We start from the raw sequence: 114224 nt of genomic DNA, 5'->3' as shown, positions 1-114224 counted from the left end.
AAGCAGCAGCGTAAAGAGTGCGGCAGCCATTAACCAGGGCGAAAGTTTACCGCAAAAATGATAAAGGGTTTCTGGCTTGGCCAGCGGATGTAACCACTTAAACATATCAGCTCACATTTATCTTAAGCGCACTGCACACTGCCATCGGCACCAGTGCCAGCGCAAACAATACGATTGCCAGTAAAATTGCCAACTGTCCCTGATATGCTAATCCCATGCTGGCAGCTTCAATTGCCGCACTGGCAAAAATTAGCAGCGGAATATACAGCGGCAGAATCAGCAGTGCCAGTAAAATCCCACCCTTATCGGCGGAAACCGTAATAGCCGCGCCTAACACGCTCAATAAACTCAGCACCGGGGTGCCAAGCAGCAGAGTTAATGCCATCGCTTGCAATGCCGGCAGCTCCAGATTAAACAACAGTGCCACCAGCGGTGACAGCAGTACCAGCGGCAAACCGGTGCTCAGCCAGTTAGCGCTGATTTTCGCCAGCACAAAAGGCAACAGCGCGTACCGGGCAGCCACCAGTTGCTCTATCACCCCGTTACGGTAGTCATCCTTAAACAGCCGCTCGGCAGCGAGTAACACGCTAAGCAGTGCCGCGATCCAGACTATACCCGGTGCCATTATACGCAGCATATTGGGCTCCGGGCCAACACCTATCGGGAACAGGGTCAACACTATGATAAAAAACAGTACCGGATTGAGCCAATCAGACTTTTGCCGGGCCAGTAGCCGCAGTTCGCGTTGTAAAAAGACGCCGTAGCTTACCATCGGTAGTGGATCTCCAGGGCAAAGAGCCCGGCATACTGCAGGCTAAGCGGCTGATGGGTGGTCAGAATAATGGCGCCGCCCTGCTCTAAATGGGCGATAAAGTGCTGTTGCAAGGTGCCGATGGCCGTTTGATCCAGCGCGGTGAAAGGCTCATCCAGGATCCACAGCTGTGCCCGGCTGGCCCAAAGCCGGGCAAGTGATACCCGGCGCTGCTGTCCGGCCGATAACATCCGGCACGGAATATCCTCTAAGCCTGCCAGCCCTAAACTGGCCAGCAACGCCAGATCATCGGCCGGCTTCAGATCAGTTGCCGCACGCCAGAAGCGTAAATTTTCCAGTGCAGTTAGTTGCTCGTGAATACCACTGTGATGACCAATAAAGCACAGGTTAGCCGCGTAATCGGCACTGACGTCAGATAGCGGACGCCCCTGATAATACAGCTCGCCTTCTTCTGGTCTGGCCAAGCCGGCCAGAATACGTAATAAGCTGCTTTTGCCGGCGCCATTTTTGCCTTTGATTTGTAATAGCTGCCCGGCGCTGACACTGAGCGATAATTGCTCGAATAGCACCCTGTCCTGCTTGACACAGCTAAGCCCGCTGGCACTGAGCAGCGCGGCTGGGGTGTGATTTAAAGTTGACTGAGTAAGATCCACTGGCCTTAACTATCGACTCTGCAAAAAATTGCGCGCATAGTAGCACAACAGGCGGCGAATACGAATCAGAACCGGTACTTAGCCATGATCCAGATCAGTATCTTCCACGCAACTTATCCACAGCACTCCGGTACCGGTCTGACCAGTTCAGCCGTAGCACTTTTGGTGAAAGCCAAGCTCAGGTCTGGAAAGTTATGGCGCCGCTGCATTCAGCTTACCGGGATATGTGGTTGATGGATCCACTACAGCCATTATCCGTTGGGGCACCGTTGCCGCCGTCGCCACAAAAACCCCAACTGTCACTGAATACGCCCTACCCGGCGCAATTGCTACAAGATGCTGACCCCGTGCTACGCCTGCAAGTTGGCGGGCGTGAACTGCGCTTGCCACTGCATCATTTACCAGCACTGCCGCTGACTCAGCCCCTTACAGTGAGTGTCAGCTTAAGCCAGAGAACATCGCTACAGCTAAATCTGAACCTGTCAGCAGCCAGCGTCACGGTGCCTCTTACCCCGGCCCAAGTTGCTGTGTTACAAGATCCCAAGGCGCTGGCCCTGCTTACCCAACAACTTAACCGCGGCGAAACACCCAGCCTGGCCGGTAGCCAGGTTATGACATCCGCCCTCAGTACACTGCTGGCGGCAAAAATTCCGTTACAGCTGAACCTGAATGCCAGCGGGGAGCTAAACATTCAACCCGAACACCCCCCTAAAAGCTTAACTTTACCACTCAGTGTGCTAAAAGAGCCGGCCTTGCTACAAAGCTTAGTTGCAGACAAACTGCCGCTAATGAAACAATGGTCAACAGCGACGAGTCAGGAGAGCACGATGAAACCCCTGAACCTGGATCAGGCCCTGCAACAACTCAGTGGCGTAAAAGTTGAGTTAAGCAGCGCCAAACTGCAGGCTGGCGCCGATTATTTCGCCCGTTTACAAATAAACGCCAAGCAAGGGCCGGAATTATTGATCCAAACTGCGCAAGGCCCGGTGCGTCTGCCACTGCAACAACTCCCAGCCATCCCCAGCGGTGTTCCGTTAGTGCTGCAAATGCAACCGCTGGCCGATGGTGGGGTGCAGCTACAAGTTAAAGTGCTGGCAGGTGTCGCAACAGAGGTACCGCTTAGCAGCGCACAGCTGCGCCTATTACAGGACCCAAAACAGCTGGCGTTATTACAACAGCAGCTTAGTCGTGGTGAAGCACCGCCACAACTGGCCGGCGAGCCATTTAAACTACCTGCAGGCATCACGACTACGCCGCAGACCGTCACACTGCAACTGTTAAACCAGTTAACCAAAAATATTGCCGCGAGCAAAAGCCCGGCCGGTAGCCTGAGTATTCTGCCGATTGCCGCCGAGCAGCAACTGCAGTTAAGTCAGAAAGACTTGTTGAAGCCCTTGCCATGGCAAACCTCTGCCACAGAGCGTCCGGCAGCGGTAAATCTGAATAACAGCACTGGCGTTGCCGAGCAGGGTTGGCGGCAACTGTTACCTTTACTTAGCAGCAGCCCGGCGCGGCTGGCGGCACTGCCGGAGATGCCACCGGCTGTCGTTGCCCTGCTACAACAGATCAGGCAAGCACAACCGGATGGGCAACGCGTTTTAACTGTCGCGGAAGTGCAGCAGCAGTTACAGGCGGTGCTGCAATTTCAACCGCTGCAATTGCAGCCCAACACCAGTACCGGCGCCGGCACCCTGGCTATTGCCATTCAGCTATTACTGGGGCATTTGTTGCGACAACCGTCAGCGCAAGCAGCCCGCAGCAATAGTGCCACTCAGACTATGGCGCAGCAGATCGGTCAGCTGGATAGTCAGCAAGCCAGTCAGTTGCTGCGGGCACTGGGCAGTCACAGTAGCTTGCTGCAGTTATCGCAGTTACAAAATGCCGATCTGCCACAGCTGCAGCAACAGTGGTTTATCCCGCTGGCATTACAGCAACAGCAGGAAAGCCGGATCAGCGAGATCTTGTTGGAACAACGGGAAGCGAAAGAGAAGAGCGGTGCTGGCAAACAAAAACACTGGCAACTGACGATGAAGTTTGATTTGGGGCACTATGGCCAATTATTGGTAGTGGCTAAGCTGGCGGCGCAGGATCTGCAGTTACAGTTTTATACCGATCAGCCCGCCGCGCTAAAACAAGCAGAAAAATTTTTACCGCTGCTAACCGAGCGCTGTCAGGCGCAGGGGCTCAATGTCAGTCAGGCGGCTTGCCAGCTTGGGAAAATTCCCGACACCCTTGGCAGCCGCCGCACCAGCCTGATCGCCACTCAGGCCTGATTTATCCACAGCACTCCGGTACCACTCTGACCAGTTTATCCACAGCACTCCGGTACCGGTCTGACCAGTTAGAACAGTAAGTTTTTACCGAAATAAATGGTCGAGACGGTATTCACAAAAATAATTAACAGGATCAGTGGGATAAAAGTACCCAGCGAAAAGTTAACGTATTTTTGCAGCACTGTGCCGGCAAAACCCGGATTACCGTCGGCGATTTCTTTATCCAGATTGTGAGCTTTCCAGCGGTAAACCACAAACAGACAGAGCAGGAAGCCATTTAATGGCAGAATGGTTTCGTAAAACATATCGTAAACCAAATCAAAGAAAGACTTGTTGTTGCCGCCATAGCTTAGAATATTGCTCAGCCAATCAATACGGCCAAACGACAAAGCACAGACTACCGCCAGCAGCACCATGGCACCACCCAATGAGTACAGCGCTTTGCGCCGGCTTAATCCCTTACCATCCATCACACTGGCCACCGGCACTTCGATAATCGACACCAGTGAGGTCATGGCGGCAAAAAACACCAGCAAGAAGAAAAAAGCAGCAATAAAAGAGGCACCGAAATAGCCTATGTCAGCCTGCAATGCCAGGAAGATTTTTGGCAGGAACATAAAAATCATACCAATGCTGGATTCTGACAGTTCGGCTATTTGAATGTCCGGATTAAACGAGAACACTGCAGGCAAGATCAACAAACCTGAGCAGGCCGCAACCAGCAAGGATAAGCCGGCTACCGTTTTACCGGCTGAGACGATGTTGTCATGTTTTTGGATATAAGAGCCATAAGTGATCAAAATACCCATTGCCAATGACAAGGAGAAGAATGCCTGCGCCAGCGCGCCATTTAATACCTGCCCGGTGAGCTTAGTGAAGTCCGGGATCAGGAAAAACTTAACACCCAGCATGGCATTTTCTTTGGTTAGCACATAAATAACCAACAAAATCAGCATAATAAACAATGTTGGCATCAAGATGGTGGTGGCTTTTTCAATGCCCTTTTTCACACCGCCTTGCAGGATCAAAAAGGTTAAACCCACGACGATGGCCATATACACGAACAGCTCATTACTATTGATAAAGGCGCCGAAGCCATTAGGGTCAGCAAGTTGATCAAGCTGACCAAGCAGCGCCTTACCGAGGTAACCGGCGATCCAGACGGTGATCACCAGATAGAACACCCCAATCATAAAGGGCGTAATCACCGATAACCAACCCACAGTACGCCAGGCCCGGTTTTGGCCAATTTGGGTGTAAGCGCCAAGTGGGTTTTGCCGCGTGTGACGCCCCAGGCTCATCTCGGCTAGCATCACCGGTAAGCAAATAAAGAACACGAAAATCGCGTACATGATAAGGAAAGCGGCGCCGCCATTTTTACTGGCCATTACCGGAAAGGCGACCAGATTACCGATACCAACGGCGGAGCCGGCCGCGGCCAGAATAAAGCCAAGGCTGGAACTGAATTGTTCACGTTTCATGCGTGGGTGGACTCCCTGAATGGATTTTTTTAGTTATTGTTAGAAAAAGCGCCTTCATGCTAACAGCCTGTGGCGGGAAATCCTAGCCCGACCTGCCGGCCTGAATTGGTTTTAAGGCTCAAATCTGCTAAGGTGCAGCCAGAATTTCTAGCGTAGCGAGTTTTAACATGTTCTATATGATTTATGCCGAAGATGCGGCCAATAGTCTGGAAAAACGGTTACAAGCCCGGCCAGCGCATTTAGCCCGTCTGGAGCAATTAAAAACTGAGGGGCGGCTATTAATGGCAGGCCCGCTGCCCGCCATTGATTCGGACAATCCGGGCGCAGCCGGCTTTACCGGCTCACTGGTGGTGGCTGAATTCCCCTCGTTAGCAGAAGCAGAAGCCTGGGCCGCGGCTGACCCGTATTGGGCAGCAGGCGTTTATGTTAAGGCTACTGTTAAACCTTATAAAAAAGTCTTGCCTTAACTGTTTCGTTTTTTAGCCAAAGGATTGCCTATGAGCTCTTATATTTTGCTGACCGGCGGTGCTGGTTACATCGGTAGCCACACAGCACTGTGTTTGCTGCGCGCCGGCTATAACGTGATTAGCTTTGATAATTTTAGTAACAGCTCGGCAGAGTCGCTAAAGCGGGTAGAACAACTTGCCGGGCGCACGCTGTTAAGTATTACCGGTGATATTCGCGATCAGGCGGCGCTTACGGCAGTATTCAGCCAGTATAAAATTAGCGCGGTGGTTCATTTCGCGGGTTTAAAGGCGGTGGGTGAATCGACCGAACTGCCCCTGCATTATTATGACAATAACGTCTCGGGTACTGTTACCCTGTGCCGTGTGATGCGGCATTTTAATGTCAAAAAGCTGGTATTCAGCTCTTCGGCCACCGTTTATGGTGATGCCAAAGAAGTGCCGATCAAAGAAACCTCGCCCCGCTCGGCTACCAATCCTTATGGCCAGAGTAAGCTGATGATTGAGCTAATTCTGGAAGATCTGGTAAAGGCCGAACCAGACTGGTCTATTGCCCTGCTGCGCTACTTTAACCCGGTCGGTGCTGATGAAAGTGGCCAGATCGGCGAAGATCCTAATGGCATTCCGAATAATCTAATGCCGTTTATTTCCCAGGTCGCGGTCGGCAAACGCCAACAACTCAATGTGTTTGGTAACGATTATCCGACCAAAGATGGTACCGGCGTGCGCGATTATATTCATGTCGTGGATTTAGCCAATGGCCATTTAAAGGCGCTGCAATATCTGGAACAGAGAAAAGGTATTGAGGCGATTAACCTCGGTACCGGCGTTGGCTACAGCGTGCTGGATATGGTTAACGCCTTTAGCGAAGTGAATCAGGTAGCGGTGCCGTATCAGATTGCGCCGCGTCGCCCCGGTGATATTGCCGTCTGTTATGCTGAGCCAACCAAAGCGCTGACTTTACTGGGTTGGAAAACAGAGAAGACACTGGACGATATGGTGCGCGATACCTGGCGCTGGCAGAAACACAACCCCAACGGCTATCGCAGCTAGCTGGTCAGAACCAGCTCTTCCCAACGGCAATAGAGACGTCTGGATAAACTGGTCGGACTGGTACCGGAGTGCTGTGGATAAACTGGTCAGACCGGTACCGGAGTGCTGTGGATAAGTTTAGGGGGTGATAAGGCCCAGCTCCAAAGCCAGTAATACCGCTCGGGTGCGATCCCGCACCCCGAGCTTACTTAAGATGGTCGAGCACTGGTTTTTTACTGTGCCTTCAGATTTAAACAAGGCGCTGGCAATTTCTTTATTACTGTAGCCAGCCGCCATCAGCCGTAAAATCTCTAACTCTTTATCCGTTAGCGGCTCTGGCAACGCCGGCTTGCGGTACTGAGTATCGGCACTGCCGGGTAATTGCTGCAATAAGCGCTCAGTAATAGTAGGTTGAAAACAGCTGCCCCCGGCCGCCAGGCTCTCTATGGCTTTGATTAGCGTGTCCAGCGACACATCCTTTAATAGAAAGCCACGGGCGCCGGCTTGCAGGCTTTGTAGCACCAACTCATGGTCATCAAAGGTGGTCAATACCAGCACCGGCGTATCGGCGCCGGCTGCTTTCAAGGCTTTAATGGCGGCGATGCCGTCCATTTTCGGCATCGACAGATCCATCAGAATGACTTGGGGTTGGCAGCTTTGCCACAGCGCCACCACTTCGCTGCCATCACAGGCTTCGCCGACCACTTCGACCTTACCGGATATCGCCAGCAAGCTACGAATACCATCGCGGATCAGCTTCTGATCGTCGACTAATAACACTTTAAACATCGGCCACTCCTGCCTGAGGTAACCAGATCTGTAATGCCAGGCCGCCGGCATCGGCAGCAAGATGCAGTTTGCCGCCACATTCGGCAACGCGCTCGCGCATGCCAATCAGACCGTTACCTGGCTGCCAGTTTGCCTTTAGCTGACCATTATCTTTAATCTCTAAGGCGATGCCCTGCTCTGCCTCCCTGGCATGGATCCACAAGCAGCTGGCATTGGCATGTTTTAGGGTATTACTGATGGCTTCCTGCACCAGATACTGTAGATGCTGAGCCTGATTTAAGGAGCTGGCTTTTAATTTGGGTGCTATATCCAGCTCAACCTGCAAGCTATCCGGTAAATGCTGCAGCAAGGGGGCAAATAACTGCTTTAAATCCAGCTCGGAACTGTCGCGCATCGCGGATACCGCTTCGCGCACATCAGAAAGTAGCAATCTGGCCAGTTGCAGACTTTTCTCAACCTGAAGTTTGGCCTCGCCATCACACTGATAACTGGCAACCTGCAATTGTATCGTCAGCGCCGTCAAATGATGTCCTAATAAATCATGCAGATCGCGGGCGATCCGATTACGCTCTTCTGCGCGTGAGGCCAGCTGTAATAGTTGTTGCGCGGCCAGCAATTGACGATGCTTTTCTGTTAATTCAGCGCGCGCCTCGGTTTCAGCCTTAATTGCAGTCTGCATCAGTACCGCAAATAAATGAAAGCTACCGTACAGGGCTGCGGTGATCCACAAACTGCGCTGCTCCAGATAGGCCTGTAAGCCAAACCATAGCGCCACTATGCCCAGGGTCAGTAGCAACGCCAAACGCTGCGACATCAGATGTGGCAGCAAACAGACCCAGATAATGGTCAGTATGGCCAGATAGTCAAAAATAGCGGTCGGTAACAACCACTGTAAGGCGAAGGCGCAGATCAGTGGTAGCGGCAGCAGCCAGCGACCATAGCGGCCACCAAGACCCAGTGGATGCTGCTCCTGCGTCAGAAAGATAAAGCTCATACCATAGAGTAACAATAGCAGGCTGGCTGGCAGCAGTGGCTGTGGTGCAGGCAGCCGTAATAGCAGCATCAAAGTGATACCGGATACCAGTAGCCAGGTCAGGATGCCGGCCAGGGTTGCCAGCGGAAAATGGTATTTCATCAGCTCATTATGACGTTTGTCGTAACGAGTGCAATAGGCCAAAAGTCATGTGCGAAAATCCTGACTTCCGGCACCTGCGAGCGGACAGCTACCGGCGTAAGCTGAATCTGTTTTCAGCCAGAGGAGGCGTTAAATGAACTACTTACATACCAGCTTACTTGCTCTGCACATTTTATTGGGAGCTATTTGCCTGATGTTGTTTTGGGTGCCGGTCGTCAGTGCCAAAGGCAGTATGCTGCACAATACGGCCGGTAAGCTTTACTACCAGATGATGCTATTAATTGCGGGCTCCGGGGTACTGATGTGCTTGATGGTGTTATATAGCCCTACCATGGTTTATGGTCAGAATCCGAACTGGAGCACAACACAACTGCAGAAATTTATCACTGAGCGGCGGCTGTTTTCGTTCTTTTTATTACAACTTAGTTTATTAACCTGGGTGACAGTGCGACATGCCTATGGTGTGCTGAAAGTAAAAGCCGAGTTGGCACAGCTGCGGGTATGGTCTTATCAGGGGCCGGTGTGGGCGTTGCTGGTCGGTAACATCACTCTGGCTGGCGTCGGTGTGATAAATAAAGACGTGCTTTCTGTCATTTTCAGTGGCGTTGGGACCATGACTGTAATAGGAATTTTGCGTTATATCCATCAACCGAGTTTAAAGCCGCGGCAATGGATTATTGAGCACTTTACTTCAATGATTGGCACCGGTATCGCGCTATACACTGCCTTTTTTGCTGCCGGTGGCCGCCGCTTACTGGCCGAAGTGCTGACTGGTCAATGGCAAGTGGTTAGCTGGATTATCGCCCCGGTGATGGGTATCAGTGCCATTATGCTGTTTAAGCGCCACTTTAGCCGTAAATTCCGGGTCGGCAGCTAACTTATCCACAGCACTCCGGTACCGGTCTGACCAGTCAGCGTGACTTCACTTTGACAGTCTCACTGCAAATCCCCTAACATCGGCCATCTGTATCTTAAGATGGCCATAACGATGACAATATCGCTACAAGACAAGGTGATCTGGATCACCGGTGCGTCAGGGGGCATCGGTGAAGCTTTGGCAAAGCAATTTGCCGCAGCCGGCGCCAAGGTGGTGCTGAGCGCCCGCCGTAGAACAGAGCTTGAGCGCGTGCAACAAAGTCTGCCGCAACCGGAACGGCATTTAACGGTACCGTTGGATATCTGCGATGAGCATGCTCAGCAGCAAGCGCTTGATAAGATTATTCATCACTACGGCCGGCTGGACTGGCTGATCAATAACGCCGGGATCAGTCAGCGCGCACTAGTGATGGATACCAGCAGCGACACTGATCGCAAAATTATGGAAATTGATTACTTTGCTCAGGTGGCGCTGAGTCGGCGGGTGTTGTCGGTGATGTTAAAACAAGGCACCGGCCAGCTGGTGTTTATCTCCAGTGTCGCCGGTTTAGTCGGTACCCAATACCGCGGCAGCTACTCTGCTGCTAAGGCAGCGCTGCACTTATGGGCCAATAGCGTGCGGGCCGAGCTGTATAACCAGGGTATTCGCGTGGCGGTGGTTTTCCCCGGCTTTGTGAAAACAGCAGTTTCAATGAATGCACTAACCGGCAGTGGTGAAGCGCTCGGTAAAATGGATGATGCCCAGGCAAAAGCCATGACTGCCGATGAGTTTGCTACGGCAACACTCAAAGCATTGCGCAAAGGTAACAGTTATATTGTTATCGGCGGCTTTAAAGAAAAGCTGGCGGCTTGCATCGCCCGGCTATCACCTGAGTTGCTGTACCGGCTGATCCGCAAAAGCAAGGTGCGTTAAGGCGGGTAACTGGTCGTACCGGTACCATTTTTAAGCAGGAAGTGCTGTGGATAAAGTGGTCAGACCGGTACCGGAGTGCTGTGGATAATTAGCCTCTGCCTTCACGGGTTGGGGTTTTGCCGGTTGACTGCCGCTGTGTGCTATTGCCTCTACCCGCCTGACCTTTAGTCGCAGTCGGCTTTTTGGCCGGCTCTGCCCGGTTGGCTTTTGCGCTGGGTTCAGTTTTTTTACCAGGCGTTTTTTCGGCAATTTGATGCTTACGCACCGCCCGCTTCATGCTGGCCAAACGGCGACGCCGCTCAGTGCGATCTTCCGGTTTTACCAGCGTGGCTACTTCATCTTTTAACCCGACCAGGTTACGCAGATAGTTGACTTCAGCCAGTGGATATTCGGTATAACCACCGGCAGGTAAGTGCTTAGGCAACAACAGATCACCATAGCGCACCCGGATCAGCCGGCTTACAACCGCGCCCTGAGATTCCCACATCCGGCGTACCTCACGGTTACGGCCCTCGGTAAGCACGACATGGAACCAGCGGTTAATCCCCTCGCCCGGCAGCGCTTTAATACGTTTAAAGTTAGCTTTACCGTCTTCCAGTTCCACCCCGGTGCGCAGACGCTGGATCATGGCATCGTTAATCTCACCGAAAACCCGCACCGCATATTCGCGCTCGACTTCAAATTTAGGGTGCATCAGGCGGTTAGCCAGCTCACCGTCAGTGGTAAATAGCAGTAAACCTGAGGTATTGATATCCAGCCGGCCGATGGCGATCCAACGCGCGCCCTTGATATTTGGTAAGCGCGAGAACACCGTGGGCCGTCCTTCCGGATCGGTACGCGAACAAATCTCGCCCTCGGGCTTGTGATAAGCCAGCACCCGACAAACTTGCTGCTCTTCGCTTGCCACCTGCACCGGATGACCATCAACGCGGATCGCCTGAGTCGGGGTAACCCGATCACCCAGGCTAGCCGGTTTACCATCCACGGTCACGCGGCCACGACTGATGTAGTCTTCCATTTCGCGACGCGAACCGATGCCGGCCCGGGCCAAAACTTTCTGTAATTTTTCACTCATTAGTGGAGCTCTCCTGTCATCCCGACGGTGGTTAATAATTCCGCTTCTGCCGGTTGCAAGGCTGCAAACTCGGCTAATGGCGGTAATTGGTCTAAATGGCGTAAGCCAAAGTAATCTAAAAAGGCCTCAGTAGTGGCATAAAGCCCGGGCCGACCCGGTACTTCTTTGTGGCCGACCACCTTGACCCAGCCGCGCTCGGTCAAGGTACGCATAATCTGGCTACTGACCGATACGCCACGAATTTGCTCAATTTCACCGCGGGTAATGGGCTGGCGATAAGCAATTAAGGCTAAAGTTTCCAGCACCGCACGCGAATAACGCGGCGAACGCTCGGGCCAGAGTCTGGCCAGCGGTTCGCTTAATTCAGGGCGGGTTTGAAACCGGTAGCCACTGGCCGTTTCCATCAACTGGATGCCACGAGCACTGTAATCGTCCTGCAGTTGCTTCAGACACTGTAGCAGCCGTTTAGCGCTGACGTTAAAGCCCTCCAGCACTGTGGCTTGCAATTCGGCGCGGCTAAGGGGCTTTTCAGCAGCAAAGATCGCGGCTTCGACAAGTTGCAGTAATTGGATATCGTTAATTTTCTGCGCCATTATGCCTCACTTAGCGCCAGTTTGACATGGATTTGTGCATAAGGCGCCACCTGGATCAGCTCTACCAGCTTTTCTTTGGTTAGCTCCAGGATCGCTAAAAAGGTCACTACCACGCCTTCCCGGCCTTCAGTTAAGTCAAAGCATTCAGCAAACTCCAGATAACCCTGCCGCTGCTGCAGTAAATCCAGAATACGGCTCATCCGCTCCCGGGTCGACAAATGTTCACGCTGAATATGATGATGCGCCAGCGCCTTGCTACGCTTGACTATGTCATTTAAGGCACTGATAAGCTCCGTAAAATCCACATCCGGTAAAATCAATAAAGGGCTGAAGTTATCAGCCAGGCTGGCCTGGGCAGTAAAATAGTCGCGCTCATCTCGCGGTAAGGCATCCAGATCGGTCGCTGCTTGTTTAAAGATTTCATATTCCTGTAAGCGGCGCACCAGCTCGGCGCGTGGGTCGTGCTCATCGTCTTCCAGGTTAGTGATTTTCGGCAACAGCAGGCGCGATTTAATTTCCGCCAGCATGGCGGCCATCACCAGATATTCGGCTGCCAGCTCGAAATTCAGCTCCTGCATCAGCTCAATATATTCCATATATTGCAGGGTAATTTCGTTTACCGGCAAATCGACCAAATCAAACTTATGTTTGCGAATTAAATACAGCAGAAAATCCAGCGGGCCTTCAAAGGTATCGAGCAGCACCTCCAGCGCATCTGGCGGGATATAGAGATCTTCCGGCCGCTCCAGTACCGCCTCACCGCGGACAAAGGCCAGCGGTAACGGTTGCTGTATCGTTAACGGCGGTAGCTGCTCAGCCATCTTAACTCGCTACTTATTCAAACGGCCGGCTATCGCCACGGCCCTGACGAATAATCTGCGGTGCGTCTTCCGATAAGTCGACCACTGTGGTTGGGTCCTCACCGATAATGCCGCCATGCAAAATCAGGTCGACCTGCCGCTCCAGCTGATGCCGCATCTCATCCGGATCACTCTCGGCAAATTCCTGACCGGGTAAAATCAAGCTGGTGGTCAATAAAGGCTCGGCCAGCTCTTCCAACAGCGCCAGCGCGATTTTATTTTCTGGAATGCGCAGGCCGATGGTCTTCTTCTTTTCATTTAACAGCCGTCGCGGCACTTCTTTGGTGCCGCGTAAAATAAAGGTGTAGGCACCGGGAGTATTGTTTTTAATTAACCGAAAGGCGGTGTTTTCCACCTTGGCATATACCGATAATTCCGACAGATCGCGACACATCAGTGTAAAGTGGTGTTCGCCGCTAACCTGACGGATTTGCATAATGCGATCCATAGCGGTTTTATCGCCCACATGACAGCCAAGCGCATACCCACTGTCGGTTGGGAAAATCACCACACCGCCTTTCTGGATAATTTGCACCGCTTGCTTTAACAGACGCTGCTGCGGATTTTCCGGGTGAATATGAAAAAACTGGCTCATGTTGGCGTATCCATGCTGATAGTTGATGCAGCGGACTTAGCCGCTGTACGGTTTAATTCTGACTCTGGTTCTGCCTGGGGTTCTGCTTTAGATTCTGAGACTTCGCGTTTCGAGCTCAGGCCCCAGCTGGCCCAAACGGGCGTGACGTCGTCTGGTAAATATAGATGCTTTCCGAGTTCATTCCAAGCTGTTGGTTGATGAAAATCTGAGCCTACAGAAGCAGTTAGCTGATGTTGCTGGCAAAGCGCCCATAGCTCGCGCCGCTGCACCGGCGTTTGCTGCGGGGAAATAATTTCCATCGCATCGCCGCCGGCTGCTGCAAAATCGGTGACCAGGCGCTTTAAATAGCGGCCGTTCAGGTTGTATTTTAACGGGTGCGCCAGCACAGCCTGGCCGCCGGCATCATGGATCCATTGCACTGCACTGGCTAAATCGACCCAATTATTGGGTACATAGCCGGTTTTGCCGCGTGCCAGGTACTTTTTGAATACCGCATTCATCGAATCGGCACGGCCGGTTTTCACCAGAAAGCGCGCAAAATGACTGCGGGTAATGGCGCCGTCGCCAACCTCTGCCAACACTGCCTCTAATGCGCCCGGAATTTGCGCTTTTTCCAGCCGGCGAGCCATTTCCTCGGCCCGCTGCAGCCGCCGCTGTTGTTGTGACGCCAACCGCGCCAGGAACTGTGGGCAGTCCGGCTTGATATTTAAACCGACAATATGAATTTCAAACTCATGCCAGGCGGTAGAAATTTCTACACCGTTAATCAGCGTTAGCGGTGCCTGATTTTCTGTCAGCCAGGCCGCAGCCTGCGGCAAGGCACTCACCGTATCGTGGTCGGTAATGGCCAGCACATCCAGGTTGCAGCTGATTGCCCGCGCCAACAGCTCAGCAACCGGCAACAGGCCGTCTGAGTGGTTAGTGTGGCTATGTAGATCTATTTTCATATCATCCTCTAATTAGGTAGCTATTGTCGCACAAACAGGCCATTCAAGGACAGTGAACCTTTTTCAGCATCCTGACGTATGCTGTACCATCAAATTAATGGAGCAACGATGATGTTTGGCTGGTTAAAATCCGATCCGGTAAAGAAATTGCGCAAAGCGTACGATCAAAAATTGGAGCAAGCGATGCATGCCCAGCGCAATGGCGATATGCGTTTATTTGCTGACCTGACGGCAGAAAGCGAGGAGCTTTGGCAGAAAATTGAGCAGTTGCAGAAACAACAAGCTGCCAACCAATAGAGCCGTCCAGACTTTTATACGTTTTTATTGATGATTTTTAGTGAACAGGGCTTGACGCCAAGCCCGATTCGCGGTTTTATGTAGACGTTCAAGAATAAGGTAGTTAAAGCCAATGCAATTTCTAACAACGTTTTCACTGATCAACTGGTGGTGGCACATTCCCAACGGGCGTGTGTAGGCGTTGTATTCGCTTTAGAAACCCAAGCCCGTTTCCCCCGAAACGGGCTTTTTTTTGGGCGCAGTTTTGGGGTTAGCCGGCGATAAACCAATAGCAACAGGTTAACCAACTAAAAATTAAGGAAAATTATTAAGATGATTTTCAGCCATATCACAGACACCGCGGGCGAGGTAGCCAGTATTGCACTACCTGTGCCCTATCAAAGCGATGCCTTAGCGGCTTATGCCAGCCTGTGTCAGGCCGACCGCTGCTCACTGCTGCTGGAATCAGCCGAGATTGACAGCAAAAACAGTGTCAACAGTCTGATGCTGATCGACGCCGCACTGCGTATTGAGTGTAACGGTCAACAGGTCAGTATTACGGCGCTAAGCAGCAACGGCCTTACCCTGCTGCCCTTTTTAGCCGATCTGCTTAGTCCCATCGCCAGCCTCACTTATCCACAGCACTCCGGTACCGGTCCGACCAGTAGTTATCCACAGCACTCCGGTACCGGTCAGACCACTGCAGCTGTTTTAGTCGCCGAGTTTGCACTACCCGATCCGCTATTGGATGAAGTCAGCCGTTTAACGCAGCCTAATCCGTTTAGTGCGCTACGTTTAATACAGCAGCAATTGCGCAGCCAGGGTGATGAACCCTTTGCTATCTTTTTAGGCGGCGTGATTGGCTATGATATGGTGGCCAATATTGAGCAGTTGCCCGAGGTGCCGGTAAAAGAAAATCAGTGCCCGGATTATCTGTTTTATCTGGCCGAAACTGCACTGGTGATTGACCATAAAGCGCAGCAAAGCCGCTTAGTGGGCAATGTATTTTGCGGCGAAGCGGCTCCTGCCAACTGTTTTGCCATTGGAAAACGGCTGGAGCAGTTAAAACAGCAGCTACTGCATAGCCAGCCATTGGCGGTGGGGCAAGCCGCCAGCAGCAAAGAGATTGCGGTTGATATTAGCGACGCCGATTTTGAAGCCCAGGTCGAAACGCTAAAGCAACATATTGTCGCCGGCGATATCTTTCAGGTGGTTCCGTCGCGCTGTTTCTCGCTGCCCTGCCCTAAGCCGCTGCAGGCTTACGCCAAGTTAAAACAGCTGAACCCCAGCCCCTATATGTTTTATCTGCAAGACCCTAAGTTTTGCCTGTTCGGCGCCTCACCGGAGTCGGCGCTGAAGTTTAATGCCGCCAGCCGCGAAGTGGAGATTTACCCCATCGCCGGCACCCGCCGCCGCGGTTTTGCCGCCGATGGCAGTATTGACCGCGATCTGGATAGCCGCATTGAGCTGGAGCTGCGCCAGGATGAAAAAGAAAAAGCCGAGCATTTAATGCTGGTGGATTTAGCCCGCAATGATGTGGCACGCATCAGCACGCCCGGCAGCCGTTACGTGAAAGAGTTACTAAAAGTCGACCGTTATTCCTATGTGATGCACCTGGTATCACGGGTGGTGGGTGAGCTAAAACCAGAGCTCGATGCGCTGCATGCGTATCAGGCCTGTATGAATATGGGCACCCTGGTAGGTGCGCCTAAGGTGAAGGCGGCTGAGCTTATTCGCGGTGTTGAGGGGAAAAAACGCGGCTCTTATGGCGGTGCTGTTGGTTATCTGGCCGGTAACGGCGATTTTGACAGCTGCATCGTGATCCGATCAGCTTATGTCGCAGAGGGTATGGCTTATATTCAGGCCGGTGCCGGGGTGGTGTTTGACTCAGTGGCGAAGCTCGAAGCAGAAGAGACACGCAACAAAGCGCAAGCGGTGATTAACGCTATTCAGGCGGCGGGGTATTAAAATGAGCCAGAACCTTAATTGCACAGTGTATCTGCTGGATAATATCGATTCTTTTACCTACAACCTGGTGGATGAATTTGCGCAGCTGGGCGTAAGCTTAAAGCTGTATCGCAATACTGTCCCGGCCGATTATATTTTTGAAAAAATGCAGCAGGAAACCGGCCCTGTGCTGCTGGTGTTATCACCCGGCCCGGGGGCGCCAGCCGATGCCGGCTCGTTGCCGGCGTTATTAAAGCGCTGCGCCGGGGTGTATCCGGTGCTGGGGATTTGCCTCGGGCATCAGGCCATCGTTGAACATTATGGCGGTGTGGTCGGCCGTGCCGGTGAAACCGTACACGGTAAAACCTCGGCGATTAGTCTGGCCGAACATCCGGTGTTTAACGGTTTACCACGGCCTTTCCCGGTGGCGCGTTATCACTCGCTAATGGCGACGACACTGCCAGACACCCTTGAGCAGATTGCCAATGAGCGACATATTCCGATGGCGGTGATTAACGAGACTGAGCGGATGCTGGGTTTTCAATTTCACCCGGAGTCGATTTTAACTACGCTGGGCAAGCCGCTGCTTAAGCAAAGTATCGAATATTTATTAAGGAGTTAAGAGCATGACAGATCTTAACAACACAGAGGTCGGGGTTTTACCGCTGGTGCAACAAGCACTGACCGGTAAAGCACTTAGCCGGGAGCAAGCCGAGCAATTCTTTAGTGCTGTGGTGACCGGTCAGGTCGATCCACTACATCTAACCGCCATGTTAGCGGCCCTGAAAGTACGTGGTGAAAGCAGCGCCGAAATAACCGGTGCAGCCAGTGCATTACTGCAAGCCGCCGCACCATTCCCGGCTACGACCAAACCGAGCATCGACTGCTGTGGTACCGGCGGTGATGGCAGCAATACCATTAATATCTCCAGCACTGCCGCCATCGTCGCCGCCAGTATGGGGTTGCCGGTGGTAAAACATGGCAACCGCAGTGTGTCATCACGTTCGGGCTCTGCTGACTTACTGGAGCATCTGGGACTCAACATCCAGCAAAGCCCACAACAGGCAGCCACTATGCTGGCCGATTCGCAATGTACTTTCTTATTTGCGCCCTTGTATCACAGCGGCATTAAGCATGCGATGCCGGTACGCAATGCGTTGAAAAGCAGAACTATTTTTAACTTGCTCGGGCCTTTAATTAACCCGGCGCGGCCTGCTTTTCAGCTACTTGGCGTCTACGATCCGGCGCTGTGCCGGGTGATGGCCGAAGTCTTACAGCAACTGGGTACTGAGCGCGCCTGGGTGGTGCATGGTAGCGGCTGTGACGAAGTGGCGCTGCATGGCAATACTTATGTCTGTGAGCTAAAAGACGGTGCACTGCGCGAATTTACGCTTACGCCGGAAGATTTTGGCCTGAATATGACTCCTCTTAGTGCCTTAGCTGGTGGCGAGCCGGAGCAAAATGCGGCAGCGACGCTGGCCATTTTGCAAGGCCGTGGCGAAGAGGCACACAATCAGGCAGTAGCAGTAAATGTGGCGGCAATGCTAAAAATTGCCGGTTTAGGCCAGGATTTGAAAGTGAATACCCGCGCTGTGTTAGAGCAACTGACCAGTGGTAAGGCGATGGCGACGTTGGAAAAAATGCAGGAGTTAAGCCGTGGCTGAACTGGTATTACACAATAAAACCATTACCGGGGTACTGGCGAAAATCGTCAGCAATAAGTTAACTGAAGTCTCGGCTATGGCGGAAGAGAGGCCACTGGAACACTTTATCGCCGGCGTTACCCCGACCAGCCGCGATTTTCTGGCCGCTTTGCAGCAGCCTGGCGCCCGGTTTATTCTGGAGTGTAAAAAGGCCTCACCGTCAAAAGGCTTAATTCGGGCGGATTTTGATCTTAGCGCTATTAGTCAGGTGTACAACCAATACGCCGACTGCATCTCGGTGTTGACCGACAGCGAGTTTTTTCAGGGCAGCTATCAATATCTGGAGCAGATGCGCGCCTTATCTGACAAGCCGCTGCTGCATAAAGACTTTATAATTGATCCCTACCAGATCTATGCCGGGCGGGCTGCCGGTGCCGATGCGGTACTGTTAATGCTGTCGATTTTATCACCCCAGCAGTATCAGCTGTTAGCCGCCATTGCCGCCGAGCTGCAGATGACGGTACTAACCGAAGTCAGTAACGAAGAAGAAACCCTACAGGCGGTGGAGCTTGGCGCCAAATTAATTGGGATCAATAACCGCAACCTGCGCGATCTGAGTACGGACTTAAATACCAGCTTTCGCCTGCGGCAGCTGATCCCAGCTGATCGCACTGTGGTATCGGAGTCCGGCATTTATCGTAATCAGCAGGTACGAGAGCTGCTGCAGGTCGCTGATGCCTTTTTAGTCGGCAGCTCACTGATGGCTGAAGCCGATCTGGCCGCTGCCTGTCAGCGGCTGATTATCGGCGAGCATAAAGTCTGTGGTTTAACCCGGATTGAAGATGTTAAAGCGGTGGCCAAAGCCGGGGCTTACTATGGTGGTTTAATCTTTGCCAAGGCGTCACCGCGCTATGTGACACCGGAGCAGGCGCAACAGCTGGTTCATGCCGCTAAACTTCGCTTTGTTGGCGTTTTTGTCAATAGCCCACTAGCTGAAGTGGCTGAGCTGGCTAAGGCACTTCAGCTGGCGGCAGTGCAGCTACATGGCGAAGAGGATGAGGCTTACCTTGCTGCCCTGCGTCCGCTATTACCGGCAGATTGTCAGATTTGGCAAGCCTATCGGGTGCAAAACCGGCTACCAGCGTTTAGCCCACTGGCCGATAGGATCTTGCTGGATAGTTTTCATGCCAGCCAGCATGGCGGCAGTGGCCTCTGTTTTGACTGGTCGCTACTGTCAGCGCTTAACAGCGCACAACCTATTATGTTAGCCGGCGGCCTGAATCCGGATAACGTGGCGCAGGCGCTGGCCTTACCGGTGGCGGGGCTGGATTTAAACTCCGGATTAGAGAGTGCGCCGGGCATTAAAGATCACACTAAACTGGCGGCGGCCTTTAGCGCCATCCGTCATTTCGATTTTCAGAGCAAAACCAATACTAAGGGTGAGCAGAACTGATGAGTGAGTTAAAACTAAACCCCTATTTCGGCGAATATGGCGGCATGTTCGTACCACAGTTGCTGGTGCCGGCGTTAAAGCAGCTGGAAGCCGCCTTTGTCGAAGCACAGCAGGATCCGGCCTTTTTAGCCGAGTTTCAGCAATTACTAACCGAATATGCCGGCCGGCCAACGCCGCTGACGCTAACCCGTAACTTATCACCTAACCCGCTGGTTAAAATTTACTTAAAGCGTGAAGACCTGCTGCATGGCGGCGCGCATAAGACCAACCAGGTGTTAGGTCAGGCGCTGTTAACCAAACGCATGGGTAAAAAAGAAGTGATCGCCGAGACCGGTGCCGGCCAGCACGGTGTGGCCACAGCGCTGGCGTGTGCGCTGTTGGGCTTAAAATGCCGCATCTATATGGGTGCTAAAGATATTGAACGCCAGCAGCCGAACGTGTTTCGGATGAAGCTGATGGGCGCGACCGTGATTCCGGTGACGGCAGGCTCCGGTACGCTAAAGGATGCCGTAAACGAAGCGATGCGCGACTGGTCAGCTACCTATGAAACCACCCACTATATGCTGGGTACCGCAGCAGGCCCACATCCGTTCCCCACTATTGTGCGTGACTTCCAACGGATGATTGGTGAAGAAGCCAAACAACAGATCTTAAAAGCCGAGGGCACATTACCGGATGCGGTGATTGCCTGTGTCGGTGGTGGCTCTAATGCGATTGGCATTTTCGCTGACTTTATTGATGAAGCTGGTGTGAAACTGATTGGCGTCGAACCCGGTGGCATGGGTATTAACACCCATCAGCATGGCGCGGCGTTAAGTACCGGCAGCTATGGTATTTTGCACGGTGCCTATACTGCCATTATGCAAACCAGTGATGGTCAGATTGAAGAGTCGTATTCGATTTCGGCCGGTTTAGACTACCCGGCGGTCGGGCCACAACATACCTATCTGCAGCAAAGTGGTCGCGCGCAGTACGTGGCGATTAATGATGATGAAGCTTTGGCGGCGTTCCAACATCTGGCCAAAGCCGAAGGCATTATTCCGGCACTGGAAAGCTCGCATGCGGTAGCCCAGGCGTTAAAAATTGCTGCTGACGCCACAAAGCCAATGGTGTTACTGGTGAATTTATCCGGCCGTGGTGATAAAGATTTGGCCCACGTGCATAGCGTGTTAGCGGCGCAGCAGGGAGGAGTATAAGATGCAGCGTTATCAACAAATGTTTCAGCGGCTTAATAACGAAGGCCGCGGTGCCTTTGTACCCTTCGTGACCCTTGGTGATCCGAACCCGGCGCTGTCGTTTGAAATTTTAAAAGCCCTGGTCGATGGCGGCGCCGATGCGCTGGAGCTGGGTATTCCGTTCTCTGATCCTATTGCTGACGGCCCAACGATTCAAAATGCCAATATCCGGGCGCTGGCCGCTGGCGTGACACCGGCAGTCAGCTTTGAGCTGATTGAGAAAATCCGCGCCTATGCCCCAGCAGTACCTATTGGTTTATTACTATATTCAAACCTGGTAATGGCTAAAGGCATTACTCAGTTTTACCAACAAGCGGCGACTGCCGGCGTCGACTCGGTACTGATTGCTGATGTGCCGCTGCATGAGAGTAAGCTGTTCCGCCAAGCCGCGATGGCACAAAACATCGCACCGATTTATATCGTGCCACCAAATGTCGATGATGATGACCTACGCGCTATCGCCTCTTATGGCCGCGGCTATACCTATCTTTTAAGTCGCGCCGGCGTGACCGGTGCCGAAACCAAGGCCGCGATGCCAACCTCGGAGCTGATCGCGCGCATTCGTGCTTATAATCCAGCGCCACCCCTGCTGGGTTTCGGGATCTCCGCACCTGAGCAGGTAAAAGATGCGATCCAAAACGGCGCTGCCGGGGCAATTAGCGGTTCGGCTATCGTCAAACTGATTGAACAACACCAACACGAGCCTGAGCTACTGCTCACTAAGCTTCGCGACTTTGTCAGCAAGATGAAAGCCGCCACCTGATTTGATCCGCACCACTTATCCACACCACTCCGGTACCGGTCTGACCTGTTTATCCACAGGTCTCCGGTACCGGTCATACCAGTTTACTTTGACGCCTGACTCGCAGCGAGAGCTGTTATCTGTAGGTGGATATCATATAATGGCACCACTTTTATCAGCTAACAGACTTATCATTATGCAAATTACCAACAATGCCGTTGTGCAATTCCACTACACCCTAAGCGATGCCTCAGGCGAGCTGGAGAGCTCGCGCAAAGCCGCGCCCCTGCTCTATCTGCATGGCCATAATCAAATGTTGCCAAAATTAGAAGCGGCGCTGGAAGGTAAGACTGCCGGCGATACGCTTGAAATTACGCTGGCGCCAGGTGATGCCTATGGTGAACGTCGCGACGATGCGATCCAGAGCGTGCAGGTTAAACATTTGCGGGGGGCTAAAAAGTGGAAACCTGGCATGGTGGCCTGGGTTAACACCGATCAGGGCGAGCGTCAGGTGACTATCGTCAAAGTGGGTATGTTTAAGGCGGAAGTCGATACCAATCACCCACTGGCCGGCAAAACCCTAACCTTCGCACTCGAAGTGCTGAGCGTACGTGAGGCGACTGCAGAAGAAATCGCGCATGGCCACGCCCATGGTGAAGGTGGCCATCAGCACTAACTGGTCAGACTGGTACCGTAGTGCTGTGGATAAACTGGTCAGACCCTGATTTTGCGGAAAAAATGGGAGTGCTGTGGATAAGTTACTGCGGGGTCAGGCGCAGTAACTTGCCGGCCGGGCCGTCGGTCAGGATATAGATCAGGCCGTCCGGGCCGGTACGCACATCACGCAAACGGCTGTCGAGTTCAGTGAGTAGCTTTTCTTCCTCTACCACCTTATCGCCGTCCAGTACCAACCGGTGCAAAGCCTTGCCCGCTAAAGCCGTAATCAAGATGTTGCCCTGATACTGCGGGAAAGCCTCGCCGCGATACAGCGTCATCCCGGCAGGGGCAATCGAAGGTGACCACTGATATACCGGCTCAGCCATTCCAGTAAAGCGGGTAAAGGGAGAAATCCGGGCACCAGTGTAATCAATACCTGTGGTCGCCACCGGCCAGCCGTAATTAACACCGGCTTGTAGCAGGTTCAGCTCATCGCCACCTTTGGGGCCATGTTCGTGACTCCACAATTTTCCGGTTGCTGTATCATAGACAATGCCCTGCACATTTCGATGCCCGAGCGTAAAAATCTCGGCGGCAACAGCCGCTTGCCCAACAAAGGGGTTATCGGCTGGCACGCTGCCATTCTGCTGCAAACGTACGATTTTCCCCAGGTGATTGGTTTTATTCTGAGCTTGCTCACGATAATCAAAGCCGTCACCCAAGGTCAGTACCAGGCTTTGATCCGGTAGCAGCACCATACGACCACCATAGTGCGCGGCACCGCGCCGATCTGGAGTTGCGCGAAAAATTTGTTTTACATCAGTCAGCTGATTGTCCTGCCAGTTACCACTGGCCAAACAAACACTGTTGGCATTAGCCGTTCCGCAGACATAGCTTAAAAACAGGCAGCCGCTTTGCGCGAAATCCTCAGCAAGCAGCACCTCCAATAAGCCCCCCTGTGAGGCGGCATAGAGATCAGGTAAGTTAACATCCAACTTTTGCAACACCTGACCATCGCTACCGAGGGTGACTAACTGCCCGCTGCGCTCGGTTAGCAAAAAGCCACCAGAGGGTAAAAAACTTAATGACCAGGGATATTCCAGGCCCTCGGTAAGTGTCTGTACTTTTGGCTTGGTCGGCAGCGGATCTGCAGTCAACGGCTCAGTTGTCAGCGCAACCGGCGCGACAACTAACATCAGAGAGAGAAAAAGCATTCGGTTCAGGCTCATGCAACACTCCTGCTACGACTAAAATAATGATAGAAAACAGCGCCCAGACCACTGCAGGCAAGCAACATCAGGGTGCCTGCTAAGGTGCGGTTTAATGCTATTAGGGTTGGCATCGGTGCCAGCTGATTAATCACAGATAACGCCAGCCAGGTGGCAAGGGCGGTAATAGCAAACACCGTAGGGGCTTTAATCAAAGGCGTGCGGTTAAGTAGCAACCGGGCGGCGATTAAACTCAACAACATAATAGGCAGGAAAATCGCCGCCAGTACTGGCATAAAGTGCCTTAAATCAAACCAGAGGGTACTCAGTTGATCAGCGGTGGCAATGGAACCTGCCAGAGCGGCGATAGCCTGCAGATTCACCAGGCTTTGGATCACCGAGCCGGCGCTGGCCGCCAATAACACTGCCAGCAAAAAAACGAGGATTCTACGCATTCAGTTCTCCCTGATATCTATTACACCTTAACAGGTTAGACCTCGTACCGGTACCGGAGTGCGGTCTGACCAGTGATGCTAAATATTCTGTTTCAGTCATAGGTTTACGCAGCTGAAACTGCTAAGATCACTTTAAAGCCGGGCGATCTAACGGGGCTCCTTCGCCGTAATGCCGGCTTTAGTATAATCAGGAGCGCAGCGTCTTATGGGATTTATTAATAGTAAAGATTTTAGTCACGCCAGAGCCGATAAGATCGGGGTATTGTTAACCAACCTCGGTACACCGGATGAAGCTAACCCAAAAGCATTAAAACGCTATTTAAAGCAGTTTCTATCCGATCCCCGGGTCGTTGAAGTGCCGCGCCTGTTGTGGTGGTTTATTTTAAATGGCGTCATTTTAAATATCCGGCCGCGCCGCTCGGCCAAGGCTTATCAAACGGTATTTACTGAACAAGGCTCGCCGCTACTGTTTCATACTGTCAGTCAAACTAAGGCTGTGGCTGCCGAATTGGCCACGCGCGGCTATCCGGATCTGGTGGTAGACTTTGCCATGCGCTACGGCAACCCCAGTTTTCAGTCTGTGCTGGAGCGGATGATGCAACAAGGGGTCCGCAAGTTGATTGTCCTACCCTTGTATCCACAGTATTCAGCTTCGACCTCGGCCTCAAGCTTTGACGAGTTGGCACGCGATTTTATGCAGCGGCGCTGGCTGCCCGATCTGCGCTTTATCAGCCATTATCATGATTATCCGGCCTATATTGCCGCCTGTGCCAACCGTATCAGAGAACACTGGCAGCAGCATGGTCAGGCCGATAAGTTGCTATTTTCTTATCATGGCATCCCGAAACGCTATTTAATGAACGGCGATCCCTATCACTGCGAGTGTTATAAAACCTCGCGGCTGATTGCTGAAGCGTTACAGCTTAAGCCCGAGCAGTATGTAACCACCTTTCAATCACGCTTCGGCCGTGAAGAATGGCTGAAACCCTATACCGATGAAACCTTAAAGGCCTTACCGGCACAAGGAGTCAGTTCGGTGCAGGTATTTTGCCCAGGTTTCTCCGCCGATTGTCTGGAAACCATCGAAGAAATTGGCGAAGAAAATAAAGAATACTTTGAACATGCCGGCGGTAAGCGCTATGAATATATCAGCGCGCTAAATGATCGACCGGACCATATCCAGGCTCTAAGCCAGCTTATTATTGATAATTTACAGTGCTGGCAGCTAACTGCCGATCCTGAGCGCTTAGCCAGAGCCCAACAGCTTAATCCACAGGAAGTGCAGTAAGTCAGATTATGTCAGATCAGCAAAGGGTTGAACCCCGACTAGGTGATGCACCGTTAGACGCGCCACCACTAATTAATCGGCGCAATTTCGATAATGTTCGGGATAACGCCGCGCCGCGCGCCCGCCCGGCAGCGACAGGCCCCAAACAACCTATTAACTGGCGGCCGCTAAAATGGTTGCTCTGGTTATTGTTGCTGATTTTACTGGCTGGTCTGACTTATCAGGAAATGCGCACCAGTGTTCTGCAATCTAAAGTCTGGCATTATCTGGCGCAACAGCTGACCTTTAGTCAGGGCAAGGGGCCGGCACCTGAAGACGAAGCACCGGTTTATCCGCAAGGCGGTCCTTTTGACCAGCGCGCTGGTTACAGCCATCTGCCGCACTGGCTGAGCAGCCTGCAACAACAAGGCTATAGTATTACAGAGCAAAGCCGCTTTTCACCGGCACTGCAACGCTATGCCGACTGGGGCTTTTATCCACCCTACGCTCAAAAAAGCCAATGGGGGCTGCAGATTTTTGACTGCCGTCAAGATGCACTGTTTAGCTTTCATAAGCCGGAGTTTCAATACCCACATTTTGACGACGTCGCGCCATTATTATTGCGAGCCCTACTCTATGTAGAGAACCGCGATTTGTTCCAGATAACGCCCTTTGCCAACCCTGCGGTAGATTGGTCGCGCCTGGGTGCTGCGGTGCTGGCACAAACCAAAAAGCTGCTCGGACGCGATGCAGCGGCAGCTGGTGGCAGTACGCTGGCAACACAAATTGAAAAATACCGGCACTCTAATCAGGGTTTTACTGCTGACGTCCTGGATAAGCTGCAGCAAATGGTTTCAGCATCGGTGCGCGCTTATCAGCCAGCCCGGGAAACCATGGAAAGGCGCAAACAAATTGCGCTGGACTATATCAATACGGTACCGCTGGCAGCGACACCGCAAGCCGGCGAAGTTCACGGCATGGCCGATGGTTTGCACGCCTGGTTTGGTGCTGATCCCGTCAGGGTCAATCAGCTGTTAAAAGACAGTACGGCGACGCCGGCGCATGGCTTAGCATTACGGCAGGTTATGGCGCTGATTATTGCCCAGCGCCGGCCGAGTTTTTATCTGTTGCAAGGCCGTGCCGAGTTGGAGCAGCTGGTCGACAGCCATTTACGCTTACTGCGCCAGGCCAATATTATCAACCAAAACTGGCTGGAGCAGGCGATGGCGCAGCGACTTAGCTTCCAAAGCGCTGCCACAACACCGCGACCACAGTTGGATAAAACCGCACTACTGGTGCGTAACCGTATTGCAGCCTTGCTGGAGCGCACTCTGTACCAAACCGATCGTTTGGATCTGACGGTACAAACCACTCTGGATCTGGCGCTGCAACAACAAATTAAACGCTATCTGGAGCGGCTGGAGCAATTAGCGCCGGCACAGCAAGCCGGTATTATCGGCCCGCGCTTATTACGGGAAGACCAGCTGCGCGGTGTAAAATACAGCTTTACCCTGTACGAGAGCACGCCCACCGGCAATAAGCTGCGGGTACAAACCGATAACCATGCTGAGCAACCCTTTGATTTAAATGAAGGTGGCAAGCTGGAACTGGGCTCTACCGCCAAGTTACGGATGCTGACTACTTATCTGGAAATCGTTGCTGAGCTGCATCAGACCTATTCTGAGCAACCGGTCAGTTCGCTGGCATTACTGGAAATTGCACCGCAGGATCAATTATCGCAATGGGCGATTAATTATCTGATTGCGAATCCCGGTGTGAGTTTACTGACGATGCTCAACGCTGCGATGGACCGTGAATTTTCAGCTGATCCACGCATGAGTTTCTTTACCGGTGGCGGCCTGCATACCTTTAGCAACTTCCGCCGCGAGGAAGATCGGATGGTGCCGACAATGCGACAGGCGTTGTATGAGTCGATTAACCTACCCTTTGTTCGTTTAACCCAGGAAATTGTTAACTATAGTATTTATCACGGCGAAAGCAGCAGCTATCAGCTACTGAAAAACGATAATGACCCGCGCCGCGATCAGTATCTGCGTCGCTTTGCCGATAAGGAAGGAGTTAGCTTTTTGCAACGCTTCTGGCGTAAATATCACCGCTTAACGGCTGAGCAACGGCTGGAAGTGTTCTTAAATGGCTTACGGCAAACCCCGGACCGCTTAAGCGCCGGTTATCGGTTTATCTACCCGGATGTCAACGAGGCGGACTTTATCCGCTTTATGCAGCAGCGCTTTGCCGATAACCCGCTAACGGTAGCGCAGTGGCGGCAACTGTACCGTAAATATGCGCCGACCGAGTTCAGTTTACCGGATCAGGCTTATCTGGCCCGCAGTCACCCGCTGGAATTATGGTTACTCGGTTATTTACAGCAACAACCCAATCCGACGCTGTCGGAGGCCGTCAGTTTAAGTGCTGACGTGCGCCAGCAGGCCTATCAGTGGCTGTTCCGCACTCAGTCCCGTAGCGCCCGGGATAACCGTATTCGCACTATGCTGGAAATTGAAGCCTTCTGGGATATCCATCAGCGCTGGCAACGGCTGGGTTATCCATTCGACTTCCTGGTCCCGTCACTGGCGACTGCGCTGGGTAGCTCAGGCGATCGTCCGGCCGCGTTAGCGGAGTTGATGGGCATTATCCAAAACGGCGGCCGCCGTTTACCGATGTTCCGTGTTGAATCATTGGATTTTGGTCGCGATACGCCCTATGCCGTTAGCCTGGCCCGCACCGAAGTCGAAATGGAACGGGTTATGCTGCCTGAGGTGGCACAGGTACTGCGGGAAAATCTGGCCGGTGTGGTGCAACAAGGTACAGGCCGGCGTTTACAACAGTACTTTAGCTTACCGAATGCACCGCAACTGCCACTGATTGGCGGTAAAACCGGCACCGGTGATAACAGGATCAGTACCGTCAACAGCCGCGGCGAAACCGTGCAGTCGCGGGCATTAAACCGCACTGCTACTTTCGCATTCTATCTGGGAGAGCGGCATTTTGGGGTAATTTCGGTTTATCTGCCGGGTAACGCCGCTGAAGAGTATTTCTTTACCTCGGCACTGCCACTGCAGGTACTTAATGGCATGTCACCGCTGTTAATGCCGTTGCTACGGCCGCAGGCCGGCTGCCCGGTTCCGTAATAAAATCAGGCTGCAACCACCTGGTTGCGGCCCTGATGTTTGGCCTGATACAGCGCCATATCCGCCCGGTGCAACCATTGCTCCCAATCTTCTGTCGTCTGTAACATAGCCGTTCCCGCTGACAAGGTTACCGCCTTGCCATCGGGTAACAGCAGTTCTGCTTCTACCCGCTGGCGGATCTTTTCAGCTAACAAGGGTAAATCCTCCGCTTGCATATCACGCAGTAACACCAGAAACTCCTCGCCGCCGAAGCGAAAAACCCGATCACTTTGTCTTAGCGTACTGGCAATAAGCGGCACCAGACGGATCAACATATCGTCACCAATGCGGTGGCCATAGTTATCATTAATTTGCTTAAAATGGTCCAAATCGAACAGGATCACGCCAAAACGGCTACCCAGTTTTTGCTTTAACTGTACCGCCAGTTCCAGTTCGGCATTTAAAGTATGACGATTACCGGCGCCGGTCAGGCTATCAATGCTGGCCAGCTGTTTTAGTTCGTTGCGTTGTAATTGGGTACGATAGGCAAACACATAGGCGAAAAAGCTGGAGATAAAGGCCGTAACCGCAAAGGCCGTCAGTTGATAGTGGCTTTCAAAAATGGTGGTTGGCCACAGCAAATCGGTAGCAATTAATACCCCAAGCATCGCCATTGACAGCAGAACCGCGGTCAGTGGCGCGGCCAGAAAAAAGATAAACACCAATAGCGGATAAATCCAGAATACGCCACTGATGCCCAGGTTCAGGCAGACGATAACGGCTCCGGCACAAAACACCACCGCCAGAAACTTACCGGGGCGCACCGTATCACCGGTACGCCAGGCGTAAATCACAGCGGCAATAGCAGACGACACGATCAATAAGTCAGCAATACCCACAATCAGATTACCGGTACTTAGCCGGTAAATTGCATAAGGTGTAACAAATAATGTGATTATCAGGCCGACCAGGCTAATCATTGCCAGATAGAAATTGTCCTTTAACCGCGCCAGCACTCTGCACCTTTTTTTCAGGTTGTTCTTATACAACCACTATAGTGCGCCCGGTGCGGAATAACAACCGTTGCTGGCTGATTAACCATTTGCCTACTAAAACGCCTGGGCCAACTCGTTAAAGTGCTGAATATGATAGTGGGCCAGTGGTTTGAAATGCTGATTAGTATCATTAAGATACAAGCAAGACCAGGCACCGGCGTTACTGGCAGTTTGCAGATCAAACACATAATCCCCAACGTACAACAGCTGCTGACAAGGGACGGCATAATATTCAGCGATGCTATACAAGCCCGCCGGATCCGGCTTGGCCGCACAATCTTCCCGGGTTAATACCAGCGATACCGGGATCTGCAACCTTTGTAGCATTAAACGGGTGGCATCACGCATATTGCGGGTTAGAATCGCCAACGGCAGCCGCTGCGCAATAAGATGCTGCAGACATGCCGCCGCGCCCGGCATCCAGGACGCCTGCTCCGCGCCGCGCATTTCATGCTGATAAATAATCTGCGCCGCGCGGCGGGCCTCAGCACAATCACCCAATTCAGCCAGCCGCTCCAGTAAAGGCGTTCCTACTGGCCAGCCAATATCCTGACATATCGCCGCAAAATCCAATCGCGAGTCGACCAGAGTCCCATCCAAATCAAAGGCTACTGCCCGGATATGCGCTAAATTCATGCCAGCTCTCAAAAATTAAAATGGGCTTTACGGCAACAACGGCTAGCCGGATTAAAAAACCCCAGTCTGCGGTTGCAGCCGATGGCTGCAATTCGCTAGACTAGCCGACCGAAATTTTTCTTCAGCTTAACAGGAATGCGTTATGGGTGCCCAGTGGAAAACCAAGCATAAAATGGATGCGGCCAATGCCAGAGGTCGTATTTTTACCAAACTTGCCAAAGAAATTATGGTTGCCGCGCGCAATGGTGCCGATCCCAGCATGAACGCCAAGTTACGCTCGGCCATTGAAGCGGCCAAAAAGGCGTCGATGCCAAAAGATACGCTGGAGCGGGCAATTAAAAAAGGTGCTGGCCTGCTGGATGGCCCGGTAAACTACGAAACCGTGGTTTACGAGGGTTTCGCCCCGCACCAGGTGCCGGTTATTGTCGAGTGTTTAACCGACAACAAAAACCGCAGCGCCCAAAGTATGCGCATCTTATTCCGCAAAGGCCAACTTGGCAGTTCAGGTTCAGTATCCTGGGATTTTAAACATCTGGGACAAATTGAAGCCGTGCCCACGTCAGCCGATGCCGACATGGAGCTGGCCGCCATTGAAGCCGGCGCTCAAGACTTTGAGCAGGGCGAAGACGGTGAAGTGATTTTCTTAACCGAAAGCACCGATCTGGATGCCGTTGCCAAAGCCTTACCGGAATTTGGCTATGACGTACATTCTGCCAAACTGGTTTACCGCGCTAATAACCCGGTAAGCCTGGATGACGCCGCCCGCGCCGAAGTAGAAGCCTTTTTAGACGCTATTGATAACGACGATGACGTGCAAAACGTCTACGTTGGTCTGGCCTGAGCTTGAAACGTCAGTCTGTAGCCCGGTATCAGCCGGGCTAAAGACTAACTCAGTTATAACCGAGCACAGCGCAGTGTTCGGTGTCCTGTTCAGTATTACGCAGAGGCCTCGCTTCATCTGGCTCTGACCAGACTAAACTGAGTGCCCGCCGTTCCTGTCGGCTAAGATCAACGGTATGTGGCTGATAATAATAACGCTCTGCGAGCGGTTGCTTGCTTTGCTTGGCTTTCATCTCTAAGCTCCTTTGCTGCAGGTTCGAACTAACTATAGGTCCCGCAGCCTGAGCCCAGGCTGAACACCGTGGCGCTTTTAAAAACGGCCAAAGATCAATTTCCACAAGCTAAAGCGCCGTTCTTTATGATAACGCTCACGCAACTGGGCCACCTGAGTCAGGTGCTGTTGCAGTTTAGCGGCATCATCAGCGGCAGCAGCTTGCTTCGCTAAGGTCAGTTCGGCCAATACCTTATCCAAACCTTCCTGAAATACGGCAGCTTTATCGGCCGGCATGGCCACCTGCTTGGCGTCTTCGGTTAAACGAAACAGTTTCTCCAAATGAGGTAAGGCTTCAACCGGCGTCGCGGCCTCATTCGCCAGTTTAAAGGCAAACCCCATGGTCTTCATGGTTCTTTCCATGGTACGAGGTTCTGCCGCTGTAGCCAGCAAACTGCCGGATAACAGCACAATTGCCAGAGTTGCTTTTAACAAGGTATCACCCTCTTTATCGCCTGAATCAGCGGGCATTATACCTAAATCGGCGCCCCAGGCGAGGCGAACTGGCAACAGCGCCACGACCTTGCGATAAATGGCAGTATCAGTAAGCGGAATTGCGGTAAAAAAAACCGGCCAGCTAATAGCAGCAGTGGCCGGTTATCACAATATCGACAACTGGGGATCAGAGACTATCAAAAAACTCCTGCACCCACTGGCGGGCATCTTCCTCATCCAGCTGGTAACGTTCCTGCACTAATTCGGCAAGATAATCCGGATCGCCGCGTGCCTGCTCCAATTCGGCATAGCTGATCCTGTCCCACTGCAGCTTGGCCTGGGCACGCACCCTGCCCCATTGACTCTCGGCAAAGTAAGCACTCATAGTCATTCCTCGCATTAAAGGTGACGGCAACGGACGCTCATCGCAGCGTCCGTTTTGAGTATAGCCGGACCATACCAGCGCTGCTTATTTTTTAAGCAGTTTACAGGTAGGCTTTATTAAACGACTCGCGGGATTGTTTCAGATAATCGCGCGCTTTTTTGGCATGATTTTCCCAGGCATCCCGATCGGCTTTTTCGGTAAAAGGGTTTTGCTCAGCAGCAATCGAGCGTTCAAAGCGCTCGTAGTAGGTTAGCATCGCCGCGGTGATTTGATTAAAACCGTCGCGGTAGCTTTGCATCGCCTCCAGTAACTCTGAGGTTTTCAGGACAAAGCGGATCAGCTCGGTATTGTTACCGTCATTCAGATAAGAGCCGGCTTTCAGACTGATATTACCGGCCACGGCGCTACTGATACTTTGCCGCACTTTTTCATCTTTACTCAGCACGCGGCTGATATTTTCTTTCGAACTGGCGATATTAGCGTGCAGCAGGGTGTCGCGTAGCTGCTTCTCCAGATCACGGCGAAACAGTTCAATATTGCGCTGAATTGTCGCTAATTCACTATCTAACTGGCTGACCTGTTGTAACTCGCGCTCCAGTTCAGTTAAAAAACGCTCGGCATCCTGATAGATCTTCAGCCCGTGTTCTTCGGCAAACTTACGATCGGCACGGCTTAATCCGGCATTCTGATAATTAGAGCGGTCAAAGCTGGCCGCCAGAAAGGATTTAAAGGGTTCCGCAAAGGCGGCATAGGTGCCAGCACTCACCACATTCAGCGTGGCAGTAACCAGATCGCCAAAAGGCTTAATCATTGAGTTAAGCCGCGCCTGCTGAATTTTAGAACTGACCCGGCGCGTATCGCTGATAATATTACGAAAGGTGGCGTAGGCCATCGGATTCGACATTTTATTGCGCTCTGAGCTGGCCAGCACCAAAGAGATCCCGGAGTGCAGCGCATTGGCATATTCCAGATACTGCCGCTGCACCTCCAGTTGCGCGGCATAATTGCTACCAAGGGTGCGGAAGGACTCAGATTGCAATTCAATATTCTGATCGCGGCGCAGTTTGTCGAGGATACCGCTGATAATGCGTTGTTCATTCTTATGTAAGGCTGTCGCCAGCAGAATGCGCTCTACCTGCACATCGTCCAGTTGCACAAACCCCTGATTTGCCTCGATATCCAGCCGCAGAAACTTACGGCCCGGATCATCAACCGAGATGCGGTGCGCCTGGTAGCCGGCACTCCCCCCATGATGCTCAATCACTGCAACTGGTGACCAATTGGCGTCAACCGCATTGCGCTCGGCCACCAAAACCTGGATGCGGTAGCTGGTAAACTCGGTTTCAGGTAACACCCAAAACTCCAGTAAGCCCAGTTCACTTAATGCATCGCGGCTAAATAAACTGCTGGTACCGGCGGCACAGCGCAGTGCCTGCTGTCCGGTGCGTGGTTGTTCGCTGCTAAGCTGACACTCGCCTAACTGTCGCCAGGGCGTAAGGGCCGATTTTTCAAAATCACTGCTAAATACCACTGCTGCAGGCTTAGCCAGCACAGCGGCAGAACAGAGGGTAAAGCTACTAAGTACTACAGGTAAGACAAATCGACGCATACAAACCCCGATTAATAAGCGTACAGGCGCGAAGCCCGAGCGGTGAAAAGCGCTGCGATTCTAGCAATCGGCCGGACCGTCGGCAATGCTCCAGACAGACTAAAATCACAGTTTGGACCCTTGGCGAAAAAATTTACTTGACAGTCTGCGATAGATCGGCGAATTATAGCGACAGTTTGATTTTTCATCTCCCATTATCACAGGAGGCAGCTAATGCAAAAATGCGCATGCAATCGCTACGGCTACTACTGTGCTCCCTATTATCTGTCCGAGTGGTTCAATAATTAGTTCTCCCTCTGCGTCAGGCAGAGGCGTCCATCTATAACGCTCCTCCTTAGTGTTGTCTCCGGTTTTAGCCGCAGCATACCTATGGTCGCGCTTCTTTGGCTGGTTTTGCTTTGACGCAGCTTTTATAACCCGATTGTCGCTAACGGCAACGTCAAAACAATAAAACTATCCAGAGGAATAAAAATGAAGCAAAGCAACCTGATCCGGTTTTCCCCGGATGAGTCTGGCTGTGGCTATGGCGCTATCTGCCAGCGCCATGGCGCAACAAGCCGCGACTGAAGAGCCGCAGATTGAGAAGATTGAAGTCACAGGTTCACGCCTCAAGGGCGTGGATATGGAAGGCGCTAACCCACTACAGGTATTTAGCCGGGATGAACTGACCAGCCGCGGCTATGACAGCATCAGCAGCTTTTTACGTGATTTACCTCAGGCCAGTGCCGGTACCTTTAATGAAATTGGCAGTACTGCCGGTAACGATGGCACCCCGGCGGGTTCAGCTGGCGTCAGTTTACGTGGTTTAGGCAGCAGCTCAACGCTGGTGCTGGTGAATGGTCGCCGGGTCGCCGTTGACTCTTTTGCCAATGGTGCTGATACCTTTGTCAACGTTAATGCCATTCCAATGTCAGCCATTGAACGGGTTGAGATCCTAACTGACGGCGCCTCATCGGTCTACGGTTCAGACGCCATTGCCGGCGTAATTAACTTTATCCTGCGCAAAGATTTTGAGGGCCATGAACTGTCTGTGATGTATGGCGATGATACTTCCAGCCATGATTTTAACCGCAAAAATTTAACCTATGTCGGCGGCTTTCGCACCGCAAACAGCAATACCACAGTGGTCATCGACTACTTTGACCGCAACGCCCTGTTTAATAAAGACCGCGATGTTGAAGTCACTTTTAAGTCCAATACCCGAGTCACCATTGATGGCCGTGACTATCCGGAACCCTGATGCGGCACAGATACCAGTAATGGCAACAGTCGCTGTGTATATGACTACGTGATCCAACGGGCAATCCAGCCGGAGACCCGTAACTTTGGTACCACTGTAAATCACTATTACGATCTTGGTAATAACCGTGAGTTCTTTTCCGAAGCCATGTACCAGCGCAATACCGGTTTTACTTATGATGCGCCGGCCGGTTTAGATATTACGGTTCCTGGTAGCGCGGCCTTTGTACCGAACTGGGCCAGAACCATCAATGCACTGGATGGTAACCCAAATAATAACATCCGCCTGCGTACCCGCTTTCCGGAGCGTCGTAGCCAGGAGTTTGACGACCAGGCGTACCGCGCGCTTGCCGGCATCCGGGGTGAACTAGGTAACTGGGGTTATGAAACCGCCCTCAGCTACGGTAAATCAGACAGCGAGATCCGTCATGTCTCTGGCTATTTCTCGCGCGCCAAAGTCCGCCAGGCCGTTGATAATGGAAGTTTTAACCCGTTCAACCTGGGCCTGGATACGCCACAAAGCGTCATTGATGGCATGCGCGAGATGGCACCACGTAAAGGTAATTCCTCGGTATTATCCGTCGATTTCAGCTTAAACGGTGAACTCTTCACCATGCCGGCAGGCTCAGTGCAATCGGTGTTCGGTGGCGAATACCGCCGTGAGAAAATCTCTGATCAGCCTTCTGCCATTGCTGCTCTGCGTTACGACAGCTACAGCGATTTTGGCAGTGATGTTAACCCCAAACTGTCACTACGCTACCGCGCTACCGACAATCTGATCCTGCGTGCTTCTGCCAGTACCGGCTTCAGAGCACCGTCGTTGTCGCAAATTGGTGCCGGTAAATCACTGGGCTTTAACTATATCAGCTGTTTACCGGGTCAGCCGTTCCTCAGCTTCTGCGGTAACCAGCCGGTTGAAATTGGTTATGACGAAGAGCGGGTCGGCAATAAAGAGTTAGACGCTGAGAAATCGCGGGCTCTTAACGTCGGCATGTCGTGGAACCTGACCGATAGCCTGCAACTGACCGTGGATTACTGGCGTTACCGGCATACCGATATCGTTGACTACGATTCAATCACTACCCTGCGTGGTTGTTTAAGTGGTGACGTGCCGGTAACCGGCAGTGAAGCCGCGCTGGGCGACAGCTTTGGTTGTGTAGTAGTGAACAACGAACTGGTGTTCCTGCGCACCGGCTTTTATAACATCGGTAGTCAGGAAACTGATGGTATCGACGTTAACCTGAACTACCGGCTGGATACTAATTACGGCAGCTTTAAGTTCTATGCCACAGGCACCAAAACCTTTAATTATGAGCGGCAGTTAACGCCGGACTCACCAAAAGAAGATTTGCTGGGCCGCTTATCCGGCGCCAACGAAATTGCCCGGCCGGATCTGGTGGCGGATTTTGGTACCGATTGGCGCTCAGGCAATTGGAAAGCCAGCTTGTCAGCACACTACGCCAGCTCTATGGGCGATGGTGATTTCCGCTTTGGCGGCAATGAAACCGTGAAGTCCTGGACCACGTTGAGCGGTAGCCTGGGGTACGACATTACCGATAACCAGAGCATTAGCCTGGCGGTTCGTAATCTGACCGACAAGGCGCCACCTTATGCGTCTTCGCCAACCAATGGCTATGCCAGCTCAGTACATGACTGGATTGGCCGCTTGTGGACGCTGCGCTACACAGTAAGCTTCTAACACTTCCCTGGTAGGGGCGCCTGGGGTTGGTCTTTCCCCGGCGCCCTTTTTTATGCGGCGCTGCCACTATCCTGCCAGGTAAGATAGAGCCGTAAATCAAACTCCAGCTGGTGATAAGCCGGTTCCATATACTGACACAGCTGATAAAAAGCCTTGTTATGTTCCTTTTCCCGCAGATGCGCCAGTTCATGTACCACCACCATTCTTAACAGCGGCAAGGGCAACTGCTTTAACTGACTGGCGATGCGGATTTCGTTTTTACTTTTCAGCTTACCACCCTGCACCCGGCTGATTTGGGTATGGGTACCCAGGGCATTATTAATAACATGGATTTTTGGATCGAATACGGCTTTGCTGATTGGCTCGCTGCTTTTCATATATTGCCGCTTTAACAACTGAGTGTAATCATACAGGGCTTTATCGGTTTGAATATCGTGGCTACTTTGTGGATAGCGCTGGGCCAGGGTTGCCGCCAGCTTACCTGCTGCCAGCAGTCGCTGTACCTGCTGGCGCAGCGTGTCCGGATAGCCGCGCAGATAAGGCAAGTCATGCATAAGAAATTCTTATCCTTTTGTCACAATTAATCTCGTGTTTCCGCCATAGCGCTGTCACAAGGTAGGCCTAAACTGCGCACAGTTTACCTAACTTAACCGGAGATCGTGATGAAATTATTAGTTAATGCTGTGGTGTCGTTGACCGCTCTGTTCAGCCTGAATGCGCTGGCCAGCAATAACAGCTATGTTTACTCCAATATTGAGTACTGTCAGTTGCAGAGCCAGGCCGTTGCCAGCAGCCAGTTAGATGCCTATGCCCGCAAACTGGGCTTTGCGCCCGGCGTAAATGAGTGCCGTAGCCTACTGCAGCCACAATTTACCGCACAGGGCGAGCTGGAGTTGTCACAACAGTTACGTCAATTACAACGCGGTTCGGTGATCCGGCTGAACAAGCGAGCCGAGCAGAAACTGGCTGCCCTGCCAGCGGCCGAGCGCGCTGAGGTGTTAAAGCGGTTTGGGTTGAGATAATAGCGCAGCAGGGTTTGGACCTTGCCCCAGTCTCGTCCTTATAAATGAATAAGGCCCACGCTTTTGGCGTGGGCAGAGAGTCAGGGATTGTTGCGGGCTTCCTGCCCTCAACCCCTTAGGGGCCGCACTAAAGTGCGTCCAAATTTGCTGAGGCTTTCCTGCCTCAGTCCTTCGGACCCGCGCTCGCGCGGTCCAAAATTGTTCCAGACAATTTTGTGCTCCCGGCGAATTTGTCACTCGTGCCATCCATGGCACTCGCTCTTCGGGCGGCGGAGTCGAGCAAAACGGCTATCTTATTGTTCGACTATTTTGTATTTTGGGTATCCCGCTACATAATCCCACAATCAGTGCATAGCCGGAAATTGGTGGGTGTCAAAGAGAAAGGTTTGTTGGGTAAAAACGGCCAAACTTAGTTATGATTTTTTTGTATTAAGCACGGAGCTCAAGGTGGTCGTATTGCGAGATAAATTGCAGCTCATTGTGTGCCAGCGACGGCGCAGCTTTTGCCAATAATGCGCTTGGGTTAAACCACAGACACGTGCAATCATCGATGGGGCGTTGGGATGGTTCACTTACCAGGCTTTGTGGATTGCCCCAATGTGAATCACACCAAAATCCATCCGTCGCACAAACAAGCAGGCTCTCATCAGGGAGATCGAATTGAAAATACTCTGGCTGAAAAGTGCGGTGAAGCTTCAAACACCGCGTCAAGATATGGCGACTTGGTGAAGATTTTAGCTCGTCAGTAAAGGGTACAAAAACATTCGCCGCGGTATGAACTGGCGAAAGCCAATTCAGAGCACCTCCTCGCAAACAGCCCATTCTCACATCGCCGGCACAATAGCCCCATACCCGCTGCGCATCAATAAACGCCACCGTGATACTGACACATCCGCCGCTTAGCTGCTCATTGAGCTTCCCAGCGAAGCATTGCAGCGTGTTCAATAATGATACTGGCTCTGTAGCCAGTTCAGAGCAGGCTATCGCATCATCGACAGACGTTTTAAAGGTCGTTAATAACATATTTTTTGGCAAGGGGCGTGACGTTGAGATATCAAACATCGCCAACAACAAGAGATCTTTAAAGCGAAATATTACCGTCGCATCGTCATAAAGCAGTTGAGCAGATCCTGGCAACGCAATAAAGCCCTCAGGCTGAGCGATATCTGCGGCGCTCATAAACAGGCCTCAATGCGTTCAAAAATGAGTGACTCCCGCGCGCTATTGTTCCCTGTCGCGCTTTGCACGGCATACTCAAAATTAGCATCGTCAAGCAGCGCTTGAAGCTGAATTCGAATAAAGTCTCTAAGCTCCCCATCAACCGCGTTAACCTCAGCAACAATTTCTGCGCGTCCATCAAAGATATTAATCAAATCCTCAATATCGTGGCTGGATAGCGCATCACCGTTTCCCCGCCCTAAATACGCCTCAAGCTTTGTGGCCACAAAATAAACCGGCTCGACGAGCTTAATAGTGATCGCCTCAGTCAGCGTAAAATCCCGAGCAGTTGCCATCGCATCACGATACCAACGGTTGCTAAACCCAAGAATTCTGTCGTCATCCGGCATAAAGTCTACTTTAAGCCGCCCGAGCATCATCGTGCAAATAACGTCCCGCTCCATTGACTCACGAAAGCCTAATTGCCGCAAACGCTCAGCAAGTTGAGCCCAGGCACCAAAACCTCCAGCATGCACAATTAAGTCAACATCATCGGTATATCGAACCTGCTCTTTGGTGAAATCATCAGTTAGAAATAGCCCGGTGGTACACCCGCCGATAAACACGACCTGGGGCAGCAATTCATCCAGAGCAGTGGCCACCTGGACTAGCATCTCTTTTTGGAAATTGATCTTACTCATGAGCTTACCCGCAAAAGTTTACGCATCATGTCGATAGCGATCCCTCGCTCCCGGGAATGGCCAATCCTAACAGCATCGGTTAGCGCTAATAATGCGTACGTTAAATCATCTGTTCGAATAGCGGCAAAGATATTTTCATGTAACGGTTGAACAGCCACACCTTTAGTCTGCCCTTTGAAATAAGGCCAGATTGGTGCGAGCTCCCCGGAAGTCATTAACTTACCTTGCAGAACCGGCGCAGCAATTGATGTGGCGATCCCACGGGTCACCTCGCCTTCTTTTGCAGGAAAAACGTATTGGATACCGTATGCGATGAATTCAAGCAGCGCACGAGTGTTGGTTTTGGGTAAGCCGGTTTTACGATCGGCTTTTGCTAGGCCTACGTCAAACATTCGTTTTAGACTTAAGCTAACTTGAGATTTGCTGATCCCCGTGTCCTGCTCTAAGGCTCTTACGGAAAACAGACTCTCAGTGAAGGCAACAGGTGGCGCATCGTTATGCAGAAGAGCATCGCCCAGCCAATCGATAGACGAATCATGCGGTACAAGCAACTCTGCATCATACCGATTAGGATTGATCCAGCGCTGTGTGAGCGACTCTATTTTGAAGAGCACGACGATATCTTGACTTTTCATATTAACCACCAACTGAAAGTCCTATGTCCTAGGACGCGGGACAACTTTCAGTTATATATCGTAAAAAGTCAAGACCTAGTTTTTAGCATTAAGTGGTCGGAAAGGCAGCAGTCTTTGAACTTTTAACTCAGTAAGGCTACTATTCTTCGGTACATAACAAACGGACTTGAGGTTGCACTATGCGCAAGCTATTAATTGCCACCACGCTGTTATTCCCCGTGTGTTCCTATGCACAGGTGTATAAGTGTGAAGTCAATGGCGTTGTAAAATACAGCCAGCAGCCCTGTGCTGATAATGCAGAGTTAACCCAATATTCAACTGAAAACTCAGTTCAATCTGATCCACCCCAGGTAAACGATAGTGTAACACAAACGGCAAGGCCGACCCAACCTGCAGCTAACCATGAAGCTGAATTGGCACGTATTAACGAGTCAATCAGGAAGCGGAACATCAATACGGAAATTACCCGGTTAACTGCTGAGCGCAATCGTAAGATGCGAGAGCGTGACCAAAAAATGGCACAACTTCGCCGAACCAAGCAATCAGCTGCAAATAATCTGGCCGGTGCCACCTGGGAAGAGTCACTGTCAAAAGAGATGTCTGCAGTAGCTATGCAATACGATACCGACATCCGTTCTCTGGATAACCGCATCGATAGATTGAGAGAGGATTTAAAACGCGATTAATCAGTTCCTGATTTGTTGCGAGAATTTCAACTGGCTATATGTTGTTCCCGAACTGTTAACATTAAGGGAGTTTTATGGCCAGCTGAAAGGGTGTTTGCGCAGAGGGTTTAGACTGTTTAAAAATCGATGCTTTGTTTAAACGAATAGAGCAATTTAAGTCGTTAACGGTATCAAACCCAGACCTGCTTTGCTTGATGAACTCAGCGGAGGAGCTATTGCACAGGCAGTCAGAAACTGGAGTTATTCATACGACAGCTGTGGCCTTAATAGTGAATGAAGTAGCTAAGCACCCGGACTGCCCGAATTTTCTCAAACTAACCTGCGGTTGCAAGTCGGCACTTTCTCAAACTAACCTGCGGACTTTCTCAAACTAATCGCGCGGCTACAATAAGGCCCACGCTTTTGGCGTGGGCCGAGAGAGGGATTGCCAGCGCCATCCTTGGCGCTGGCCCTCCGGGCCGCACTAAAGTGCGTCCAAATTCGCTCCCGGCGAATTTGTCGAACCGCAGGGTTCGAACCAAGTCCTCAGTCTCGTCCGCATAAATGAATAAGGCCCACGCTTTTGGCGTGGGCCTTATTCATTTATCTGGCGGAGAGAGAGGGATTCGAACCCTCGTTAGGGGTTAACCTAAACACACTTTCCAGGCGTGCGCCTTCAGCCACTCAGCCATCTCTCCGGGGCTTGCACTGCAAGCGCCGCTATACTAGGGAAAAAGCAGCGGCGGTGCAAGGGTTAAATGCGTTGGTCGCTGTTGTTGCCGCTATTTTAAGCAATCACAACTCAGGCGTTGCCCTTTACCTGTACCTTTTGCTCTTTGGCGAAATTCAACATCCGGTTAAGCGGTAACAGCGCCCGCTCGCGTAAGGCGGCGTCAACAAAGATCTCATGGCCGCTTGGGCTTAGCAGCGCATCCTCAATGGCTTTTAAGCCGTTCATCGCCATCCAGGGGCAATGGGCGCAGCTACGACAGGTTGCACCGTTACCGCCGGTTGGCGCCTCGACAAAGGTTTTTTCCGGCATTAACTGCTGCATCTTATAAAAGATACCGCGGTCAGTCGCAACGATAAAATGTTGGTTTGGTAAGGTTTGCGCCGCTTTAATCAGTTGGCTGGTGGAGCCTACGGCATCGGCCAGCTCCACTACGCTATCCGGTGACTCTGGATGCACCAATACGGCGGCTTCCGGGTGCTGCTTTTTCAGCTCACGTAGCGCATTGGCTTTAAACTCGTCGTGCACGATACAGGCGCCGTTCCACAGCAGCATATCGGCGCCGGTTTTCTTCTGCACATAGGCACCCAGATGCTTGTCCGGGCCCCACAGGATCTTTTTACCCTGACTATCCAGATAGTCGACCACGTCCAGCGCTATTGATGAGGTAACCACCCAATCAGCACGGGCTTTTACTGCCGCAGAGGTATTCGCATAAACCACCACCACTCGGTCAGGATGCTGATCACAGAATGCAGAGAACTCGGCGGCAGGACAGCCTAAGTCGAGCGAACAGGTCGCTTCCAGCGTTGGCATAATCACGGTTTTTTCCGGCGTCAGGATCTTCGCCGTTTCCCCCATAAATTTGACCCCTGCTACCAACAGGGTTTTTGCCGGATGCTGGTTGCCAAAACGGGCCATCTCCAGCGAATCTGACACACAACCACCGGTTTCCTCAGCCAGGGCCTGGATTTCCGGATCGGTGTAGTAGTGGGCGACCAGCACAGCATCTTTAGCGGCCAGCAGTGCTTTAATGCGCGCCCTGTAGGCCTGCTTTTGCTCGTCAGTTAATGGCACAGGCTTTTTCGGGAAACGGAAGTCCTGCTCAGAAAAATACAACGGCTGCTCCATTAGGCTCACTCAGTCAGCTGATAAGGGCGGGTATTATATAAGGGACGATTCAAAAAAGACAGTATCAGGCTGTTTGGTGGGTCATGATGGATTCGAACCATCGACCAACGGATTAAAAGTCCGCTGCTCTACCAGCTGAGCTAATGACCCAAACAGGATAACGCGAGAAGTGGTGGGTCATGATGGATTCGAACCATCGACCAACGGATTAAAAGTCCGCTGCTCTACCAGCTGAGCTAATGACCCAAACAGGATAATGCGAAGTGGTGGGTCATGATGGATTCGAACCATCGACCAACGGATTAAAAGTCCGCTGCTCTACCAGCTGAGCTAATGACCCACTTCGGATTTACTTGTTTGCGCGGTTTGGTGGGTCATGATGGATTCGAACCATCGACCAACGGATTAAAAGTCCGCTGCTCTACCAGCTGAGCTAATGACCCCTACCGCGGACGCATATCTTACTGATTTACGGAATTTGTGCAACCAAAAACTGTGAAAAAAAGCGCTGAGGCGGGCTGTTTGCTTAAAATGCCAGCGGCTGCGGCTGACTTTGTTGGTTAAAGCAGCGCTTGGCTACTTACTGCGTCGACGGGGCTAAAAATAAAAAACCCGGCACTTGGCCGGGTCGATCATTTCAGCGCGTCTATCCGCTCTTTCGCCAGCCTGGCAGCTGTTGTACTGCCATGAGCTGACACCACCTTGCGATAATGAGTTAAGGCCGTAGCCTTATCATTCTGCCGCTCGGCGATCTGCCCCAGTTTCAACAACGCATCCGCTACTTTGTTCGAATCGGGGAAGTTTGTCACCACCCGCTCAAACGAGGTTTTGGCTTTTGCATTATCATTGTTATTAAACAATAACTGACCAAGCCAAAAGTAAGCATTCGGCGCGTAAACTGAATTGGGATAGGTACGCAAAAAATTCTCAAATTCTGGAATAGCAGCATCAAAGCGCCGATCTTTCAGCACTAAGTTGACCGCTCTCTCATAGGCGTCATTTTCCGAGGCATTGCCCGAAACCGTGACTGCCGGGCCACTCGCTGCGGCTGCCGAACTGGCAGTGCTGTTGCCAGCACTGCCCTGCACGGCACTTACCCGCCGTTCGATTTCCTGGTAAATATCACGTTGCCGCTGAACGATTTCATCCAGCTGATACGAGTGGTTTTCAGTAACACCACGCAGCTCACTGACTTCATCCAGCAAGATCTGCAGTTGTTGCTGCATTCTTACCTGCGCTTCGGCACGGGCTTCAACCACGCGCTCCAGAGCGGCCAGCCGCTGTTCAACAGAACCTGTTGCCACAGCAGTGGTGGAAGAAGCAACTCTGCCGCTTCTGCCTATCTCAGTAACCGGGGCCGGATTGGCCAGCACACCAGCACTAACTAAGGACATTGCAATAAGCAGCGGTTTCTTCACTGTCATCCTCACTCGTACCGTTTAAATTAATATACTAAAACTGCGCGACGGTTTTGTGCGTAAGCTGCTTCGTTGGTACCACGAACAGCTGGCTTCTCTTCACCGTAGCTAACAGTAGACAGTTGACCAGCGCTTACGCCCAGGTTCTGTAAGTACTGTACTACAGACAGTGCACGACGCTCGCCCAGGGCGATGTTGTACTCTGGAGTGCCACGCTCGTCAGTGTGACCTTCGATAGTTACACGTACGCTTGGGTTAGCGCGCAGGAACTCACCGTGTGCTTGTAATACTTCAGCAAACTCTGGACGGATAGTCGATTTGTCGAAGTCGAAGTAAACAGTGTTTTCACGACGCAGAGCTTCCATTTTTAAACGCATTTGCTCAGCAGCAGAAGCGTTTGGATCTACGCGCTCAACCTGTACAGTTTGAGTAGTTGCTGAAGTGTCGGCATCACCGGCACCAGTAGAAGATTTAGAGCTACAAGCTGCCAGTGCTAATACCGGAACTGCAACTAATAAACCTTTTAACACTTTGTTTAAGTTCATAATGTTGTCCTTAGATTAAATTTACCAAGTTTTTGTTTTATAAAAAAGGTGACCAGGCCGGCGATTTAACTTGTCCATCAGACGCCGGTAGTCGTGCTTTAAAACGCCCATCCATAGAAACTAGCGCCAACACCTGCGAGTTTCCATGCATGGTGCTGTATATTATCATAGAACCGTTAGGTGCAACACTAGGCGACTCATCCAGATTCGTTGTAGTTAACACTTGTAAAAAACGGCTCTGCCGATCCATACGTGCTAAATGATAGCGTCCATTTGTACGATTTACCATCACTATAGCTTGTCCATCAGGCGAAAAAGTCCCGGCCAAATTCATTTCACCCTGGAAAGTTAACCTACGAGTGTCACCTGTTGCTAAATTTACGCTGTACAGCTGCGGATTACCGCCGCGCTCAGAACTAAATACAATTTCTTTACCATCGGGTGACCAGCTTGGCTCGGTATCGATAGCGCGATGATTAGTCACCCGGGTTAACGCCTTAGTCGCGATATCCATCACGTAAATTTCCGCATTACCGTCTTTGGACAACACCATCGCCATGCGGCGGCCATCCGGCGACCAACGCGGCGAACTGTTAATACCGGGGAAAGCGGTTAAAATGGTGCGTCGACCGGTGTAAATATCCTGAATATAGATTTGCGCCTGACGCTTTTCAAAGGTCACGTAGGCCAACTTGGTGCCGTCAGGAGACCAATCTGGTGACATTAACGGCTCTTTTGAGCGCAGTAACACCTGAGGGTTATACCCATCATAATCGGCAACGATCAATTGATACGGGAACTCGTCGCGCGGTTTAACCAGCACATAAGCGATCTTAGTCAGGAAAGCGCCACGCTCGCCAGTCAGTTTTTCATAGACAATATCGCTGATCCGGTGGGCATACTGCCGGAACTGACCGCCGTTAATGACCGTTTCACGACTGTCCAGAATAAACTGACTACTGCCCACTAACTGGCCGGCATTCAGCATCTGAGTACTCAGGCCGCTATTGCCCTTTAGTACGTCAATTAATTCAAAGCTCACGCTGTAGCGATCAATACCAATTTCGGTGATCTCGCCCATGACGATAGCTTCAACGCCTTCACGCGCCCAGGCAGAGAAGTTAATCTCAGCCGATTTAGAGGGGCGCTGTGGCATTTTTATAAAAGGTATCGGGCTAAACTTGCCGCTGCGCATTAAGTCAGCTGCCACCACCTCAGCGATATTTTCGCGAGGTAGGTTGGTACCTTTAAAGGTGAAGGGCAGCACAGCGATAGGCCGCGCTGAGTCCACACCGTCAGTGATAATAATTTCCAGTGAGGCCTGCGCCTGCACACCCAGCAGTAACAAAACACTGCAAAACACGCTTCGAAGTAATCTAGTCATAATCAAAATTCAGGTGCCACCGTTAAGGTTATATCTTTTAACTGATTATACACATCCGGATCCTGAGACATTGGTAAGGTTCCGGCCCGGTTTACTGCCCGTACGGCAGCGTCGCACACTACCCTGTCGCCACTGATGACGTTGACGCTGGTTACAAAACCATTAGTCGCCAAACGGATGTTTACCCGGCACGACCGACCACGCATGGTGGACTCATCTTTAATCAGATTGCGGGTAATCGCATCACTGATCATTGCCGTGTAACGTTGTACTTCGGTTACCGCCTGCTGCGCCCGAGCCCGGCGTCTGGCGTCAGCCTCTGCGGCCAGCTGTTCTTGCAGCATCCGCTCCTGCTCTGCCCGTTCGCGCTGCTCTCTGGCTTGACGCTCGCGCTCAGCCTGGGCTTTAGCCAGAGCTTCCTGCTCAGCTTTACGCTTTGCTTCGGCCGCTTTAGCCGCTTCTTCGGCTTTTTTACGCTCTTGCTCCCGCGCAGCACGCTGCTGTTCTGCCTCCCGTGCTTTTGCCGCTTCAGCTTCCTGCTGTTTCTTAGCATCTGCAGCAGCGCGTCTTGACGCTGCGGCTGCTTCGTCGGCCTTACGTTTCTCCTCCGCCACCCGCTTTAAGCGAGCCTCTTCCTGTGCGCGGGCGCGCTCTGCCTGCTGGGCACGACGCTCCAGGTCACGAATGCGCTGCTCTTCTGCGCGCTTGGCGTCTTCCTGTTGTTTCTGGATTTCCGCAACGCGTTGCTCCAGCACCTGACGATCAATTGCTACCGCTTGCACTGGTGCCGGCGGCGGCGGCGGTGGTTCAGCACTGGCGCTGCCGGCTTCGCCAGACAACGTGATCTGCGTAGGCTTGGGCCAGAAGTTTAAACCGCTGATCACCAAACCCAATACCAATGCCAGATGCAAACCCACCGACTTTGCCAGCGGCGTCTGCCACCACTTTTCACTCAGCTCAAACTTCATTGTCCGTCATCAACCCGACAGCCGGCGCACCAGCTTGCTTTAATACATTAATTAAGCGGATCACGGAATTGTAATCAACGCGGCCATCCCCTTTGACGATCACCTGAGTGCCAGGTTCAATTGATAACCAACTGGCAACTTCTACCTGTAATTGTGAAGAGGTAAAAGGCCCTTGCTGTTTGCCGTCTTTTTCAAAGTAGTACAGACCGTCTTCATCAACGGTCGCAATCAGTGGCGTTTTACCATCTTTCATCTGCGCAATAGGCTCAGCCGCAGATTTTGGCAATTCGACATTTACGCCCTGAGTAATGATCGGCATGGTCACCATAAAAATCACCAAGAGTACCAGCATAACGTCGATATAAGGTACGACGTTAATCTCAGCTACCGGGCGACGTTTTTTGCGGGTATACATCAGGCAGCCTCACCGCTACTAACAGCCTGGCGATGCAGGATGTTGGCAAATTCTTCAACGAAATTGACGTAACTACTTTCAATCTGTTCTACTTCGTGCGAAAACTTGTTGTAGGCGATAACCGCCGGGATAGCAGCAAATAAACCGATGGCCGTCGCGATCAGCGCTTCTGCTATACCTGGCGCTACCATCGATAGCGTGGCTTGTTGTACTGAACCCAAGGCAATAAAAGAATTCATAATACCCCACACAGTACCGAATAAGCCGATGTAGGGGCTGATTGAGCCAACGGTGGCCAAAAATGGCAGGTCTTGCTCTAAACGCTCTACTTCACGAGACAAGCCAACGCGCATTGCGCGGTGAGTACCGTCCATGACGGCTGCTGACTGGCGGCTGCTTTTGTGCAAACGGGCAAACTCTTTAAAACCAGCTTTAAATAATGACTCCAGACCATCTGCCTGCTGCCGGGCACTGACTTCGGCGTACAGCTTTGACAGATCAACACCGGACCAGAAACGGTCTTCAAACTTTTTCGCGTCATCCAGTGCGGCTTTCAATACTTTTTTGCGTTTAAAAATCATCGCCCAGGAGGTGATCGACATACCAACCAGGATCAACATAACCGCCTGCACCACAATACTGGCTTCGAGCAATAAATGCAGAATCGAAATTTCACCTGAACCTGTCACCTGTTGGCACCTCTGTTTAAACGAATGAATTACTTGCAGCCTTTGATGCTAAGGTACTGATATGACAAGACTGAGTCAACCAAAGTTGGTTCAGTTGTCTTGTACCGGCAGCTAAGGGCTTAGCCTAATGCGTAAAACCGTCGTTGTATCATTCGCTCACCCGCAAGGGCACGCTACCCACTGGCGCGCGCTTTTCCTCATTAATCAGGGAGTTAATCAGGTTCACTTGCCCGTATGCCACCGCTAAGGCGCTGGTGACAACAACTCGAAGACAAGCCTGCAACTGCATGAGCTGAAACGACGATTTTTCGCGCCTGTATGATAATTAAGCCTGCAATTTAACTCAATCGGTTGGCATCGCTTTTCACAACTATATTTTTTTAGCGCCGCCACTTGTTTTTCTGCCCGAAATCAGAATGTGTTACAGCTGTATTAAAACGCGCTCTGCTTTCTGGCTTTAGCAGTAAAACCGACTATCGAATAAATCATTTTTGCCGACTTAAAGTATCACGAAGCTTATCTTGGGCAACCAAGCTTAACGCTGGATGAACAAGCGCCAAATCTACAGATTTACCCGCTAAATTGCATGGCATTCTCCCTGGCGGCAATTCAGATATTCATTAGTTTTTTTAATGGCAAAGTGCCAGTTTTTCTCGTTTGAAGTAATTACTCCAAATCTTTAAGATACGCAGGTGTTCTGAGCTAGCGCAAAGACAACCGGAAAAGTGGTAGCGAGTTTTGGTTGTTTAGACAGTTCACTTAACAATGAGACTTTGTGAGAGAGGTCTTGTTGTTTGCTCCAAACATGTTCCCTGGATTTATTGAAGCACTTCCTTCAACTTGTTGCTTGCCCGCTCATTGAGCGGGCTTTTTTTTATTTCGACTTATTTCGACTCGGGCAAATCAAAACCCAGATGACGATAGGCTCTTGCTGTGGCGATGCGGCCACGCGGTGTACGCTGAATAAAACCCTGCTGAATCAAAAACGGCTCTATCACATCTTCAATGGTTTCTTTCTCTTCGCCGATCGCTGCGGCCAGGTTATCCAGCCCCACTGGCCCCCCCATAAAGCTGTCAATAATGGCCGTTAGCAGCTTACGGTCCATATAATCAAAGCCTTCAGCATCGACATCGACCATTTTTAGTGCGGCTGAGGCAACTTCGATAGACACGACACCATTGGATTTTACCTGCGCATAATCGCGCACCCGGCGCAGTAGCCGGTTGGCAATGCGCGGTGTACCGCGCGAGCGGCGGGCAATTTCGGTCGCCCCTGCCACGTCCAGCTGCATATTCAGATAATGGGCTGAACGCTGAATAATCTGACTCAGCTCCTCGACCTTATAAAATTCCAACCGCTGCACTATGCCAAAGCGGTCGCGCAGGGGGGAGGTTAAGGCACCGGCCCGGGTGGTGGCCCCCACCAGCGTAAAAGGCGGCAGATCGAGCTTGATTGAGCGCGCGGCAGGTCCTTCGCCAATCATAATATCCAGCTGATAGTCTTCCATCGCCGGATACAGGATCTCTTCCACCACCGGACTTAAGCGATGGATCTCATCAATAAAGAGCACATCATTCTGCTCCAGATTGGTTAACAGCGCGGCGAGATCCCCGGCTTTTTCCAGCACCGGGCCAGAAGTGGTTTTAATGTTGACGCCCATTTCGTTAGCAACAATCATCGCCAGCGTGGTTTTACCCAGACCCGGCGGGCCGAAAATCAGTAAATGATCCAGTGGATCGCCCCGACCACGGGCGGCTTCGATAAAGATCGCCATTTGTTCGCGCACATGCTGCTGACCGGTATAATCCGCCAGACTTTTTGGCCGGATCGCACGGTCAATTACTTCTTCTTCTTTTAATATTCCCGGCTGCAGCAGGCGATCGGCTTCAATCATGGCTTAAATCATACTCTTTAAGGCCGCCTTGATTAGCTGCTCGCTGCTAATCCCCGGCGTTAAATACTGTTTTACCGCTTTCGCGGCCTGTGCCTGACTATACCCCAAGGTCAGCAAAGCGCCAATCGCATCCTGCTCGGCTGTGGCTGGCGGCGCGAAAATGGCTTCCTCATCGGTGAGCAGTAGCTTATCGGTTACCGGCATTTGAGGTGTCACACCCCAATCTTTTAGGCGGTCGCGCATTTCAATCACCAGCCGCTCAGCCGTCTTTTTACCGACACCAGGTAGCTTAATTAAGGTGCTGATATCGTCAAACTGCACACAACGCACAAAATGTTGCGCGGTCATGCCGGATAGAATAGTCAGCGCCAGCTTGGGGCCGACGCCATTGGCTTTAATCAACTGGCGAAATAAACTGCGCTCGGTCGGATTGCTAAAACCATAGAGTAGCTGCGCATCTTCACGCACCACAAAGTGGGTATAGAGGATAGCGGTTTTGCCCACTTCCGGTAATTCATAAAAGCTGGTCAGTGGCAGCTGCACTTCATAACCCACACCACCAACATCAATAAGCAGATCCGGGGGTTGTTTTTCCAGAATAGTGCCTTGTAAACGACCAATCATCAGCTTTCCTTATTTACGTAAACGACCGCGTACCGTTTTACTGGCCTGCCCGGCCAAACTGACCAGACTCTGCTGGGTATGACCATGACACAGCGCTACTGCCAGTGCATCAGCAGCATCAGCTTGCGGGTTGGCCGGTAGCTTTAACAGATAACGCACCATATGCTGTACCTGCGCTTTATCGGCCGCGCCCGTGCCCACTACGGCTTGCTTCACCTGACGGGCAGAATACTCAAACACCGACAGCCCGGCATGGCAGGCGGCGACGATGGCCGCCCCCCGAGCCTGCCCCAGCTTTAACGCCGAGTCGGCATTACGCGCCATAAAGACCTGCTCAATCGCAAACACAGTGGGCTGAGTTTGGGCGATAATTTCGCTTACGCCATTAAAAATGCGGATCAACCGCTCCGGCAGCTCGTCGGTACCGGTACGGATACAGCCGCTGGCGACATAACTAAAGTTACCGCCAAGCTGCTTAATCACGCCATAACCGGTCAGCCGGCTGCCGGGGTCAATACCCAGAATAATCGCCAAGCTTACTCCAGTGTCGCCATAATGTCGTCGCTAATGTCGGCATTATGGTAAACGTTTTGCACATCGTCTGAGTCTTCCAGCGCGTCGAGCATTTTAATAAACCTGGCCGCGGTATCGGCATCAAGTTCAGCGCGGGTATCCGGTAACAGGGTGATTTCTGCTGATTCGGCAGTAAAACCGGCTGCCGCTAACGCATCTTTGACGGCACTGAAGGCGTCCGGGCTGGTCAGCACTTCCTGACTGCCATCATCATGGCTTTGGACATCATCGGCACCGGCATCCAACGCTAATTCCAGCAGCTGGTCTTCATCAATGCCCGGCGCAAACAACAACACGCCCTTGCGTTGAAACATATAGGCGACTGAACCGCTGGTACCCAGGTTACCGCCGTATTTGGTAAAGGCATGCCGCACATCCGCCACAGTGCGCTTATTATTGTCGGTCATGGTTTCAACGATAACCGCGACCCCACCCGGCCCATAGCCTTCGTAGACCAGCTCTTCGTATTGCTCACCGTCCTGCATCCCGGCACCGCGCTTTATGGCGCGCTCAATGGTATCGCGGGTCATATTTTCACTTAAGGCTTTGTCGACAGCCAAACGTAAGCGTGGATTAGCGGCAACATCGGGGCTGATGCGGGCTGCGGTGGTCAGCTCGCGGATCATCTTGGTCCAGATTTTGTTTTTCTTCGCATCCTGGCGGGCCTTACGATGCTTCATATTGGCCCATTTACTGTGTCCAGCCATCGGTGCTCCTGTGCTTGTAAAAACTGCGGGGTAAAGACGCAGTGGGCAAGGCCCACTGCACAAGCTTAGCAGTTGTTTCGCTGCTTAAACTCAGGCTTTGACCGCCACCTGAATACCCAGTTCAGCTAATTGAGCTGGATTAGCGGCACCCGGTGCGTCCGTGAGCGGGCAAGCAGCGGTGGCAGTTTTCGGGAACGCCATCACATCACGGATTGAGGTCGCGCCGGTCATCAGCATTACCAGACGATCCAGGCCAAAGGCCAAACCGGCATGCGGCGGCGCGCCGTACTTTAACGCTTCGAGCAGGAAACCAAATTTCTCGGCCGCTTCTTCATCGCTAATGCCCAATAAGGTAAAGACCTTGGCCTGCACTTCAGCGGTGTGGATCCGCACTGAGCCACCACCTAATTCAGTGCCGTTTAATACCATGTCATAGGCATTGGATAACAGCTCACCAAGCTTGAGCTCGTTATTCGGGGTATTCAGGAAATGCGCCGTGTCCAGTGGCGAGGTAAACGGATGGTGTACTGCCGAGTAGCTGCCATCATCGTTTTCTTCAAACATCGGGAAGTCTACCACCCATAACGGTTTCCAGCCTGGTACCGTCAGTTTTAAGTCTTCGCCCAGCTTTAAGCGCAGTGCCCCCATGGCTTCGCAGACAACCTTGTAGCTATCGGCACCAAAGAAAATTAAATCGCCATTTTGAGCGCCGGTGCGGGCCAGAATTTCGGTAATGATCTCGGCGCTTAAGAACTTGGCTACTGGTGACTGGATACCTTCAGCGCCTGCTGCCAGATCGTTAACTTTCAACCAGGCTAACCCCTTGGCGCCATAGATGCCAACAAAGCTGGTGTAGTTGTCGATATCTTTGCGGGAGATTTTCTCGGCAGCGCCTGGCACTTTCAATGCCACGACGCGGCCTTTTGGATCCCTGGCCGGGCCGGAGAAGACTTTAAATTCGACGTCTTTTAATAAGTCAGCCACATCGACAAACTGCATCGGGTTGCGTAAATCCGGCTTGTCGGAACCGTATAAACGCATCGCTTCCCAATACGGCATGCGTGGGAAATCGCCTAAATCGACATTCAGCAGGCTCTGGAACATCTCACGTACCATCTGCTCGGTCACCGCCATCACTTCCGGCGCCGTCATAAAGGAGGTTTCGATATCGATCTGGGTAAATTCCGGCTGGCGATCGGCGCGTAAGTCTTCATCACGGAAGCATTTCACGATCTGGTAGTAGCGATCCAGACCTGACATCATCAACAGCTGCTTAAACAGCTGTGGTGATTGTGGCAACGCAAAGAACTGGCCTTTGTGCGTGCGGCTGGGTACCAGATAATCGCGCGCGCCCTCTGGTGTAGCCTTGGTCAGGATCGGCGTTTCAACATCTAAAAAGCCCTGGCTGTCCATAAAATTGCGCACAAAGCTGGTGACCTTGGCGCGGAATTTCAGCCGGTCGCTCATCAGCGGCCGGCGTAAATCCAGGTAGCGGTATTTCAGGCGCTGCTCTTCACTGTTTTCGTGGTTAAAGTCCAGCGGCAGCGGCGCGGCTTTATTCAGAATAGTCAGCTCACTGGCATAAACTTCTACCGCACCGGTGGCCATCTCCTGGTTTACCTGCGAGGCCGGGCGCGCCCGCACCTGGCCTTTTATCTGAATGCAGTATTCATTACGCACGGTATAGGCAACATCGAACAAATCTTTTAAATCCGGGTCACATACCACCTGCACCAGACCTTCACGGTCACGCAAGTCAATAAAAATCAGACCGCCCAGATCCCGCCGCCGGTTGACCCAACCACTTAAGGTGACGTCTTGCCCAACTTCTGTTGCCGTTAACTTACCGCAATAATGGCTACGCATTAACCTTTCCTTTCATTCAAGCTGAAGTGCTACACCTGTCATCTGGCGACAACCACGGTTTTTGTCTGCGCGGCTGTCGAAATTGATAGTGTATCTATTTAATGGGCGCTAATTATAGCGAAATGCGCTTTAATGTCACTGCCCGCTTTGGAAAAGCAGTTAATGCGTGTTGCTAGCTATCTTGGGCAGCGATTAACTGCAGAAAAGTGCCCGCCTTTGCGTTAAAATGCCGGCCATATCGTGCCCTTATTGAGAAATTAAGATGCAAAAAGATCAGGTGTATGCCGATCCGCTGGCCCATATTGCCGATTTTCGCTTTGACGCGGCCGTGGCCGAAGTATTCCCGGATATGATTCAGCGCTCGGTACCCGGCTATCAGACTATTATTCAGACCATTGGTAAGCTTACCGCCCGCTTTCAACAGCCGGACAGTCATTATTATGATCTCGGTTGCTCACTGGGCGCCGGTACGCTAGCGATGCGCCGCAATATTAGTGCCGCTAATAGCAGGATCATTGGTGTCGATAACAGTGCAGCCATGGTCGAGCGTTGTCAGCTGCACTTACAGGCATTTCGCTCTGAAGTGCCGGTGGAGATCCTGCTGGCCGATATCCGTGATGTGGCGATTGAACATGCCGCCGTCGTCGTGGTGAACTTTACACTGCAGTTTTTAGCGCCTGAGGATCGTAGTGCGCTGATTAATAAAATTTATCAGGGCTTAAAGCCAGGTGGCCTGCTGCTGCTATCCGAGAAATTTATTAACGACGACAGCCTGACCAATGAGCTGCTGATTGACTTGCACCACGACTTTAAACGTGCCAATGGCTACAGCGAGCTGGAAATCAGCCAAAAGCGTACCGCACTGGAAAATGTAATGCGCCCGGATAGCCTGCAAACCCACCGCAGCAGACTGCAGCAAGCGGGTTTTAACAAGCAAACACTGTGGTTTCAGTGTTTTAATTTCTGCTCGATGCTGGCGATTAAGGATTAAGCATGCTGGATTTTTCTCCCTTTTACGCCGCCTTAGCGCAAAACCAGTTAAGCGCCTGGCTGGAAACCTTACCGGCCCAACTGGCCAACTGGCGCAAAGAAGCGCTACATGGTGACTTTGCCAGCTGGCAAAAGGTGTTGCAGCATTTGCCCGTGACCAAACCATCGGTCGTTGAGCTACAGCAGGAAGTGAAATTCGGTACCGCCGCTGATATCAGCGCCGGCGAAGCCGAACGCATTCGCTACTTATTACAACAATTAAAGCCCTGGCGCAAAGGCCCCTTCTCTATTCACGGCATTGACATTGATACCGAGTGGCGCTCGGATTGGAAATGGCAGCGCGTATTGCCGCATATCAGTGATTTAACTAACCGCACTGTGCTTGATGTTGGCTGTGGCAGCGGCTATCACTTATGGCGGATGCGCGGTGCCGGCGCCCGTTTTGTGGTCGGTATCGACCCATCGCAACTGTTTTATGCGCAGTTTCAGGCCATTAAACACTTTAATCCGGACCCAGCAGTGAATTTAATCCCGATTGGAATCGACGAGATGCCGGCCTTAAAGCAGTTCGATACGGTATTTTCGATGGGGGTGTTATACCATCGCCGCTCACCGCTGGATTTTTTACAGCAATTAAAGCAACAACTGCGGCCGGGCGGCGAGCTGGTGTTGGAAACCTTAGTGGTCGAAGGCGACGAGCAAACGGTACTAGTGCCGGGTGAACGCTATGCCAAGATGCGTAATGTCTGGTTTATACCCAGTACCGCCGCCTTATGCCATTGGTTAACCCGGCTTGGCTTTAAAGATGCACGGGTGGTTGATTTAAATACCACCAGCCTGGAGGAACAGCGCGCCACGGCCTGGATGGAAAATGAAAGTCTGATTGATTTTCTCGATCCGAATGATCATAGTAAGACCATTGAAGGTTATCCGGCACCACTACGGGCCGTGGTGCTGGCCCGGGTGTAACGGCTGCAACAACAAGCAGCAAACGTCAACACGCCCTAGCAGGAGCAAAGTATTCTATGCCATTTCGACCAAAGTCCACCCTTGAACAATGGCGTATTTTACAGGCTGTCGTAGACGCCGGCGGCTATGCTCAGGCCGCCGAGTTACTGAACAAAAGCCAATCCTCACTCAATCATGCGGTGGCCAAATTGCAATCGCAGCTTGGAGTGGAATTATTGGAAGTCATTGGCCGCAAAGCCCAGCTCACAGCAGCCGGTGAAGTGATGTTGCGCCGCTCCCGTATTCTGACCCAGCAAATTGAAGACTTAGAGTTGTTGGCCGATAACCTGGACAAGGGCTGGGAGCCGGAGATCCGCATCGCGACGGAATTGGCCTATCCGAAACAGTTTTTATATCAGGCGCTACAGGCCTTTTATCCGCTGAGTCGCGGCAGCCGGGTGCAAATTATTGATACCGTACTAACCGGCACCAGTGAAATTATCACCCAGAAAAAAGCTGATCTGGTAATCACTGGCGTGGTGCCCAAAGGTTATCTCAGTGAACCGCTGTATGTGACCCGCTTTATTCCGGTAGTGGGCTGTCAGCATCCGTTAGCGACTATCGAGAGCCTGGATCAGAATGAACTGAGTCAGCAGCTGCAGATCGTGATCCGCGATACGGCGGTTAAACCGCAGGAGCATATGGGCTGGTTAAAGGCAGAGCAACGCTGGACAGTCGATAACTTTTACGAAGCCGTCGAGATCTTGCAGTTGGGCCTGGGCTTTTGTTGGCTACCCGACTTTGTGGCGCAGCCACAGCTCGATACTGGTCAACTCTGCCGCTTACCGCTTAAACAAAGTACCGAGCGGCTGGTACCCATGAGCCTGTTGGCACCACAAGAAGAAACACTGGGGCCTGGCAGCCGGCAATTGCGCCAACTGTTACTGGCCGCACATCAAAAATAATCAGGAGACATTATGCAATCACAGGAACTGAGTACACTGATGCAGCAATCTGCAGCAGATGCCGTAGGTTATGCTGCCGAGCAGCACCAACTGACACTAGATTACAGTCTGGATAGCCTGCACCAAGTCGACCAGTTGTTATCCCGCTTGCATCAGGATCAGCAGAGCAAACCCCATTCCAGTGAGCTGCTGTTTACCCTCTGTAACATTATTGGTGCCTATATTGGTGAAGTCTTTATCCGCCACGTTGGCGGCCAATGGCAAAATAATACGGCGGATGAAAGTGCACCCTATATGGCAGTGGGTTTTGGCGACAAGGAATTTCCTTTTGCATCAGTGTGTTACCATAAAATTGTGAACCATGACAGTATCAGCTTGCAGGACTATCTGCGTCAGGCACGTGAGAATGCTACACAGTAAGGCTTTTGTCGGCGCCGTTAAAAAGGTAAAATAGCGCCCTCTTTAGCCAACCCCCAAGCCATTCGAGGAAAGCCGTGAGCGAGCAGAAAACATCTTTAAGCTATAAAGACGCCGGAGTAGACATAGACGCAGGTAATGCGCTGGTTGATCGGATCAAAGGCGCGGTTAAGCGCACCACCCGTCCGGAAGTCATTGGTGGCCTCGGTGGTTTTGGCGCGCTGTGCCAGATCCCTGCCGGTTATAAAGAACCGGTGCTGGTGTCAGGTACCGACGGTGTCGGCACTAAGTTGCGCTTGGCGATGGATTTAAAACGCCACGATGGCGTAGGCATCGATCTGGTTGCGATGTGCGTGAACGATCTGGTGGTACAGGGTGCCGAACCGCTGTTTTTCCTCGATTATTACGCCACCGGTAAATTAGATGTTGATACGGCGTCGCGCGTGGTAGCCGGTATTGCTGAAGGCTGTGTGCAGTCAGGCTGTGCGCTGGTTGGCGGTGAAACCGCTGAAATGCCAGGCATGTATCATGGCGATGACTATGATATCGCCGGTTTCTGCGTCGGCGTGGTCGAAAAAGCCGATATTATTGATGGCACTAAAGTCCAACCCGGCGATCAACTGATTGCCTTAGCCTCTTCTGGCCCACACTCTAATGGCTTTTCACTGATCCGCAAGGTACTGGAAGTGTCAGGTCAATCTCCTGAGACCTTACTGGCAGGCAAGTCACTGGCTGATCATCTGCTGGAGCCAACCCGCATTTATGTGAAGAATCTGCTGGCGCTGTTTAAAACTACACCGGTACATGCTTTGTGTCATATCACTGGCGGTGGCTTCTGGGAAAATATTCCACGGGTGTTACCAGCCAATACCAAAGCCGTGATCAATGGCAAGAGCTGGCAGTGGCCGGCGATTTTTGACTGGTTACAGCAACAAGGTAATATCAGCCGCCACGAAATGTACCGCACCTTTAACTGTGGCGTGGGGATGATAGTGGTAGTACCAGCTGCACAACTCGATAATGCCCTGTCACAATTACAGCAAGCTGGTGAAACGGCCTGGCACCTCGGTGAAATTCAGGCTGCGGCGGCTGACGAGCAACTGGTTATTATCAACGAGTAACGAGGCAGCATGAAATCTATCGTCGTGCTGATTTCCGGCAGTGGCAGCAATTTGCAAGCCCTGCTGGATAGCTGTGCTGCGGGCTTTATCCCCGGTAAGATTACCGGGGTGATCTCGAACAAGGCAAACGCCTTTGGCTTAAAGCGGGCTGAAGCCGCCGGTATCAGTACCGCAGTGCTTAGTCATAAAGGTTTCGACAGCCGGGAAGACTATGATCAGGCGCTGATTGCTGCGATTGAGCAATTTAAGCCTGATTTGATTGTGCTGGCTGGCTTTATGCGCATCCTGACTGCAGAATTTGTGCAGCACTTTTCCGGTAAATTATTGAACATTCACCCTTCTTTGCTACCTAAGTATCAGGGATTGGCTACCCACCAGCGGGCAATTGACGCAGGTGATACCGAACATGGTTGCAGCGTACATTTTGTTACCGAGCAACTGGACGGTGGTCCGGTAATTTTACAGGCCAAGGTACCCATTTTCCCGGGGGACGATGCTTCAATCGTAGCAGAGCGGGTTCATGCGCAGGAACATCAGATCTATCCGCTGGTGGTGCGCTGGTTCTGTCAGGACCGTTTACAACAACGGGCAAATGAGGCATGGTTAGACGGTAACGTACTTCCAGCACAAGGTTATGCCCAGGATGAGGATGATGTCGAGGTTGCGCCATAGCGCTGCCGTATTAATTAGCACCTGTTTACTCAGCGCTGCAGCTCAGGCTGCAGCCCCTGTCACGGTCGAGGCGCCAGCCTTCAGCACCTTTAACGCCGAATATTTAATTTATCGTGCCGGTAAAAACCATGGTAAAGCCCGTCGCTATCTGCACGATAAAGGCCAGCATTATGAAATGGGCTACAACAGTGATATCAGCTGGCTGGTGTTTAGTGATAAACGCAGTGAATTATCAGAGTTTAAGGTAGAACAAGGGCAGATCCGGCCTGTACATTACCTGATGAAACGCAGCGGCACCGGCAGCAACCGGCATTATGAATGGCGGCTGGACTGGCAACAGCAGCAGGTGTTGACAGGCAAAAGAGCCACCCTGAAACAGATACCATGGCAGGATAACTGGTTAGATCCACTTAGTTACCATCAACAACTGGTAACGGATCTGAAAGCCGGTAAAACGGAGTTCAGTTATCAGGTGCTGAACCGGGATGGCAATAGCCGCACCTACCATTACCGGGTGGAACTGGAAGAGCCACTGGCCCTGCCCTATGGCAACCTGCGTGCCCTCCGGATCGCCCGGGTGGAAGAAAACAGCGATAAGCAGGTGCTGGCCTGGGTAGCACCGGAGCTGGATTATATGCTGGTACGTCTATGGCGCGGTGAAGATAATGTCGAGCAATTTGACGTGCAGCTCCACACATTAGAGTGGCTACAGCGTTTAGCGCCCGAGCGGCTCACCGAAACGGAATAACTGCGCCTCCCCCGGTTGCATCTTATGCCACTGCTCGTTATTAGTCAGTGGCTCTGTGGCAATAATGGTGACCACATCCTTGGGTGTGGTTTCCCGGCTAAAATCAATATCCACATCAACATCAGACAAGCGCGCTACACCAAAGGGCGCGCGGCGGGTGATCCAATGCAGCTTGGTGGTGCAAAATGCCAGCACGTACTCGCCATCCGTGAGCAGCATATTAAACACTCCCAGCTGTTGCAGGCGCGGTAACAGCCGGGCGATAAAGCGCATTGCCGCTTTAGGGCCAGGACTGCGGTTCGGATAGCGTTTCACCAGCTCACTCAGCAGATAGCAAAAGGCCCGCTCACTGTCGGTGGTCCCCACCGGTTGAAAGCGCTCAACCGCTAACTGGCGGAAATCCTTTAGCTGGCCATTGTGGGCATAGGTCCAATAACGGCCCCACAGCTCGCGGGTAAAAGGATGGGTATTTTCAAGGCCAACGCGGCCGCTGTTAGCCTGCCGCACATGGGCCACCACGGCCGTACTTTTGATTGGATAGTCGGATACCAGGCGGGCGATTTCTGACTGGTAGCTGGGTAAGGCATCCTTAAAAGTACACACGCCCTTCCCTTCGTAAAACGCCACGCCCCAACCGTCTTTATGCGGCCCGGTGCGGCCACCCCGTTCCTTTAAGCCTTTAAAACTAAAGCATATATCCGTTGGCACATTAGCTGACATGCCTAATAATTCACACAACTGCCTGTCTCCGCATCTGAAAACTCCGGAAAAACCCCGCTGTTTAGCGGTGCATTTCACATCTGCTTGCTATGCTAAAACGTAACTAACAGTGTCTGCAACTTTTGTTGACAGCTGCACCGCCAGCGCATCAACACGAATTGCTTGCAACTTGGCTTAAAGCATTCTAAGCTAAAGCTTTAGTGGTCAGACCTCTTATCACAGGAGTTTACAATGAGTGTGTTTCTGCTTTGTGTTGCCCTGCTGGTGGCGACGGGCGTTCTCGCCTATCACCGCGCCAGCCTGACATTATTTACCGCCGTACTCGGTGCTATCCTATTGCTGGGTACCTTTAGTGGCGTCGCAGGCGTTTTCGCCTGGCTGGTCTTTTTAGCCATTGCCTTACCCCTGAACATTGCGTCCGTGCGTCAACAGCACCTGACCAAACCGCTGTTAAAGCTGTATCGCAAGATTATGCCGGAAATGTCCAGCACCGAAAAAGAAGCCATTGACGCCGGTACCACCTGGTGGGAAGGCGATCTGTTCCGTGGCAATCCGGATTGGCACAAGATGCACAACTACCCGCAGCCGCGTTTAAGCGCTGAAGAGCAGGCCTTTTTAGACGGCCCGGTAGAAGAAGTGCTGGCAATGTTCGACGACTGGCATGCCACTCATGAGCGGGCAGATCTGGCACCAGAAGTGTATCAGTACCTGAAAGACAAAGGCTTCTTTGCCATGATCATCAAGAAAGAATACGGTGGTCTGGAATTTTCTGCCTTTGCCCAGTCTTGCGTGCTGCAAAAACTGACCAGTAAGAGCATGATGTTATCCAGCATCGTCGGCGTGCCAAACTCCTTAGGCCCAGGTGAACTGTTGCAGCATTATGGTACTGATGAGCAAAAAGCTTACTATTTACCGCGTCTGGCCAAGGGTATCGATGTGCCCTGCTTCGCCCTGACCAGTCCGGAAGCCGGCTCTGACGCCGGTGCCATTCCGGATTTTGGTGTGGTATGTAAAGGTCAGTGGAATGGTGAGGAAATCCTCGGCATGCGCCTGACCTGGAATAAGCGCTATATTACGCTGGCACCAATCGCCACCGTACTGGGCCTGGCGTTTAAGCTGCAAGATCCGGACAAACTGCTGGGTGATAAAGAAGATCTGGGCATTACCTGTGCGCTGATCCCTGCTAATACCCCTGGTGTTAAAATTGGTCGTCGTCACTTCCCGCTGAATGTACCGTTCCAGAATGGTCCAACTCAGGGTACTGAGGTCTTTGTGCCGCTGGATTATATTATCGGTGGCCCGAAAATGGCAGGCCAGGGCTGGCGGATGCTGGTGGAATGTTTATCAGTGGGCCGGGCTATTACGCTGCCATCGAATAGTACCGGTGGTATTAAGGCGGTAGCGCTGGCAACCGGTGCCTATGCCCGTATTCGTCGTCAGTTCAAATTACCTGTTGGTAAGATGGAAGGCGTAGAAGAAGTGATGGCGCGGATTGGCGGTTATGCCTACATGGCCGATGCGTCAACGGCAATGTCAGTAAGTTCGATTGACCTGGGCGAAAAGCCTTCGGTGATCTCTGCTATTACCAAATACCATATGACCGAACGTATGCGTCAGGCCATTATTGATGCGATGGACGTGCATGGTGGTAAGGGGATCTGTATGGGCCCGAACAACTACCTGGCCCGCGGTTATCAGGGCGCACCGGTAGCCATTACCGTAGAAGGTGCCAATATCCTGACCCGGAATATGATTATTTACGGTCAGGGTGCGATCCGTTGCCATCCTTTTGTACTGGCTGAGCTGCAGGCAGCACAACTGACAGACGAAGGCGCCGCTGTTACTGCCTTTGACAAGGCACTGTTTGGCCATATCGGCTTTGCAATCAGTAATTTCTTCCGCACCTTCTGGTTATCGTTAACCGGCGGCACCTTTAGTCACGCCCCTTACAACGATGATACCGCCCGCTACTACAAGCAAATGAACCGCTTTAGCGCAGCACTGGCACTGATGTCTGATGTGGCCATGGGCACCCTGGGTGGTGATTTAAAACGTCGTGAACGGATTTCAGCGCGGCTGGGTGATATTCTGAGTATGCTGTATATCACGTCATCTGTGTTAAAGCGTTATCAGGACGAAGGCCGTCAGGTGCAGGATCTACCGCTGGTGCAGTGGGCCTGTGAAGATAACCTGTTCCGCGCTCAGGTCGCCTTAACCGAATTGTTCGATAACTTCCCGAACCGCGTGGTCGGCGTGGTATTAAAGCGTATCGTGTTCCCGTTTGGCCGTACCTTGCGTAAACCGTCAGATAAACTGGATCATCAGGTATCGCGGATTATGATGACACCTTGTGAAGCCCGTAACCGCTTAGGTAAACACCTGTATCTGAAAGTTGAGCCAGGTAATCAGTTAGGCCGTGTTGAGCAGGCGCTGCTGGACATTCTGGCTGCCGAGCCCCTGTTTGATAAGGTCAGCAAAGCGTCCGGTAAACGTTTACCTTTCTTCCGGCTGCATGAAGTGGCAGATGAAGGTTTACAGCTGGGCGTAATTAATCAGCAGGAAGCCGCCTTACTGCGTAAAGCAGAAGAAAGCCGCTTATTTGTGATTAACGTTGATGACTTTGAGCCGGAATATCTGGCCGCAGATAAATCGTTAAAGCAGCAAGCCAATGGTGCTGAAGCCCTGAAAGCAGAAGCAAAGAACGCTGAAGCCGCGTAATCGCCATCTCAGCTGCCAAAGCTGAATAAAAAAGGCCGGTCAACAGACCGGCTTTTTTATTTACCACCCTGCCAATTAAGTAAATAGGGCGTGTTGGTGTTTGCTGCTTAGATTTTGTTAAATAAAAAAGGAGCCTGCTATCGCGGCCCCTTATGCTTTGTATCCCGGCAGCTGATCCGCTGCCGGTAGATGTCGCTATTAGGCGCGACGACGCATTAACAGCAGACCAGACAGGATTAACAGTAAGGCCGCTGGTGCTGGCACCTGAGCCGGATTAATGGTTAGTGCTAAACCACTGCCGGTTACATCGATAAATTGATTATCAAAACTCAATACACTCAGCTGAGCAGGGGTAAGGCCTAACCACAGCTCACCAACACTGCTGGCTAACAGGCTAAAGGTAGCAAGTACGAAGCTGTTACCTTGCTTTGATGCCAGCACGCTCTCGTCAGCCCAAATATCGGCATAATTAGACAGAAAGATTGCACCTGCTTCCGCATCGTGATCATCAAAAGGAAAGTCCCCCAGCCCATCATCAAAACCGGTACCAAACTGCCAACCTAACAGGGTTAACAGTGTCTTCGGATACAGCATTTCTGCAGTAAAACCGCCAAGTGTTTCAGAAAAATCAGAAATTTTCAGTGTTACCGTGATGGTTTCACCCAGTTGATACACACTACGCTCGGAATGCAGCTGAACTAAAGCGGCATGACTGAAGCTACTGAAAAATAAAACTATCGTTAAGAGCATTGCTTTCATTATTTTCTTTCCTTATCAAATTATTGTGGTATGGCGCAACGAGGTAAATCACACAACAACATCATACTTCTGACGTCCAGCTGATTGACAACACCGTCACCATTAAAATCATATTCCGCGCCCAGCAAGGCTGGCTGACGCAACAATTGTTGGAACACAGTGATATCCCGACTATCAACAACACCGTTCTGGTCCAGATCACCACGCTTGACCGGCTTTTGTAAATTCAGCTCAATAATCAGCGGATCATGATCCGCAGTGCGGAACGGATCTGCATTATAGAAACTGGCCGGCTTCGGCAAGTTGCTCGCCAGATTGGCTTCGCTATAGTTAAAGTTCACGATTTCATCTGCGTTGATATGCCAGGGCGCTGCGGCGACGACTTGTGATAGCAAGCTGCTGCTGACCATAGCATGATCCAGACTACCGGCCTCACCCATAAAGGTGTAGCTATATTCAGGCTCTTCGTTTAGTACGGCAACATTCACAAAACCGGCATTCTCCAGAATACGCATCGGATCTTCTTTCGCATAAGCATTAAAGTCGCCCATAATCACATAGTCCGGGTCGGCAATACCGGTCGGATCCGTGGCTAACCAACGGCCCAGTGCCGCTGCTGCGCGGCTACGCCATTGATTCCAGCAGCTTTGACCATCACCGGAATCCGCATCAGCGCCAGTGGCAGAGCTGGAACAAGACTTGGCACGCAAATGCACGGCGACCGCAGTAAAGGCTGCGCCCTCAGCAGTCACAAAGCTCTGCGCCAGCGCCGGACGCTGTCTGCTGGTATCAAAATCAGCATCTGCCGACTCATCCAGCACCGCGAAAGCGCCTTGCGGTACCACGCTGCCCCGCCGGAAAATAAAGGCCGGTTTAATAGCGTCAGTACCAACACTGCCGGTTGCCACATAGTCCCAGTCGGCACGCAGATCCAACTGATTCAGGCGCTCAACTAATAACTTCAGCGTGCTGTCATCAGCGTCGTTTTCAACCTCAATCAAGGCCACCATATCGGCGTCAATCGCCAGTAAGGCAGAGACAGTTTTCGCCAGTTGCCGCTCCAGTTCAGATACCGTGGTGGCACCACGACAGGCTAACGCATTAGGACCACAGCTGTTACCACTGACGTTCAAGGTAGTAAACAGGTTCTCGACGTTAAAGTTGGCAATCCGCAGATTACCGCGCTCAGTTTGCGGCGCTGCGGTACGTGGATTACTGCTGCTGTCGTAAACCGGCGTTCCGACCGGGCGTAAACGGTAGACGTTAAAGCCATAACCGAGAATACCCTGATAACCCGCTTTTAAGGTATAACCATTGCGGATAGGGTTAGTTGCCGAAACCTCAGTGACACCATCTTCACCGACAATAAATGGCTGGCGGAAAGTACCGGTACGGCCATTCTCCAACAGCAAACGATTACGGGCATTAGCGGCCGAAAGTTGCCGTGCTGCCTCACCCGGTAATACTAACTGAGTAGGGGTAAATAAACGGCCATTTGACAGCGTCACTTCGCCAAAACGGACTGCGTTAAAGACATCAGAAACCGTCAGATCAGTGGCGGTTGTCAGTAACATACCTTCTTTAGATTCCAACTCTATAAAATCATTAAATGGCAGAGTGATCGAGGATGCCGATACCGTTGATAACTGATTAGTTCCGCAGTTCGCCCACTGAGTTAACGCTGTGATCTGCGTTTCTTCAAAGTACTCGGCAACAGTGCCCTCTACCCGCAGCAGATCGCCTACTTGCACTTGCAGATCGGTACCTTCAGCATAAACAAAAACCCCCTCTGAGGTCAGCGGATTATTGTCGGTACGATAATCCGGTTCCTGCAGATAGAAACCGCGCAGACTACCTGGCGCCGTATCCATAAAAGTCGCGGTAACCACAGCCTCTACCTGAACGCGGGCGCCTTGTAATGGACTCTGGAAGCCCTGTCCCTGCAAGCGGTGAATCGCCACCGCCGGATTATAACAGGCAAAGTTTTGCGCCGGTAACGGATTATCGGCAGTCAGGATCAGATTTGATAAGCGCCAGGTGCTGCAATTGGCGACGGCCTCAGTCTGATAGCGATAAGCCAGATGCAACTGCCCGCTTAAATTGGCGAACTGCTCATAATCACCAAAGCGTTTTGGCACGTTATTCTGGGTAAAGTCTGCGCCACTGATTTCAGTCAGTAATAGCCAGTCCGCCGGGTTAATCGCGCCCGAACCATCATAGGATACCGAGTAATACACCTCCAACGGATTAACGCCGTTAAAACCGCGGGCAATATCGAAATTTAACCGCTCAGCACTTTGCTGCTCCAGATTAAAGGCGGGAGAGACCAACCAGCTATCAGCGATATTACACTGTGGTTGGCCAGACACAAAGCCGCTGATCGTCACGTTACGGAAGCCGCTATCCCAGCTCCAGCTGGTGCTACCCTGGCGGTTAACTACCGTCCAACCTGCTTCAAAGGGGTTAGTGGCAAAATCACGGTTGTATACTGTAATCCGGTCAGCGTCGGCAATCAGGCTGCCGCTAATCAAAATATTGTCAAAGCGATTATTACCGGTAGCGTTAGTCGCGCCTGTCAGGGTAATTTTAAAAAACACCTCAGCCTGGTCGTTCAGCTCGCTAACGTCCGATAAATCGAACTGCCGTAGCGTCATCGCCATAGCGCCGCTGTTAGTATCAGTCGCAATAAGCTGGTAATTTTCACCATCAACTGACCAGGACAAGGCGCGACTGTTAAAGCCCGTTGCAGTAGCTTGCTGCGCCCAACTAATGTTGAGATTGGCCAAACCCGTGCTACTGACCTTTATCAGAATACTTGCACCATTATTACTCAGGTTGTTACCACCCTGGATAGATAGCGAGCCACCTGCCGCATAACCACTCAGGGAGTTGATGGTCGAGCCAGCAAAGGACTGTAAATACTGATAACTGCCATTTGCCACCAGCGATTGATCGAAGTTAAGCAGAGATAGCTGTCCCTGCCCTTCATCAGCTGACTGCGGAAATGAGGCCGGATTAAAGGCTCCGCCGCTTGGCAAAGTGTTGTTATTTTGTGCCCAATAGGCGATAGGTTGCTGCGCGAGTGCGCTCTGCATCAGTAACACACTGAGCAGGATTATTATTATTCTCATCTTTTGTCGATTCCAAAGTTAGGCGTTATGCGCTTAGTCAGTACCTACTTACGATACAGACCTGTTCCCGACGGCAAAACGGGAAACTAGACTACTGCAACTAAATGACAATTTCATTAACACTTCATCAGATAACGTAAATTCATGTTAAAACCATTTTTAGACGTCTTTACACCTAAAATACTGGCATTGGATGAATTTTTCCGCTTTACTGCTGTTTTCAACCATAACAGGACATCCAGATGTTTAAAGTAAATCAGTATTTCGACGGTCAGGTCGCGTCTATCGCCTTTCAGGGAGAACAATTACCAGCTACTGTGGGCGTAATGGCAGCGGGAAACTATGAATTTGGTACCAGCCAGCACGAGGTGATGACAGTGATCAGCGGCGAGCTGACGGTAAAATTACCCGGTAGCGACAGCTGGCAAACCTTTTCCCGCGGTCAATCCTTTCAGGTGCCTGCTAATGCAAAGTTTCAGTTGCAAGTCGCCCGCGATACCGCTTACCTTTGCACCTATCAGTAAGCAGTCTGAACGAGTGAATTATGCGGGGCATGCGCAGCGCGGCCAAACAACCTGAACCACAAAAACGTAGCTATGCCATGTCATTAGGCCAGAGTGTGCAAACCCTCTGGCCTTATTTAATGGCATTTAAAGGCCGGGTGTTGCTGGCGTTGCTTTGTCTGATTGCCGCTAAAGCGGCAACCCTGCTGGTGCCTTTTGCACTAAAAGAAATTGTCGATGCGCTGGACTCCGGCCGCCAGGCACTGTTAGTGCTGCCACTGGCGCTGATCCTGCTGTACGGTGGTCTGCGTTTTGCCACAGTGTTTTTCGGTGAGCTACGCGATGCCCTGTTCGGCCGGGTCACCGAACATGCAATGCGGCAACTGGGTTTAAAGGTATTTCAGCATTTACATCAATTGGAACTCAGCTTCCATCTGGATCGGCAAACCGGTGGTATTAGCCGCGATATCGAACGTGGTACCAATGGCCTCAGTTTTCTGATGCGCTTTTTAATGTTTAATATAGTACCGACCCTGCTGGAGATCCTGGCGGTGGCGGTCATTTTCAGCCTGCTGTTCTCTCCGCTGTATGCGTTGATTACCGTGGTCGCGGTTGCACTCTATATCTTCTTTACTGTTTATGTCACTGAGTGGCGCAATAAGTTTATCCGCGAAGCCAATCAGGCCGATAACACCACCAATAGTCGCGCCGTCGACAGCCTGCTGAACTATGAAACAGTTAAATACTTTAATAATGAACAGCATGAAGCCAGAATTTATGACGGCTTTTTAGCCAGCTGGGAGCAGGCGCGTTTAAAGAACCGTCTCAGTTTACTGCTATTAAACTCGGGGCAAGCACTGCTTATTGCGCTGGCAGTCACTGCTTTGATGTATCTGGCAGCCCGCGATGTGGTCAACGCGCAGCTAAGTCTGGGTGAGTTGGTGATGTTAAATGCCTATTTAATTCAGTTGTTTTTGCCGCTGAACTTTCTGGGGTTTGTCTATCGCGAGATCCGCAGGGCTCTGACCGATTTGGAAAATATGCTCGGACTGCTTACCCGCAAGCCAGCGATCGTCGATGCGCCAGATGCCCGGCCCTTGCAGCTGCAGGCAGCGGCAATCAGCTTTCAGCAGGTCAGTTTTCACTATCAGGCAGAGCGGCCGATTTTACAACAACTGAGTTTTCAGGTACCAAGTGGCAGTAAGGTCGCAATCGTTGGCGCCTCTGGTGCCGGTAAAAGTACCATTGCCCGCCTGTTGTACCGTTTTTATGAGCTGGAGAGCGGGCAAATTCTGGTCGATGGCCAGGATATCCGACAGCTGACTCTGGACTCACTACGCAGGGCTATTGCGATAGTTCCGCAGGATACGGTGCTGTTTAATAGCAGCATTCGCGAAAACATTGCCTATGCCAACCCAGATGCCAGTGCCGCCGAGATCGAATGCGCCATTGACCTGGCGCACCTGCGGGACTTTATTAACAGCTTACCGCAAGGCGATCAAACGCAGGTTGGTGAACGCGGCTTAAAAGTATCCGGGGGTGAGAAGCAACGTATTGCTATTGCCCGAGCTATCCTGAAAGGCTCGCCGATCCTAATCTTTGATGAGGCTACCTCGTCACTGGACTCACAATCAGAGCAAGCGATCCTCAGTGCGATGCGCGAAGTGGCGAAACAACATACCAGTTTAGTCATTGCGCACCGCTTATCTACGGTAACCGATGCCGACCAAATTCTGGTGTTACAGCATGGTCAGTTGATTGAACAAGGGAATCATCAACAGTTGCTGGCCGCTAACGGCAGTTACGCCAGAATGTGGCGCCAGCAGGCAGAACAGCGTTCGGAATAGTCTGTCTGGCCGCCATTACGTCGACCGCGATTGCACAATTTTTGTGCGCCAGATCAACTGCGAGCCAAAAGCAGTCTGCTACAGTTAAGGCGGGTAGCACAGCAAACAGGAGCCGCAGATGCCATTTCAAGAGCTAAAACGCCGCTTACTTAGCCGTAAATTAGAACTGGAACGTCAGGTCGCTGCAATTGAACGTGATTTTGCCATGGGCCGCAGCGCTGATTTTAGTGAACAGGCCCAGGAACGTGAAAACGAGGAAGTCCTCAACGCGCTGGAACAAAAGGATCGGTTAGAACTGCAGCAAATTGAACGCGCCCTGGCGCGTATCGAACAGGGTACCTATGATCAGTGTGCCCGTTGTGGCGAGAATATCAATGTTGAACGCCTGAAAATTATCCCTTTTACCGAGCGTTGTATTAAATGCGCTAAATAGCGCTGTCTTAGCGCTACCCTAGCGTTGCAACGCGCTGTTACAACACCGTCTACACACGCCAGCCGGCCGCACTATCGCGGCCGGCTGTTTTACTATTCAGCTCTGCTGCTGCGCTTTGACTCTGAATACCAGGGCGTACAATACCGGTACCGCAATCAGCGTCAGGATGGTCGCAAAAGCCAGGCCGGCCATTATAGTCACCGCCATACTATTAAAGAAGGCATCCCACAACAGCGGTAACATCCCCAGAATAGTCGTGAGCGCAGCCAGAATCACTGGCCGGATCCGGCTGGTGCTGGCTTCGATAATGGCTTGCAACTTGTCAGTTTTTTGCGCGCTTTGCAGATCAATTTCGTCAACCAGCACAATGGCATTCTTCATCAGCATCCCCGATAAACTGAGGAACCCCAGCAGCGCGGTAAAACCAAAAGGTAAGCCGGATGCCAGCAGGCCTGCCGCCACACCACAGATAGACATCGGCACTATCAGCCAAATCACCAGCGGTTGCTTTAGCGAGCCAAACAGTAGAATACTGATCACCAGCATCACGATAAAGCTCAGCGGTAACTGCGCCGCCAACGACTGCTGCGCCTCGGCTGAGCTTTCATACTCACCGCCCCAGCTAAGCTGATAACCGCTGGGTAGAGGCAAGGCTTCAACCTTGGCTTTAATACGCTTTAACGCTTGGTCAGCGGTATAACCCAGTGCCGGCTCCGCTTCGACAGTCAAGGTTCTTAAACGGTCACGGCGCTGAATTTTTGCTTCTTCGGTTTGCGTTTGCAGCCCATTAATCACCTGTGTGATCGGAATATAGGTATTGTCACTGGAGCTCCAGATCATCCGATCATGCAGGCGGTCGATATCAAAGCGCTCCGAGGCCGGCGGTCTGACCACGATCGGGATCTGCTTATCATGTTCACGGAAGACACCGCTGCGCACCCCGGTGCTGGCAAACTCCAGCGTTTGCGCCAAATCAGTACGGTTAATGCCCGCGACCCGTGCCCGCTCCTCATTAAAATCCGGCACGATCACCAGCTCGCGCTGCCGCCAGTTTTGCCGTAAATCGGTAATACTGGCATCCTGGCGCATCAGCTCGGTAATTTGCTGCCCCAACTGGCGCAAAATACGCTCATCCGGCCCTGATACTCTGGCCTGCAACTTGGCACCACTGCCGGGACCGAACATCAGTTGCTGGGTGTAGATTTCAGCCTGCGGTAAGCGCGGCGGCAGTTCAGTGCGTAGCCGCTGCATCAGCGGTGGGATCTGATCGCGATGTGCGGTACGGATAATCAATTGACCATAGGCTGCATTCGGTTGCTCCGGTGCATAGGTCAGCATAAAGCGACTGGCGCCCGAGCCGATAAAGCTACTGACCGATTCTACCTCAGGCTGTGCCAGCACAAAGCGTTCAATCTCTGCCAGATCGCGTGACGTCGCCCGGATATCCGAACCTTGTGGCAAAAAGTAATTCAGATAAAAGATGGGGGTGTTGGAGGCCGGGAAGAATACCTGCTTAACCTGACCAAAGCCAATCACACTAACCAGGGTTAACAGCGCCAGACCACCCAGGGTTAGCGCCCGCTGGCGCAGTGCCAGGCGCAATAAGCCGGCATAACGCTGGTAGAACTGACCGGCATAAGGGTCCTGACTGGCACTGTCAGCGCTGACTTTAAACAGGTAATGCGCCAGTAACGGCGTGACACTGATGGCAAGCACCCAGCTGAGCAGCAGCGAAATTGCAATCACCGCGAATAACGAGAATAAGAATTCACCGGTGCTGTCCGGCGACAGGCCGATACCGGCAAAAGCCATAATACCAATCACCGTCGCTCCCAACAGCGGGATCTGGGTCCGACTGGCTGCTTCGCCGGCAGCCTGGCGTGAATTCTGGCCGCGCTGCATATTAATCAGCATGGTTTCGGCAACAACAATCGCATTATCCACCAGCATCCCCATCGCAATGATCAGGGCGCCGAGCGAAATCCGCTCCATCTCGATATGGGCCAGCTTCATAAAAAATACTGTGCCCAATACCGTCAGCAACAGGGTACCGCCAACGACCAAGCCAACACGCCAACCCATGGTCAGACATAGCACCGCTATCACGATCACCACGGACAACACCAGATTGACGATAAAGTCGTTAATGGCGTTATCGACGACCAGATGTTGCTGATAAATCGGATGTAAGGTAACCCCTAATGGGATCCGCTCTGCAAGACTGGCCAGATGCCGGTCGACCGCTTTGCCGACATCGACAATATTGGCGTCTGTCAGACCGGAAATAGCCAGCGTAAATGCCGGCTGGCCATTGAAACGGATCAACTGTGTCGGCACCTCCACTTCGCCACGGCTTACCGTGGCGACATCAAAGATACTCAGTTGTTCAGTGGAACCAGGTTTGCCGATACGCAGATTCTCAATTGCACTGATGGAGTCTAAGCCAGGCTTGCTGATCAGCCGCACCCTTTTATCGCCGACCTGCACCGAACCTGCGGCCGCTACGGCATTCTCGGTTTGCAAGGTATTGACCACCAGCTGTAGCGGCAAGCCGATGCCCAGTAGGCGTTCCTGCGAAATTTCAACGCTGATTTGCTCTTCCGGCTCACCGGCCGTTTGCACCTTGGCGACGCCGTTAACTGTTAACATTTCACGGCGTAAAAAGGTGGCCAGCTCACGGATTTCGCGATCCGAAAAGCCATCGGCGGTTACCGCATAAAAGATACCGAATACATCGCCAAAGTCGTCATTGACGATCGGTTTCATCACCCCAGCGGGTAAGCGCATACTGGCGTCATTTACTTTGCGTCTGAGCTCATCCCAAATTTGCGGCATCTGACTGCCATCGTATTTATCCTGAATTTGTACCCGGATCTCCGATTTACCAGGCATCGACTTGGAGGTAATACGTTTTAACTGCGATAACTGCTGAATGCCGGACTCCAGCAGCTCTGTCACTTCTTCCTCCACCTCTACCGCCGTCGCTCCGGGGTAGTAGGTCATTATCACCGCTTCTTTCAGCGTAAAGGCCGGATCTTCCAACCTGCCAATACTGACCAGCGCCCATAAGCCGCCTAAAAAACACAGCATAATCAATAACCAGGTATTGATTTGCTTTTCTATTGCATAACTGGCAATCCGCATCAGACCGCTCCTTAATAGGCTACAAAGGGCTGAACTTGCTGCTCAGGTTGCAGCTGATAGATCCCGGCTGACACCACCTGCTCGCCTCGGCTTAAACCACTGATAATCTCCACCTGCTGCTCACGAATACTACCCACCTGCACCGGTACCCGCTGCACGCTTTGCGTCTGGGCCTGATAGCGCCAGACATAGAATTGGTCCGGTGTGGCGGTATCCAGCGCCGATACCGGGATCAGTACCGCACTGTTCGCCGCCACTTTTTCCGTGACGACGTTGACAGTCATACCTGGCAGTAAATTCACATCCGGCAAACGTGGCATGGCAAAGGACACCTGATAGGTCTGGGTCAGCGGATCAACCTCGGTTGCATGCTCACGGTAGGCCAGTGGATAGCGCTCAGTGGCAGACTCTGACAAGCGCACCGAAACCAGATAATCACTGGTATCCCGCACCTGGCGCATAATCTGCTCCGGCACATTGATATGTACCCGCAGCTCGGTAATATTTTGCACTCTTAATAACGGCGTGCCGGCGGCTACGGTAGCAAAGCGCTCGACAATACGCCGGGTCACCAGCGCATCGAAGGGTGCTTTCAGTTGGGTATAGTCCAGATTACGCCGGGCATTTTCCAGCGCGACCCGGGCAATCTCAAAATTGGTTTGTAACTGATCAAAAGCAGACGGTGTTAAAATCCCCTGCTCACGCAACGGCTTGCCCCGCTCTAAATCACGGCTGGCCTGCGCCAACTGCACTTCGGCTTGTTCCACTGCTAACCGGTAATCTGCCGGGTCCAGCGCGGCCAGCAATTCCCCTGCCGGAACCACCTGACCTTGCTGCACGGGTAGCTCTGTTACTCTGCCGCCAACCTGAAACGCCAGATCCACTGTACTTACGGCATCAATACGCCCGACAAAATGCCGGCTACTGGCCTGATCTTCGCCATTAACGGTATAAAGTTTCACCGTTGGCACCGCCACTGTTGCCTGCTGTGGTGCGTCCGAGCAGGCACTTAGCCCGACGACTAAACTGGCAATCCACCATGATGATTTCAGTGTCAATTTCATGCTTGCAGCTCCCGTGCCTGTTGCACTAATAATTGTTCCAAATCGATTCGCTCCTGCTCAGTGAAGGGCGAAATATGCAATAAATCATGAAAAACCAGGGCTTCGCTGGCTAAAAACAATAACAAGGCCTGAGGTGATTGCTGATGCTCGGCCAGCACCTGCTGCAACATCGCAATATTGTGTTGCTGTACCGGTTTAAGTAAGGCTGGTTGCTCAGCCGCAGCGGCCAAAATGGCCATAGCAGTATTGCCGGCAATTTGCCGGGTAAAGGAAGCTCGGGTTTGCAGCAACGCAGCCAGCGTCGATTGCTCCAGTTGCGTCTGTTGCTCGCGCCGGCAATCGGCCTCATCCAGTAAATGCTGCACCATGGCGCTAATCAGTGCCTCCTTGCTTGGAAAGTGATAGATCAAGCCCCCCTTACTGACGCCTGCCGCTTTGGCAACAGCGTCCAGAGTAACTTTGCCGGCGCCCTTATCTGCTGCAACGCTAAGCGCGGCCTGGATAATCTGGCTGACGGTGATCTGGGCCTTTTTGCTCAATATGCTACTCCTGTGTTCCGCCGGGCTGAGATTACGGCCTGGCAGGCCACCCAAAAAACCGACTGGTTGGTACAGTAAATTATTATAGAATAACTGGCTTAAACTGCAATAAGCCGGCTGAAAAATGACTATATTTTAGTTATTCTCGCTATAGGCTTGGGAAAGCAAAAAATTAAAACCAATAAAAACAACGCATTAATACCTGGCATACTATTGGCAAGTATAGCAGGGAATTAAATCACTGCTGGCAGATAGCGGCTGTCAGCGTGCGGGTTTAGCCTTATACACAGAAAAAGAAGGATAGGATGATGGGCGTACTACGGTTAGTTTTTAATATCTTCTGGTTTATTCTAGGCGGCTTTGTGATGGGGCTGGCTTGGTGGCTGATTGGGCTGATTTGTTTTATCAGTATTATCGGTATTCCATTTGGCCGCGCCTGCTTTGTGATGGGTGAACTGGCATTCTGGCCCTTTGGTCAGGACACCATCAACCGCCGCTATCTGAATAAGGCGGACGACATCGGCACTGGTGCCCTTGGTACTATGGGGAATATTATCTGGTTTGTGCTGTTTGGTATCTGGCTGGCCATTGGCCATTTGTTCCATGCTATTGTATGCTTTATCACAATCATTGGTATCCCCTTTGGTCTGCAGCATCTGAAACTGGCCGGCCTGGCAGTAGCCCCCATTGGCAAAACGGTGATTAATAAGCAGCGTCTGGTCTGATCCCGGAACCTGGCCCGGGCGTAAAAGCGGCATCTGAGTATCACTGTTGTATGCCGATGATTGCGCCTCTGGGTTATGCGGGTTTAATTCCCTTTGTCTTGTTACCATTTTGCAGCCTGCTCTGGCCTTTGCTTGCTCCCGCACAGGCCATGCTGTTGTTTCAGTTCTACAGCTGCCTGATCTTAGGTTTTATGGCTGGCGTGCTATGGCCGGTATTATATCAGGCGCCAGAGCCGTCAAGCCGGGCCCTGTGGGTAGTCAGCTTTCCGGTACTGGCAATCCTGGCGTTAGCACTGCTACCCGCATATAGCCTGCTGGCGCTCGCCCTGCTATTCGCAGCCTTAAGGTGTTATGAGGTTATCAGCGGTATTAATCAGCGCTATGCTTTGCCTTACCGTAGCCTGCGCAATCAGCTCACCTTTGTCGTAATACTGTGTCATCTGGGGTTTTATGTCGCCTACTAAGGTCAGCGCCACTGTAGATAAAAAAGTGGATAAAAAGCTGTTTTTCGATGGCAGCTGCAAATTGTGCCGGCATGAAATGAGCTGGCTGGGCCCGAAACTCAGCGGCAAAATTGAGCTGGTTGATATCAGTGCGCCCGACTTTACCGGCTTTGCCGGGGTTAAGCGCAGCGCCATGCTGGCTGAAATCCATTTGTGGGATGGCAAGCGCTTTATTACTGCCCTGCCCGCTACACTTTATTACTGGCGTTTAGCGGGTCTGCGCTTTTTACCCTGGCTTTTGAGTTTACCGCTTATTACTTCGCTGGCAAACCGGGCGTATTATTTCTGGGCGGCCCGTCGCAAAGGCTGTAGCGATGGCCAATGCGACCTTTAACCGACCAAATCTAAACAGCCCGAGCCCTGAGAGTAAATAAATGCGTCGTCCCCGTCGTGCGCCCAGCCGGGCGCAAATTCATACCGATGCCCAGCTATTGGCGCTGCACCAGCTAATTGCCGATAAGCTACTGGCTCAGCCTGAGCTGGCTGCGCCATTACTGGAAAAACTCGAGCTGCGCTATCAGAGCGGTTTAATTAAGCATTGGGGCTATATCCGCTGGTACAGTATGCTAAGTCAGCTTGATCAGCCGGAGCTGTTTCGGCGCGCCTTGCTGGAAGACAGTGAGAGTATGCGCCGGCTACGCCGCAAAACGCTGCTAACCGGTATTCTGACCGAAACCGAACGGCAACAGGTGTTAAGCCAGGAATTTTCTGGCTAAGATAAGCTAATTACTACAACAACTACTCCAAGGAACTGCTTATGCACGCTCGATCCTATCTGGCGCTGTGCTGCACGCTTGCCCTGTGCGGTACAGCTATGGCCAGTGAAGGCAGCCGGCTATTACGCCAACCCGATATTTCAGCCAATCATCTGGTATTTGTTTACGGCGGCGACCTGTGGCTGGCGAACCGTGATGGCTCGTCACCACGGCAACTGACCAATCACCCGGCGGCAGAGTTTGCGCCAAAGTTCTCACCTGACGGCAAGTGGATCGCATTTTCAGCCAGTTACGATAACAACACCGATGTCTATCTGATGCCGGTAAGCGGTGGTCCGGCACAGCGTCTAACCTGGCATCCCGGCGCCGATACCGTCAATGGCTGGAGCCCGGATGGTCGCAAGGTCTTGTTCGCCTCGAACCGCGAAGTGGCCAATAGCCGCAGCAATCAGCTGTATCAGGTCGCCGTAACCGGCGGCTATGAAGAAAAACTGATGCAGGCTGTCGCCTTCGAAGGTCAGCTGTCGGCCGATGGCAAAAAGCTGGCGTACCGCCCAAACAATATGGCGTATAGCGGCAGCAGTGGCTGGCGGCTGCATCGTGGTGGCAGCACGCCACCGATCTGGATCCTCGACCTGGAACAAGCTCAGCTGGAAAAAGTCCCCCAGCCCAATGCCAATAATTTCAACCCGTTCTGGTTACAGGATGAGGTGTACTTCTTATCTGACCGCGATAACCAGGCTGTCAATTTATTCCGCTACCGTGGTCAGCAAGTGGAACAACTTACCCAATTGCGTGATTGGGATATCCGCTCAGCAGCTGGCTTTGACAACACCGTGGTCTATGAAGCCGGTGGCTATCTGTATCAGCTGGACCTGAGCAGCGGGCAAAGCCAGCAGCTGGTAGTGCAACTGAATACCCAATCAGAGCAGCGCCGGCCACAATGGAAAGATGCCAGCAAAACCCTGACCTCTGCCCGCTTATCCGCCACTGGTCAACGTGTTTTACTTAGTGCCCGCGGTGATATTTTTACTGTGCCAGCCAAAGAAGGCTCTACCCGCAATCTGACGCAAAGCTCCGATATTCGCGAGTTTGATGCGCACTGGAGCCCGGATGGCACTAAGGTGGCGTATCTTTCTGATGCCGGTAATAAGCACCAACTGGTGATCGCCAGCCAGGATGGCAGTGGCCGGCCGCAACTGGTGGAGTTAGCGAATCCGGGCTATTACAATCTGCTCGCCTGGTCACCTGATGCTAACCTTTTGGTATATCAGGATAATCATCTTAATTTATATGCCTATGATGTGAAACGTAAACGCGAGCTGAAACTGGATACCTCCTTGCGCCGCCAGGGCTTTAGCGTCAGCTTCTCACCGGATAGCCGTTATCTGGCCTATACGGTGGTGGGGGAAAATTATTTTAGCCAAATCAAAGTGTATGACTTTACGCTGCAGCGCAGCCAGCAGCTAACGGATGGTCTAAGCCATGCTACCAGCCCGGTATTTAGCCAGGATTATCTGTACTTCGCGGCCTCGGTAAATACCGGCCCGGCTCAGGTGGGGCTGGATCTGTCGACGCGGGAGCGGCCGGTACGCTCTGCACTATATGCTGCCGTGCTCGCTGCGAATGGTAAGTCGCCGTTGTTACCGCGAAGTGATGAAGAGAGCCCGAAAGCGACGGCAACGAAAACCGAGGCCGATGATAAGGCGGCGACCGTCAAGCCGGTACAGCTGGACCTGATCGGTATTCAGGATCGGATTGTCGGCTTACCGGTTGCCGAGCGCAACTACAGCCGGCTTAGCGTCGCCAGTGATGGTGCCCTGTTCTATCTGGAACTGCCACAAAGTGGTGCCAGTAATGAGCCACCGGGCAGCGACACTCGCAACAGCGCCAGCTTGTATCGCTTTGATTTTAAAGAGCGTAAACCGGCCCTGGTGCAGCAGGGGATCAGCGACTATCAGCTGAGCGGTGATGGCAAGAAGCTACTGTTGGTGAGTTTACCAAACCGCCTGCAACTGGCGGATGCAGTAGCCAAGCCTGAACCCAAGGCGCTGGATTTAAGTCAGGTGCGCAGCTTTATCGATCCGGCAGCCGAGTGGCAACAGATCTTTAATGATGCCTGGCGGATGCAGCTGGAATATTTCTACGATCCGGCACTGCATGGTATCAACTGGCAAGGGATTTACGATAAGTATCAACCAATGCTGGCCCACGTGCAGCGGCGCGAGGATCTGAACGAAGTGCTGGTTGAGATGATTGCCGAGCTGCAGGTTGGCCATAATCGGATTGGCGGCGGCGATATCTACCAGGCTGCCAGCACCGGCGTAGGCTTGCTGGGCGCCGATTTTGAAATTGATAATAATCGCTACCGCCTGAAAACCGTCTATCAGGGTGATCGCTGGAGCCCCTTCCTGCGCGCGCCGCTGGCGACGCCTGGCGCCAGTGCCAAGGCCGGCGATTACCTGCTGGCCATTAACGGTGTCGAGCTCACTGCTGCGCAAAATATCTATCAGTTGTTAGATAATACGGCTGGCAAGCAAGTTCGCCTGACGCTGGCCGACGATGTGCGTGGCCGTAACAAACGCGATATTACTGTAGAGCCAGTGACCGATGAAAGTCAGCTAAGACTCTGGCATTGGGTAGAAAACAATCGTAAACGGGTTGAAGAAAAGACTCAGGGCCAGGTTGCCTATGTTTACCTGCCAAACACGGCCGATGGCGGTTTCTACTTCTTTAACCGGATGTTCTTTGCGCAAACCGAAAAGCCGGCGCTGATTATTGATGAGCGGAAAAATGGCGGCGGTCAGGCGGCGAACTATATCACCGAAATCCTGGCCCGGCCCTTCCTGGCTGGCTGGAAAGATCGGGCCGGCGCCGGCTTTACTACGCCGGGAGCCGGTATCTATGGCCCGAAAACCATGTTAATTGACCAGGATGCCGGCTCAGGCGGCGACTTCCTCCCCTGGGCCTTTAAACGGTTGGGATTGGGCAAAACCATAGGTACCCGTACCTGGGGGGGGCTGATTGGTATTTCGGCTAATCCAGCGATGATCGATGGCGGCTTCCATGTGGTACCCTTCTTCCGCTTCTATACGCCGGATGGCGAATGGCGGGTGGAAAATGAAGGGGTGGCGCCGGATATCGAGGTAGAGCTGGATCCGATAGCCGTCAACCGTGGCATCGATGTGCAGCTGGAGCGGGCGATTGAACATACGCTACAACAGCTAAAAGCCAACCCACCGCAAGACCACCGGCAGGCGCCAGCCATGCCAACCCGACTCGGATTATAAGCATTGGCGCTGCGTGTAAACGCAGCCTGATGACTAGGGTGTGATGACGGTTGCTGCTTGTTTTTGCAGCCCTTTGGCTGGTGTTTATACAAGGCAGAGCTTGTGATGTGTAGTTATTCTACATGAACAAGCGATAACGCAGTAGAAACGCCAGCCAAACGCTGCTGCCGGCGTTTTTTCGCCCGGCACCACTATACTTAACCGAGTATTTAAGCCGGAGCCAAAGCGACCAATGGAAGCCCCCACTAAAGCACAAATTCTCGACACCGCCTTACAGCTGGCTGCGGCCAGCAGTTGGGAACAATTGCGGCTCTGCGATATCGCCTCAGCTCTCAACTGTCCGCTCAGTGCACTCTATCAACAGATCAGCACCAAAGATCAGCTGGCCGACGCCTGGTTTGACCGTGCCGATCAACAGATGCTAAGCCACTGCTATAAGGGGCGGTCAGCAAGCGAGCGCTTATATTTGGCCATTAGCAGCTGGCTTAATGCCCTCGCCCCCTATCAACAGCAAACCGGGCAAATGTTGCTGTATAAGCTGGAACCGGGTCATTTTCATCTGCAAGCAGCAGCGCTGCTTAGGATCAGCGCGACGGTACAGTGGCTGCGTGAAGCAGCAGCACTTAGTGCCAGTGGCCTGACGCGAATTGGTCAGGAACTGGCACTAAGCGCGCTTTTTGTCGGAGTTTTTGTGTATTGGTTAAATGACCGTTCAGACGGGCAACAGCAAACACTGCAGCTGCTGCAACAAAAACTGAATGCCGGCGATAAGCTGGGCTTGTGGCGCTGATGTTGATAAGCTAATGACCGCGTCTTTGTTGCCACAGTAGATATAAACCACAGAGCATAATCACAGTGGCACCAAGCAAAACACTGCGCCCCGGATACAGTTGCCATAACGCAATATCAAAGCCAATGCCCCACAGCAGCGCTGTATACTCGAAGGGCGCGACTATTGCCGCCGGCGCAATGCGAAAGGCTTCGGTAATCGTAATTTGCCCCAGAAAGCCACAGACACCAATCAGCAGATAGACCGGCCATAGCTGCGCTTGTAACGGCTGCCAGTTCGGCAATGCCAGCGCTGTGGCACCCAGGGTTAAAAAGGTCATCAGCCAGAACACCATATTGGCAGCGCTGTCTGAGCGCGCCAGCACCCGCACCGTAATCGCCGACACGGCGTAGCAACAGGCCGCCAACAGTGCCGCTAAAGCACCTAAACTTAGCCACTGCCCGGCATCCGGTTTTAACATATAACACACCGCCGCCAGGCCAATCACCAACACCAGATACTGCCGCGGTGCCACATACTCTTTCAGCCACCAGGCCGACAGCAGGGTAATAATAAAGGGTGCCGCAAAGAAAATGGCATAAGCATCGGCCAGTGCCAGCGTTTGCAAGCTAAACACAAAGGCCCAAAGCATGGTAATACCGAGCGCAGCGCGCAGCAGATGCAACGACCAGCGGGTTTGCAGGATCTGCTTAATGGCACCACTGCTACATAACCAAATGACTACCAGCGGCCAGGCTAAGGCGCCACGCAGCGCGGTGATTTGCATCGGGCTATGATAAGCAGTCAAGGCTTTCATGCCGGCATCCATCGCCGAGAAAAACGCCACCGCCAGCAGCATAGCGATAATACCGCGCAGCGGACGATCAATCAGGGGTTGCGACATGAAGCAGGACCTTTAGCAAGCACAGCAGCAGGATAGTGAGGGCGCAGATTATACCAACTTGCTAAGGCAACTGCATCAGTGCTTTGCGCGGAGTTACGCCCGCCATACCGGAGTCGGAGTGCGGTTTAGCGTCCGCTTTAGTGCGAGATCTGATATCGCAGGTGACGACTCCGGTACGGCAAGCATACCGGAGTCGGGATAAAGTGTTATTAGGGTAGTTAAACGTCAGGAACAGCGCTGAAATGAAGAGTCATTTACCGCGAAGCCTCGCTCGGACAGCCAGTTAAATGCTTGTTGTTGGTCAGCATATACGCGGCGTTCAAAGGTCAGGGTTTTCTCAATAATCATCTTGTCCAGTTGGTAGCGCTTTACGCTGTGCGGACAATACACCTGAGCCGTCAGCACCAGGCCATTATGCAGACACCAGGTCACCAGTTCCTGCACTATCGGCTCAATATCGGGCGTACCCAACTGCCAGTCATCAAGATACACGATATGCGCCTAAGGCTGACCGGTAAGCCCGGTGGCGGCCGCTTTAAAAGCCCGACTATAATCCTCGGCCGCAAAACGATCCCAGCAGCCACGGATACAAGCCAGAACCACCCTGTTTTCAACCCAAATCTGAAACGCTTTTGCTTCGACCATTAATAGTCCCCTACCTGCCTGCGTAAAGCATAGCAGCTGAGGATCTTACTGCTTAGCGCTAACTTGATATGGCTTAAGGATTGAGCTTATAAATGACATTCACGCTTTTTTGCAACGTAATCTGTTTCGGCGCTAATAAGGCCCCGGCCATGCCGCTGTCGGCACTCATTTTCTCCATCCGGCCATAACTTACCTGGCCACCGCCAAAGCCAAAATCACCGGCCAGATTACCGAAACCGGCGTTCTCGGTGATGGCAAACACGGTGCTAAGCTTTACGCCTTGCGCCGCGGCTAAGCGATTGGCACGGGCACGGGCATCCGCGCCGGCTTTTTCACTTAGCGTTAATTCAAATTCCTCGCGTTTGCTGTGATCAAAGCTACTGTGAATAGAGAAAATCTGTGGCTGGGTAAATAGATAATCCATTACCGTCACATACTGTTCCAGATTGGTCAGCGTCAGGGTGATCGGCTGGCTGGCTTCATAACCGGTGATGGTTCTGTCCTGATAGTCTTTATACAGCGCTTCTTTATTGATCTGCGCCGCATCCAGTGCTTTCTCAGTTAAGCCTTGTGCTTGTAAAAACTTCAGTAAACTTTCGCCCTGTCGGTAGACCGCCCGGGTTGCCTGTTCGGCCGTCGCTCCGGTCTGGCGCAAGACAAAGCGGATCTGAGCTTTGTCGGGGACCACTTCCAACGTCGCCTGACCGGTGACATTGATAAACGGGAAATCAGGTAATGGACTGGCGGTGACACTGGCAGCAGCAACTAACAGACTAAAAGCGGTGGTTAATCTCAGCATGATGGTTCTTCCCTTTACATAAGTGCGACTATTACATACCTTGTTGACTGTACTTTAGCTGAATAAGAATAAGGTTTGCTATGTTACTGCGTTTTTCTGCACTATCTTGTGCGCGCGTCTCTGCACGCGCTTCCGCGCTGTGCGCACTGCTGCTCGGCGCGGGTCTGACTCAGGCCGCTGATGATGCCTATACCTACGCCAATTTACAGGATGTGAAAGTCAGCCATCTCTATCTGGATTTGGCGGTCGATTTTGAACAAAAAACCCTGACCGGTTTTGCCGATTTGACGTTAACCTGGCAAAACCAGAGCGCCAATACCGTTTACCTTGATACTCGGGACTTAATCATTAAACAGGTGTATGCCCGCCGCGCTGATGGTCAGTGGCGTAAAGTGCCCTTTAGTCTGGCTGCCGCTGAGGCGGTGCTGGGTAGTAAGCTGACGATAGAGCCGGATTTTCAAGCCGATACGCTACGTATTCACTATCAATCGCAACCGCAGGCCTCAGGCTTGCAATGGCTGAGCAAAGAACAAACCGCGGCGAAAACGCAACCCTTTATGTTTAGCCAGAATCAGGCGATTCACGCCAGAAGCTGGATCCCGATTCAGGATACGCCCGCGGTGCGCTTGACTTATAGTGCCCGCATTCAAACCGATAAAGACCTGCTGGCGGTAATGAGTGCACCAACCGCCCCCGGCGCAGCGCGTAGTGGCGATTACCGCTTTACTATGCCGCAGGCGATCCCACCCTATTTGCTGGCCATCGCCGTCGGTGATCTCGAATTTAAAGCCATGAGTGAGCAAACCGGCGTTTATGCCGAAGCTTATATTCTGGAGGCCGCCGCCAAAGAGTTCGCCAGCACGCAACAGATGATTGATGTGACTGAACAGCTATACGGTGACTATCGCTGGGGCCGTTATGATTTACTGATCTTACCGCCCAGCTTTCCGTTTGGTGGCATGGAAAACCCGGTGCTGTCTTTTATTACACCGACCGTAGTCGCTGGCGATGGCAGCCTGGTCAATCTGATTGCCCACGAGCTGGCGCATTCCTGGTCCGGCAATCTGGTCACCAACGCGACCTGGCAGGATCTGTGGTTAAACGAGGGCTTTACCTCTTATGTCGAAAACCGCATTATGGAGCAGGTGTTTGGCACCGATCGCGCCATCATGGAGCAGGCCCTGGCGGTGCAGGATCTAAAGCAGGAATTAGCCAGTATGGATCCGGACGATAGCCGGCTGTACCTCGATCTGAAAGGCCGCGATCCGGATGATGCTTTTAGTGGCGTGCCCTATACCAAGGGACAACTGTTTCTGATGTTTTTGGAAAGCCGCTTTGGCCGTGAGGTCTTTGATCCTTTCGTTAGAAAATACTTCGACGATCATGCCTTTCAAAGTATCACCACTGCCGCCTTTGAAGCTTACTTAACAGCGAATTTGCTGAATAAGTATCCCGGCAAAGTCAGTGCCGCCGAAGTGCAGGAATGGATCCATGGCCGGGGTTTACCGGCGACAGCCCCCAACCCGCAATCAGATGCCTTTGTCAGGGTACAACAACATAGCAATGCCTGGTTATCAGGTTTACGCACCCTGGATGAGCTGCCAACCACAGACTGGACAGTGCATGAGTGGCTGTACTTTATCAATAACCTGCCGCTGAGCATTAGCCCCGGCCAGTTACAGCAGCTGGATAATGGCTTTAATCTGACGCAATCGACCAATAGCGAAATTGCCCACGCCTGGTATCTGTTAGCCCTAAAAACCGGCTATCGCGAAGTGCTACCGGCACTAGAGCGCTATCTGATTAGCATCGGCCGGCGCAAACTGATCCTGCCATTGTACCGCGAGCTAGCCAAAACGCCGGATGGTTTGGCCTTTGCCCGTAAGGTCTATCAACAGGCGCGGCCAGGTTATCACCCACTGGCGCAGGGTAGTGTCGATGAGATTCTAAAGCAATAACTAGAGGGCTCTACAGCACCCTTACCATGCCAATCAAGGCGCCAGCCAGCACCAGTAACCAGGCTGGCAGGCGCCAGAATTGCAGCGCAATAAAACCCAGCAGTGCCAGCGCAAAATCAGTGGCTCCGAACACACTACTTTGCCAGATTGGCTGATATAAGGCTGACAGCAAAATGCCGGTGACACTGGCCCCCACGCCGGCCATTAAGCGACTGACGTTATTAGAAGCGCGCAGTGTTTGCCAGTACGGCAGCACCGCCGCCAATACCAGAAAAGACGGCAAAAAGATGGCCAGCAGCGCCACTACCCCACCCCAAACACCGCTTAGTTCACCATTACTGGCGGCACCTAAAAAAGCGGCAAAGGTAAACAAAGGGCCGGGTACAGCCTGCGCTGCCGCATAGCCGGCAATAAAGTTATCAGCACTGACCAGATCTGTTGGCACCACTTCGGCCTGTAACAGTGGCAACACCACATGCCCCCCGCCAAACACCAGCGCACCGGCACGGTAGAAAATATCGAACATAGTGACAACAGCACCGGGATAGAGCTGCGCCACGAGCGGTAAACCGAATAACAAGACCAGAAATAACAGACCGTAAGCCTTGGCTGCCGTACTCGACACACTAAGAGGTAAGGCAGAGGCCGCAGCGGCTGCTTCCTGCTTTAACAGAAAATAACCGAGCAGTGCACCAAGCAGGATCACCACAGGTTGCAACCAGATAACCGGAAATAACAGCAACAACACCGCACTTAGCGCCATAATGCTGACTTTTGGCACCGTACTACATAAACTTTTTGCCATCCCCCAAACCGCATGAGCGACCACAGCAACCGCCACCAGCTTTAAGCCCTGCAAGGCACCCTGCAACAGCGGGCTTTGTAACATCGCCAAACTGAGGCTAAACGCAATCAATACCCCAGCCGATGGCAACGTAAAACCAAGCCACGCCGCCAGCGCACCGCGATAACGGCCACGTAATAACCCAAGCGCTAAACCAACCTGGCTACTGGCCGGGCCGGGTAAGAACTGGCATAACGCCACCAGTTCAGCATAGTCGCGTTCAGTCAGCCATTTACGTTTTTCAACAAATTCGGTACGAAAGTAACCAAGATGCGCTACCGGCCCGCCGAAGGAGGTTAGGCCCAGTATCAGGAAAATCCGGAAGATGCTCCAGAAGTTGTTTGTCGATGTCTCAGTCATGTTTTTAATCATTGTTCCTTGCTAAATTCTGCTTGCTCGCAGATGTCATTTAAGCCCTTAGCCACACTATTTTAAACGCTACCCTTACACATAGTTACGCAGATTCAAACGCGGAGCATCCGGCGGCAAGCACACACGGAATGCTTACCACCTCGTCTTCTATCTGCTGTTCTCTATGATATTTTTCGTGATGCCTACCAGATACTATTTAAGCCCTTAGCTGCGGTAGAATTTTCGTAACAGCAGCAGGGATGCTGCAGAGGCTGAAAGGGCACAGGGATGTGATCCTTGAAGCCGGTGGAGAAAATTACTACCCTGCTAAGGGCGTTGCCCCATTCTAGCCGCTACTTTTACCCAAAATTACGCAGGTTCCAACCCGTGGCTTGCCGCCGGATGCGGCGCTCCTTGCCACTGCAGCTTCTAACTTATCACCATATCATACGCTGTAATTATGGCAGCAACATTACTTCAATCATCCGTCACCAACAAAAACGCCGCAGTAATTCGCTGCGGCGCTTTAATCAAACAACACCCCGTTACTTCAGATGCGTTTGCAGGAAACTTAAATACGCCTCCTGCGCTTTAATCCGGTTAGCTTTTACCGCAAACCCATGGCCTTCGTCCGGGAACAACACATACTCCACCGGCACATTATTAGCACGGATCGCCGCCACCATCTCATCGCTCTCAACCTGTAACACCCGCGGGTCGTTAGCGCCCTGCACGACCAATACCGGGGCTTTAATATTACCGGCATGAAACAGCGGCGAAATACGGCGTAAACGTTCACCATCAACGGCCGGATCGCCCAGCTCATCGTACAGCGACTGACGGAAACTCTCCCACCATGGTGGAATGCTCTCCAGCGTCCGAACCCAGTTGGTAACACCGAAGATATTAATACCGGCATCAAACTCATCGGTAAAGGCCAGTGCCGCCATCGTCAGGTAGCCACCATAGCTACCACCCATCACCACAATCTTGTCGCCATCAATCCAATCCAGGCTTTGCAGGTACTTTTTACCATAGACGATGTCTTGTAAGTCATCTTCACCATGCCGTTTATCATCAAGGTGAAAGAAGGTTTTGCCATAACCGGACGAACCCCGGTTATTGACACCAAACACCGCATAACCATGATTGACCAGATGCTGCATCATCGCACTGTAGCCCTGCCGCGTTTGCCCGCCCGGACCACCGTGGATCCAGATAATACCGGGGACTTTGTTGCTGCTACTGGCCTGCTTAGGTTTATACAGTAAGCCGGGAATTTCCAGGCCATCGAAACTTTTAAAGCGCTCGATCGAGCTTTGCACCAGATGCGCGGCATCCATACCCGCAGCCAGGGTTTGGGTCAGCTGTGCCACGCTATCGGTGCCCAGACGCCAGACAAATAAGTTTGACGGTGAGGTATCTGAGTTCACATAAAACACCATGGTGTTTTCATCGGCCGAGAAACTGACACCGCGTAAATCGCCGGCTGGATAAGCCGGCATTTGTAGTTTTTGCCCGTTGCTCAGATCGGTAATGGTTAACTCAGTGCGGGCATCGGCATTCACCCCCACCACCTGATAACGGCCTGATTTCGAGAAATATAGGAAGGACAGGTCCCAATCCGCCGCGCTGTAGGCACTATGCTCGGCAGTGGCAAGATCGTAACGCCAGGCCTGATTAAATTCGCCGTGGCCATTGGTACTGTAGATCAAGGCCTTGTTATCCAAAGTAAAGGTATAGGCGCCATGCTGGATATTGCCATCGGTAGGCGTAATCAACTTAGGTTCTGCTTTATCGGTCTGTAAATCGACCAGAAACAGATCGGAGTCAGAGTTAGAGTTAGTGCGGCTAAGCGCCAGATAGCGGCCATTCGGGCTTACCGCTTCTAAGTTAAAACCGGTATTGTTTTCAAACAACATGCTGCGGCTGTAGTCCACACTGCTGTATTGATACAAATCGAAAAAGCGGTTATCCCGCTCGTTGGTCATAATAAAGAAATGCACATCGTCCTGATGCCAGCCCACCATCTGCGCCTTGAGCTTGTCGCCCGGTGTTAAATCTTTGCTGCTGCCATCGGGTAGTTGCACATAAACGTGGTTTAACTCATTGCCACCCTGATCGGCGGTATATAAAAAGCGATCATCCTTAGGAAACCAACTGATACCGTTATAGGCATCGCTGGTCGATTGGGTTAACTGCGTTGGGGCGCTGCCATCTACCGGATAACGGTAGACATTAAAAATACCACTGGCATCGCTGGTTACCAGTACCGCAGTGCCGTCATGACTTAGTGAAGAGCCATAGAGGGTGGTGGTATTAAAAAAGGTTTCAGCCGAATACTGCGGCACCGTCTGACTTACCGCGGCCTGTGGTGGCAGTGGCGGAGTCGCAGTTTGTTGCTCTGCCGGTGGCGAGCAGGCCGCTAAAAAAGCGGCGCAAGATAACGCTAAAATTGAAGCAGACCAACGCATATCACTCTCCTCTTGCTGTTTTTAGTTCCAGTCCGCTTCAGTCTAGTGTAAAAAAACAACAAAAGAAAAAATTAATCTGCTCAACCCGTTACCTGTGCCGATGTCTGACAGCGCCGTAACGCCCAGGTACAAAGCACAGCACCGAGCAACAGTAACCCTGAGATCCACAAACACGCCACTAAACCATAGGCCTGAAACGCCCAGCCGGATAATAAAGTGCCGACTAAACGCCCGGCCGCGTTTGCCATATAATAAAAGCCGACATCCAGCGAGACACCGTCACGATTGGCACTGGCCACAATTAAATAGCTATGCAAACTGGAGTTAATGGCAAATACCGCACCGTAGAGCAGCAAGCCAAGCAGTAGTGCCCACAGCGGCTCGCCACTAAATAGCATCGCCAGACCGATCAGCCAGGGTAAGGCTGCCAGCACCAAAGCCCAATGCAGCGCTGTACCGGCCGCCGGTGGCGCCTTTTTACTGCTGCGGGTAAGTGCAGGCGTAAGAGCTTGTACTATGCCATAACCAATCACCCAGCAGGCTAAAAAGGCCCCGACCGCACTCTGTGACCAACCGGCGCTGCTGGCAAGATAAATAGGCAGAGCTATGACAAACCAGACATCGCGCGAGGCAAACAAACAAAACCGCGCCGCCGATAGCCAGTTTAAACTGGCACTTTTTGACAGCAACTCGGTAAATTTGGGTTTGAAACTTTTTTTCCCCAGATCCTTTTTCAGCAGCAACAAACTAAGGATCCACACCAGCAAGAGCGTAGCCGCCATCGCGGCCATTGCGCCCTGAAATCCCAGCAACGCCAGCAATAGACCACCGAGGAAAAACCCGACGCCCTTTAGCGCATTTTTGGAACCGGTTAATACCGCCACCCACTTATACAGCGCCCCTTGCGCCTCATCCGGTAGCAATAGCTTGATGGCGCTTTTCGCACTCATTTTATTCAGATCTTTGGCAATACCTGAGATCGCTTGCGCCACCATGACCCACAGTACCGTTAGCATATCCGCAGGCACTAACAACATACTGAGCGCAATAATTTGCAGAAACAAACCGATATTCATGGTCTTGTTTAAGCCGAGCCGGGCGCCGAGCCAACCGCCAGTGAGGTTAGTCACAATCCCGAAAAACTCGTAAAACAAGAATAACGAGGCAATCGCCAGCGGCGAGTAACCCAGCTGATAAAAATGCAGCACAATCAGCATGCGCAGCGCACCGTCGGTCAGCGTGAAGGCCCAGTAATTACCGGTGACAACCAGATATTGTTTAACGTCGCTGCGCATATTCATCATATCGTCATTTAGTCTGCCAAACCGACTAATTTCGCCAGTTCGACCGTACGATTGGCATAGCCCCATTCGTTGTCGTACCAGGCATAAATTTTGACCTGAGTGCCATTGACCACCATAGTCGATAAGGCATCGATAACACTGGAGCGTGGGTCGGTTTTATAATCCACCGACACCAGCGGCCGGCTTTCATAACCCAAAATTCCTGCCAGCTCACCTTCAGCTGCAGCCTTGAGCATGGCATTCACTTCCTCGGCGGTAGTGGCGCGCTCGACTTCAAACACGCAATCCGTTAACGAGGCATTAGCCAGTGGCACCCGCACCGCATGGCCATTTAAGCGGCCCTTTAACTCCGGGAAGATCTCGGTAATAGCGGTCGCTGAGCCGGTGGTGGTCGGAATTAAACTGGCACCACAGGCGCGTGCCCGGCGTAAGTCTTTATGGGGCGTATCTAAAATCGATTGCGTATTGGTTAAATCATGAATCGTGGTAATAGAGCCATGCTTAATCCCCAGTTGTTCGTGGATCACCTTAACCACCGGCGCTAAACAGTTAGTGGTACAACTGGCTGCAGTAACAATGCGATGTTCGGCGGCATTAAATAACTGCTGATTCACGCCCATCACCACATTCAGCACTCCGGCTTCTTTTACCGGTGCACTTACCACCACCCGCTTTACGCCCTGCTCCAGGTAAGCTTGTAGCGCGGCTTTGGTTTTCATCTTACCCGAAGCTTCAATCACCAGATCACAACCAGACCAGTCAGTATCGGCAATGGCTTTATTGCCGCTGACCTGAATGGTTTTGCCATTAATAAGTATGGTATCGCCAGCCGCCTCAGCTTGATGCTGCCAGCGGCCATGGACTGAGTCAAAGTTCAGTAAATGGGCAAAGGTTGCGGCATCGGCTGCCGGATCATTGATCTGTACAAACTCAAACTCTGGCCAATCAAAGGCCGCACGCAGGGCCAGGCGGCCAATCCGGCCAAAGCCGTTAATGCCAACTTTAATCGTCATCAGTAAATCCTTCTGTCAGGCGCCAGCTAGCGCGTTAAAATAATCAATATGTGGCGGCAGGCTTAGCGCATGCGGCCGGATCTGCTTAATACTGCTCAGGATCTGTGCTTTAGCGACACCACGTTCGGCTAGCAGTTGTGCTGCCGCCAGCGAAGTGCGACCTGAGCCGCCTTTGCAATGAATCGCCACGCTCTGCTGCTGGCTAAGTAACTGCTGTATGGCGGGGCCGGCACTTTGCCAGGCCTGCTGAAAGGCTTCACCCGGCGCACAGTCATCTTCTATCGGGCAATGAAACCAGGTTAAGCCAGCTGCTGCGCATTGTTCGGCCAGCTCCGCGACCTTCAGCGCCGCCAGCTCAGTTGCCGGTGTTAGCGTTAATACGGCTTTGGCACCCGCAGCTTTAAGTGTCGCTAACGCCTCAGCCACAGAGGTGCCCTTGGTACCGGGGCAAGGGGTAAAAATAAAGTTCGCATCATTAACCTGTAGCACATCATAAGGGTGTGGCATAAATCGCTCCAAAAGGCTGAGTGTCAGCTTGTTTTAAACCAGTGCCGGGTACGATTGGCAAACCATACCAACGATAGCATCACCGGCACCTCGACCAGGACGCCAACCACGGTCGCCAGCGCAGCTGCCGAGTGCAAACCAAAGAGAGCAATGGCTACTGCAACCGCCAGTTCAAAGAAGTTACTGGCGCCAATCATGCTGGCCGGTGCCGCGACTTGATGCGGTAACCGCAATTTACAGCCGGCAAAGTAGGTTAAGGCAAAGATGGCATAGGTTTGGATCAACAGCGGTATCGCAATCAGGCCAATCGCCAGGGGTTGCCGGATAATGGTCTCTGCCTGTAGTGCGAATAACAGCAACACGGTGGCAACCAGGCCAGCAATGGAAAAGGGTTTAATTCCGGCGAGAAAGGCAGCCAGTCTGGCAGGCTCTTTCGCCAGCAGCTGGCGGGTTAATACACCTGCGATCAGCGGTAAGACAACATACAGCAATACTGATATCACTAACGTTTGCCAGGGCACAAAAATCTCCGTTACACCCAGCAACAGCGCCGTTAAAGGCGCAAAGGCAAAGATCAGAATCAGGTCATTTACCGATACCTGTACCAGCGTGTAGTTGGCGTCGCCTTTAGTTAATTGACTCCAGACGAACACCATAGCGGTACAGGGCGCTACCCCAAGTAGAATCATACCGGCGATATATTCAGTAGCGGTTTGCGGGTCAACCCAATCGGCAAATAGCACTTTAAAAAATAACCAGCCTAACAGCGCCATGGTAAAGGGTTTGATCAGCCAGTTGACCACCAGTGTCAGCACTATGCCCGCTGGTTTTTTGCCGACGTCTTTAATGGCACTAAAATCAATCTGCACCATCATGGGATAAATCATGATCCAGATAAAGACGGCGATCACCAGATTAACATGAGCAAACTCCAGCACGGCAACTTGCTGAAATACGGCAGGTACCGCCAGACCACCCAGCACGCCGGCGAGCATCGCCAGTGCCACCCAAAGGGTTAAATAGCGTTCAAAAATGCCCAAAAGATCACTCCAGATTGCGTTATTAACTACAGCAAAGCTGTTCACGTACCGGCCGTTCGCCCATCGCGTTCAGGTTAGCTAATAGCGGCTGGATGCTACTGGCGCTGGCAGTGGCAAATTGCTTAATGCTTTCGCTGGCCCACAACGGTAAATCTTCGGCCAGGCGATAATACACCCACTGCCCTTGCCGGCGGTCTTGTAACAAGCCCGCTTTGCGGAGCATTGCTAAATGCCGGGATATTTTTGGCTGCGTTTCGACAAGGGCTGCCGTCAGCTCACAGACACACAGCTCCTGCTCCGCCTGGATCAGTAGTACGGTATTAAGACGGGTGTCGTCAGACAGTAATTTGCACAGATTTAGTGCGGTGAGTGGCTCGTGCTGATGTTGTTTGTCATACAGCAGCACAAACATACTCAGCCGTTCAGCCAGTTCATGCAAGGTCGTTTCAAAGGCTTTGAGAGTACCCTGTTGTTTGGGATCGCTAAAATCCCAGGCCAGCAGATGTTTGGCTGAAATATCATGGGCACACTCAGCAGCGGTTTTGCTGCACAGTACGATGGCATAATCGAAATGCTGCTGCCGGTGCGCGCTCAGGGGCTTGGAAAACAAACCTTCGGTGCTAATGCCATGCGAGTTTAATACTGCCAATGCCCGGCTATCGGCGGTGCCCGGGTGGCTACCGGCGCTATAAACTTCAAAACGATCGGCATATTTATGTCGGGCTATCGCTTCCGCCATAATGGAGCGCGCCGAATTTTCGGTGCAGATAAAAAGGATTTTCGCTAACGCCATGCTGAACCCATGTACGTAAAAACACATATACATTGCATTGTATATATGTTTTTTCACATATCAAGTCATGGCGCTAAACTTCATAAAACTGTCATAAAACACTAGCGTCTTAACGCCAATATCCGTTTGGCGCCCAACAACACGATAGCGCCAATAACAGCCCCTACCAGCAAATCCGGATAAGCCGAGCCGGTCCATGCGACTAACAACGCGCCCAGAATCACTCCAAAGTTAATCAATACATCGTTAGCCGAAAAGATCCAGCTGGCTTTCATATGAACGCCACCCTGCCGATGTTTAGCCAGTAACACCAAGCAACTGACGTTTGCGACTAACGCCAGACTGGCCATGCCCAGCATCAGCGTTGACTGCGGCTCACTTCCATATAGTGCTCTGCGTACAACCTCGGCTAACACGCCAAGCGCCAGAATCGCCTGTAACCAGCCTGCCACTTTGGCAGCCCGAAGCTGTAACTGTAATCCTTTGCCGACGGCGAATAAGGCCAGCAAATAAACCGCTGCATCAGCAAACATGTCTAATGAGTCGGCGAGCAGCGCCATTGACTGCGCGACTATGCCAACAGCAAACTCCAGCACGAACATCATAGCGTTGATTGCCAGCAACCAATAAAGTGTACGTCTTTCAGCTGCCGGATCAGCGGTAAAGCTTTGGCGATCAGCTAAGGATGCGGCACGTGAGACGGAAAGCTGTGCTCCCAACCCCAAACATTGCAGCTTTTTAGTGATCATCGTTGCATCGCCCTGATGCAAGATCGCCAGCTGACGCTGTGCCAGGTCAAACTCGAGTTGCACAATCCCATCCAGGTCCTGCAATGCCAGACGGATTAATCGCTCTTCCGATGGACAATCCATTTTCGGAATATGATAAAGGCTATGCCACTGAGCATCATGGCTGGCGGCTTTAGTAACAGGCTCTTGCTCAGGCTGCACTTTTGCGCAACAAGCTGATTGCTGGCAATCCGATTGATTCTCTCTGGTCAAGGTAATACCTCAACTGCTGCATATTAGCTATTACTGTAACACCTGACCCCCAGCCATTGTAAAGTGGCTAAAACGGTAGTGAGTGCTGGCGCAGAAATTCGGTTACGCCAGCCAGTAGCTCGTGATTTAATGTCAGCTCAAAGGCGGCCAGATTTTCTGCTAACTGGCTGGTACTGGTGGCGCCGATAATGGTCGAACTGACACCATCAACCTGATTCACCCAGGCCAGCGCCAATTGCGCCGCGCTTAGCTGATGGGCGGCAGCCAGTTCACAAAAAGCACGGATCGCCGCATTTGACTCTGGTGTGTCGCGAAATAAACCATTGCGCTGCACCAGGGTCCAGCGGCTTGCAGCCGGTCGTTGCCCGTCCAGATACTTACCGGTTAGGGCACCACCTGCCAGCGGTGACCAGGGCAAATAGGCGATGTTTTCGTGCTGGCATTGCTCAATTAGATAGGGCCAGTCTTTGGTATGCAACGGACTAAACTCATTTTGAATCGAGACCATCCGCGGTAAGTTGTGCTCTGCACTGAGCTTTAGGTACTGGCTAATCCCCCAGGGCGTTTCATTCGACAGGCCGCAATAGCGGATCTTGCCAGCCTGCACCAGCTTGCCAAGCGTTTCCAGAATCGCCAGCATCTCTGCTTGCTGCGCTATGCTATCCGTTTCACTAAAGCGTACCTGATTCACGGCATGCCGGCCAAAGTGCGGCGAACGGCGATTTGGCCAGTGTAGCTGGTATACATCGATATAGTCTGTCTGTAACCGCTTAAGCGAGCCGTCTACCGCGGCGACCAGACTTTGCGGGCTAATATCGCTCCCGTCGCGAATATGTGCCAGGCCGTTGCCGGCGATCTTGGTAGCAAGCACTAACTGCTCTCGTTTGGCGCTATTACGGCTTAACCAGTTGCCAATAATCTGCTCGGTGGCGCCATAGGTTTCTGGCCGCGGTGGGATCGCATACATTTCTGCAGTGTCGATAAAATTCACGCCGGCATCCAGTGCCAGCGCCAGTTGCGCATCGGCATCTGCCTGGGTATTTTGCTGGCCCCAGGTCATGGTACCCAGACAAACCCGTGACACCCGCAGGCCGCTGCTGCCTAAAGTGGTGTATTGCATATGTTGCTCTGTATTCAGGGAAATAAGCGGACTATACCAGATCGCAGGGAGGTTTAGATCAGTAGTGATTTGGTTGTTACTACCTTAAGAATCCTCAAATCCGTCGTCTACGGGTGAACTATCAAGTTATCCCCATCCGGCGTTAGAGATAGAGTCCCAGATCTGTGCATACGGTGGCAAGCACACCGTACAACTTTGACGGGACACGCTGTGAATACATCCCTGCACGGTTACAAACTTCATCCTGAAGTTTGCCCTACGGGCCAGCTAAAGCTGTTCAAATTTGCTCCCGGCAAATTTGTGGCATTTTTCATCCCTGAAAAATACATTCCCTTACAAAGTGCACGGAATGCTTACCACCTCGTCTTATACCTGCTGTTCTCTATGATATTTTTCGTGATGCATACCAGATACTATTTAAGCCCTTAGCTGCGGTAGAATTTTCGTAACAGCAGCAGGGATGCTGCGGAGGCTGAAAGGGCACAGGGATGTGATCCTTGAAGCCAGTGGAGAAAATTACTACCCTGCTAAGGGCGTTGCGCTAGTCTGGACGCTGAAGATTAGAGATACAAGCATCCGGCGGCTAAACGCGCCGGATGCTCCGATGACAACGCTAATGATTATCTGCAGCAGCAGGCTTAGCAAACACCTCCTCCAGCCAACGCCATACCCGCTGCTGCTGCGCCGCCGTAAACTGATGTCCCTGCTCCGGCCAAAGATCAGTCACCAGCTTTTCGCCGGCGCCATGCGCCTGCCAGATTTGTCGCATCGTGGCAAAAGCTTGCTCAGTGCCGGCCGCTGGCATCAGACGATCTTTAGCACCACTGATAAACAATGCCGGTTTAGGTGCGGCTATACCCGCCAGATGCGGGTAATCCAGTTTCGCTGCCAACCCGGGATGTAACATCCAGAACGCCGTTTGGCCGCGTAATTGATTATTGCCCGGCGTCATAGCAGTATCACTGGTGGTCATCCAGCTGATGGTCGCTGCGGCTTTGATATCATCCGTCAGCGCCGCCAGTTGCCAGGCCCGAAACCCGCCCATTGAAAAACCCAATGCAGCAATGCGAGTGTTATCGACCTGCGGCAACTGGGCAAGAAAGGCTGCCAACCGCAAGTCTTCATAAGCCGCCAACCCGGCCAGCGAGCGCCCGAGCTGAAAAAAATTCGCGGCCAGCGCCTGCTGGGCATCGGCATTTAAAGGTCCCCGTTCACCAAAACCCAAGGAGTCCGCTGCCAGCACCAGATACCCCTGAGCCGCTAACTCATCACCGATAAAACGGCTATCGTAATAACGTTTAATCCAGGCCTCCGCCTTGGCAAGATCCGGATCCCTGGCAAAGGGTTTGATCAGTTTGGCTTTACCAATTAAAAAATAAGCGCCGTGATCATGCAGCAGCAGTACCGCCGGGAAAGGCCCCTCACCTGCCGGGCGCAGCACCGAAACGGTAACCCGGTTTTCTGGCGTCAGATTAAGCTGCCAGCGCTCGGCCTGATAGCCATCGCGCTGCTCAACCATCAGTTGTTCAGCCGCAAAATCCAGTGGCTGTTCAGGCCACAGCAGTGCGTCGCGCAGCAGTTGCCGCGCCTCAGTACGCCACAGCTGAATTGACTGAGCGCTATCCGGGCGCCAGGCGGCACTAAACTGTTGCTCTGCTTTCAGCTGCTGATAAAAACCCGGTAACTGCTGAGCCAGGATCTCTGCCGAAAGCGGCGCCGCAAAAGCTAATGCCAGCATGCTTAGCAATACTCTCAATTTGCACTCTCCGTAATAGACCGTGTTACAGACTAAGTGATTTTCCGCGACAGGGAAATTCCAGATACGAACAAAAGCACAAAAACCCCAGGCCTGACTTTGCCTGCGAGGCCAGCGCTGGCGGTAATGGAAAGTGCCAGCCTGCTGGATTTTTTGCTTAGTTTGCCCGAGCCATCCGATGAGTTACAGCGAGCTATTCATGCGGCAGCTAGCTGGTTAGCACGCCATGCGATCACTGATCAACACTGGCATCCGCAACTGCGGGTGCTGCAAGCCAAAGCCGGCGCCGGGCCGCTGTGGCCACGCTTTGCTGAGCTTAATACCAACAGACCGATCTTTGGCGATCGTGATGGCGAACTGTATTATGACGTGCATCAGGTCTCGCTCGAACGCCGGCAAGGTTATGCCTGGTATACCGAGCGCCCGGCACCAACGCTTAAGCGTTATCAACGCTGGCGTGCGGCCTTTAATGACGCTGCAAAGTAAAAACCGACTCAGCGACCTGGCGCGTTAATTCCACATCCAACAGCAGTGTTTGATGCGGTGCAAAAATCTGCGCCAGTTCCTCAACCGCCAAGCGCAGCCCTGCAGCTGCGCTGGCTGGCACCGCGCTAAAGCCTGCGGGTTGCCGCGGTGGCTTAAACAGCGGCTGGGCATGAAAACTTAAAAACAACTGCTGAAAGTTCGGGCTTTGTTTAAGCTCGTTTAATGCCGCCACATCAAAATAAAACGCCCGATTTTGTGGCTGCTGGCTATGCGGATGCACGTGCCGTAAAAACTGCTGATACAGCCTTTGTTCAAAGCGACTATCGGCATTTGCCGTGCGATACATTTCTAAAAAGTAATCGGTGACCGGATCGCCATGCTGATCCTGGAGCTTACAAAGCACCTGGCTGCGCAAATCCGCGTGCCAGTTGGCAGGCGGGTTTTGGCTATCCAACTGCTGCTGATAGGCAAAATGACCTGTGCTGCCCACCTGAAAATCGGCATCCTCGACTTGCAGTGCCTGGCGAATCAGCTTTAAGGTCAGCGGGTTATGCGGGGCTTTTTTACCATTACCGATAATACTGCCATGATGCTCATCTGGCAGCACCGAAAAGGCGATTTCCCCCTGACTTTTTCGCAGCTGCAAGCTGCCGGGCTTAACGTTTTGCTGCTCATCCAGTGCCACTTTCAGATAACGGCAATTCAGGTTTGCCCCGGCAATGCGCACCGTACCATCTGAACCGGCTTCGTTGGCGATAGCGCTGATCCCGCTGTAACCGCGGTTACCAATAAAAATGGTGCTGAGCATTCTGCCCGCACCATACCAGGACTCAGCGGCAAAGAGATCGGCTTTAGCCAGTTCCCGGCTATAGTCGGCCGCCAGCTCCAACCCATATAACAAATTGGCGCCGGTTTGAAAGCCCGGTTGCTTCCAGCCTTTCACGGCCCGGCCATAGAAACTGCGGCCTTTATGCGCCAGCGGCGAACCAAAGTTGGCCGGCGCCAGCTGCAGAAAACGTTTAACCGGGTTAGTGGCCGCAGCATAATAACGGGTAAACCAGTGCCGGCTAACCAGGGCACCGGTGCTGTGGACGATCAGATCAACACTTTGCGGCGAAGTGGGCAGCTGCATACCCAGCCAGGCTTGTTGCATCGCCGCGGCCAGATCGCCATAACTGATCTCATCCTGTAATGACAACCAGTCAGCCAGATACAGATGTTGTACCGCAGCACCAAACTCGGTTTGCAGAAAGTGGGCTAAGTCACGAAACGAGCGGCTGTTATCACTCCAGCCGTGCAGGATAACAATGGGATTACGCATGGCGGTTCCTCTGCCAGTTGCTGCTTTAAGCAGCAATCAGTATAGCTGCCGCTGTCGCAATAGGGCAAAGTTGTGGTCACCGCTAAGTGTAGAAAGCGGAATAACTTAAATATCGATAGGTTTTGTCGCTAACCTAAACAGCCGGAATAATGGCATTAGGTCCCCCTGATAACCTGCAATGTTTGCTAGCAACCAGTCTTCCTGCGAAATATGGTGCCAACTTAATTCATAACCCGCCTGCAATGCTAAAACCTCACAAAACAATCTTAGGCTTCTGCCATTACCCTCTCGAAACGGATGAAGCACATTAACTTCACAGAAAAAGTCCGCAAGATTATTAATAAATACTGGGAGCGGCATCTCTCGGAAGTAATTATTTCTCGGCAGTACTTCAAAACACTTTTCCGCTGACTTTGAAATATATCGAACATTACAAAAATGCGTCGATTGTTTTGCAATATCGACAGTTCTGATTTGTCCGGCCCAACTGTATAAGTCTTGAAATAGATGATAATGGATATGGCAAAGATAATCGAAGCTCAGATTATCGAAGTCTGGGATAAAGGTGCTCAACCGGTACGAGGTGAACTCAACTTCCGCTGCTGTAAGTTCTTCTTCAGACTTTAAATCCAGCAGATTGATCAATAAAGAAGAGTTTGGGTAACAGTAGGGATCTTGTCCAACACCATACTTATCAGTCATGTAACTCTTGTAATTGCTTGAGTCTAGCTAAAATTTTGGGGTTCAAGCTAGCTTTGTCTTTGGTAGGTTTTAACCCCTCAAGACGCAGGCTCTCAGCAAAATTGCTAACCTTTATTGCTTCAAAGCGCTTTTGTAACTGCTGCTTGCTGACCATATTTAGCCCCTTGATTAAACTATTGGTAATTCTAGCGCTTAATCGGTTTTGCAACAAGTTACTGTCAAGCACCATCTTTGAACATATACCGCGCCTGTTCCCCGGCATAACTCTGTAGTGCCGCCTCAGCATCAGGGCAGAGTGTATCTTGTACGAGAAAACCCTGTCGCTGCCAGTAGCTTACCGAGCCCTGTACTGCTACCAGCGCTAACCGGGTCAATCCCTGCTCTCTGGCAAAGTATTCGGCCTGCTGTAGCAAACTGCTGGCCAGGCCTAAACCCCTGGCCTTAGCGCTCACCGCCATATCGTGTAAATACAATAGCTCCGGCTTGCTGGCAACCTGAAACGGACTGCCCAGTGGCACTACCTTGCCAGCTAAAGAGGGGTAGCAAAACAAATAAGCTAACAGCTCACCGGCTGGGTTTTCTGCCAGCCAGCAACTGTCCGGCGCTGCGGCCAGACGCTTTACCAGTAATTCTGGTGGCTCATACAGATTATCGCTATAACAGCTATCCTGCAGCGCCACCACCGCCGCCAGATCGGCAGCGCTGATTAAGCGGATCTGAATACTCATGTTGCTTACTATGCCGACTGTTCCGACTATGCCGACTTCGCTGACAGCTGCGTCCGAACAAAGTTTAAGCCACCCACTACCGCCGCTACCTGCGCCAGAATACACTGCTCGGGCGTGGCACTGGGGCTGTCCGGATAAACTTCGGTGGTGGTAACAAAGCGCGCAGCGGTCATGCCGCCACAAAGCCCCAGGGATTTTTTCGGGTAATTGACGACGCCAAACTGCGCCAGCGGCTCGCCAATCAACCAGCCTTGCTCATCAGCAGGGGCGATATGCGTCACTTTTACCACTTCATCAATCATGGCTTTTTGAAAATCCGGCTGTGGATTTTCACTATCACCAACCAGATAAAAGCCATCCGGAATATTCCAGTTAGTATTTACCGTGCCATCGCGTGCTGCTTTGGCCGGACGAAATTCACTGTTATCTGAATCCGTGGTTTCATGCAGATCAATATGCACCAAAGGCGTGGTCCCCAACGCCAGCAGATAATCGCGCAACAAACCGGCTTCGGCGGCCGGGCTATTGGCAATAAAGGAACGGTTTGGATCGACCGCCAATGGGTTCCAGCGATTGATCGTTTCATAGCCCCAGGGGCTGATACAGGGTGCAATCAACAGGTTAAAGTCGGCAACATAGGCCGCAGCATGGGTTTTGGCAAAGCGCAGCGCACCATGCACTCCACTGGTTTCATAACCGTGCACACCGCCGGTGACCAGCGCCAGCGGTTTATCGGCCTGCCAGTTGCGGCTTTTTAATAAAAACAGCGGGTAACGGCTAAAGCCCTGCGCCTGATAATCCAGCTCACCGTATTGGATCACCTCAAACTGCGACTCCAGGGCACTAAGCTGACTTAACACATCGCTCTGATAGCTGCGCTTGATGCGTTGCTCGGCGAGCCATTGTTGTTTTTCTGCCTCGCCCCAGGGTTGTCCCTGAGTGCCGATATGATAGATAAAGGGTTGCATAGTGCCTCGCTGTAATGCTTGTTCGAGCCGGAAATAGTGGCAGCCTAACGGCTTTGGCTATTTTGTAAAGCCTTGTGCCGTCAGTTGCTGAAAAAACGTGCCAGTCCGGTCGGTGTTAGCATTAAAATGGCACAAATACCTGAATATTGCCGCCACCAAATTGCAGATTATGTAATTTAACCGTAGGGTTAATCAGCAGATAAGCACCGCTGCTTTGGCTAAGCTGCCAAATCAGGTTAGGACTGAATTTTGCTAACCAGCCATTATCTTCTAACGGTTCATCGCTATTTGTTCTTAGCTCACCTCGGACTGTACCATAGCCAACATAAAGCGTAGGCCGCCAGCGCCAGTTATCGTTAAGGCTGCGATCTTGTCTCAGATAAGCAAAGGCTTCACGCCGGGATTCAGCACTTTGTGTCGCATCGGCAAAGCGGCTATCGTACTCAGTTAAGCGGTTAAGTTGTAAGCCTAATGCTGTTGGTCGTTGCTGCCAGGGTTGCTGCCACTCCAGATTCAGCTGTGCAAAGCGCCGGGTGAGTTGCCAGTCGGCATCGCTATCAGCAAGCGGGCTGTCGGCGCGGCGTTTGCCATACAGTCCCTGGCCTTGCACGCTAAGCTGGCGCTCGCCTTGGAAACTGCGCTGCCAACTGATGCCGGCGGAGTATTGTTCATCCTGTAGCAATTGACCGAGGGTGGCATCGTTAAACTCGGTCGGTAAGTTGATATTGATAAAGGCCGACAGCTGCTGATCGACGAATTGCTTAGCTCCCGCCAAATAGAGCGTGAGCGGATTGCGCTCGTAACGATTGTCGCTGTAGGTTTTACTGTTATAAAACACATCGGTCAGCACCACCGCCGCCGTCAGATAGCTGCCATCATCAAAATAGCGGTTCGCCTCAAATTGCAGATCCATTTCTTCTTTCGCGCCACTGACATCGCCCCAAACGCCCAGGTCCCAGTTGGTGCGGGCCTGATAGCCTACTCCGAATAAAGCCCGGTCATACCAACCGTCAAGATCCTCCGAGCGCTTATGTCGGAAGCCGGCAAAGAGCGGCGCATCAAAGCGCACTTTTTGCTGCAATAAGGAATGCACATAAAACTCTTTACCCCGGCTGCTGCCGCCAGTGCCATACCAACCATTTTGCTGCCATAGCGGCACACCACTGCTAATCGGTTGTTCGGTAAAGCTCAAACGCTGTAAAAAACTCTCCAGATTGTAATCAAACTGACGCCCGTCAAAGCGCTCCAGCCGGAATGGCTCCGGGCCATGCCAGCCATTCGCCGCCTCGACCAACGCTGCACTGCAAAGAAGTGGCAAGGCCAACCAGGAGTATTGTGCGTTTTTCATCATCACCGCCTGCTATCCGAAAAAATCGTAGTATGCTGAACCTCGACTGAACCCTATCTGAATCTTCGCTTGAGCGCCCAGATACCAACTGCTAAGCTGTTGATCATTCATCTATTCAGCCTTTAAGCCTTATGCGGCAACTTCTAGTGCAGCAAATTGATCCCCAGGCGTGTCCTACGCAGGGCCTGTCAACTTTTAACAAAGTGATTTGTCTGGCGATCCTGCTTTCTACCCTGCTTGCCATTATCGAGACCGAGCCTGTATTAGCCACCAACTGGCCACAACTGTTTTGGTGGGCTAATCTGGCTTTCTTGCTGCTATTCAGTGCCGAGCTGGCGCTCCGGATCTATATCGCCCCCTATACTCAGGCGCATTTGGGACAAAGCCGCTGGCGTTTTTTACGCAGCGGTTGGACGCTACTGGATTTGCTGGTGCTGTTATGCCGTTATCAGAAGAACTGCCGCTGCTGGTGATCCGGCTACTCAGGGTGTTCCGAATAGTTCACCTTTCCAGATTGACCCGCTTTAATGCCTCATTAAATTTGCTAATTCAGGCGGTAAGAAAACGCAAAATGGAACTGGGTATCAGTTTTATTATTGCCATGTCGCTGTTATTAACCACCTCTATCCTGCTTTATCTGGTTGAGGGTAGTAGTAATCCGGAAGATTTTGGCAGTATTCCACGGGCCATGTGGTGGTCAATTGCCACTCTGACCACGGTTGGCTATGGTGATGTCACACCGCTATCGCCGCTGGGAAAAATTTGCGCAGGTATCACGGCCCTGATTGGTATTGGTATTGTCGCTATGCCAACGGGGATCCTGGCAGCAGCCTTTAGCGAAGCCTATCAAAAAGCCAAGGTCCAATCTGGACCTACAGAACAATAGGGAGCACCTTATGCCAATTTCGATGTCCGAAACGGCAATTGAGCAAGGGAGTGGTCAGAGCTGGGCACATTGGCTGGCGTTGCTTACTGCGCGGCAGGCTGAGCAACTTAGCCATAAAGAGATTGCGCTTCTGCTAGTCAAACAGGGTGTTAGCCCCTGGTGGTGCCAGATGCTGGCAGTGCAGTTTGAGCAACACCTTGGCCGGCGGGTGGTAGGTCAGGATTGCAGTGGCAGTTTTAGTGTTTCGGTTAATAAAACACTCAGTGGCAGCATGGACGACGCCCTTGCCTTCTGGCAACAACTTGTTGCCGGAGAACAGGCCTTTGCCGATATTCCACTTAGCCGCGGCCCTGATATCAGCCAAACTGAAAAATGGCGCTACTGGCGCTGTGGCCTGGCCGATGGTTCACGGCTAAATATCAATATCTATCAGAAAGCAGCGGATAAAGCCGCGCTGTCGATACAGCATGAAAAGCTGGAAAGTGAAGCCCAGGTCGAATTCTGGCGCAGCTACTGGAAAGGCCGGCTGGCCGCAGGCTAATACTGTTTCTGGAATTTACCAGCTTCGGATTTGAGCAGGCCGCTCCAATCCCAGCGCGGCGACATGCGCCTGCAATTCGGGATAAAAGCTTAAAAAAACCTGTTCCAGCCTGGGGTAATGGCGTTCAATATCCTGCCCGGCACCGCTAAAACGGTTAGCAAAACGAATGCGCTGCGCGATGCGATCCAGCGCCATTGCTACACCATCTAACTGCTGATAGGCCGCCAGCCAGTCTTGCTGGCGTACCTTGCGCATCACCACCGCCATCGCCTCCGGCATCAGAGGCTCCGCTTTCGCCAATTGCAGGTAGAGCTCTGACTTAGCTTGCAGATAAGGCGTAGCGTAAAACTGCTGCCAATGCCTGATTAAGAAATGATCGAACAGCACATCCAATGCCACTGGCGCAAACCGTCGGCGTTCGGCACTAAAACAGGCACGTGCCTCGCGTACCAGCGGATGACTATCGGTAAAACGATCCACCGCCCGGTGATTGGCTAAACCGGCCTGAATTGGCCGCGGTAGCGTATCGATGGCAACACCTTTGCAGAAGTCGCCTAATAAATTGCCCACTAAAGATTGCGGCTGTGGCTGCGCCAGCGCCGCATGCGCCAGATAATTCACTTGTTACTCCAATACCAGGGCTTGTTGTAGTTTACCCTGCTGCTAGGGCGTACTGACGTTTGCTGCTTGTTTTTGCAGCCGTTTGGCTGGTATTTAAACAAGGCGGAGCTTGTGATGTGTAGTTATTCTACATGAACAAGCGATAACGCAGTAGAAACGCCAGCCAAACGCTGCCCGAAGGGTTCGCACTTGCGACGCTTTGCTCTTTGTCACTCGTCACTTATTTAGAATAACTAAACTGCGCTCCTCGTTTCGCGATCAAAGCGCCGCCAGCGCGAACAAAATCTAAGCAGCAAACGTCAACACGCCCTAGTTGGTGATAAAAAAATTATTGTGTAGTTATTAAACAGTCTTGACGCCCACAAAATTTAGAGGTAAAACGTTTAAGACAATTTTAACTGATAAAGTTTTACCCAAAAAATAAGAGTTGTACCTGAACCAGCCAGCAGCTTTATCGTGTCATCTAGTTGTTATCACGCTGCACTGGTCGGTCGCCCTACTTAAAATGCCTGCTGGCATTTTTTTAACGGCAACAAACTTAAACGTTTCAGCTTATAAAAAATACTATTCCAGATCGACAAGGGAGACACCCAAGATGCAACAGCAACCTGCGTTATCCAGCCTGGCGCTGGCCATTACTCTCGCTTTAACTTCTCAACAACTTATTGCGCAGGAAACTGCGCCTGAACCAACGGCTGCAGAGCAAACTGACGCGGCCGTAGACGCTGCTCCCAGTGGCCTCGGCTTTGAGCGTATTCTGGTAACGGGTGCGGTATCGCGCAATCAAACCGTAATGCAATCCAGCGTCTCGGTCAGTACCCTGACCTTTGAAGATATCGATGCGTCCGCGCCCCGCTCTACTGCTGAAGTGTTCCGCATGCTACCGGGTGTGCGCAGTGAAGCCAGTGGTGGCGAGGGTAATGCCAATATCGCAGTGCGCGGCTTGCCGGTGGCTGCCGGTGGCGCCAAATTTCTAACCCTGCAGGAAGATGGTCTGCCGGTGCTCCAGTTTGGTGATATTGCCTTTGGTAACGCCGATATTTTTGTCCGCGCTGACGCTACTCTGGCACGGCTGGACGTGATCCGCGGGGGGGCCGCCAGCACCCTCGCCAGCAACTCACCGGGTGGCGTGATTAACTTTATCAGTAAAACCGGGCAGGATCAGGGCGGAAGCGTGGCCCTGACCTCAGGCTTAAATTATGATCAGTTCCGTACTGACTTTGAATATGGCGGTGATATCAACAACGATATGCGCTTTCATATCGGTGGCTTTGTCCGCCAGGGTGAAGGCGTGCGGGATCCGGGATATCAGGGCGAGCGCGGCTATCAGCTAAAAGCCAACCTGACCAAAGACTTTGACAGCGGTTATGTGCGGCTTTATGCCAAACATCTGAATGACCGGGTAACCAGCTATATGCCAATGCCGATGTTAGCCGATGGCAGTTCAGTTCCCGGCTACGATGCCAAAAAAGATACGCTGCAATCTGCCTATTTAACCCAGACCGTGCGGCTAAACGGCGACAACCAGATCTCACGCGGCGATGTTCGCGATGGCATGAACCCACAGGTTAATAGCTTTGGTATCGAGGCGCAGTTTGACCTGGATGATAACTGGACCCTGGATAACCGCTTTCGGATCAGTGAAATCAGCGGCAACTTTATAACGCTGTTTCCGGCCGAAGTCGACAGCGCCCAGTCTATTGCCAATAGCATTGCCGGCAGTGGCGCTACCGTGCGCTATGCAGTAGGTCCGCAGGCTGGCGACTTGTACGGCAACAGCAATGCGATGCGTATTCATACCTTTGATGTCGAACTGCATGACTTTGGCTCCATCGTTAACGATCTGAAATTGTCACGCCGTTTTGGCGAGGTGGATGTCAGCTTTGGCTACTACCTGGCTGATCAGAGCATCAGCATGTCCTGGCTGTGGAATTCCTATCTGATGGCGTTAAAAGGTGATAATGCTGAGCTGCTAAATGTGTTTGCCGCTAACGGCAGCGCCTTCTCCGAACAGGGCCAGCTCGCCTATGGCGTGCCGTTCTGGGGCAACTGCTGTCAGCGCAATTATGATACTGACTACAGCATTAAGGCACCTTACGCTTCAGCCAGTTGGGCCTTTGGCGACTGGTCGCTGGAAGCCAGTGCACGCCGCGATATTGGCAGTGCCAGCGGTAGCTATGCCGGCGCGGTACAAAGTAGCCGAGATATGAACGGCGATGGGGTGATCAGTATTATCGAGCAGAGTGTGTCCGGTATTGATCTGGCCAATCCGCAACTGGTGAACTACGGTTGGGCTTACAACTCGTATTCAGTCGGCGCCAACTATCAGTTTAATAACGATTGGGCCATGTTTGGCCGCGTCAGTAAAGGTGGCCGTGCTAATGCCGACCGTCTGTTGTTCGGTAAGGTTAACGCCGATGGCTCAGTAGCCCGCGAAGATGCCATTGACCAGGTGAAACAATATGAACTGGGTAGCAAAAGCCGCCATGGCAACCTGAATCTATTTGCGACCTTGTTCTTTGCTGAAACGGATGAACAGAACTTTGAAGCCACTACCCAGCGCTTCTTTGACCGCGTTTATCAGGCCAAAGGTATTGAGCTGGAAAGTAGCTACCGTATCGGCGATCTGGACCTGCGCGGCTCCATTACCTGGACCGATGCCGAGATCAGCAAAGATGCGCTGAATCCTGAGTTAGTCGGCAATACGCCACGGCGTCAGGCCGATGTGATTTATAATCTGTTAGCCCGTTATACGCTGGATCAGGCGCAATTTGGTGTCAGTTTAATTGGCACCAGTGCTGCCTATGCCCAGGATAATAACGACTTGAAATTCGGCGCCTATACCCAGGTCAACGCCTTTGCCAGTTACGAGCTGGCCAAGGATCTGACAGTATCACTGAATATCAATAACCTGTTCGATAAAGTCGGTTTAACGGAAGCTGAACAAGGCAGTGTGCCGGCCAATGGCATTATTACCGCCCGTACCATCAATGGTCGTACTGCCTCTGTTGGCTTACGCTATCAGTTCTAAGCGACCGCGGCATTACACTTTAAGGCGACTGCGGTCGCCTTTTTTATACCTGCGAGATTTAAGCCCGGTACCGGAACCTCTGCTCCGCCCCCCACTCCGGAAAGCTCGCTCCTAGAACCAAAGTATAATTTATCTTAACGTTTAAGATAAACTGGGTTAGAGTGGTTCTATCTGTCAGCTCTGTCTGCTAACACGCATTAAACCCGGAAAACCTGATGCCAAAAGTTACCCTTAAAGCGCTGGCCAAACACCTTGGGGTGTCGGTGGCGACTGTATCTAACGCCTTTAACCGCCCAGATCAACTGTCGGCAGAGCTGCGCAAACATATTCTGCAGGAAAGTGAAAAGCTCGGCTTTAGCGGCCCTAATGCCACAGCCCGCAGCCTGCGTACCGGCCGCTCCGATATGATTGCCATTCTGCTGTCGGATACGCTGGAATATTCGGTCAGCGATCCGGTTGCGAATCAGTTGATTAAAGGCATCGCCGAGGTGCTGCAGGACGCCGGCAAGGATATGTTGCTGTTATCCGGTGCCAAAGCGGTACACAGCACCGCCGAAGCCCTGCCCGATGGCTTTATTATTTACGGCAGCCCAAAAAATCCGGAGCAACTGGAGCGGGTAAAGCAAAGCGGAAAACCGCTACTCTGTGTCGACTGTAACCTCAGTGGTATCGGCTCAGTTAATATCGACAACTATCAATATGCCTATGATATTGCTGAGTATGCGCTGCAAAAACAGCCTGGCAAGGTCGCAGTACTAGGGCTTAGGTTGATAGATTCCGATCGGGTCTGCCGGCTACAACAACACGAGCTATACGATGCGAATGAGGCGATTTCCCGCCGCCGGCTGGAAGGCTATCTGGCAGCCGCCACGCAGCAGCAACGCGAATTAAACGCGGAGCAAATCTGGCATATTCCAATCAATAACCATCATTACGCGCAAATCGCCGCCCGTGAGGCTCTGACGCAACATCCCCGCCCAACGCTGCTGCTTTGTATGAGCGATCGGATTGCGCTTGGTGCCATCAGTGTCGCCCGGCAACTAGGTCTTAACATCCCGCAAGATCTGCGGATTGTCGGCTTTGATGGCATTGAAGAGGCCGAGCGTAGCTATCCGGCACTGACGACCGTCGCCCAGCACAGCGATGAAAAAGGCCGTATTGCCGCCAGAATGCTGCTGGCTGGTAATACCGCTGAAAATGTGCTCTTACCTTGTGAGCTACGACTGCGCGACAGCTGTTAAAAAAAACGTCGTATTTTTCGCCAGAAAGCGGGTTCTTAGCTTGCAACTTAAACGTTTAAGGTGTAATTTTAAGCCGTAACAACGATTACAGCAGGGTTAGCGTAAATGGTCAGTATCTGCCGATAAGCAGTATCCTGAGCCACTGACGCTCACCTGCGCACAAGGCCAGCTGCGCATAGCGCAGACTGCCAGATTAATAAAACGCTGCACTTACGACAGCGCCAAGACAGGGTTAGACTATGCAACAGCTCAGCAGCGCAGCGGCAACCGCCGTGCCGACGCACACCTATACCCAGGTTAAATGGATGACCTGCCTGATGTTCTTCGTCTTCGCCATGACCACGGATGCCGTGGGGGTGATTATTCCCGAAGTGGTTAAGCAGTTTGACCTTAGCCTGACGCAAGCGGCCGCCTTTCATTATGTGCCGATGATTTTTATCGGCTTATCCGGTCTATTCTTGGGCCAACTGGCTGATCAGCTAGGGCGAAAGAAGATTATTCTGTTTGGCTTACTGATCTATACCCTGGCCTGCTTTGCCTTTGCGCTGGGGCAAAGTTTTTACTTTTATAACTTATTGTTGGGGCTATGCGGCCTGAGTATCGGTTTATTTAAAACCGGCGCCCTGGCACTGATTGGCGATATCAGCCCGAATTCTGCCAGCCATACCCGGCTGATGAACCGGGTTGAGGGTTTCTTTGGCCTGGGCGCCATAGTTGGCCCGGCCCTGGTTGCGATCCTGCTGATGTTTGATATGGCCTGGGAGCAGCTGTATTTTGTGGCCGGCTTTATTTGTGCGGTGTTACTGCTGATTGCCTACCGCATGGACTATCCGGTTTATTCACCACAGCCCAAGGCGTCGATCTGGCAAACTCTGGCTCTGGTGAAAAATCCTTATGCGCTTGGCTTCTCGCTGGCCATTGCCTGCTATGTCGCGACTGAGGTGGCGGTCTTTGTCTGGTTGCCTACCCTGTTACAGCAATATGATGGTCAATGGACCTTGCTGGCAGCACATGCCATTACAGTATTCTTTATTTTGCGGACTATCGGCCGCTTTCTGGCGGAATGGTTACTGACCCGCTTTAGCTGGACCATTCTGCTGGCGTGGTTTAGCAGTGTTATCGCGCTGTGTTTTGTCCTTAGTATGTGGCATGGCGTAGCCTGGGCGCTGTGGTTGATGCCATTATCCGGCCTGTTTATGTCGATGATGTACCCTACGCTGAATTCTAAAGGCATCAGCTGTTTCCCACGCAAACAACATGGCGCAGCGGCAGGCCTGATCCTGGCCTTTACCGCTCTGGCGGCCGCGCTGGGGCCACTATTGATGGGTATAGTCGGCGACTGGTTTGGCGATGTGCGCTACGGCTTTTATCTGGCTACCGGCTTTGCGCTACTGCTGGCAGTCGCTATGTGGTGGAATCATCTGTTTAATCCGGCTGAGGCTCAATTACAGGCGATGTCCGACTAGGGCGTAATAACCGCTATTGTTGATTTTCTCTCGTGCTGTTGCCCCGCTTGATCGGGGCTTTTTTATTGCTAAAGTCAGCACCAAAGTTGCAAGGCTCCCGGCCTTGCAGTAAGGTAGCGCCGCGCTATTACTCTGATCAGGTAGATATGATGTCCAGACCCTTTGCTACTGTTCTGCTACTTGCCAGCCTGTTTGTTACAGGTTGCGATCAATTGAAAACCCTGACCGAAGCCGAGCAGATCGCGCGCAGCATTCAGCAGGAAGTTAAACGTAACGAACGGGGCCTGGATGCGTTGATCGCAGCCGCAGATAACACCACCTATGATGGTTTCGCCTGGCGGCGCGGCGAACGCATTCAGATCCGCCAGCGCCTGACAGAGGGGGAACAACAGGGCGAGCTGCAGTTAGTGGCCGAGGCCGAAGCGCCGGAGATTATTGCCACTGCAGTAGCCAATAACCTGCCCAGCTTTAGTATAGTGCGCTATCAGCAAGGCTGGCTGGTGGTATTTAACACCTATCTGACTGAACATTGTCAGGCGGTTTATGCCTATGCCTACCGCGGCCAGCTGCCAGACGTACCGCTGTGTAGCGAGCAGCGCTTTGCCGAGACGGCCAATGGCCAGTGCCAAAGTCCGATCACGGCCAATTGGCAGCTATTTAAAGAATGGTTTTTTGCCGAGTCGCTGGTGGCAGAAGGTAACCCCAAATGCATCAGCAAAGCCGAACAAGGCTGGCAAGCACCGCGCCCTTAAGCGCGGTGTAAGAAAAGAATAAGCCTTGTGCCCAACTTACAGTGCCGTTAGCCACAGGACCTGATAAGGCTGCAGCTCAAGCCGGGCGCCCTGATATAGGTTACCGCTTAACTCATCCCGCCACTGGCTGCTGGCTGACATCGCCAGCGTCTGACTGTGTTCGCTAAAATTGACCACACACAGCAAACTTTGCTGATCCTGATAACGACGATAGCTAAACAGATGCGGATTGGCACTGGCCAGGATTTCGGTTTTGCCCTGCCCCAGTAGCGGCAAGCGCCGCCTTACGCCCAGCAGCTGCTGCAGTTGCTGGTAAATTTTACCAGACAGTTTAGACCTGTCGGTGGCGCTTTCAAGCTGCTGCTCGTTAACCGCCACCCGGTTCACCCAGCGGCTGTCGTCTTTTTTCGCTGCATCCTGCTGATAGCTGTAATCATTTAACAGGCCCAGCTCATCGCCCATATACAGCAGCGGCAAACCGCCGATACTCAGGATCACGCTATTAAGCAGGTAAATACGGGCCAACGCATGTTGTAAATGCACCGTATTACCGGTTTTCAGAGCCTGCTCAACGCCGGTTAATGACGCCAGCATGCCAGCGACGCGGCAATCGCCGGTTTGCGGATTTTGCTGAAACGGCACCCCGCTGGCAAAGCTGCCGGCAAATTGCCCGGTATAGAACTGATTTAAAAACTGCCGGTGATGCTCCGGGTTAATCCCCAGCTGCCAGGCGACATTATCGTCAAAGGTCCAGCCGATATCATCATGGCAACGAATATAGTTAACCCAGCTACAATGCGGGTCAATGGCAAAGCGCCGCTGTAATGACTCGCTCAGCAAGCGGGTTTTACGGGTCGCCAGACTATTCCAGAGCAGGGCCATCAGCAGTGGGTTGTATGATAGCTGACACTCCTCGGGGGCGATATATTTTACCACCTCATCCGGATGCACTATAGCTTCTGATTTAAACTGCAGCGCCGGTGCCGCTAGCCGTGCCACCTGATTAAAGGCGCGGATCAAGGTGTGTGCCAACGGCAGGTTTTCGCAGTTAGTGCCAGCCTCTTTCCAGACAAAGGCTAATGCATCCAGGCGCAGTACGGCAGCACCCTGATTGGCCAAAAATAGCATTTCTTCCGCCATCGCATTAAATACCGCCGGGTTAGCGTAATTCAGATCCCACTGGAAACTGTTAAAGGTGGTCCAGACCCAGCGCCCGGAATTGGCTTCCCGCGTAAAACAACCGCGGCGGATTTCCGGAAAAATTTCCCGTAAATAAGGCGCATAGCGATCGCGTTCGGCTTCATCAAAAAAGAAATAATAATCCTGATACTCAGAGTCGCCCGCTTTGGCTTTTTGCGCCCAGCGGTGCTCATCTGAGGTATGGTTAAACACAAAATCCAGCACCGGCCTGATGCCATGCTGATGCAGCGACTGCATCAGATCTGCCAGCTCAGTCATAGTGCCCAGCTTAGGCATGGTGGCGCGGTAATCTGATACCGCATAGCCGCCATCGCTATTTGGCTCGGGCGCTTTAAACAGCGGCATCAGATGCAGATAATTAATCCCGGTTTGCTGTAAATACGGAATACGCTGCTTTAACCCCTGAAAATCGCCGGCAAACAGATCGACATAACAGGCCGAGCCAAGCGCCTGCTCCGATTGATGCCAATCTTGCGGCGCAGCATCTTCGGCCAGCAGATAATCCGGCCGCTGCGCTATCGCTTTGGCCAGAATTTTTAGTAGTTGCTCCAAATGATAATAGGCGTCAAAGCGTGCGCCATAAAGCGGCAGATACAGTGCCAGCAAAGCCGGTAACTGCTGTCGTAAGCGCGCTGCCAGCAGCGGCCAGCGCCCCTTCGCCAGCGTTTTTAGCGACGAGCTATAACGTTTAAGTAAGATATCAGAAAAATGCGCTAACTGTGCAGGATCAGCGGTCATGAAGCGGGTCAGATACTGTGGCATAAGCAAGGGTCCAAACCAAAGTTTTATTCGCTATCTTTGCTTTATTTTTGCTGCATTGCAAGCCTTCGCTAAAAATTTAAGCAATTTTAGCCAGCGTACAATTTACAATAGCTGGCGAATAGGCTAGCTTAAGCTTAAACATTTAAGTTAAATCTTTGCAGGTACCCTAATGTCGCTACCAGTCTATTGTTTTGGCGAAGTGTTAATTGACTTCTTACAGGATCCACAACAAACCGGTGTTTTTCGCCGCTTCGCCGGCGGCGCACCGGCAAATGTCGCCGTAGCCGTAGCGAAACTGGGTGGCGATGGCCGCTTTGTCGGCATGCTGGGGGCCGATATGTTCGGGGATTTTCTGCAAGCCGAGCTGGAACATTATGGCGTTAATGTCAGCGCCTGTGCGCGCACGGCAGAGGCAAAAACCGCATTGGCCTTTGTTGCGCTAAATGCCGACGGCGATCGCAGCTTTTCATTCTACCGGCCACCGGCAGCAGATTTGTTGTATCGACTCAGCCATTTGCCGGCGGATTTCTGGCAGCAGCAGGCTATTTTGCATTTATGCTCGAATAGCCTGACCGATAGCGCCATTGCCGATACCAGTTTTGCACTGATAGCCGAGGCCAAACGCCACGGCTGGTTAATTTCTATCGACGCCAATTTGCGGCATAACCTCTGGCCAACCGGGCAAGCCAACCGCGAGCTGGTGCAACAGCTGCTACAACAGGCCGATATTATTAAACTCAGTGACGATGAACTGCGTTATCTGGCCGGGGCTGGCGATGAGCAAAGCTGGTTAAGCGCGTTAAATGCGCACAAGCAGCGCTGGATCGTGGTTACCGCCGGTAGCGCCGCCGTGCAGAGTTATAGCAAGTTTAATCTGAGCATCCCGGTGCCGCCGGTAAAAGTGGTCGATACTACTGCCGCCGGCGACGCCTTTGTCGGTGCCTGGTTATATCAGCTGAGCCAAAGTCTTATCTATCAAGACTGGCAAAGTCTATTGGCCGATCAGGTGTTACAGAACCTGATATTACAAAAAGCCATTAAAGCCGGCTCTCTCACCTGCCAGCATTTTGGTGCCTTTACTGCCCTACCCACCCGCTTTGAATGGGATGCCAGCTAGCCTTCGTTAGTCAGCCGTTCTGGTCAAAACACCAGATCGAGTAGGAGGCGGGATCACTC

General features: G+C 52.1%; 110 protein-coding genes and 5 tRNA genes (1 of these 115 running past the window's edge). 47 read left to right on the top strand and 68 right to left on the bottom strand.

What is annotated here, in order from left to right:
* The 3 genes in view from A9165_RS05920 to ccmA are tightly spaced (at most 1 nt apart) and all read right to left on the bottom strand, a layout consistent with a single transcriptional unit that may run on beyond the window.
* A protein-coding gene (locus A9165_RS05920) for a heme ABC transporter permease (protein WP_008607977.1) crosses the window boundary here: on the bottom strand, positions 1-105 show its 5' end (the start). It extends 633 nt beyond the left edge of the window; 105 of the gene's 738 nt are visible here — the first part of the coding sequence; its start codon is at positions 103-105; its stop codon lies beyond the left edge, outside the window.
* A 1-nt stretch (position 106) separates the two neighbouring features.
* Positions 107-772, bottom strand: a complete 666-nt coding sequence (gene ccmB / locus A9165_RS05915) for a heme exporter protein CcmB (protein ID WP_065955245.1) — start codon at positions 770-772, stop codon at positions 107-109.
* Positions 766-1425, bottom strand: a complete 660-nt coding sequence (gene ccmA, locus A9165_RS05910) for a cytochrome c biogenesis heme-transporting ATPase CcmA (protein ID WP_008607974.1) — start codon at positions 1423-1425, stop codon at positions 766-768. Before ccmA ends, ccmB begins: the two co-directional genes overlap by 7 nt.
* Positions 1426-1619: 194 nt before the next feature.
* Here ccmA and A9165_RS05905 point away from each other — a divergent pair, with 194 nt between their 5' ends.
* Complete coding sequence (locus tag A9165_RS05905; RefSeq protein WP_065955244.1) at positions 1620-3698, top strand: flagellar hook-length control protein FliK; 2079 nt, start codon at positions 1620-1622, stop codon at positions 3696-3698.
* A gap of 68 nt (positions 3699-3766) precedes the next feature.
* On the opposite strand, the gene A9165_RS05900 is transcribed toward A9165_RS05905, so the two are convergent.
* Entirely contained in the window at positions 3767-5179 is a 1413-nt protein-coding gene (locus A9165_RS05900) for a sodium-dependent transporter (protein WP_008607962.1), read from the bottom strand.
* Positions 5180-5346: 167 nt separating this feature from the next.
* Between A9165_RS05900 and A9165_RS05895 the strand changes: the two genes are divergently transcribed.
* Together A9165_RS05895 and galE are read left to right on the top strand one after the other, a co-directional pair.
* A complete protein-coding gene (locus A9165_RS05895; protein WP_008607961.1) occupies positions 5347-5646 on the top strand; it encodes a YciI family protein in 300 nt (99 codons plus the stop codon).
* A gap of 30 nt (positions 5647-5676) precedes the next feature.
* Positions 5677-6696: a UDP-glucose 4-epimerase GalE gene (gene galE / locus A9165_RS05890; RefSeq protein WP_008607960.1), complete on the top strand. Its 1020-nt coding sequence runs from the start codon at positions 5677-5679 to the stop codon at positions 6694-6696.
* 117 nt (positions 6697-6813) lie between these two features.
* On the opposite strand, the gene A9165_RS05885 is transcribed toward galE, so the two are convergent.
* Positions 6814-7464 (bottom strand): response regulator transcription factor, encoded by a 651-nt coding sequence (locus A9165_RS05885; protein WP_065955243.1) that lies wholly within the window; start codon positions 7462-7464, stop codon positions 6814-6816.
* Entirely contained in the window at positions 7457-8599 is a 1143-nt protein-coding gene (locus A9165_RS05880) for a sensor histidine kinase (RefSeq protein WP_065955253.1), read from the bottom strand. Before A9165_RS05880 ends, A9165_RS05885 begins: the two co-directional genes overlap by 8 nt.
* A 133-nt stretch (positions 8600-8732) precedes the next feature.
* Between A9165_RS05880 and A9165_RS05875 the strand changes: the two genes are divergently transcribed.
* On the top strand, positions 8733-9476 hold the full coding sequence (locus A9165_RS05875) for a hypothetical protein (protein ID WP_065955242.1): 744 nt from the start codon (positions 8733-8735) through the stop codon (positions 9474-9476).
* Positions 9477-9587: 111 nt separating this feature from the next.
* Entirely contained in the window at positions 9588-10388 is an 801-nt protein-coding gene (locus A9165_RS05870) for an SDR family oxidoreductase (protein WP_065955252.1), read from the top strand.
* Between the two features lie 88 nt (positions 10389-10476).
* On the opposite strand, the gene rluB is transcribed toward A9165_RS05870, so the two are convergent.
* The 5 genes from rluB to A9165_RS05845 are packed head-to-tail and all read right to left on the bottom strand — an operon-like array spanning position 10477 to position 14458.
* Positions 10477-11463, bottom strand: coding sequence for a 23S rRNA pseudouridine(2605) synthase RluB (rluB, locus tag A9165_RS05865; protein WP_065955241.1), 987 nt, complete (start codon positions 11461-11463; stop codon positions 10477-10479).
* The gene (gene scpB, locus A9165_RS05860; protein ID WP_008951751.1) at positions 11463-12056 is read right to left on the bottom strand and encodes an SMC-Scp complex subunit ScpB; all 594 of its coding nucleotides are present in this window, start codon (positions 12054-12056) and stop codon (positions 11463-11465) included. Before scpB ends, rluB begins: the two co-directional genes overlap by 1 nt.
* The gene (locus A9165_RS05855; protein ID WP_065955240.1) at positions 12056-12877 is read right to left on the bottom strand and encodes a ScpA family protein; all 822 of its coding nucleotides are present in this window, start codon (positions 12875-12877) and stop codon (positions 12056-12058) included. The genes scpB and A9165_RS05855 overlap by 1 nt, the downstream gene beginning before the upstream one ends.
* A gap of 13 nt (positions 12878-12890) precedes the next feature.
* On the bottom strand, positions 12891-13511 hold the full coding sequence (locus A9165_RS05850; protein WP_008607949.1) for an L-threonylcarbamoyladenylate synthase: 621 nt from the start codon (positions 13509-13511) through the stop codon (positions 12891-12893).
* A complete protein-coding gene (locus tag A9165_RS05845) occupies positions 13508-14458 on the bottom strand; it encodes a PHP domain-containing protein (RefSeq protein WP_065955239.1) in 951 nt (316 codons plus the stop codon). The genes A9165_RS05850 and A9165_RS05845 overlap by 4 nt, the downstream gene beginning before the upstream one ends.
* Before the next feature lie 111 nt (positions 14459-14569).
* On the opposite strand from A9165_RS05845, the gene A9165_RS05840 reads away from it, so the two are divergent.
* The 8 genes from A9165_RS05840 (at position 14570) to A9165_RS05805 (ending at position 22430) form a co-directional block, all read left to right on the top strand.
* Positions 14570-14755, top strand: coding sequence for a DUF6435 family protein (locus A9165_RS05840; protein ID WP_065955251.1), 186 nt, complete (start codon positions 14570-14572; stop codon positions 14753-14755).
* Positions 14756-15067: 312 nt separating this feature from the next.
* Positions 15068-16702, top strand: coding sequence for an anthranilate synthase component 1 (locus A9165_RS05835; protein WP_065955238.1), 1635 nt, complete (start codon positions 15068-15070; stop codon positions 16700-16702).
* Between the two features lies 1 nt (position 16703).
* Positions 16704-17303 (top strand): aminodeoxychorismate/anthranilate synthase component II, encoded by a 600-nt coding sequence (locus A9165_RS05830; protein ID WP_065955237.1) that lies wholly within the window; start codon positions 16704-16706, stop codon positions 17301-17303.
* 4 nt (positions 17304-17307) lie between these two features.
* Entirely contained in the window at positions 17308-18345 is a 1038-nt protein-coding gene (trpD, locus tag A9165_RS05825; protein ID WP_065955236.1) for an anthranilate phosphoribosyltransferase, read from the top strand.
* Positions 18338-19777: a bifunctional indole-3-glycerol-phosphate synthase TrpC/phosphoribosylanthranilate isomerase TrpF gene (gene trpCF / locus A9165_RS05820; protein WP_065955235.1), complete on the top strand. Its 1440-nt coding sequence runs from the start codon at positions 18338-18340 to the stop codon at positions 19775-19777. The genes trpD and trpCF overlap by 8 nt, the downstream gene beginning before the upstream one ends.
* Complete coding sequence (gene trpB, locus A9165_RS05815; protein WP_065955234.1) at positions 19777-20973, top strand: tryptophan synthase subunit beta; 1197 nt, start codon at positions 19777-19779, stop codon at positions 20971-20973. The genes trpCF and trpB overlap by 1 nt, the downstream gene beginning before the upstream one ends.
* A 1-nt stretch (position 20974) precedes the next feature.
* Positions 20975-21775, top strand: a complete 801-nt coding sequence (gene trpA / locus A9165_RS05810; protein WP_065955233.1) for a tryptophan synthase subunit alpha — start codon at positions 20975-20977, stop codon at positions 21773-21775.
* A gap of 175 nt (positions 21776-21950) precedes the next feature.
* Positions 21951-22430, top strand: a complete 480-nt coding sequence (locus A9165_RS05805; protein WP_237709384.1) for a peptidylprolyl isomerase — start codon at positions 21951-21953, stop codon at positions 22428-22430.
* A gap of 82 nt (positions 22431-22512) precedes the next feature.
* Here the strand turns inward: A9165_RS05805 and A9165_RS05800 are convergent, their stop codons facing one another.
* Positions 22513-23640 carry a PQQ-dependent sugar dehydrogenase gene (locus A9165_RS05800; protein WP_065955232.1) on the bottom strand — a complete coding sequence of 376 codons (1128 nt, stop codon included), beginning with the start codon at positions 23638-23640 and terminating at the stop codon, positions 22513-22515.
* Positions 23637-24074, bottom strand: coding sequence for a hypothetical protein (locus A9165_RS05795; RefSeq protein WP_008607936.1), 438 nt, complete (start codon positions 24072-24074; stop codon positions 23637-23639). Before A9165_RS05795 ends, A9165_RS05800 begins: the two co-directional genes overlap by 4 nt.
* Positions 24075-24279: 205 nt before the next feature.
* On the opposite strand from A9165_RS05795, the gene hemH reads away from it, so the two are divergent.
* A complete protein-coding gene (gene hemH / locus A9165_RS05790) occupies positions 24280-25362 on the top strand; it encodes a ferrochelatase (RefSeq protein WP_008607935.1) in 1083 nt (360 codons plus the stop codon).
* Between the two features lie 8 nt (positions 25363-25370).
* Positions 25371-28490 carry a transglycosylase domain-containing protein gene (locus tag A9165_RS05785; protein WP_065955231.1) on the top strand — a complete coding sequence of 1040 codons (3120 nt, stop codon included), beginning with the start codon at positions 25371-25373 and terminating at the stop codon, positions 28488-28490.
* 5 nt (positions 28491-28495) lie between these two features.
* Here the strand turns inward: A9165_RS05785 and A9165_RS05780 are convergent, their stop codons facing one another.
* Both A9165_RS05780 and A9165_RS05775 read right to left on the bottom strand, forming a co-directional pair.
* Positions 28496-29485 (bottom strand): GGDEF domain-containing protein, encoded by a 990-nt coding sequence (locus tag A9165_RS05780; RefSeq protein ID WP_065955230.1) that lies wholly within the window; start codon positions 29483-29485, stop codon positions 28496-28498.
* 93 nt (positions 29486-29578) lie between these two features.
* Entirely contained in the window at positions 29579-30160 is a 582-nt protein-coding gene (locus A9165_RS05775; RefSeq protein WP_065955229.1) for an HAD family hydrolase, read from the bottom strand.
* Between the two features lie 142 nt (positions 30161-30302).
* Between A9165_RS05775 and A9165_RS05770 the strand changes: the two genes are divergently transcribed.
* On the top strand, positions 30303-31001 hold the full coding sequence (locus A9165_RS05770) for a YebC/PmpR family DNA-binding transcriptional regulator (RefSeq protein ID WP_065955228.1): 699 nt from the start codon (positions 30303-30305) through the stop codon (positions 30999-31001).
* Between the two features lie 49 nt (positions 31002-31050).
* On the opposite strand, the gene A9165_RS05765 is transcribed toward A9165_RS05770, so the two are convergent.
* The 4 genes from A9165_RS05765 to A9165_RS05750 form a co-directional block, all read right to left on the bottom strand.
* Positions 31051-31233: a hypothetical protein gene (locus tag A9165_RS05765; protein WP_065955227.1), complete on the bottom strand. Its 183-nt coding sequence runs from the start codon at positions 31231-31233 to the stop codon at positions 31051-31053.
* A 77-nt stretch (positions 31234-31310) separates the two neighbouring features.
* Positions 31311-31742: a cytochrome b562 gene (locus tag A9165_RS05760; protein ID WP_008607927.1), complete on the bottom strand. Its 432-nt coding sequence runs from the start codon at positions 31740-31742 to the stop codon at positions 31311-31313.
* 151 nt (positions 31743-31893) lie between these two features.
* A complete protein-coding gene (locus tag A9165_RS05755) occupies positions 31894-32091 on the bottom strand; it encodes a hypothetical protein (protein WP_008607926.1) in 198 nt (65 codons plus the stop codon).
* 100 nt (positions 32092-32191) lie between these two features.
* Positions 32192-33700, bottom strand: coding sequence for a hypothetical protein (locus A9165_RS05750; protein WP_065955226.1), 1509 nt, complete (start codon positions 33698-33700; stop codon positions 32192-32194).
* 505 nt (positions 33701-34205) lie between these two features.
* Here A9165_RS05750 and A9165_RS17080 point away from each other — a divergent pair.
* Positions 34206-34940: a TonB-dependent siderophore receptor gene (locus A9165_RS17080; protein ID WP_255365653.1), complete on the top strand. Its 735-nt coding sequence runs from the start codon at positions 34206-34208 to the stop codon at positions 34938-34940.
* Positions 34941-34988: 48 nt separating this feature from the next.
* Positions 34989-36638, top strand: a complete 1650-nt coding sequence (locus tag A9165_RS05745; protein WP_255365652.1) for a TonB-dependent receptor domain-containing protein — start codon at positions 34989-34991, stop codon at positions 36636-36638.
* A 50-nt stretch (positions 36639-36688) separates the two neighbouring features.
* Here A9165_RS05745 and A9165_RS05740 read toward each other — a convergent pair whose 3' ends face one another.
* Complete coding sequence (locus tag A9165_RS05740; protein ID WP_065955225.1) at positions 36689-37192, bottom strand: YgjP-like metallopeptidase domain-containing protein; 504 nt, start codon at positions 37190-37192, stop codon at positions 36689-36691.
* Positions 37193-37300: 108 nt separating this feature from the next.
* Between A9165_RS05740 and A9165_RS05735 the strand changes: the two genes are divergently transcribed.
* Positions 37301-37660, top strand: coding sequence for a hypothetical protein (locus A9165_RS05735; RefSeq protein WP_008951728.1), 360 nt, complete (start codon positions 37301-37303; stop codon positions 37658-37660).
* A 429-nt stretch (positions 37661-38089) separates the two neighbouring features.
* Here the strand turns inward: A9165_RS05735 and A9165_RS05730 are convergent, their stop codons facing one another.
* From A9165_RS05730 to A9165_RS05720, 3 genes are read right to left on the bottom strand one after another with little or no spacing between them, the layout of a single operon-like run.
* Complete coding sequence (locus tag A9165_RS05730) at positions 38090-38839, bottom strand: hypothetical protein (protein ID WP_065955224.1); 750 nt, start codon at positions 38837-38839, stop codon at positions 38090-38092.
* Positions 38836-39519: a hypothetical protein gene (locus A9165_RS05725; protein ID WP_065955223.1), complete on the bottom strand. Its 684-nt coding sequence runs from the start codon at positions 39517-39519 to the stop codon at positions 38836-38838. Before A9165_RS05725 ends, A9165_RS05730 begins: the two co-directional genes overlap by 4 nt.
* Entirely contained in the window at positions 39516-40154 is a 639-nt protein-coding gene (locus tag A9165_RS05720; protein ID WP_008951725.1) for a hypothetical protein, read from the bottom strand. Before A9165_RS05720 ends, A9165_RS05725 begins: the two co-directional genes overlap by 4 nt.
* Before the next feature lie 179 nt (positions 40155-40333).
* Here A9165_RS05720 and A9165_RS05715 point away from each other — a divergent pair, with 179 nt between their 5' ends.
* Positions 40334-40840, top strand: a complete 507-nt coding sequence (locus A9165_RS05715) for a DUF4124 domain-containing protein (protein ID WP_008607912.1) — start codon at positions 40334-40336, stop codon at positions 40838-40840.
* 587 nt (positions 40841-41427) lie between these two features.
* Here A9165_RS05715 and A9165_RS05710 read toward each other — a convergent pair.
* The 17 genes from A9165_RS05710 to aspS form a co-directional block, all read right to left on the bottom strand.
* Positions 41428-41517, bottom strand: a tRNA-Ser gene (locus A9165_RS05710).
* Positions 41518-41621: 104 nt separating this feature from the next.
* Complete coding sequence (gene nadA, locus A9165_RS05705) at positions 41622-42680, bottom strand: quinolinate synthase NadA (RefSeq protein WP_008607910.1); 1059 nt, start codon at positions 42678-42680, stop codon at positions 41622-41624.
* A gap of 74 nt (positions 42681-42754) precedes the next feature.
* Positions 42755-42830 (bottom strand) — tRNA-Lys (locus tag A9165_RS05700).
* Positions 42831-42850: 20 nt separating this feature from the next.
* Positions 42851-42926, bottom strand: a tRNA-Lys gene (locus A9165_RS05695).
* An 18-nt stretch (positions 42927-42944) separates the two neighbouring features.
* Positions 42945-43020 (bottom strand) — tRNA-Lys (locus A9165_RS05690).
* A gap of 27 nt (positions 43021-43047) precedes the next feature.
* Positions 43048-43123 (bottom strand) — tRNA-Lys (locus tag A9165_RS05685).
* Between the two features lie 189 nt (positions 43124-43312).
* Complete coding sequence (gene ybgF / locus A9165_RS05680; protein ID WP_065955222.1) at positions 43313-44104, bottom strand: tol-pal system protein YbgF; 792 nt, start codon at positions 44102-44104, stop codon at positions 43313-43315.
* 20 nt (positions 44105-44124) lie between these two features.
* Positions 44125-44643 carry a peptidoglycan-associated lipoprotein Pal gene (gene pal, locus A9165_RS05675; RefSeq protein WP_008607908.1) on the bottom strand — a complete coding sequence of 173 codons (519 nt, stop codon included), beginning with the start codon at positions 44641-44643 and terminating at the stop codon, positions 44125-44127.
* 37 nt (positions 44644-44680) lie between these two features.
* Complete coding sequence (gene tolB / locus A9165_RS05670; protein WP_065955221.1) at positions 44681-46027, bottom strand: Tol-Pal system beta propeller repeat protein TolB; 1347 nt, start codon at positions 46025-46027, stop codon at positions 44681-44683.
* A gap of 2 nt (positions 46028-46029) precedes the next feature.
* A complete protein-coding gene (gene tolA / locus A9165_RS05665; RefSeq protein ID WP_065955220.1) occupies positions 46030-46995 on the bottom strand; it encodes a cell envelope integrity protein TolA in 966 nt (321 codons plus the stop codon).
* A complete protein-coding gene (gene tolR, locus A9165_RS05660; protein WP_065955219.1) occupies positions 46985-47410 on the bottom strand; it encodes a protein TolR in 426 nt (141 codons plus the stop codon). Before tolR ends, tolA begins: the two co-directional genes overlap by 11 nt.
* A complete protein-coding gene (tolQ, locus tag A9165_RS05655) occupies positions 47410-48099 on the bottom strand; it encodes a protein TolQ (RefSeq protein ID WP_008607902.1) in 690 nt (229 codons plus the stop codon). The genes tolR and tolQ overlap by 1 nt, the downstream gene beginning before the upstream one ends.
* An 884-nt stretch (positions 48100-48983) precedes the next feature.
* A complete protein-coding gene (gene ruvB, locus A9165_RS05650; RefSeq protein WP_065955218.1) occupies positions 48984-49994 on the bottom strand; it encodes a Holliday junction branch migration DNA helicase RuvB in 1011 nt (336 codons plus the stop codon).
* Positions 49995-49997: 3 nt separating this feature from the next.
* Positions 49998-50618 carry a Holliday junction branch migration protein RuvA gene (gene ruvA / locus A9165_RS05645; protein ID WP_065955217.1) on the bottom strand — a complete coding sequence of 207 codons (621 nt, stop codon included), beginning with the start codon at positions 50616-50618 and terminating at the stop codon, positions 49998-50000.
* A 9-nt stretch (positions 50619-50627) separates the two neighbouring features.
* Positions 50628-51152 (bottom strand): crossover junction endodeoxyribonuclease RuvC, encoded by a 525-nt coding sequence (gene ruvC, locus A9165_RS05640; RefSeq protein WP_008951678.1) that lies wholly within the window; start codon positions 51150-51152, stop codon positions 50628-50630.
* A 2-nt stretch (positions 51153-51154) separates the two neighbouring features.
* On the bottom strand, positions 51155-51898 hold the full coding sequence (locus A9165_RS05635; RefSeq protein WP_065955216.1) for a YebC/PmpR family DNA-binding transcriptional regulator: 744 nt from the start codon (positions 51896-51898) through the stop codon (positions 51155-51157).
* 90 nt (positions 51899-51988) lie between these two features.
* Positions 51989-53764 carry an aspartate--tRNA ligase gene (gene aspS / locus A9165_RS05630; protein WP_065955215.1) on the bottom strand — a complete coding sequence of 592 codons (1776 nt, stop codon included), beginning with the start codon at positions 53762-53764 and terminating at the stop codon, positions 51989-51991.
* 262 nt (positions 53765-54026) lie between these two features.
* Between aspS and cmoA the strand changes: the two genes are divergently transcribed.
* The 7 genes from cmoA (at position 54027) to A9165_RS05595 (ending at position 59625) form a co-directional block, all read left to right on the top strand.
* Positions 54027-54755, top strand: a complete 729-nt coding sequence (gene cmoA, locus A9165_RS05625; protein WP_008951675.1) for a carboxy-S-adenosyl-L-methionine synthase CmoA — start codon at positions 54027-54029, stop codon at positions 54753-54755.
* A gap of 2 nt (positions 54756-54757) precedes the next feature.
* Positions 54758-55723 carry a tRNA 5-methoxyuridine(34)/uridine 5-oxyacetic acid(34) synthase CmoB gene (gene cmoB / locus A9165_RS05620; protein WP_065955214.1) on the top strand — a complete coding sequence of 322 codons (966 nt, stop codon included), beginning with the start codon at positions 54758-54760 and terminating at the stop codon, positions 55721-55723.
* A 56-nt stretch (positions 55724-55779) separates the two neighbouring features.
* Positions 55780-56667 carry a LysR family transcriptional regulator gene (locus A9165_RS05615; protein ID WP_065955213.1) on the top strand — a complete coding sequence of 296 codons (888 nt, stop codon included), beginning with the start codon at positions 55780-55782 and terminating at the stop codon, positions 56665-56667.
* 12 nt (positions 56668-56679) lie between these two features.
* Complete coding sequence (locus A9165_RS05610) at positions 56680-57087, top strand: DUF6278 family protein (protein ID WP_008607889.1); 408 nt, start codon at positions 56680-56682, stop codon at positions 57085-57087.
* Positions 57088-57161: 74 nt separating this feature from the next.
* Complete coding sequence (purM, locus tag A9165_RS05605) at positions 57162-58205, top strand: phosphoribosylformylglycinamidine cyclo-ligase (RefSeq protein ID WP_065955212.1); 1044 nt, start codon at positions 57162-57164, stop codon at positions 58203-58205.
* Between the two features lie 9 nt (positions 58206-58214).
* The gene (gene purN, locus A9165_RS05600; RefSeq protein ID WP_065955211.1) at positions 58215-58877 is read left to right on the top strand and encodes a phosphoribosylglycinamide formyltransferase; all 663 of its coding nucleotides are present in this window, start codon (positions 58215-58217) and stop codon (positions 58875-58877) included.
* Complete coding sequence (locus tag A9165_RS05595) at positions 58858-59625, top strand: DUF3108 domain-containing protein (RefSeq protein ID WP_083216231.1); 768 nt, start codon at positions 58858-58860, stop codon at positions 59623-59625. Before purN ends, A9165_RS05595 begins: the two co-directional genes overlap by 20 nt.
* On the opposite strand, the gene A9165_RS05590 is transcribed toward A9165_RS05595, so the two are convergent.
* Complete coding sequence (locus tag A9165_RS05590; RefSeq protein ID WP_008607883.1) at positions 59593-60363, bottom strand: class II glutamine amidotransferase; 771 nt, start codon at positions 60361-60363, stop codon at positions 59593-59595. The two genes, A9165_RS05595 and A9165_RS05590, sit on opposite strands and share 33 nt — an antisense overlap.
* A gap of 213 nt (positions 60364-60576) precedes the next feature.
* Between A9165_RS05590 and fadE the strand changes: the two genes are divergently transcribed.
* Positions 60577-63063 carry an acyl-CoA dehydrogenase FadE gene (gene fadE, locus A9165_RS05585; protein ID WP_065955210.1) on the top strand — a complete coding sequence of 829 codons (2487 nt, stop codon included), beginning with the start codon at positions 60577-60579 and terminating at the stop codon, positions 63061-63063.
* A gap of 198 nt (positions 63064-63261) precedes the next feature.
* Here the strand turns inward: fadE and A9165_RS05580 are convergent, their stop codons facing one another.
* Together A9165_RS05580 and A9165_RS05575 are read right to left on the bottom strand one after the other, a co-directional pair.
* The gene (locus A9165_RS05580) at positions 63262-63822 is read right to left on the bottom strand and encodes a hypothetical protein (protein ID WP_065955209.1); all 561 of its coding nucleotides are present in this window, start codon (positions 63820-63822) and stop codon (positions 63262-63264) included.
* A gap of 20 nt (positions 63823-63842) precedes the next feature.
* Complete coding sequence (locus A9165_RS05575; RefSeq protein ID WP_065955208.1) at positions 63843-66953, bottom strand: ExeM/NucH family extracellular endonuclease; 3111 nt, start codon at positions 66951-66953, stop codon at positions 63843-63845.
* A gap of 242 nt (positions 66954-67195) precedes the next feature.
* Here A9165_RS05575 and A9165_RS05570 point away from each other — a divergent pair, with 242 nt between their 5' ends.
* The 3 genes from A9165_RS05570 to A9165_RS05560 all read left to right on the top strand — a co-directional run bounded on the left by A9165_RS05570 (position 67196) and on the right by A9165_RS05560 (position 69736).
* Complete coding sequence (locus tag A9165_RS05570; RefSeq protein ID WP_008607874.1) at positions 67196-67477, top strand: pyrimidine/purine nucleoside phosphorylase; 282 nt, start codon at positions 67196-67198, stop codon at positions 67475-67477.
* Positions 67478-67497: 20 nt separating this feature from the next.
* A complete protein-coding gene (locus A9165_RS05565) occupies positions 67498-69303 on the top strand; it encodes an ABC transporter ATP-binding protein/permease (RefSeq protein ID WP_083216230.1) in 1806 nt (601 codons plus the stop codon).
* Positions 69304-69421: 118 nt separating this feature from the next.
* Entirely contained in the window at positions 69422-69736 is a 315-nt protein-coding gene (locus A9165_RS05560; RefSeq protein ID WP_065955207.1) for a TraR/DksA C4-type zinc finger protein, read from the top strand.
* A 96-nt stretch (positions 69737-69832) separates the two neighbouring features.
* On the opposite strand, the gene A9165_RS05555 is transcribed toward A9165_RS05560, so the two are convergent.
* From A9165_RS05555 to A9165_RS05545, 3 genes are read right to left on the bottom strand one after another with little or no spacing between them, the layout of a single operon-like run.
* Positions 69833-72880, bottom strand: a complete 3048-nt coding sequence (locus tag A9165_RS05555; protein WP_065955206.1) for an efflux RND transporter permease subunit — start codon at positions 72878-72880, stop codon at positions 69833-69835.
* An 11-nt stretch (positions 72881-72891) separates the two neighbouring features.
* Complete coding sequence (locus A9165_RS05550) at positions 72892-73944, bottom strand: efflux RND transporter periplasmic adaptor subunit (RefSeq protein WP_008607870.1); 1053 nt, start codon at positions 73942-73944, stop codon at positions 72892-72894.
* Positions 73941-74483 carry a TetR/AcrR family transcriptional regulator gene (locus A9165_RS05545; RefSeq protein ID WP_065955205.1) on the bottom strand — a complete coding sequence of 181 codons (543 nt, stop codon included), beginning with the start codon at positions 74481-74483 and terminating at the stop codon, positions 73941-73943. Before A9165_RS05545 ends, A9165_RS05550 begins: the two co-directional genes overlap by 4 nt.
* Before the next feature lie 308 nt (positions 74484-74791).
* On the opposite strand from A9165_RS05545, the gene A9165_RS05540 reads away from it, so the two are divergent.
* The 6 genes from A9165_RS05540 (at position 74792) to A9165_RS05515 (ending at position 80507) form a co-directional block, all read left to right on the top strand.
* On the top strand, positions 74792-75208 hold the full coding sequence (locus A9165_RS05540; protein WP_008607867.1) for a YccF domain-containing protein: 417 nt from the start codon (positions 74792-74794) through the stop codon (positions 75206-75208).
* A gap of 50 nt (positions 75209-75258) precedes the next feature.
* The gene (locus A9165_RS05535) at positions 75259-75672 is read left to right on the top strand and encodes a DUF3429 family protein (protein WP_065955204.1); all 414 of its coding nucleotides are present in this window, start codon (positions 75259-75261) and stop codon (positions 75670-75672) included.
* The gene (locus A9165_RS05530) at positions 75659-76045 is read left to right on the top strand and encodes a thiol-disulfide oxidoreductase DCC family protein (protein WP_065955203.1); all 387 of its coding nucleotides are present in this window, start codon (positions 75659-75661) and stop codon (positions 76043-76045) included. Before A9165_RS05535 ends, A9165_RS05530 begins: the two co-directional genes overlap by 14 nt.
* A 40-nt stretch (positions 76046-76085) precedes the next feature.
* A complete protein-coding gene (locus A9165_RS05525; protein ID WP_008607863.1) occupies positions 76086-76427 on the top strand; it encodes a hypothetical protein in 342 nt (113 codons plus the stop codon).
* A gap of 41 nt (positions 76428-76468) precedes the next feature.
* Positions 76469-79717, top strand: coding sequence for a S41 family peptidase (locus tag A9165_RS05520; protein ID WP_065955202.1), 3249 nt, complete (start codon positions 76469-76471; stop codon positions 79715-79717).
* 232 nt (positions 79718-79949) lie between these two features.
* Positions 79950-80507 carry a TetR/AcrR family transcriptional regulator gene (locus A9165_RS05515; RefSeq protein WP_065955201.1) on the top strand — a complete coding sequence of 186 codons (558 nt, stop codon included), beginning with the start codon at positions 79950-79952 and terminating at the stop codon, positions 80505-80507.
* A 10-nt stretch (positions 80508-80517) separates the two neighbouring features.
* Here the strand turns inward: A9165_RS05515 and A9165_RS05510 are convergent, their stop codons facing one another.
* The 4 genes from A9165_RS05510 to A9165_RS05500 form a co-directional block, all read right to left on the bottom strand.
* The gene (locus tag A9165_RS05510) at positions 80518-81390 is read right to left on the bottom strand and encodes a DMT family transporter (RefSeq protein WP_008983957.1); all 873 of its coding nucleotides are present in this window, start codon (positions 81388-81390) and stop codon (positions 80518-80520) included.
* Positions 81391-81615: 225 nt separating this feature from the next.
* A complete protein-coding gene (locus A9165_RS05505) occupies positions 81616-81882 on the bottom strand; it encodes a hypothetical protein (protein ID WP_065955200.1) in 267 nt (88 codons plus the stop codon).
* A gap of 9 nt (positions 81883-81891) precedes the next feature.
* Positions 81892-82035: a hypothetical protein gene (locus A9165_RS16885; RefSeq protein WP_176714595.1), complete on the bottom strand. Its 144-nt coding sequence runs from the start codon at positions 82033-82035 to the stop codon at positions 81892-81894.
* A gap of 73 nt (positions 82036-82108) precedes the next feature.
* The gene (locus A9165_RS05500; protein WP_065955199.1) at positions 82109-82834 is read right to left on the bottom strand and encodes an SIMPL domain-containing protein; all 726 of its coding nucleotides are present in this window, start codon (positions 82832-82834) and stop codon (positions 82109-82111) included.
* 80 nt (positions 82835-82914) lie between these two features.
* Here A9165_RS05500 and A9165_RS05495 point away from each other — a divergent pair, with 80 nt between their 5' ends.
* On the top strand, positions 82915-84792 hold the full coding sequence (locus A9165_RS05495) for a M1 family metallopeptidase (protein WP_065955198.1): 1878 nt from the start codon (positions 82915-82917) through the stop codon (positions 84790-84792).
* Between the two features lie 10 nt (positions 84793-84802).
* On the opposite strand, the gene chrA is transcribed toward A9165_RS05495, so the two are convergent.
* The 10 genes from chrA to A9165_RS05445 form a co-directional block, all read right to left on the bottom strand.
* Entirely contained in the window at positions 84803-86008 is a 1206-nt protein-coding gene (chrA, locus tag A9165_RS05490) for a chromate efflux transporter (RefSeq protein ID WP_065955197.1), read from the bottom strand.
* A 524-nt stretch (positions 86009-86532) separates the two neighbouring features.
* Positions 86533-88461, bottom strand: coding sequence for a S9 family peptidase (locus A9165_RS05485; protein WP_065955196.1), 1929 nt, complete (start codon positions 88459-88461; stop codon positions 86533-86535).
* Between the two features lie 80 nt (positions 88462-88541).
* Positions 88542-89765, bottom strand: a complete 1224-nt coding sequence (gene arsJ / locus A9165_RS05480) for an organoarsenical effux MFS transporter ArsJ (protein WP_065955195.1) — start codon at positions 89763-89765, stop codon at positions 88542-88544.
* Between the two features lie 8 nt (positions 89766-89773).
* Entirely contained in the window at positions 89774-90778 is a 1005-nt protein-coding gene (locus A9165_RS05475) for an ArsJ-associated glyceraldehyde-3-phosphate dehydrogenase (RefSeq protein ID WP_065955194.1), read from the bottom strand.
* 15 nt (positions 90779-90793) lie between these two features.
* The gene (locus A9165_RS05470; RefSeq protein WP_065955193.1) at positions 90794-91285 is read right to left on the bottom strand and encodes a dual specificity protein phosphatase family protein; all 492 of its coding nucleotides are present in this window, start codon (positions 91283-91285) and stop codon (positions 90794-90796) included.
* Between the two features lie 23 nt (positions 91286-91308).
* Positions 91309-92325: an ACR3 family arsenite efflux transporter gene (gene arsB, locus A9165_RS05465; RefSeq protein WP_065955192.1), complete on the bottom strand. Its 1017-nt coding sequence runs from the start codon at positions 92323-92325 to the stop codon at positions 91309-91311.
* 22 nt (positions 92326-92347) lie between these two features.
* Positions 92348-93118 (bottom strand): metalloregulator ArsR/SmtB family transcription factor, encoded by a 771-nt coding sequence (locus tag A9165_RS05460; protein WP_057787468.1) that lies wholly within the window; start codon positions 93116-93118, stop codon positions 92348-92350.
* 101 nt (positions 93119-93219) lie between these two features.
* Positions 93220-94068 (bottom strand): cation transporter, encoded by an 849-nt coding sequence (locus A9165_RS05455; RefSeq protein ID WP_369799938.1) that lies wholly within the window; start codon positions 94066-94068, stop codon positions 93220-93222.
* 118 nt (positions 94069-94186) lie between these two features.
* Positions 94187-95239 (bottom strand): aldo/keto reductase, encoded by a 1053-nt coding sequence (locus A9165_RS05450; RefSeq protein ID WP_065955190.1) that lies wholly within the window; start codon positions 95237-95239, stop codon positions 94187-94189.
* Positions 95240-95852: 613 nt separating this feature from the next.
* The gene (locus A9165_RS05445; RefSeq protein WP_083216229.1) at positions 95853-96995 is read right to left on the bottom strand and encodes a dienelactone hydrolase family protein; all 1143 of its coding nucleotides are present in this window, start codon (positions 96993-96995) and stop codon (positions 95853-95855) included.
* A 99-nt stretch (positions 96996-97094) separates the two neighbouring features.
* Here A9165_RS05445 and A9165_RS05440 point away from each other — a divergent pair, with 99 nt between their 5' ends.
* Positions 97095-97481: a pectate lyase gene (locus tag A9165_RS05440; RefSeq protein ID WP_255365649.1), complete on the top strand. Its 387-nt coding sequence runs from the start codon at positions 97095-97097 to the stop codon at positions 97479-97481.
* Here A9165_RS05440 and A9165_RS05435 read toward each other — a convergent pair.
* The 6 genes from A9165_RS05435 to A9165_RS05410 form a co-directional block, all read right to left on the bottom strand.
* Positions 97462-98802 carry a triacylglycerol lipase gene (locus A9165_RS05435; RefSeq protein ID WP_065955187.1) on the bottom strand — a complete coding sequence of 447 codons (1341 nt, stop codon included), beginning with the start codon at positions 98800-98802 and terminating at the stop codon, positions 97462-97464. The genes A9165_RS05440 and A9165_RS05435 overlap by 20 nt on opposite strands.
* Before the next feature lie 105 nt (positions 98803-98907).
* Positions 98908-99504 (bottom strand): putative adenosine monophosphate-protein transferase Fic, encoded by a 597-nt coding sequence (locus A9165_RS05430; RefSeq protein WP_065955186.1) that lies wholly within the window; start codon positions 99502-99504, stop codon positions 98908-98910.
* Positions 99497-99658 carry a YhfG family protein gene (locus A9165_RS16880; protein WP_008607816.1) on the bottom strand — a complete coding sequence of 54 codons (162 nt, stop codon included), beginning with the start codon at positions 99656-99658 and terminating at the stop codon, positions 99497-99499. The genes A9165_RS05430 and A9165_RS16880 overlap by 8 nt, the downstream gene beginning before the upstream one ends.
* A gap of 64 nt (positions 99659-99722) precedes the next feature.
* A complete protein-coding gene (locus A9165_RS05420) occupies positions 99723-100232 on the bottom strand; it encodes a GNAT family N-acetyltransferase (protein WP_065955185.1) in 510 nt (169 codons plus the stop codon).
* A gap of 26 nt (positions 100233-100258) precedes the next feature.
* Positions 100259-101200, bottom strand: a complete 942-nt coding sequence (locus A9165_RS05415; protein WP_065955184.1) for a M14 family metallocarboxypeptidase — start codon at positions 101198-101200, stop codon at positions 100259-100261.
* A 121-nt stretch (positions 101201-101321) separates the two neighbouring features.
* Positions 101322-102548, bottom strand: coding sequence for a hypothetical protein (locus A9165_RS05410; RefSeq protein WP_255365648.1), 1227 nt, complete (start codon positions 102546-102548; stop codon positions 101322-101324).
* A 131-nt stretch (positions 102549-102679) separates the two neighbouring features.
* Between A9165_RS05410 and A9165_RS17075 the strand changes: the two genes are divergently transcribed.
* From A9165_RS17075 to A9165_RS05400, 3 genes are read left to right on the top strand one after another with little or no spacing between them, the layout of a single operon-like run.
* Complete coding sequence (locus tag A9165_RS17075) at positions 102680-103021, top strand: ion transporter (RefSeq protein ID WP_255365647.1); 342 nt, start codon at positions 102680-102682, stop codon at positions 103019-103021.
* Positions 102988-103434, top strand: a complete 447-nt coding sequence (locus tag A9165_RS17070) for a potassium channel family protein (protein ID WP_255365646.1) — start codon at positions 102988-102990, stop codon at positions 103432-103434. The genes A9165_RS17075 and A9165_RS17070 overlap by 34 nt, the downstream gene beginning before the upstream one ends.
* Before the next feature lie 10 nt (positions 103435-103444).
* Positions 103445-103975, top strand: coding sequence for a hypothetical protein (locus A9165_RS05400; protein WP_065955182.1), 531 nt, complete (start codon positions 103445-103447; stop codon positions 103973-103975).
* 15 nt (positions 103976-103990) lie between these two features.
* Here the strand turns inward: A9165_RS05400 and A9165_RS05395 are convergent, their stop codons facing one another.
* The gene (locus tag A9165_RS05395; protein ID WP_065955181.1) at positions 103991-104596 is read right to left on the bottom strand and encodes an ACP phosphodiesterase; all 606 of its coding nucleotides are present in this window, start codon (positions 104594-104596) and stop codon (positions 103991-103993) included.
* A 595-nt stretch (positions 104597-105191) separates the two neighbouring features.
* Between A9165_RS05395 and A9165_RS05390 the strand changes: the two genes are divergently transcribed.
* The 4 genes from A9165_RS05390 to A9165_RS05375 all read left to right on the top strand — a co-directional run bounded on the left by A9165_RS05390 (position 105192) and on the right by A9165_RS05375 (position 111086).
* Entirely contained in the window at positions 105192-107627 is a 2436-nt protein-coding gene (locus tag A9165_RS05390; RefSeq protein WP_065955180.1) for a TonB-dependent receptor domain-containing protein, read from the top strand.
* A 215-nt stretch (positions 107628-107842) separates the two neighbouring features.
* Positions 107843-108868 carry a LacI family DNA-binding transcriptional regulator gene (locus tag A9165_RS05385; RefSeq protein WP_065955179.1) on the top strand — a complete coding sequence of 342 codons (1026 nt, stop codon included), beginning with the start codon at positions 107843-107845 and terminating at the stop codon, positions 108866-108868.
* A 239-nt stretch (positions 108869-109107) separates the two neighbouring features.
* A complete protein-coding gene (locus tag A9165_RS05380; RefSeq protein WP_065955178.1) occupies positions 109108-110334 on the top strand; it encodes a sugar MFS transporter in 1227 nt (408 codons plus the stop codon).
* A gap of 149 nt (positions 110335-110483) precedes the next feature.
* The gene (locus A9165_RS05375) at positions 110484-111086 is read left to right on the top strand and encodes a hypothetical protein (RefSeq protein ID WP_065955177.1); all 603 of its coding nucleotides are present in this window, start codon (positions 110484-110486) and stop codon (positions 111084-111086) included.
* Between the two features lie 36 nt (positions 111087-111122).
* Here A9165_RS05375 and A9165_RS05370 read toward each other — a convergent pair whose 3' ends face one another.
* Positions 111123-113048, bottom strand: coding sequence for an amylosucrase (locus tag A9165_RS05370; RefSeq protein WP_065955176.1), 1926 nt, complete (start codon positions 113046-113048; stop codon positions 111123-111125).
* A gap of 169 nt (positions 113049-113217) precedes the next feature.
* Between A9165_RS05370 and A9165_RS05365 the strand changes: the two genes are divergently transcribed.
* The gene (locus A9165_RS05365) at positions 113218-114165 is read left to right on the top strand and encodes a carbohydrate kinase (protein ID WP_065955175.1); all 948 of its coding nucleotides are present in this window, start codon (positions 113218-113220) and stop codon (positions 114163-114165) included.
* The last annotated feature ends 59 nt before the right edge of the window (positions 114166-114224 follow it).

The organism is Alishewanella sp. HH-ZS (assembly GCF_001704375.1).
Taxonomy (GTDB): domain Bacteria; phylum Pseudomonadota; class Gammaproteobacteria; order Enterobacterales; family Alteromonadaceae; genus Alishewanella; species Alishewanella aestuarii.
This window is presented reverse-complemented; position numbering and strand designations above follow the sequence as displayed.

What these genes read in the sequence shown, in the direction of transcription:
- A9165_RS05725 (WP_065955223.1), bottom strand. Translation starts at nt 39,519, where the DNA reads ATGAGTAAGATCAATTTCCAAAAAGAGATGCTAGTCCAGGTGGCCACT.
- A9165_RS05460 (WP_057787468.1), bottom strand. Translation starts at nt 93,118, where the DNA reads ATGGCGTTAGCGAAAATCCTTTTTATCTGCACCGAAAATTCGGCGCGC.
- A9165_RS05530 (WP_065955203.1), top strand. Translation starts at nt 75,659, where the DNA reads ATGTCGCCTACTAAGGTCAGCGCCACTGTAGATAAAAAAGTGGATAAA.
- aspS (WP_065955215.1), bottom strand. Translation starts at nt 53,764, where the DNA reads ATGCGTAGCCATTATTGCGGTAAGTTAACGGCAACAGAAGTTGGGCAA.
- A9165_RS05400 (WP_065955182.1), top strand. Translation starts at nt 103,445, where the DNA reads ATGCCAATTTCGATGTCCGAAACGGCAATTGAGCAAGGGAGTGGTCAG.
- A9165_RS05905 (WP_065955244.1), top strand. Translation starts at nt 1,620, where the DNA reads ATGGCGCCGCTGCATTCAGCTTACCGGGATATGTGGTTGATGGATCCA.
- chrA (WP_065955197.1), bottom strand. Translation starts at nt 86,008, where the DNA reads ATGATTAAAAACATGACTGAGACATCGACAAACAACTTCTGGAGCATC.
- A9165_RS05470 (WP_065955193.1), bottom strand. Translation starts at nt 91,285, where the DNA reads ATGCCACACCCTTATGATGTGCTACAGGTTAATGATGCGAACTTTATT.
- A9165_RS05610 (WP_008607889.1), top strand. Translation starts at nt 56,680, where the DNA reads ATGCAATCACAGGAACTGAGTACACTGATGCAGCAATCTGCAGCAGAT.
- A9165_RS05475 (WP_065955194.1), bottom strand. Translation starts at nt 90,778, where the DNA reads ATGACGATTAAAGTTGGCATTAACGGCTTTGGCCGGATTGGCCGCCTG.
- A9165_RS05835 (WP_065955238.1), top strand. Translation starts at nt 15,068, where the DNA reads ATGATTTTCAGCCATATCACAGACACCGCGGGCGAGGTAGCCAGTATT.
- A9165_RS05765 (WP_065955227.1), bottom strand. Translation starts at nt 31,233, where the DNA reads ATGAAAGCCAAGCAAAGCAAGCAACCGCTCGCAGAGCGTTATTATTAT.
- arsJ (WP_065955195.1), bottom strand. Translation starts at nt 89,765, where the DNA reads ATGATGAATATGCGCAGCGACGTTAAACAATATCTGGTTGTCACCGGT.
- nadA (WP_008607910.1), bottom strand. Translation starts at nt 42,680, where the DNA reads ATGGAGCAGCCGTTGTATTTTTCTGAGCAGGACTTCCGTTTCCCGAAA.
- A9165_RS05510 (WP_008983957.1), bottom strand. Translation starts at nt 81,390, where the DNA reads ATGTCGCAACCCCTGATTGATCGTCCGCTGCGCGGTATTATCGCTATG.
- A9165_RS05735 (WP_008951728.1), top strand. Translation starts at nt 37,301, where the DNA reads ATGAAATTATTAGTTAATGCTGTGGTGTCGTTGACCGCTCTGTTCAGC.
- A9165_RS05555 (WP_065955206.1), bottom strand. Translation starts at nt 72,880, where the DNA reads ATGCGGATTGCCAGTTATGCAATAGAAAAGCAAATCAATACCTGGTTA.
- A9165_RS05550 (WP_008607870.1), bottom strand. Translation starts at nt 73,944, where the DNA reads ATGAAATTGACACTGAAATCATCATGGTGGATTGCCAGTTTAGTCGTC.
- purN (WP_065955211.1), top strand. Translation starts at nt 58,215, where the DNA reads ATGAAATCTATCGTCGTGCTGATTTCCGGCAGTGGCAGCAATTTGCAA.
- A9165_RS05635 (WP_065955216.1), bottom strand. Translation starts at nt 51,898, where the DNA reads ATGGCTGGACACAGTAAATGGGCCAATATGAAGCATCGTAAGGCCCGC.
- A9165_RS05450 (WP_065955190.1), bottom strand. Translation starts at nt 95,239, where the DNA reads ATGCAATACACCACTTTAGGCAGCAGCGGCCTGCGGGTGTCACGGGTT.
- A9165_RS05760 (WP_008607927.1), bottom strand. Translation starts at nt 31,742, where the DNA reads ATGCCCGCTGATTCAGGCGATAAAGAGGGTGATACCTTGTTAAAAGCA.
- ruvB (WP_065955218.1), bottom strand. Translation starts at nt 49,994, where the DNA reads ATGATTGAAGCCGATCGCCTGCTGCAGCCGGGAATATTAAAAGAAGAA.
- A9165_RS05570 (WP_008607874.1), top strand. Translation starts at nt 67,196, where the DNA reads ATGTTTAAAGTAAATCAGTATTTCGACGGTCAGGTCGCGTCTATCGCC.
- A9165_RS05870 (WP_065955252.1), top strand. Translation starts at nt 9,588, where the DNA reads ATGACAATATCGCTACAAGACAAGGTGATCTGGATCACCGGTGCGTCA.
- A9165_RS05730 (WP_065955224.1), bottom strand. Translation starts at nt 38,839, where the DNA reads ATGAGCGCCGCAGATATCGCTCAGCCTGAGGGCTTTATTGCGTTGCCA.
- A9165_RS05595 (WP_083216231.1), top strand. Translation starts at nt 58,858, where the DNA reads ATGTCGAGGTTGCGCCATAGCGCTGCCGTATTAATTAGCACCTGTTTA.
- A9165_RS05580 (WP_065955209.1), bottom strand. Translation starts at nt 63,822, where the DNA reads ATGAAAGCAATGCTCTTAACGATAGTTTTATTTTTCAGTAGCTTCAGT.
- A9165_RS05435 (WP_065955187.1), bottom strand. Translation starts at nt 98,802, where the DNA reads ATGCGTAATCCCATTGTTATCCTGCACGGCTGGAGTGATAACAGCCGC.
- A9165_RS05495 (WP_065955198.1), top strand. Translation starts at nt 82,915, where the DNA reads ATGTTACTGCGTTTTTCTGCACTATCTTGTGCGCGCGTCTCTGCACGC.
- A9165_RS05385 (WP_065955179.1), top strand. Translation starts at nt 107,843, where the DNA reads ATGCCAAAAGTTACCCTTAAAGCGCTGGCCAAACACCTTGGGGTGTCG.
- A9165_RS05900 (WP_008607962.1), bottom strand. Translation starts at nt 5,179, where the DNA reads ATGAAACGTGAACAATTCAGTTCCAGCCTTGGCTTTATTCTGGCCGCG.
- A9165_RS05430 (WP_065955186.1), bottom strand. Translation starts at nt 99,504, where the DNA reads ATGACTGATAAGTATGGTGTTGGACAAGATCCCTACTGTTACCCAAAC.
- A9165_RS05415 (WP_065955184.1), bottom strand. Translation starts at nt 101,200, where the DNA reads ATGCAACCCTTTATCTATCATATCGGCACTCAGGGACAACCCTGGGGC.
- trpA (WP_065955233.1), top strand. Translation starts at nt 20,975, where the DNA reads ATGCAGCGTTATCAACAAATGTTTCAGCGGCTTAATAACGAAGGCCGC.
- A9165_RS05840 (WP_065955251.1), top strand. Translation starts at nt 14,570, where the DNA reads ATGTTTGGCTGGTTAAAATCCGATCCGGTAAAGAAATTGCGCAAAGCG.
- ybgF (WP_065955222.1), bottom strand. Translation starts at nt 44,104, where the DNA reads ATGACAGTGAAGAAACCGCTGCTTATTGCAATGTCCTTAGTTAGTGCT.
- cmoA (WP_008951675.1), top strand. Translation starts at nt 54,027, where the DNA reads ATGCAAAAAGATCAGGTGTATGCCGATCCGCTGGCCCATATTGCCGAT.
- A9165_RS17070 (WP_255365646.1), top strand. Translation starts at nt 102,988, where the DNA reads ATGCCGTTATCAGAAGAACTGCCGCTGCTGGTGATCCGGCTACTCAGG.
- A9165_RS16880 (WP_008607816.1), bottom strand. Translation starts at nt 99,658, where the DNA reads ATGGTCAGCAAGCAGCAGTTACAAAAGCGCTTTGAAGCAATAAAGGTT.
- A9165_RS05535 (WP_065955204.1), top strand. Translation starts at nt 75,259, where the DNA reads ATGCCGATGATTGCGCCTCTGGGTTATGCGGGTTTAATTCCCTTTGTC.
- pal (WP_008607908.1), bottom strand. Translation starts at nt 44,643, where the DNA reads ATGAACTTAAACAAAGTGTTAAAAGGTTTATTAGTTGCAGTTCCGGTA.
- rluB (WP_065955241.1), bottom strand. Translation starts at nt 11,463, where the DNA reads ATGAGTGAAAAATTACAGAAAGTTTTGGCCCGGGCCGGCATCGGTTCG.
- A9165_RS05720 (WP_008951725.1), bottom strand. Translation starts at nt 40,154, where the DNA reads ATGAAAAGTCAAGATATCGTCGTGCTCTTCAAAATAGAGTCGCTCACA.
- ccmB (WP_065955245.1), bottom strand. Translation starts at nt 772, where the DNA reads ATGGTAAGCTACGGCGTCTTTTTACAACGCGAACTGCGGCTACTGGCC.
- A9165_RS05515 (WP_065955201.1), top strand. Translation starts at nt 79,950, where the DNA reads ATGGAAGCCCCCACTAAAGCACAAATTCTCGACACCGCCTTACAGCTG.
- A9165_RS05615 (WP_065955213.1), top strand. Translation starts at nt 55,780, where the DNA reads ATGCCATTTCGACCAAAGTCCACCCTTGAACAATGGCGTATTTTACAG.
- scpB (WP_008951751.1), bottom strand. Translation starts at nt 12,056, where the DNA reads ATGGCGCAGAAAATTAACGATATCCAATTACTGCAACTTGTCGAAGCC.
- A9165_RS05800 (WP_065955232.1), bottom strand. Translation starts at nt 23,640, where the DNA reads ATGAGCCTGAACCGAATGCTTTTTCTCTCTCTGATGTTAGTTGTCGCG.
- A9165_RS16885 (WP_176714595.1), bottom strand. Translation starts at nt 82,035, where the DNA reads ATGGTCGAAGCAAAAGCGTTTCAGATTTGGGTTGAAAACAGGGTGGTT.
- A9165_RS05785 (WP_065955231.1), top strand. Translation starts at nt 25,371, where the DNA reads ATGTCAGATCAGCAAAGGGTTGAACCCCGACTAGGTGATGCACCGTTA.
- A9165_RS05795 (WP_008607936.1), bottom strand. Translation starts at nt 24,074, where the DNA reads ATGCGTAGAATCCTCGTTTTTTTGCTGGCAGTGTTATTGGCGGCCAGC.
- trpB (WP_065955234.1), top strand. Translation starts at nt 19,777, where the DNA reads ATGAGTGAGTTAAAACTAAACCCCTATTTCGGCGAATATGGCGGCATG.
- A9165_RS05855 (WP_065955240.1), bottom strand. Translation starts at nt 12,877, where the DNA reads ATGGCTGAGCAGCTACCGCCGTTAACGATACAGCAACCGTTACCGCTG.
- A9165_RS17075 (WP_255365647.1), top strand. Translation starts at nt 102,680, where the DNA reads ATGCGGCAACTTCTAGTGCAGCAAATTGATCCCCAGGCGTGTCCTACG.
- A9165_RS05750 (WP_065955226.1), bottom strand. Translation starts at nt 33,700, where the DNA reads ATGCGTCGATTTGTCTTACCTGTAGTACTTAGTAGCTTTACCCTCTGT.
- cmoB (WP_065955214.1), top strand. Translation starts at nt 54,758, where the DNA reads ATGCTGGATTTTTCTCCCTTTTACGCCGCCTTAGCGCAAAACCAGTTA.
- trpD (WP_065955236.1), top strand. Translation starts at nt 17,308, where the DNA reads ATGACAGATCTTAACAACACAGAGGTCGGGGTTTTACCGCTGGTGCAA.
- tolR (WP_065955219.1), bottom strand. Translation starts at nt 47,410, where the DNA reads ATGTATACCCGCAAAAAACGTCGCCCGGTAGCTGAGATTAACGTCGTA.
- A9165_RS05850 (WP_008607949.1), bottom strand. Translation starts at nt 13,511, where the DNA reads ATGAGCCAGTTTTTTCATATTCACCCGGAAAATCCGCAGCAGCGTCTG.
- A9165_RS05540 (WP_008607867.1), top strand. Translation starts at nt 74,792, where the DNA reads ATGGGCGTACTACGGTTAGTTTTTAATATCTTCTGGTTTATTCTAGGC.
- A9165_RS05370 (WP_065955176.1), bottom strand. Translation starts at nt 113,048, where the DNA reads ATGCCACAGTATCTGACCCGCTTCATGACCGCTGATCCTGCACAGTTA.
- A9165_RS05390 (WP_065955180.1), top strand. Translation starts at nt 105,192, where the DNA reads ATGCAACAGCAACCTGCGTTATCCAGCCTGGCGCTGGCCATTACTCTC.
- A9165_RS05770 (WP_065955228.1), top strand. Translation starts at nt 30,303, where the DNA reads ATGGGTGCCCAGTGGAAAACCAAGCATAAAATGGATGCGGCCAATGCC.
- tolB (WP_065955221.1), bottom strand. Translation starts at nt 46,027, where the DNA reads ATGACTAGATTACTTCGAAGCGTGTTTTGCAGTGTTTTGTTACTGCTG.
- A9165_RS05575 (WP_065955208.1), bottom strand. Translation starts at nt 66,953, where the DNA reads ATGAGAATAATAATAATCCTGCTCAGTGTGTTACTGATGCAGAGCGCA.
- A9165_RS05715 (WP_008607912.1), top strand. Translation starts at nt 40,334, where the DNA reads ATGCGCAAGCTATTAATTGCCACCACGCTGTTATTCCCCGTGTGTTCC.
- A9165_RS05500 (WP_065955199.1), bottom strand. Translation starts at nt 82,834, where the DNA reads ATGCTGAGATTAACCACCGCTTTTAGTCTGTTAGTTGCTGCTGCCAGT.
- ruvA (WP_065955217.1), bottom strand. Translation starts at nt 50,618, where the DNA reads ATGATTGGTCGTTTACAAGGCACTATTCTGGAAAAACAACCCCCGGAT.
- A9165_RS05375 (WP_065955177.1), top strand. Translation starts at nt 110,484, where the DNA reads ATGTCCAGACCCTTTGCTACTGTTCTGCTACTTGCCAGCCTGTTTGTT.
- fadE (WP_065955210.1), top strand. Translation starts at nt 60,577, where the DNA reads ATGAGTGTGTTTCTGCTTTGTGTTGCCCTGCTGGTGGCGACGGGCGTT.
- A9165_RS05805 (WP_237709384.1), top strand. Translation starts at nt 21,951, where the DNA reads ATGCAAATTACCAACAATGCCGTTGTGCAATTCCACTACACCCTAAGC.
- A9165_RS05775 (WP_065955229.1), bottom strand. Translation starts at nt 30,160, where the DNA reads ATGAATTTAGCGCATATCCGGGCAGTAGCCTTTGATTTGGATGGGACT.
- A9165_RS05520 (WP_065955202.1), top strand. Translation starts at nt 76,469, where the DNA reads ATGCACGCTCGATCCTATCTGGCGCTGTGCTGCACGCTTGCCCTGTGC.
- A9165_RS05380 (WP_065955178.1), top strand. Translation starts at nt 109,108, where the DNA reads ATGCAACAGCTCAGCAGCGCAGCGGCAACCGCCGTGCCGACGCACACC.
- A9165_RS05895 (WP_008607961.1), top strand. Translation starts at nt 5,347, where the DNA reads ATGTTCTATATGATTTATGCCGAAGATGCGGCCAATAGTCTGGAAAAA.
- A9165_RS17080 (WP_255365653.1), top strand. Translation starts at nt 34,206, where the DNA reads ATGAGTCTGGCTGTGGCTATGGCGCTATCTGCCAGCGCCATGGCGCAA.
- A9165_RS05875 (WP_065955242.1), top strand. Translation starts at nt 8,733, where the DNA reads ATGAACTACTTACATACCAGCTTACTTGCTCTGCACATTTTATTGGGA.
- tolA (WP_065955220.1), bottom strand. Translation starts at nt 46,995, where the DNA reads ATGAAGTTTGAGCTGAGTGAAAAGTGGTGGCAGACGCCGCTGGCAAAG.
- A9165_RS05420 (WP_065955185.1), bottom strand. Translation starts at nt 100,232, where the DNA reads ATGAGTATTCAGATCCGCTTAATCAGCGCTGCCGATCTGGCGGCGGTG.
- A9165_RS05485 (WP_065955196.1), bottom strand. Translation starts at nt 88,461, where the DNA reads ATGCGTTGGTCTGCTTCAATTTTAGCGTTATCTTGCGCCGCTTTTTTA.
- A9165_RS05830 (WP_065955237.1), top strand. Translation starts at nt 16,704, where the DNA reads ATGAGCCAGAACCTTAATTGCACAGTGTATCTGCTGGATAATATCGAT.
- A9165_RS05565 (WP_083216230.1), top strand. Translation starts at nt 67,498, where the DNA reads ATGCGGGGCATGCGCAGCGCGGCCAAACAACCTGAACCACAAAAACGT.
- A9165_RS05740 (WP_065955225.1), bottom strand. Translation starts at nt 37,192, where the DNA reads ATGCATGACTTGCCTTATCTGCGCGGCTATCCGGACACGCTGCGCCAG.
- A9165_RS05410 (WP_255365648.1), bottom strand. Translation starts at nt 102,548, where the DNA reads ATGAAAAACGCACAATACTCCTGGTTGGCCTTGCCACTTCTTTGCAGT.
- galE (WP_008607960.1), top strand. Translation starts at nt 5,677, where the DNA reads ATGAGCTCTTATATTTTGCTGACCGGCGGTGCTGGTTACATCGGTAGC.
- A9165_RS05755 (WP_008607926.1), bottom strand. Translation starts at nt 32,091, where the DNA reads ATGAGTGCTTACTTTGCCGAGAGTCAATGGGGCAGGGTGCGTGCCCAG.
- A9165_RS05365 (WP_065955175.1), top strand. Translation starts at nt 113,218, where the DNA reads ATGTCGCTACCAGTCTATTGTTTTGGCGAAGTGTTAATTGACTTCTTA.
- A9165_RS05525 (WP_008607863.1), top strand. Translation starts at nt 76,086, where the DNA reads ATGCGTCGTCCCCGTCGTGCGCCCAGCCGGGCGCAAATTCATACCGAT.
- A9165_RS05560 (WP_065955207.1), top strand. Translation starts at nt 69,422, where the DNA reads ATGCCATTTCAAGAGCTAAAACGCCGCTTACTTAGCCGTAAATTAGAA.
- A9165_RS05845 (WP_065955239.1), bottom strand. Translation starts at nt 14,458, where the DNA reads ATGAAAATAGATCTACATAGCCACACTAACCACTCAGACGGCCTGTTG.
- A9165_RS05885 (WP_065955243.1), bottom strand. Translation starts at nt 7,464, where the DNA reads ATGTTTAAAGTGTTATTAGTCGACGATCAGAAGCTGATCCGCGATGGT.
- hemH (WP_008607935.1), top strand. Translation starts at nt 24,280, where the DNA reads ATGGGATTTATTAATAGTAAAGATTTTAGTCACGCCAGAGCCGATAAG.
- A9165_RS05880 (WP_065955253.1), bottom strand. Translation starts at nt 8,599, where the DNA reads ATGAAATACCATTTTCCGCTGGCAACCCTGGCCGGCATCCTGACCTGG.